At 72.2% G+C, this 115,343-nt stretch carries 81 protein-coding genes and 3 pseudogenes (1 of these 84 running past the window's edge); 36 read left to right on the top strand and 48 right to left on the bottom strand.

Going from position 1 to position 115,343, the window contains the following annotated elements; all coding sequences use genetic code 11:
- The 4 genes and pseudogenes from BM076_RS02560 to BM076_RS02545 all read right to left on the bottom strand — a co-directional run.
- A protein-coding gene (locus BM076_RS02560) for a hypothetical protein (RefSeq protein WP_093711628.1) crosses the window boundary here: on the bottom strand, window positions 1-23 show its beginning. Its footprint begins 532 nt before the window's first position; the window shows 23 of its 555 coding nt (coding positions 1-23); its start codon is at window positions 21-23; the stop codon falls past the left edge of the window.
- Window positions 24-55: 32 nt separating this feature from the next.
- Window positions 56-1,141: a hypothetical protein gene (locus BM076_RS02555; protein WP_093711627.1), complete on the bottom strand. Its 1,086-nt coding sequence runs from the start codon at window positions 1,139-1,141 to the stop codon at window positions 56-58.
- Between the two features lie 325 nt (window positions 1,142-1,466).
- A pseudogene (locus BM076_RS02550) lies at window positions 1,467-2,033 on the bottom strand (RNA polymerase sigma factor); the annotation flags it as partial.
- Between the two features lie 381 nt (window positions 2,034-2,414).
- Window positions 2,415-2,939, bottom strand: a complete 525-nt coding sequence (locus BM076_RS02545) for a MarR family winged helix-turn-helix transcriptional regulator (protein ID WP_093711626.1) — start codon at window positions 2,937-2,939, stop codon at window positions 2,415-2,417.
- Window positions 2,940-3,168: 229 nt separating this feature from the next.
- Between BM076_RS02545 and BM076_RS02540 the strand changes: the two genes are divergently transcribed.
- Window positions 3,169-3,738 carry a YceI family protein gene (locus tag BM076_RS02540; RefSeq protein WP_093711625.1) on the top strand — a complete coding sequence of 190 codons (570 nt, stop codon included), beginning with the start codon at window positions 3,169-3,171 and terminating at the stop codon, window positions 3,736-3,738.
- A gap of 96 nt (window positions 3,739-3,834) precedes the next feature.
- On the opposite strand, the gene BM076_RS02535 is transcribed toward BM076_RS02540, so the two are convergent.
- From BM076_RS02535 to BM076_RS02485, 11 genes are all read right to left on the bottom strand, one after another.
- Window positions 3,835-5,040: a glycoside hydrolase family 6 protein gene (locus tag BM076_RS02535; protein ID WP_093711624.1), complete on the bottom strand. Its 1,206-nt coding sequence runs from the start codon at window positions 5,038-5,040 to the stop codon at window positions 3,835-3,837.
- A 203-nt stretch (window positions 5,041-5,243) separates the two neighbouring features.
- A complete protein-coding gene (locus BM076_RS02530; protein ID WP_093711623.1) occupies window positions 5,244-6,137 on the bottom strand; it encodes a carbohydrate ABC transporter permease in 894 nt (297 codons plus the stop codon).
- Entirely contained in the window at window positions 6,134-7,030 is an 897-nt protein-coding gene (locus BM076_RS02525) for a carbohydrate ABC transporter permease (protein ID WP_093711622.1), read from the bottom strand. The genes BM076_RS02530 and BM076_RS02525 overlap by 4 nt, the downstream gene beginning before the upstream one ends.
- Entirely contained in the window at window positions 7,030-8,364 is a 1,335-nt protein-coding gene (locus BM076_RS02520) for an ABC transporter substrate-binding protein (protein WP_093711621.1), read from the bottom strand. Before BM076_RS02520 ends, BM076_RS02525 begins: the two co-directional genes overlap by 1 nt.
- A 5-nt stretch (window positions 8,365-8,369) precedes the next feature.
- Entirely contained in the window at window positions 8,370-9,806 is a 1,437-nt protein-coding gene (locus tag BM076_RS02515; RefSeq protein ID WP_093711620.1) for an aldehyde dehydrogenase family protein, read from the bottom strand.
- Between the two features lie 163 nt (window positions 9,807-9,969).
- Window positions 9,970-11,163, bottom strand: coding sequence for an ROK family transcriptional regulator (locus tag BM076_RS02510; protein ID WP_093711619.1), 1,194 nt, complete (start codon window positions 11,161-11,163; stop codon window positions 9,970-9,972).
- 241 nt (window positions 11,164-11,404) lie between these two features.
- Complete coding sequence (locus tag BM076_RS02505) at window positions 11,405-12,685, bottom strand: alpha-L-fucosidase (protein WP_093711618.1); 1,281 nt, start codon at window positions 12,683-12,685, stop codon at window positions 11,405-11,407.
- A gap of 226 nt (window positions 12,686-12,911) precedes the next feature.
- Entirely contained in the window at window positions 12,912-15,620 is a 2,709-nt protein-coding gene (locus BM076_RS02500; protein ID WP_093711617.1) for a glycoside hydrolase family 3 C-terminal domain-containing protein, read from the bottom strand.
- Window positions 15,621-15,622: 2 nt separating this feature from the next.
- Entirely contained in the window at window positions 15,623-16,495 is an 873-nt protein-coding gene (locus tag BM076_RS02495; protein WP_093711616.1) for a carbohydrate ABC transporter permease, read from the bottom strand.
- On the bottom strand, window positions 16,492-17,490 hold the full coding sequence (locus BM076_RS02490; protein ID WP_093711615.1) for a carbohydrate ABC transporter permease: 999 nt from the start codon (window positions 17,488-17,490) through the stop codon (window positions 16,492-16,494). The genes BM076_RS02495 and BM076_RS02490 overlap by 4 nt, the downstream gene beginning before the upstream one ends.
- Before the next feature lie 249 nt (window positions 17,491-17,739).
- Window positions 17,740-19,044 carry an ABC transporter substrate-binding protein gene (locus BM076_RS02485; protein ID WP_093711614.1) on the bottom strand — a complete coding sequence of 435 codons (1,305 nt, stop codon included), beginning with the start codon at window positions 19,042-19,044 and terminating at the stop codon, window positions 17,740-17,742.
- 295 nt (window positions 19,045-19,339) lie between these two features.
- On the opposite strand from BM076_RS02485, the pseudogene BM076_RS38270 reads away from it, so the two are divergent.
- The 3 genes and pseudogenes from BM076_RS38270 to BM076_RS02475 all read left to right on the top strand — a co-directional run.
- Window positions 19,340-19,903: pseudogene (locus tag BM076_RS38270) on the top strand (discoidin domain-containing protein); the annotation flags it as partial.
- A gap of 876 nt (window positions 19,904-20,779) precedes the next feature.
- Window positions 20,780-22,477: a discoidin domain-containing protein gene (locus tag BM076_RS38265; RefSeq protein ID WP_407640608.1), complete on the top strand. Its 1,698-nt coding sequence runs from the start codon at window positions 20,780-20,782 to the stop codon at window positions 22,475-22,477.
- Between the two features lie 129 nt (window positions 22,478-22,606).
- The gene (locus tag BM076_RS02475) at window positions 22,607-23,659 is read left to right on the top strand and encodes a LacI family DNA-binding transcriptional regulator (protein WP_093711613.1); all 1,053 of its coding nucleotides are present in this window, start codon (window positions 22,607-22,609) and stop codon (window positions 23,657-23,659) included.
- A gap of 117 nt (window positions 23,660-23,776) precedes the next feature.
- Here the strand turns inward: BM076_RS02475 and BM076_RS02470 are convergent, their stop codons facing one another.
- From BM076_RS02470 to BM076_RS02455, 4 genes are all read right to left on the bottom strand, one after another.
- Window positions 23,777-24,481 carry a 4'-phosphopantetheinyl transferase family protein gene (locus BM076_RS02470; protein WP_093711612.1) on the bottom strand — a complete coding sequence of 235 codons (705 nt, stop codon included), beginning with the start codon at window positions 24,479-24,481 and terminating at the stop codon, window positions 23,777-23,779.
- Window positions 24,478-25,347, bottom strand: coding sequence for a metallophosphoesterase family protein (locus tag BM076_RS02465; protein WP_093711611.1), 870 nt, complete (start codon window positions 25,345-25,347; stop codon window positions 24,478-24,480). Before BM076_RS02465 ends, BM076_RS02470 begins: the two co-directional genes overlap by 4 nt.
- Window positions 25,348-25,506: 159 nt before the next feature.
- Complete coding sequence (locus BM076_RS02460; RefSeq protein WP_093711610.1) at window positions 25,507-26,700, bottom strand: thiolase family protein; 1,194 nt, start codon at window positions 26,698-26,700, stop codon at window positions 25,507-25,509.
- A 144-nt stretch (window positions 26,701-26,844) separates the two neighbouring features.
- Window positions 26,845-27,291, bottom strand: a complete 447-nt coding sequence (locus tag BM076_RS02455) for a MarR family winged helix-turn-helix transcriptional regulator (protein ID WP_093711609.1) — start codon at window positions 27,289-27,291, stop codon at window positions 26,845-26,847.
- Window positions 27,292-27,391: 100 nt separating this feature from the next.
- Between BM076_RS02455 and BM076_RS02450 the strand changes: the two genes are divergently transcribed.
- Complete coding sequence (locus tag BM076_RS02450; RefSeq protein WP_093711608.1) at window positions 27,392-27,799, top strand: VOC family protein; 408 nt, start codon at window positions 27,392-27,394, stop codon at window positions 27,797-27,799.
- Window positions 27,800-27,812: 13 nt separating this feature from the next.
- Here BM076_RS02450 and sigJ read toward each other — a convergent pair whose 3' ends face one another.
- Together sigJ and BM076_RS02440 are read right to left on the bottom strand one after the other, a co-directional pair.
- A complete protein-coding gene (gene sigJ / locus BM076_RS02445) occupies window positions 27,813-28,715 on the bottom strand; it encodes an RNA polymerase sigma factor SigJ (protein WP_093711607.1) in 903 nt (300 codons plus the stop codon).
- Between the two features lie 15 nt (window positions 28,716-28,730).
- Complete coding sequence (locus BM076_RS02440; protein ID WP_093711606.1) at window positions 28,731-29,201, bottom strand: RNA-binding S4 domain-containing protein; 471 nt, start codon at window positions 29,199-29,201, stop codon at window positions 28,731-28,733.
- 127 nt (window positions 29,202-29,328) lie between these two features.
- On the opposite strand from BM076_RS02440, the gene BM076_RS02435 reads away from it, so the two are divergent.
- Window positions 29,329-31,398, top strand: a complete 2,070-nt coding sequence (locus tag BM076_RS02435) for an MDR family MFS transporter (protein WP_093711605.1) — start codon at window positions 29,329-29,331, stop codon at window positions 31,396-31,398.
- A 15-nt stretch (window positions 31,399-31,413) separates the two neighbouring features.
- Here BM076_RS02435 and BM076_RS02430 read toward each other — a convergent pair whose 3' ends face one another.
- Entirely contained in the window at window positions 31,414-32,169 is a 756-nt protein-coding gene (locus tag BM076_RS02430) for an SDR family NAD(P)-dependent oxidoreductase (protein WP_245795652.1), read from the bottom strand.
- 240 nt (window positions 32,170-32,409) lie between these two features.
- Here BM076_RS02430 and BM076_RS02425 point away from each other — a divergent pair, with 240 nt between their 5' ends.
- Complete coding sequence (locus tag BM076_RS02425; protein ID WP_093711603.1) at window positions 32,410-33,297, top strand: LysR family transcriptional regulator; 888 nt, start codon at window positions 32,410-32,412, stop codon at window positions 33,295-33,297.
- A 28-nt stretch (window positions 33,298-33,325) separates the two neighbouring features.
- Here BM076_RS02425 and BM076_RS02420 read toward each other — a convergent pair whose 3' ends face one another.
- On the bottom strand, window positions 33,326-34,612 hold the full coding sequence (locus BM076_RS02420) for a phosphodiester glycosidase family protein (RefSeq protein ID WP_093711602.1): 1,287 nt from the start codon (window positions 34,610-34,612) through the stop codon (window positions 33,326-33,328).
- Window positions 34,613-34,924: 312 nt separating this feature from the next.
- On the opposite strand from BM076_RS02420, the gene BM076_RS02415 reads away from it, so the two are divergent.
- Window positions 34,925-35,707, top strand: coding sequence for a hypothetical protein (locus tag BM076_RS02415; protein ID WP_093711601.1), 783 nt, complete (start codon window positions 34,925-34,927; stop codon window positions 35,705-35,707).
- 403 nt (window positions 35,708-36,110) lie between these two features.
- Window positions 36,111-36,764: a hemerythrin domain-containing protein gene (locus tag BM076_RS02410; protein ID WP_093711600.1), complete on the top strand. Its 654-nt coding sequence runs from the start codon at window positions 36,111-36,113 to the stop codon at window positions 36,762-36,764.
- 85 nt (window positions 36,765-36,849) lie between these two features.
- On the opposite strand, the gene BM076_RS02405 is transcribed toward BM076_RS02410, so the two are convergent.
- From BM076_RS02405 to BM076_RS02395, 3 genes are all read right to left on the bottom strand, one after another.
- The gene (locus tag BM076_RS02405) at window positions 36,850-37,770 is read right to left on the bottom strand and encodes a zinc-binding dehydrogenase (protein WP_093711599.1); all 921 of its coding nucleotides are present in this window, start codon (window positions 37,768-37,770) and stop codon (window positions 36,850-36,852) included.
- 196 nt (window positions 37,771-37,966) lie between these two features.
- Window positions 37,967-38,968, bottom strand: a complete 1,002-nt coding sequence (locus tag BM076_RS02400) for a beta-ketoacyl-ACP synthase III (protein WP_093711598.1) — start codon at window positions 38,966-38,968, stop codon at window positions 37,967-37,969.
- A 451-nt stretch (window positions 38,969-39,419) separates the two neighbouring features.
- A complete protein-coding gene (locus tag BM076_RS02395) occupies window positions 39,420-41,468 on the bottom strand; it encodes an ATP-binding protein (protein ID WP_093711597.1) in 2,049 nt (682 codons plus the stop codon).
- A 621-nt stretch (window positions 41,469-42,089) separates the two neighbouring features.
- Here BM076_RS02395 and BM076_RS02390 point away from each other — a divergent pair.
- The 12 genes from BM076_RS02390 (at window position 42,090) to BM076_RS38415 (ending at window position 60,464) form a co-directional block, all read left to right on the top strand.
- The gene (locus BM076_RS02390; protein WP_093711747.1) at window positions 42,090-43,346 is read left to right on the top strand and encodes an ABC transporter substrate-binding protein; all 1,257 of its coding nucleotides are present in this window, start codon (window positions 42,090-42,092) and stop codon (window positions 43,344-43,346) included.
- Window positions 43,346-44,353 (top strand): carbohydrate ABC transporter permease, encoded by a 1,008-nt coding sequence (locus BM076_RS02385; protein ID WP_093711596.1) that lies wholly within the window; start codon window positions 43,346-43,348, stop codon window positions 44,351-44,353. Before BM076_RS02390 ends, BM076_RS02385 begins: the two co-directional genes overlap by 1 nt.
- On the top strand, window positions 44,350-45,270 hold the full coding sequence (locus BM076_RS02380; RefSeq protein ID WP_093711595.1) for a carbohydrate ABC transporter permease: 921 nt from the start codon (window positions 44,350-44,352) through the stop codon (window positions 45,268-45,270). Before BM076_RS02385 ends, BM076_RS02380 begins: the two co-directional genes overlap by 4 nt.
- A gap of 180 nt (window positions 45,271-45,450) precedes the next feature.
- Window positions 45,451-46,668, top strand: coding sequence for an ATP-grasp domain-containing protein (locus tag BM076_RS02375; RefSeq protein WP_093711594.1), 1,218 nt, complete (start codon window positions 45,451-45,453; stop codon window positions 46,666-46,668).
- Between the two features lie 72 nt (window positions 46,669-46,740).
- Window positions 46,741-48,129, top strand: a complete 1,389-nt coding sequence (locus BM076_RS02370; protein ID WP_093711593.1) for an ATP-grasp domain-containing protein — start codon at window positions 46,741-46,743, stop codon at window positions 48,127-48,129.
- Window positions 48,126-49,364, top strand: coding sequence for an aminotransferase class V-fold PLP-dependent enzyme (locus BM076_RS02365; protein ID WP_177246288.1), 1,239 nt, complete (start codon window positions 48,126-48,128; stop codon window positions 49,362-49,364). The genes BM076_RS02370 and BM076_RS02365 overlap by 4 nt, the downstream gene beginning before the upstream one ends.
- An 84-nt stretch (window positions 49,365-49,448) precedes the next feature.
- The gene (locus BM076_RS02360) at window positions 49,449-50,861 is read left to right on the top strand and encodes a 3-phosphoshikimate 1-carboxyvinyltransferase (RefSeq protein WP_143120504.1); all 1,413 of its coding nucleotides are present in this window, start codon (window positions 49,449-49,451) and stop codon (window positions 50,859-50,861) included.
- A gap of 113 nt (window positions 50,862-50,974) precedes the next feature.
- Complete coding sequence (gene aroA / locus BM076_RS02355; protein WP_093711590.1) at window positions 50,975-52,927, top strand: 3-phosphoshikimate 1-carboxyvinyltransferase; 1,953 nt, start codon at window positions 50,975-50,977, stop codon at window positions 52,925-52,927.
- The gene (locus BM076_RS02350; RefSeq protein ID WP_177246287.1) at window positions 52,924-54,273 is read left to right on the top strand and encodes an MFS transporter; all 1,350 of its coding nucleotides are present in this window, start codon (window positions 52,924-52,926) and stop codon (window positions 54,271-54,273) included. Before aroA ends, BM076_RS02350 begins: the two co-directional genes overlap by 4 nt.
- Window positions 54,273-54,995 carry a PIG-L deacetylase family protein gene (locus BM076_RS02345; protein WP_245795650.1) on the top strand — a complete coding sequence of 241 codons (723 nt, stop codon included), beginning with the start codon at window positions 54,273-54,275 and terminating at the stop codon, window positions 54,993-54,995. Before BM076_RS02350 ends, BM076_RS02345 begins: the two co-directional genes overlap by 1 nt.
- Before the next feature lie 94 nt (window positions 54,996-55,089).
- Window positions 55,090-56,598, top strand: a complete 1,509-nt coding sequence (locus BM076_RS02340; protein WP_177246286.1) for an SDR family oxidoreductase — start codon at window positions 55,090-55,092, stop codon at window positions 56,596-56,598.
- Between the two features lie 335 nt (window positions 56,599-56,933).
- Window positions 56,934-60,464 carry a discoidin domain-containing protein gene (locus tag BM076_RS38415; protein WP_093711586.1) on the top strand — a complete coding sequence of 1,177 codons (3,531 nt, stop codon included), beginning with the start codon at window positions 56,934-56,936 and terminating at the stop codon, window positions 60,462-60,464.
- Between the two features lie 114 nt (window positions 60,465-60,578).
- Here the strand turns inward: BM076_RS38415 and BM076_RS02330 are convergent, their stop codons facing one another.
- Window positions 60,579-62,045 (bottom strand): ATP-binding SpoIIE family protein phosphatase, encoded by a 1,467-nt coding sequence (locus tag BM076_RS02330; protein WP_093711585.1) that lies wholly within the window; start codon window positions 62,043-62,045, stop codon window positions 60,579-60,581.
- A gap of 210 nt (window positions 62,046-62,255) precedes the next feature.
- On the opposite strand from BM076_RS02330, the gene BM076_RS02325 reads away from it, so the two are divergent.
- Window positions 62,256-63,455 (top strand): cytochrome P450 family protein, encoded by a 1,200-nt coding sequence (locus BM076_RS02325; protein WP_093711584.1) that lies wholly within the window; start codon window positions 62,256-62,258, stop codon window positions 63,453-63,455.
- Here the strand turns inward: BM076_RS02325 and BM076_RS02320 are convergent.
- From BM076_RS02320 to BM076_RS02305, 4 genes are all read right to left on the bottom strand, one after another.
- On the bottom strand, window positions 63,421-65,328 hold the full coding sequence (locus BM076_RS02320) for an ABC transporter ATP-binding protein (RefSeq protein WP_093711583.1): 1,908 nt from the start codon (window positions 65,326-65,328) through the stop codon (window positions 63,421-63,423). The two genes, BM076_RS02325 and BM076_RS02320, sit on opposite strands and share 35 nt — an antisense overlap.
- Window positions 65,325-67,043: an ABC transporter ATP-binding protein gene (locus BM076_RS02315; protein ID WP_093711582.1), complete on the bottom strand. Its 1,719-nt coding sequence runs from the start codon at window positions 67,041-67,043 to the stop codon at window positions 65,325-65,327. The genes BM076_RS02320 and BM076_RS02315 overlap by 4 nt, the downstream gene beginning before the upstream one ends.
- A gap of 69 nt (window positions 67,044-67,112) precedes the next feature.
- Window positions 67,113-68,036 (bottom strand): response regulator, encoded by a 924-nt coding sequence (locus BM076_RS02310; protein ID WP_093711581.1) that lies wholly within the window; start codon window positions 68,034-68,036, stop codon window positions 67,113-67,115.
- 205 nt (window positions 68,037-68,241) lie between these two features.
- Window positions 68,242-68,901: an ATP-dependent endonuclease gene (locus BM076_RS02305; RefSeq protein WP_093711580.1), complete on the bottom strand. Its 660-nt coding sequence runs from the start codon at window positions 68,899-68,901 to the stop codon at window positions 68,242-68,244.
- A 226-nt stretch (window positions 68,902-69,127) separates the two neighbouring features.
- Between BM076_RS02305 and BM076_RS02300 the strand changes: the two genes are divergently transcribed.
- Window positions 69,128-70,075 carry a N(4)-(beta-N-acetylglucosaminyl)-L-asparaginase gene (locus BM076_RS02300; protein ID WP_177246285.1) on the top strand — a complete coding sequence of 316 codons (948 nt, stop codon included), beginning with the start codon at window positions 69,128-69,130 and terminating at the stop codon, window positions 70,073-70,075.
- Complete coding sequence (locus BM076_RS02295) at window positions 70,072-70,902, top strand: M55 family metallopeptidase (protein ID WP_093711578.1); 831 nt, start codon at window positions 70,072-70,074, stop codon at window positions 70,900-70,902. Before BM076_RS02300 ends, BM076_RS02295 begins: the two co-directional genes overlap by 4 nt.
- A 64-nt stretch (window positions 70,903-70,966) precedes the next feature.
- Here the strand turns inward: BM076_RS02295 and BM076_RS02290 are convergent, their stop codons facing one another.
- Entirely contained in the window at window positions 70,967-72,580 is a 1,614-nt protein-coding gene (locus BM076_RS02290) for a hypothetical protein (protein ID WP_245795649.1), read from the bottom strand.
- A gap of 1,098 nt (window positions 72,581-73,678) precedes the next feature.
- Here BM076_RS02290 and BM076_RS02285 point away from each other — a divergent pair.
- From BM076_RS02285 to BM076_RS02275, 3 genes are read left to right on the top strand one after another with little or no spacing between them, the layout of a single operon-like run.
- Entirely contained in the window at window positions 73,679-74,368 is a 690-nt protein-coding gene (locus BM076_RS02285) for a hypothetical protein (RefSeq protein WP_143120503.1), read from the top strand.
- Between the two features lie 28 nt (window positions 74,369-74,396).
- Complete coding sequence (locus BM076_RS02280) at window positions 74,397-74,945, top strand: SigE family RNA polymerase sigma factor (protein WP_245795648.1); 549 nt, start codon at window positions 74,397-74,399, stop codon at window positions 74,943-74,945.
- A complete protein-coding gene (locus BM076_RS02275) occupies window positions 74,945-75,724 on the top strand; it encodes a hypothetical protein (protein ID WP_093711576.1) in 780 nt (259 codons plus the stop codon). The genes BM076_RS02280 and BM076_RS02275 overlap by 1 nt, the downstream gene beginning before the upstream one ends.
- Window positions 75,725-75,766: 42 nt before the next feature.
- On the opposite strand, the gene BM076_RS02270 is transcribed toward BM076_RS02275, so the two are convergent.
- From BM076_RS02270 to BM076_RS02260, 3 genes and pseudogenes are all read right to left on the bottom strand, one after another.
- On the bottom strand, window positions 75,767-77,305 hold the full coding sequence (locus BM076_RS02270) for a carotenoid oxygenase family protein (RefSeq protein ID WP_093711575.1): 1,539 nt from the start codon (window positions 77,303-77,305) through the stop codon (window positions 75,767-75,769).
- 311 nt (window positions 77,306-77,616) lie between these two features.
- Window positions 77,617-81,603, bottom strand: coding sequence for a GH92 family glycosyl hydrolase (locus BM076_RS02265; RefSeq protein ID WP_093711574.1), 3,987 nt, complete (start codon window positions 81,601-81,603; stop codon window positions 77,617-77,619).
- Window positions 81,604-82,565: 962 nt separating this feature from the next.
- A pseudogene (locus tag BM076_RS02260) lies at window positions 82,566-84,902 on the bottom strand (GH92 family glycosyl hydrolase); the annotation flags it as partial.
- Between the two features lie 291 nt (window positions 84,903-85,193).
- Between BM076_RS02260 and BM076_RS02255 the strand changes: the two are divergent.
- The 3 genes from BM076_RS02255 to BM076_RS02245 are packed head-to-tail and all read left to right on the top strand — an operon-like array spanning window position 85,194 to window position 86,597.
- Window positions 85,194-85,382 carry a ribbon-helix-helix protein, CopG family gene (locus BM076_RS02255; RefSeq protein ID WP_093711572.1) on the top strand — a complete coding sequence of 63 codons (189 nt, stop codon included), beginning with the start codon at window positions 85,194-85,196 and terminating at the stop codon, window positions 85,380-85,382.
- A 1-nt stretch (window position 85,383) separates the two neighbouring features.
- The gene (locus BM076_RS02250; RefSeq protein WP_093711571.1) at window positions 85,384-85,734 is read left to right on the top strand and encodes a VOC family protein; all 351 of its coding nucleotides are present in this window, start codon (window positions 85,384-85,386) and stop codon (window positions 85,732-85,734) included.
- A complete protein-coding gene (locus tag BM076_RS02245) occupies window positions 85,734-86,597 on the top strand; it encodes a class I SAM-dependent methyltransferase (protein WP_093711570.1) in 864 nt (287 codons plus the stop codon). The genes BM076_RS02250 and BM076_RS02245 overlap by 1 nt, the downstream gene beginning before the upstream one ends.
- 200 nt (window positions 86,598-86,797) lie before the next feature.
- Here the strand turns inward: BM076_RS02245 and BM076_RS02240 are convergent, their stop codons facing one another.
- The 3 genes from BM076_RS02240 to BM076_RS02230 all read right to left on the bottom strand — a co-directional run bounded on the left by BM076_RS02240 (window position 86,798) and on the right by BM076_RS02230 (window position 89,501).
- Window positions 86,798-87,235: an ATP-binding protein gene (locus BM076_RS02240; protein ID WP_093711569.1), complete on the bottom strand. Its 438-nt coding sequence runs from the start codon at window positions 87,233-87,235 to the stop codon at window positions 86,798-86,800.
- 183 nt (window positions 87,236-87,418) lie between these two features.
- The gene (locus BM076_RS02235) at window positions 87,419-88,630 is read right to left on the bottom strand and encodes a helix-turn-helix domain-containing protein (protein WP_093711568.1); all 1,212 of its coding nucleotides are present in this window, start codon (window positions 88,628-88,630) and stop codon (window positions 87,419-87,421) included.
- 130 nt (window positions 88,631-88,760) lie between these two features.
- On the bottom strand, window positions 88,761-89,501 hold the full coding sequence (locus tag BM076_RS02230; RefSeq protein ID WP_093711567.1) for a class I SAM-dependent DNA methyltransferase: 741 nt from the start codon (window positions 89,499-89,501) through the stop codon (window positions 88,761-88,763).
- A gap of 197 nt (window positions 89,502-89,698) precedes the next feature.
- Here BM076_RS02230 and BM076_RS02225 point away from each other — a divergent pair, with 197 nt between their 5' ends.
- Both BM076_RS02225 and BM076_RS02220 read left to right on the top strand, forming a co-directional pair.
- Window positions 89,699-91,909 (top strand): alpha-L-rhamnosidase-related protein, encoded by a 2,211-nt coding sequence (locus BM076_RS02225; protein ID WP_093711566.1) that lies wholly within the window; start codon window positions 89,699-89,701, stop codon window positions 91,907-91,909.
- Between the two features lie 120 nt (window positions 91,910-92,029).
- Window positions 92,030-94,279, top strand: a complete 2,250-nt coding sequence (locus tag BM076_RS02220; RefSeq protein ID WP_093711565.1) for an alpha-L-rhamnosidase-related protein — start codon at window positions 92,030-92,032, stop codon at window positions 94,277-94,279.
- 106 nt (window positions 94,280-94,385) lie between these two features.
- Here the strand turns inward: BM076_RS02220 and acs are convergent, their stop codons facing one another.
- From acs to BM076_RS02190, 6 genes are all read right to left on the bottom strand, one after another.
- Entirely contained in the window at window positions 94,386-96,374 is a 1,989-nt protein-coding gene (acs, locus tag BM076_RS02215) for an acetate--CoA ligase (RefSeq protein ID WP_093711564.1), read from the bottom strand.
- Window positions 96,371-97,009 (bottom strand): acetate uptake transporter, encoded by a 639-nt coding sequence (locus tag BM076_RS02210; RefSeq protein WP_093711563.1) that lies wholly within the window; start codon window positions 97,007-97,009, stop codon window positions 96,371-96,373. Before BM076_RS02210 ends, acs begins: the two co-directional genes overlap by 4 nt.
- A 178-nt stretch (window positions 97,010-97,187) precedes the next feature.
- Window positions 97,188-98,972 carry a sodium/solute symporter gene (locus BM076_RS02205; RefSeq protein ID WP_093711562.1) on the bottom strand — a complete coding sequence of 595 codons (1,785 nt, stop codon included), beginning with the start codon at window positions 98,970-98,972 and terminating at the stop codon, window positions 97,188-97,190.
- Window positions 98,969-99,415, bottom strand: coding sequence for a hypothetical protein (locus tag BM076_RS02200; protein ID WP_143120502.1), 447 nt, complete (start codon window positions 99,413-99,415; stop codon window positions 98,969-98,971). The genes BM076_RS02205 and BM076_RS02200 overlap by 4 nt, the downstream gene beginning before the upstream one ends.
- A complete protein-coding gene (locus BM076_RS02195) occupies window positions 99,412-100,221 on the bottom strand; it encodes a LytR/AlgR family response regulator transcription factor (RefSeq protein WP_093711561.1) in 810 nt (269 codons plus the stop codon). Before BM076_RS02195 ends, BM076_RS02200 begins: the two co-directional genes overlap by 4 nt.
- Entirely contained in the window at window positions 100,218-101,408 is a 1,191-nt protein-coding gene (locus BM076_RS02190; RefSeq protein WP_218160025.1) for a sensor histidine kinase, read from the bottom strand. Before BM076_RS02190 ends, BM076_RS02195 begins: the two co-directional genes overlap by 4 nt.
- A 246-nt stretch (window positions 101,409-101,654) precedes the next feature.
- On the opposite strand from BM076_RS02190, the gene BM076_RS02185 reads away from it, so the two are divergent.
- Entirely contained in the window at window positions 101,655-102,653 is a 999-nt protein-coding gene (locus tag BM076_RS02185; protein WP_093711559.1) for a L,D-transpeptidase, read from the top strand.
- Window positions 102,654-102,720: 67 nt separating this feature from the next.
- On the opposite strand, the gene BM076_RS02180 is transcribed toward BM076_RS02185, so the two are convergent.
- The gene (locus BM076_RS02180) at window positions 102,721-103,503 is read right to left on the bottom strand and encodes an SDR family oxidoreductase (protein WP_093711558.1); all 783 of its coding nucleotides are present in this window, start codon (window positions 103,501-103,503) and stop codon (window positions 102,721-102,723) included.
- A gap of 86 nt (window positions 103,504-103,589) precedes the next feature.
- Here BM076_RS02180 and BM076_RS02175 point away from each other — a divergent pair, with 86 nt between their 5' ends.
- The 3 genes from BM076_RS02175 (at window position 103,590) to BM076_RS02165 (ending at window position 109,479) form a co-directional block, all read left to right on the top strand.
- Entirely contained in the window at window positions 103,590-104,255 is a 666-nt protein-coding gene (locus BM076_RS02175) for a TetR/AcrR family transcriptional regulator (protein WP_093711557.1), read from the top strand.
- 162 nt (window positions 104,256-104,417) lie between these two features.
- On the top strand, window positions 104,418-108,428 hold the full coding sequence (locus tag BM076_RS02170) for a family 78 glycoside hydrolase catalytic domain (RefSeq protein ID WP_143120501.1): 4,011 nt from the start codon (window positions 104,418-104,420) through the stop codon (window positions 108,426-108,428).
- Window positions 108,429-108,594: 166 nt separating this feature from the next.
- Entirely contained in the window at window positions 108,595-109,479 is an 885-nt protein-coding gene (locus tag BM076_RS02165; protein ID WP_093711555.1) for an LLM class F420-dependent oxidoreductase, read from the top strand.
- Between the two features lie 86 nt (window positions 109,480-109,565).
- On the opposite strand, the gene BM076_RS02160 is transcribed toward BM076_RS02165, so the two are convergent.
- The 3 genes from BM076_RS02160 to BM076_RS02150 all read right to left on the bottom strand — a co-directional run bounded on the left by BM076_RS02160 (window position 109,566) and on the right by BM076_RS02150 (window position 115,169).
- Window positions 109,566-110,633, bottom strand: a complete 1,068-nt coding sequence (locus tag BM076_RS02160; protein ID WP_093711554.1) for a chitinase — start codon at window positions 110,631-110,633, stop codon at window positions 109,566-109,568.
- 134 nt (window positions 110,634-110,767) lie between these two features.
- A complete protein-coding gene (locus BM076_RS02155; protein ID WP_177246284.1) occupies window positions 110,768-111,619 on the bottom strand; it encodes a hypothetical protein in 852 nt (283 codons plus the stop codon).
- A gap of 232 nt (window positions 111,620-111,851) precedes the next feature.
- Window positions 111,852-115,169 carry a GH92 family glycosyl hydrolase gene (locus BM076_RS02150; RefSeq protein WP_245795647.1) on the bottom strand — a complete coding sequence of 1,106 codons (3,318 nt, stop codon included), beginning with the start codon at window positions 115,167-115,169 and terminating at the stop codon, window positions 111,852-111,854.
- Window positions 115,170-115,343 lie beyond the last annotated feature (174 nt).

Below are 115,343 nucleotides of genomic sequence, written 5' to 3'. Positions count from 1 at the left end.
GGCAAGGGGACATCGGTGAGCATGGCGCAACTGTGCCGGATCGGCACCCGTGGGGTCACCTCACATACGGCGCGCCGCCGTATGTCGTGGCCCCGGCCGCCTTGCCGGACGTGCGCGCCGCGATGACCGGTCTGCCGGTGCCGACGATGCTCCGATCGCCGAGGCCGCCGCCTTGGTCGTCCAGGTCGTCCAGGTCGCCCGCGTGCTGCTGGGCGGGCGCGCCGGTGGACCCGGTCGGCGACGCGGTCGGGGACGGCGACGAGGACGGCGACGACGTGGGTGTCGCGGCCGGCTCGGACGTCGCCGGGTCGGTCGGTTTCCCTGTGCCGGACGCGGGCGGCATAGAAGGCCCCGGCCCGCCGGTCTCCCCCGGCCCGTTGTCGCCGCTCCGCCCGTGCGCGAGCAGCCGCCGGCAGTACGCCGCGATCCGGTCCTTGCGGCCCGCCTCCCGCTGGAGCCGGGCGGTCAGCCACGGGTCGGCGTGTCCGCCGTGCCGGGTGGCCTCCGTATAGCCGCGGCACAGGGCGCGGACGGCGGCCCGCCGGCTGTGGTCCGGTGCCTGGGGCGGGCCGAAGCGGTGCGGTCCGCGCGTGTCGCCGTGCCGGTGCCCGTGGCCGTCGTCCGCGGGATCGGGCACGTCGTCGCGCGGCGCGTCGCCCTCGGGAGCGGGCGGCGCGGTGGTCGCCGGCACGGAGGTGGGGGCGCCGGTCCCCTCGTCCGCCCCCGCGGTACCGCCCGCGGTGAGCGGCCCGGCGTGGAACGCGCCGCCGCGGAAGGGTCCCGGCAGCACACCGGTGCCGGCCGCCACGGCGACGCCGCCGACGGCGAAGACCGCCGCCAGTCCCCCGGCCAGCACCTTCGCCGACCGTCCTGACAGGACGAGCCGCCGCCCCTGCCTGGCGCCTCCGGTACGGCGCGCCGCCCGGAATGCCACGACGGCGGCCTGCTCGCGGTCGGCGTCCAGCTCGGCGCCCTTGGCCGCCGTGGAGAGCAGCCGGAGCAGCGCGAAGAACCGGGCGTCGGCGATCTCGCCCAGCACCCCGGGGTCATCGGCGGGGCGATCGGCCGCGGCGGTGGCACGCAGCAGCCGTTCCGCGGTCGCCGGGTCCGGCCAGCCGCCGTCTTCCCGTGCGTCGTCCATCTCAGCTCTCCCCGGCATCGTCACTCGCCACCGTCCCGGCGCCGCCGCGCCCCAGTCCCCCGTCGCCCCGCGCATCCGTATCCGTGTCGCCGTCCGCGTCCTTGCTCGCGTCCACCTCCGTGTCCGCGCCCGTCTCCCTGTCCGCGTCCGCGCTCGGGTCCGCCGCCCCGTCGTCGTCGCCCCGCGGCTCCGCGCCCGACGCCACGTCGTCCCGCCGTAAACCGCCGCCTTGTCGTACGGCGCCCGGCCGTGCCGCGTCGCCCCGTACGTCCTCGGCCGGAACCGCCGACGGGTCCGCGTCGCGGGTCATGTCCCTTGCCGTGCCGCCGAGTTGCTGCGCGAGGCGGCGCAGGCCGCGGTAGGCGGCGGTGCGGACGGCGCCCGGGCGTTTGCCGAGGACGTCGGCCGCCGCGGGACCGCTCAGCCCGATCACCACGCGGAGCAGGACGGCCTCCGCCTGGTCGCGCGGGAGTTCGGCGATCATCGCGAGGGCGCGGGCCGTGGAGAGATTCTCCAGCGCCGTGCCCGCGGAGTCGGGGACGGCGACGGGTTCGACCGCCGCCGGGTCGAGCACGGTGGTGCGCGGCCGGGACTTCACCCGCCTGATGTGGTCCAGGGCCCGGTGCCGGGCGATGGTGGCGGCCCAGCCGCGGAAGGCGGCGCCGTCGCCGCGGAAGGCGTGCAGGTCGCGAACGATGTCGTGCCAGGTGTCCGAGGCGATGTCGTCGGCGTCGTCGCCGACCAGACCGCGCAGGAAGCCGAGCAGCATCGGCTGCACCTCGCGGTAGACCACGGTGAAGGCGGCCTCGTCCCCGGCCCTGGCGCGGGTCACCGCGCGGCCGAGATCCCCGCCGTCCGTCCGCCCGCGCCGCCGCGCACCGGCCCTGACCACCGCGTCCTCTTCGTACGTCGCGGCACCGCGCATCGTGCCCATGCCCCCGGGGCGGCCGGTTCCGTTCGACGGCCGTCCCGTCTCGTACAGCGTCGCGGCTGCGGCAGGTGTCACCGCGCGTGCCGTCCGGGTACGGCGCGACGGCCGTGACCGTGTCCGAGCGCGTGCCCGGGCACGGACGCGAGTGCGTACCCGAGCGCGTACCCGGGCCCGAACGCGCGCCCGTGGGCGTACGTCGCCGGTACGACTGCCGCGCCTCGCATGCCGCCTCCGCTCGGTGAGCCGACCGCGTCGGGACGAGCGGTGCGCGGCTCTACTCCCCACAGCGCTCACGGCGGCGAAAGCGTCACTCCCGTCCCACGTGCAACGACCCGCGAGCGGTCAGCCGCAGGCATCGGGTTCGGGGTCGAGGGAGCCGACGGCGGCGGCGAGGGAGGCGAAGACGTCCTCACCGAGTGGCTCGACGACCCGGCTCCGTACGGCCCCGGCCAGCGAGCGGGAGGCGGCCAGGACGCTCCGGGCGCCGCCGGGCGTGAGGGCGGTGAAGATCACCCGGCGGTCGGCCGCGGAGGGCCGGCGCTCGACCAGGCCCGCCTCCGCCAGCCGGTCGACGACCTTGGTGGTGCCCGCGGTGGAGAAGCCGAGGGCCTGCGAGAGCTGGTTCATCGGCGCGGCCTGGCCGGGCGCGGTCATCAGGAAGAGCAGGGCCTGGAAGGACGAGGGGGCGAGGCCCGCCTGCTGCTCGACATCGGCGAGCAGGCCGTCGTTGAGCCGCCGCACACCAGTGTGCAGGGCGTGCCATTGGTGGAGCAGGGCCAGCTCACGCGCGTTCGGACACGCCTCGTCCGCCGCCGTCGCGCCGTCGTGCGCGGCGCGTCCGTCCCCGTCCCCCGCTGCCTCCGCCATGCCCCGCGCTCCCGTGGTCCGTGGTGCCGCCGGCGCTGTCGTCCTCGGCGCCCGATCGGCGTTGTCCCTGGTGAGGCCGTCGGACCATGGGGCCCGGCGGCCGGATTCCAGGGTACCTTCACCGTTATTATCTCGCTGGCGAGCTAATATCTGGTAGCCTTTTGAAGGCTCAATCACATCGGCGGCGCAGTCACCCGTTCCCCCCGCCGGTCCCAGGAAAGGAACCACCGTGCCGAACACCACCGACACCTCGGGCGCCTCGGGCGCACCGGACTCCGCCCGCCCCACCGCCGTCGTCGGCGCCGGGCGCTGGACACTGGACCCGGCCGCGTCGGCGGTGCGCTTCCGCAGCAAGACCTTCTGGGGGCTGGCGACCGTCTCGGGGGTGTTCACCGGGATATCCGGCGCGGGCGAGGTGCTGCCCGACGGGACCGGGCGCGGGACGCTGACGATCGAGGCGGCCACCCTCGACACCAAGAACGCCAAGCGCGACACCCACCTGCGCTCGGCCGATTTCTTCGCCGCCGACGCGCACCCGTCCTTCGCCTTCACCGCCACGAGCGTGACGCCCGGCGAGGGTGACGCCGTGACCGTGACCGGCGAACTCACCGTCCGCGAGAAGACCTTGGCCCTCGCCTTCCCCGCCCGCGTCCTGTCGGCCGCCGCCGACGCCGTCACGCTGGAGGCCGAAGTCTCCGTGGACCGCGCCGAATTCGGCATGACGTGGAATCAGCTCGGCATGCTCAGGGGTCCGGCCACGATCAATGTGACGGCCCGCTTCACCCGCGACGACGCCTGACGACGTCCGGCCGCACGCGGGGTGCGGCGCACGGCCGCTCTCCCCGCCCTGCCGCGAGCGGGGAGAGCGCGGTGGCGGGGAGAGCGGCCGGCGGTCTCAGTGCGGCAGCAGCGGCGGGTTGGCGTCGTGCACGAGCTCCAGGGCCTGCTGCGTGAACCACGCGCCCGCCGCCGGATCCGGGTAGCCGCGCTCCGGATCGTTCGGGCCCGCGGTGCCGCGGGTGCACTGGCCGTCGGACTCGCCCGGGATCTTCACCCAGAGCTTCGCGTCGAGCAGCGGATCACCGGTGTTCAGGGTCGGCCGGGCACCAAGACCCCGTCCGGGCGGGTTGCACCAGTCCTGCGCGTCGCTGTAGACACCGGCCGGCGGTGTCCACGGGCCCTGGCCGTTGCGGCTGGTGTCGGTGACGAAGTGCTTCATCGCGGACGGCGCGGTGTGCACATGCGCGTCGAGCCAGCCCTGGGCGTCGTTGACCGGCCAGAACTGATTGGGGCAGTCGGCCGCCGCGCCGCCCGTCGCCGTGTAGGCCAGGCAGGACGAGATGAGCTTGCCGTACCAGGCCAGTTCGCTGTCCGAGCGGTAGTTGGAGATATTGAGGAAGAAGCCGCTGGCGTCCGCGATACCCGCCTCGGCGAGCCTGGGCACGATGTCGTTGACGCTGTGCCAGCCGCTGTGGCCGGCGTCCAGATAGACCTTGGTGCCCGCGAGCGGCTCCAACGCCTCGACGGCGTAGTGGATTTCGGTGTAGCGCGCGGCGGTCAGGCTGCCCTGGGCGTCGTCGGCGCCGCAGTCCGCGGGGAGCAGCGCCAGCGAGTCCGGTTCCAGGATCACGGTGGCGGGCCGGTCGCCGATGCCGCGCCGTACGGCGTCGATCCACGCCTCGTACTCCGCGGTGTTCGCGGCGCCGCCCGCCGAGTACTGGGCGCAGTCGCGGCCGGGGATGTTGTAGAGCGCGAGCACCGGCAGGGCGTGCTTGCGGGCCGCGTCGGTGACAGTGGCGCGGACCGAGGACTCCACCTGCGCGGGCGTCCCGTCGCCGTACCAGACGGCCTGCGGGGTCAGCGTCATCGCCAGCACCCCGGCGGCGTCCCTGAGCTTCCCGTGCCGCAGCAGATCCACGATCTGCCGGTTGGCGTCCGCGTTGGCGGGCGGCGTGTAGAGCGCGGCGGGCGGCCGTCGCTCACCGCCCGGCCGGTGGGCGGTCGTCGCCTGCGCCGGGGCGACGGCGAGTGCGGCCAGCGCGGCGGTGGCCACGGCGGCGGTGAGCGTACGGGCGGTACGTGCGCTGACGCGTGCGGGCATGCGGGGGGACTCCTCGTTCGGACGCTGCGACGGTACGGACACGGCTCGGGAGCGCGCGTGCGAGCACGGGTATGGGAGCGCTCCCACGACCAATCAGAAGAATTAACTCCTCATGGCGCGGCGGCGTCAATCCCTTGTGCGGGCTTCAAGTAATGAAGCCCGCACAAGGGTTGGACCCCCGGCACAGGCGCGAGCCGCGGGCCCTACTTGAGCGCTCCCGTCACCAGGTCGATCCGCCAGAATCGCTGGAGCGACAGGAAGAGCGCGATCACGGGGACGACCGACAGCAGGGTGCCGGTCACCACCAGCGAGTACAGCGACGCCTCGTCGGCGCCGTGCCGCAGCAGGCTGTACAGGCCCACGGTGAGCGGGAATTTGTCGTCGCTGGTGAGCATCACGTACGGCAGCAGGAAGTTGTTCCAGATCGCGATGAACTGGAGCAGGAAGACGGTGACGAGCCCCGGGCCCATCAGCCGGAGCCCCACCGAGAAGAACAGCCGCGCCTCGCCCGCGCCGTCGATCCGTCCCGCTTCCAACAGCGAGTCCGGCACGGCGGAGGCCGCGTAGATCCGGCAGAGGTAGATGCCGTACGGATTGAACAACTGCGGGAGCAGCACGCCGATCAGACTGTCCGTCATGCCGACCTTGGACAGCAGCAGATACTGCGGCACCGCCAGCACGATCTGCGGCAGCAGCACGCCCGCGAGGATGGTGTTGAACAGGGCGGTACGGCCGCGGAAGGCGTATTTGGCGAGCGCGTACCCGGTGGCGGCGGAGACGAAGGAGGCCAGCAGGCCGCCGACCGCCGCGTAGAAGAAGCTGTTGAGCATCCAGCGCCAGAAGATGCCGTCCTGATAGTCCGTCAGGTCCTTGATGTTGTGCCAGATCCCGAGGTCGAGCGAGGGGACGTAGGTGGCGGTGGAGAACAGTTTCGTACGCGATTTGGTGGCCGCGATCAGGATCCACAGCGTCGGCACGACGCAGTAGAGCGCGCCGAGCACCAGCGCGGTGGTAGGGAGGAGCGCGACCTTTCGGCGCGGCTTCGGGGCGCCGCCCGCGGGGTCCAGCTGCGGCGCCCGCGCGGGCGCGGCGGTCACTTGGCCTCCTGCTGGACCCGGGACTGGATGACGCGGGCGGTCACGAAGGAGACGGCGAGCGCCGCGACGGTCAGCACCACGGACGTGGCCGCCGCCGTGTGGATGTCGGAGTTGCCGAAGGCGTCGTCGTAGATCTTCATCAGCGGCACCCAGGTCGACGTGACGGCGTTGGACAGCGGCTTGAGGGTGTTGGGCTCGTTGAACACCTGGAGCGCGGCGAGCACCGTGAACAGGCAGCACATCACCACGGCCGGCATCACCAGCGGCACCTTGATCCGCAGCACGATCTGCCACTCGGTGGCGCCGTCCAGCCGCGCCGACTCGTAGAGTTCGGCGGGCAGGGCGCGCAGTGCCGTGTAGATCACGATCATGTTGAAGCCGACGGCGCCCCACACGGCCACATTGGCGACCGAGAAGAACACCGCGGTGCTCCCGAAGAAGTCCACCCGGTCGCCGCCGATCGGGCTGGTCGCGGGCAGGTAGAGGAAGCCCCACATCAGCGAGGCGATCACGCCGGGCACCGCGTACGGCAGGAAGATCGTCAGCCGGGTGACCCGCTTGAGCCGGGTCCTTTCCATGTCAAGCAGCACCGCGAACAGCAGCGCGAAGAACACGGTGCCCGGCACGGTGATCGCACCCAGCACCAGCATCCGCCCGACCCCCGACCACAGGTCGGAATCGCCCAGCACATCACGGTAGTTGGCCAGTCCGGCCCATACGGTGTGGGTGCCGCCGCCGAGCAGGCCGCCGTTGACCTTGCGGCGCTGGAAGCTCAGCAGCAGCGCGTACACCCCGGGCGCCACCACGAAGGCGGCGAAGAGCAGGACGGCGGGCAGGACCAGCAGGTACGGGAACCCGCCGGTCCCGCGCGCGGCAGTTCTCCGGCGTGCCATCAGCCGACCGTGAATCCGAGCTTCTTCATGTCCGCGACGGTGGCGTTCTGCATCGCGGACAGCGCCCCGGTGAACGAACTGCCGTTCTGCAGCGCCTTGCCGAAGTTGTCGGTGTAGCCGGTGAAGGTCACCGTGACGTTCGGGCCCCACATCTGGAAGCTGCGGGCGCTCGGCGCGACCTTCTTCACCTGCGCGTAGAAGTCCGGCTGGTTGGGGAAGAAGGCGGGCGCGGCCTGGAGCACGGGCAGCGAACGGCCCGCGGTGGCCGCCGGGTAGACATTGATCTGCTTGACCTGTTCGGTGACCGCCGCGTCGTCCGTGTTGAGCCAGGACGCGAATTCCGCGGCCTCCGCCGGGTGCTCGGAGTCGCTGGTGACGGTCGTCGCGGAGCCGCCCCAGATGCCCGTGGTGGCGTCGCCCGCGGTCCACGCCGGCAGCGGGGCGACCGCCCACTTGCCCTTGGTGGCGGGCGCGATGCCGCCGATCTGCGCGGGCGCCCAGGCGCCGGAGATCCAGGTGAGCAGCGTGCCGTCGTTCATCTGCTTGTTCCACTGCGGGCTGAAGGACGGATTCTTGGCGATGGTGCCGTCGTCCACCAGGCCCTGCCAGTAGTTCGCCACCTTCGCGGTCGCGGCGCCGGCGATGTCGACCTTCCACGTCGTGCCGCTGGTGGTCCACCAGTCGGCGCCGGCCTGCTGGGCGAGCCCGGTGAACCAGCCGGGGTCGGCCGCGTCGAAGTTGGTCAGATAGGACTTGGGCGCCTTGCTCCGCAGCGTCTTCGCCTCCGCCGCGTACTGCTCCCAGGTCGTCGGCACGGCCAGCCCGTACTTCTTGAACAGGTCCGCCCGGTAGAACAGCATCAGCGGCGCGACGTCCTGCGGGATGCCGTACACCTTGCCCTCGAACACCGTGCTCTTCAGGGTGGGTTGGTCGAATTTGCCGACGGTGTCCTTGGTGTACTCGGTGATGTCCCGCACCACGCCCTTGGAGACCAGCGCGGGCAGCGACTGGTACTCGACCTTGGCGATGTCCGGGCCGTTCTTCGCCTCGTGCGCCGTGATCATCTTGGCCACCAACTGGTCGCCGCCCGCCGGGTTCGACAGCTTCACATGGATCCCGGGGTGCGCCGCGTTCCACTTGGCGACCACCTTGTCCATGTTGGGGTCCCAGTCCCAGAAGCTCAGTTCGACGGTCTTGCCCTTGTCCTTGGCCGCGGGTGTCCCCGTCCCGTCGTCGGACTTCTTGTCCGAGCCGCCGCCGCACGCCGCCGTCGTCACCAGCAGTCCGGCCGCCAGCAGGACGGCGGCAGCACGTCTTTCCTCGATGATGCCCATGGTTGTCAGCTCTCTCGTGTCGCGGGCGCGGTGGCCCAGTCGGGAAGGTGCAACGGGGTCCGCTGGAGGCCGATCCACTGCCGCCGCGTGAAGCCGGGCATCTGGTTCTCCGCGCCGTGCCGGGCGTGCGCGTCGTTGACGTGCACCTCGCCCGCCTGCAGCCGCTCGGCGACCGACAGGCCGCGGATCAGATCCCGGGTGAAGACCGAATTCATCAGCATGGGAAGGCCGTTGGTGAGCGCGACGGCCTCCTCCTGGGTGTCCACCACCGTCACCGGCAGCACCGGCCCGAAGACTTCCTCGCGGAAGGCGGGCATCGCCGGTGTGACGTCGGCCAGCACGGTCGGCCGGTAGAACAGCCCCTCGTACGTCCCGCCGGTCACCAGCCGCGCGCCCATGGCCAGTGACGGCTCCACGATCGTGCGGTGCAGCCGGTCCCTTTGCGCCGGGCTGATCAGCGGGCCCAGCGCGTTGCCGGGGTCGAACGGGTCGCCGACCTTCAGTGCAGCAGCCCGCCGGGTGATCGCCTCGGTGTACGCGTCGGCTACCGACCGCTGCACGATGTGCCGCGAGGCGCTGATGCATGTCTGCCCCTGGAATTCCAGGGACGCGACCATCGCGCAGTCGGCGGCCAGCTCCACGTCGGCGTCGTCGAGCACCACGAAGGCATTGCTGCCGCCCAATTCCAGGCGGATGTCGCGCAGTTCACCGGCCGCGGCCCGGCTGATCGCCAGGCCGACCTCGCGCGAACCGGTGAAGTCCAGCATGTCCACGCCCTGGTGGCGCGCCAGCGCCCAGCCGGCGTCCGGGCCGTCGCCGGTCACCACATTGAGCACGCCCGGCGGCAGTCCCGCGTGCGCCGCCGCCTCCGCGAGCACCTGTCCGCCGATCACCGGGGTCAGCTCCGCGGGCTTGAGCACCACGGTGTTGCCGAAGGCCAGGCCCGGCGCGAGGGCCCGCATCGCCAGATTCATCGGGTAGTTCCACGGGGTGATCAGCCCCAGTACACCCAGCGGCACGGTCCGTGACAGCGACAGCTTGCCCGCCTTGTACGGCGGCAGGATGTCGCCCGCGTTCTCGCTCACCTGCACCGCCGACAGCGCCAACTGCCGGATACTGGTGCCGACTTCGTCCTCCGCCTTGGCGCGGACGCCGCCGGTCTCGCGCATGCTCTGCTCGACCAGTTCCGCGTACCGCTGCTCCAGGTATCCGCACAGCGCGCGCAGATGTCCGGCGCGCGCGGGCGCCGACAGCTCGGCCCATCCGGGCTGCGCCGCCCGCGCGGCCGCCACGGCCCGTTCCACGTCCTCGGCCGCGCCCAGCGCGTAGCTGCCGATCGGGCGGCCGGTCGCCTTCTCCTCCACCACCCCGGTCCGGCCCGAGGCCGCGGGGGTGAACTCTCCGTCGATGTACAGCCGGCCGTCGCCGGGACCCAACGCCATGCGTGCTCCCACGTGTTCCGAAGAGGGCGGTGCCGAACACCCGGCCCGTCTTTTTCTCGGACTTAAACTAAGTAGCGATCGATGGGCGGTCAATCCGTCGCGCAAGGTTTTTTCGGAACGCTTCCGGAGGACGCCGGGACCGCGGGAGGAGGGGGCGCGCCCCTCAGCCGGTCCGCTCCCCCGCCGCCAGCAGCCCGTGCACCGGCAGCGTCGCGGCGCCCAGGGCGACCGCGTCCGGGCCCAGCCGGCCCAGCTCCAGGACGGTGCCGGCCGCCAGGTAGTCCAGCGCGTGCCGGCGGACCGCGTCGCGGACCGCCGGGAGCATCGCCGGGCCCATGGCGCCGCTGACCCAGCCGGAGAGGACCACCCGGTCCGGGCTGAGCAGATTGATGAGGTTCGCGATGCCGATGCCGAGGTATTCGGCCGTCCACCGGACGGTGTCGGCGGCGGCGCCGGGGCGGGCGGCGTCGGCGACCAGGGCCGCGACCTTGGCCTCGGTGCCGCCGCCGCGCAGTTCGGGGGCGCCGGGCAGGCTGCCGTAGTGGTCGAGGATCGCCTCGGCTCCGACGTACGCCTCCAGGCAGCCGCGGGAGCCGCAGCGGCAGGGGGCGCCGCCCGCCTCGACGACGGTGTGGCCCCATTCGCTGGTGGTGCTGGCGACGCCGCCGGGCGTGCCGGTGGCGACCGCGGCGCCCACACCGACCGCCAGGAGCGCGACGATGGCGCGGTCGGCGCCGCGCCCCGCGCCCCGCCACATCTCGGCCTGGCCGAGGGTGCGGGCGCAGTTGTCCAGGTGCAGGGGGGCCGCGATGTGCGGTCGCAGCAGGGCGTCGAAGGGCACGCCGGACCAGCCGAGGGTCGGCGCGTGGACCGCGCCGTCGGGGCGGACGGCGCCGGGGACGCCGACGCCGACGCCGAGCAGGGCGGCCGGGTCGGCGCCGGCCTTGGCGGTGACCTCCTCGATGCCCGTGGTGACGAGGCCGGCGAGCACGCCGGGGTCGGGGCGGCCGGTGTCCATCGGATAGGTGGCGGTGGCGAGGGTGTCCAGGGTCCAGTCGAACAGCCCGACCTGGACATGGGTCTCGCCGATGTCGACGCCCGCCACCTGGGCGTATCCGGGCCGCACTTCGAGCAGCGTGCGCGGGCGCCCGCCGTCGGAGTCGAGCAGTCCCGCCTCGGCGACCAGGCCGTCGGCGACGAGGTCGGTGACCACGTTGCTGACGGTGGCGGAGCTGAGACCGGTGGCCCGCATGAGGTCGAAGCGGCTGGCGGGGCCGTGCAGATAGAGCCGCGTCAGTACGGACGTGCGGTTGTGCCGACGGAGATCCCTCGTCGTCCGGCCCACGTCGCGCTTCACCGGGCTCCCTTCACGCTGTCGGTCCGCACCACACCCGGGAGGTCGCAGTACAGGGCACATAGTGCCAGATCGCCCGCGCGGATTCCCTGGCCGGGGAGCGCTCTCACGTGGATTTCCCAAGGCCGCTCCCCCAGACATCCGATGCTTTCGAAGCCACCACCCGCACCTTCTGCTCCCTCCTGCGCACCCGGCACGCCTGGCCCACGCGCCGTGCCCCGAGTGCTCCGCCGCCCGCGCCCCCTCACACCCGTCCGGTCCCCCGGTAGAGGTCCAGCTCGCCGTCCAGCTCCACGGCCAGGACGGTCGCGTACGGGTCCACGTCGGCGGCGGGCGGCGCGTCGATCCAGAGCACGCCGGGGACGTCGTGCAGGCCGCCGGTGACCTCGTGGCCGAGGGCGGTGCCCGTGCCGAGGACGGTCACACGGCGCACGGCATTGCGCAGCCCGCGTACCGACACCGTCTCGCGGGGCGCGTCGAAGCAGGTCAGATAGAGCGTGCGGCGGTCGGCCGACAGGGTGCTCGGGCCGTAGTGGTGGCCGGCGGGCAGCCCGGCGACGGTGCCGTACACGGCGGCGTCGTGCCGGGCGATCCAGTCGCCGAGGCCCGTCAGGCGGGCGCTCTGCTCGGCGGTGATCGTGCCGTCCTCGCGGGGGCCGACGTCGAGCAGCAGATTGCCGCCCGCGCCGATGGTCTCGGTGAAGTAGCGGACGATCTGGCCGACCGACTTGTGGTGGTCGTCGTGCCCCTGGAAGCCCCAGGAGTCGTTGACCGTCAGGCACAGCTCCCAGGGGCCCTCGGGGGCCTGGAGCGGGACGCCCTGTTCGGGTGTGGCGTAGTCGCCGCGGCTGAACATCCGGGCGTTGAAGACGGTTTCGGGGTGGACGGCGAGGACGGCGTCGGCCAGGGCGTCGATCCCCCACTGCTCTTCGGAGCGCTCCCACTCGCCGTCGAACCACAGCAGGTCGGGCCGGTAGCGGTGGGCCAGTTCCAGCACCTGGGCGTCCCGGTAGCCGAGGTAGCGGTGCCAGGCGGCCGGGTCCTGCGCGCCGGGCGCGGGAGCGCTGAGCGGATTGTCGTTGACGGCGACCTGCTGCGGGTCGGGGTGCGGGTGCCGGACGGACGGGTAGTCGGGGTGCGACCAGTCCGAATGGGAGTAGTACAGGCCGACCTTGAGGCCCTCGGCGCGCAGCGCGTCGGCGTAGCCGCCGATCAGGTCGCGGCGGGCGGGGGTGTCGCGGGCGACGGACAGGCCGTCCTCGCGGGCGGTGTCCCACAGTGCCACGCCGTCGTGGTGACGGGCCGTCAGCACCGCGTAGCGGGCGCCCGCGCGGGCGAACAGCCGTGCCCAGTCGGCCGGTTCGTACGCGGCGGCGGTGAAGCCGGCCAGCTGCTTCATGTACTGCTCCCGGGAAACCTGCCCGGTGTAGAAGGACCACGACTCGGGGACGCCGTCGACGGCGTAGATCCCGTAGTGGACGAAGATGCCGAGTTTGGCGTCGGCGAACCAGGGCTGCATGGGCATGGGCGTGTCCTCGCGAGACAAGACATCGGATGTGTTGCCGGATCGCGTTGACCTTACGTTTCGCCGGTCCGGGTGATCAATCCCCGATGTGCCGGGGCCGGGACACCGGTTTCCGGGCCGTCACCGTTTCCCGTCCGCCGGGTCTCGGGCCCCGATCTCCGGGCTCCGCCCGGGGGACGCCCCCGACTGTCAGGTGAGGGGGGCGCCCCGGTCTCGGTCCGTCCGGTCAGGACGCGGACGGTGCGGAGAGCGGCAGCCGGTCGGCCGAGGGGCCGGCGTACAGCGTGTACGGGGCCGGGCGGCGCAGCCAGCGTCCCTCCGCGGTGGACCACCGCTGGAAGGACCGCGCCGTTACGCGCACTTCCGCCACGACATCCTGGCCGGGCTCGGCCCGGACCGCGGCAAATCCGGCCAATCGCGGTCCACCGTTGTCATGGTCCCCGTCCGGCCCGGTACCGAGGTAGACCTGCACCACCTCGCGTCCGGCGCGGCTGCCGGTATTGCGTACCGCGACCCGTACCGTCACCTCGGCGAGCCCGTCCTCACCTGCGGATTCGACGGTACGGGCGAGGTCGTCCGGCAGCTCGATCCACCGGTAGTCCCAGGTGGTGTAGCCGAGCCCGTGGCCGAACCAGTACGCCGGTTCCGCGCCCGCCCCGCGCCACGCACGATGGCCGATATACGGCCCCTCCCCGTAGGGCAGCACCCCGTCCTCGGGTGTGGTGGACGGCAGCGGGGCGCCCTCGGCGCGGCCGGCCCAGGTGGTGGGGAGCCGCCCGCCGGGTTCCGCGTGGCCGAGGAGGACGTCGGCGAGCCCGTGGCCGGTCTCCTGGCCGGGGAACCAGCTCAGCAGGACCGCGGGAACGCTCTCCCGCCACGGCAGTTCGACCGGCCCGCCGGAGTTGACGATCACCACGGTGCGGGGGTTCGCGGCGGCGACCGCGGCGACGAGTTCGTCCTGGCGGCCCGGCAGCGCGAGCGACGTACGGTCGAAGCCCTCGCTCTCGATCTCGTCGGTGGTGCCGACCACGACGACGGCCACGTCCGCGTCGCGGGCCAGGGCGACGGCCTCGGCGATCGACTCGTCCTCGTCGCGGCGCGGCGGGTCGGCGGCCAGCGCCACCGCGAAGCCGTCGTCGGCCTCCCAGTGCCGGGTGGCGACCAGCAGCAGCTCCCGGCCGGCGGTCACCTGCCGGGAGGCCACCCGGAAGGACGGCGTGACGTGCACATAGGTGGGGTCCCGGGATTCGGGCGCCACATAGGTGTCGATGAGGGTCTCCTCGTCGGCCCGCAGGGTGACCGCGCCCAGGCCCACGACGGCGAACCGCCACTCCCCCGTGACGTCCGGCGTGATCCGGGCGCTGACCTCCACGGCCGCGGCGGTCGCGGCCAGTTCCGGTGCGTCGCCCGACTCCAGGATCCGGCCGCTGAGCCGGTGCTCGGCGTGGATCTCGGTGCCGTCGGCGGCGAGGTAGCGGACCAGCACACCGGGTTCGCCGCTGCGCGGGTCGCGGGAGTTGCCGGGGTGCAGCGGGGTGGGCCGGGTGGTCAGCACGACGCCCTCGGCGTGCACGACCTCGGCCGTACCGGCGAGCGCGTCCCTGATGCCGTCGAGCGGCGAGACGACCTCGACCGGGAAGACGGCCGCGCTGCCGCCGCCCTGGACGCGGGCCGCGGCGGCGTTCGGCCCGAGGACGGCGATCCGCGGCGTACGTACGGTCCCTGCGTCGCCGGCTTCGGCATCAGCACCGGTACCGGCGGCCGGCGCGGTGGCGGTCCCGGCGGCGGGCCCCTCGATACCCGCCGCCGGGCCGAGCGGCAGCAGCCCGCCCTCGTTGCGCAGCAGGACGGTCGCGGCGCCGACCGCCCGCCGCAGCAGGGCGCGGGCCGCGCCGGGTTCGGGCGGGGCCGCGGGCCCGGGCACCGCGCCCGGGAAGCCCTCCAGCGCGCCGACCCGCGCGGCGAGCCGCAGGATGCGCCGGACCTTGTCGTCGAGCGCCGCCTCCGGCACCCGGCCCTCGCGCACCGCGGCCTCCAGCGGCTCGCCCCACAGGGGGTTCGGCCCCGGCATGGACAGGTCCTGCGCGGCGAGCGCCGCGGCCTCGGTCGAGCGAACCGCGCCCCAGTCGGAGACCACGACACCGTCGAAGCCCCAACTGCCCTTCAGCGGCTCGGCCAGCAGCGGACTCTCCGACATGGTCACGCCGTTGACCCCGTTGTAGGCGGACATCACCACCCACACACCCGCGCGCACCGCCGTCTCGAAGGGCGCCATGTACAGCTCGCGCAGGGTGCGTTCGTCGACCCGGGCGTCGAGCGTGAGGCGCTCCGTCTCGGAGTCGTTGGCGACGTAGTGCTTGGCGGTGGCGGCCACCCCGCCCGCCTGGACACCGCCGATGTACGCGGCCGCGATCCTGCCGGTCAGCAGCGGGTCCTCGGAGTAGCACTCGAAGTGCCGCCCAGCGGCCGGGGTCCGGTGCAGATTGAGGGTGGGCGCGAGCAGGATGTCGATGTGCTTGCGGCGCGCCTCGGCGGCGAGCAGGCCGCCGAGTTCGCCGACGAGATCCTCGTCCCAGCTCGCCGCGAGCGCCGTGGGCGAGGGCAGTACGAGGGCGGTGTCGCGTTCGTCCCAGCGCTCGCCGCGCACCCCCGCGGGCCCGTCGGAGACGCCCATCGCCCGCAGTCCCACGGCCGGTTCGCCCTGCGTCCTGAACGAACTCGCGCCGGACAGCAGCCGGACCTTGGCCGACAGGTCGAGCTTGGCGACGAGCGCGTCCAACTCGGCGTCCGAGGGGCCGGATCCGGCGTCCGAGGGACCGGACCCGGCGTCCGACGGGCCGGGTTCCGGTCCGGCCGGCGGCCGGGGTGCGGCCCCGGTGCCCCGGCCGGGAGCCGGTGCGGGAGCGGGAGCGGAAACGGGCTCGGGAGTGATCATGGTCATCCCTTCATGGCCCCCTGCATGATGCCGTCCAGGATGTGACGGCCCATCAGCAGGAAGACCGCGATGATCGGCAGGCTGGAGACGAGCGCCCCGGTGAGCACCAGGGAGTAGTCCTGGATGTAGCCACTGGCCAGCTCGGACAGGGAGAGCTGCACCGTGGGGTTCTGCTGGGTCATGACGACCTTGGGCCAGTAGAAGTCGTTCCAGCTGGCCATGAAGGTGAGCATGCCGAGCACGGCCATCGCCGGGCGGGCGGCGGGCAGCGCGATGTGCCAGTACAGGCCCCGGGTGGTGCAGCCGTCCATCCGTCCGGCGTCGAGCAGTTCGTCGGGGATGGCGGTGACCAGGTACTGCCGCATGAAGAACACGCCGAAGGCGTTGGCGGCGGCGGGCACGATGAGCGCCTGGAGGTGATTGGCCCAGTGCAGCCAGTTCGCCATCATGATGTAGAGCGGGATGATGCCGAGCTGGGTGGGCACCATCATCGTCGCCACCACCGAGCCCAGCAGCGGACCGCGGCCGGGGAACCGCAGTTTGGCGAAGGCGAATCCGGCGAGCGTGGAGGTCAGCACGACGCAGACGGTCACGGTGCCCGCCACGATCAGCGAGTTGACCAGGGCCAGTTGCATGTCGGCCTGGTCGAAGGCCCGGCGCAGATTGGTGAACAGGTGGCTGCCGGGCAGCAGCGCGGGCGGCACCTGGCTGAGCGAGGCGTTGTCCCGCGAGGCGGCCACCAGCGTCCAGTACAGCGGGAAGACCGACAGGGCCACGACGACGGCGAGCGCCACGTAGACGCCCTTGCCCGCCGAGAGCTGCCGGTCCCGGCCGGACCTGCGGCGCGGGCGTTTGACGAGCGGCAGGGTGGTCATGCGGCCTCGACTCCCTTCATGCGGCGGGCCAGAAGGAAGTTGACGGCGACGATCACCACGATGACCAGGAACATCGCCCAGGAGATCGCGGCGCCGTAACCGTATTTGAACTTCCCCCAGAACTGGTCGTACGAGTACAGCGCCATCGTCTGGAACTGGTGCTGCGAGCCGCCCGCCATCGGGGTCTGGCTGGCGCTGAACAGCAGTGGCTCGCCGAACATCTGGAGCGCGCCGATGGTGGAGGTGATGACGGTGAACAGGATGGTCGGGCGCAGCACCGGGATGGTGATGGATCTGAACTGCCGCCAGCGGCTGGCCCCGTCGATCGCGGCGGCCTCGTACAGCTCGAAGGGGACGGCCTGCATGGCGGCCAGGTAGATCAGCGCGTTGTAGCCGGTCCAGCGCCAGGTGACGATGGTCGAGATGCCGATCCAGGAGGACCAGGTGCCGGCCTGCCAGTCGGTGTGCGGGACGCCGAAGAGGCCGAGGAACCAGTTGATCAGACCGAAGTCCCGGCCGAAGAGCTGGACGAAGATGATCGTGACGGCCGCCACCGAGGTGACATTGGGCAGCAGCACGCCCATCCGGATGAACGTGCGCCCGCGCAGCCGGTAGTTGAGCAGATGGGCCAGGCCCAGCGCGAGCAGCAGTTGCGGGACGGTGGACAGCAGACCGATGCCCAGGGTGTTGCGCAGCGCGTTCCAGAAGAACTGGTCGTGCAGCAGGGTGCGGTAGTTGTCGAGACCGACGAAGTCGTGCTGGCTGCCGTCGGTGTCCGCGCGCCACGCGGTGAGCGACACATACGCCGTGTAGAGCAGCGGGAAGAGCCCGAAGACGCCGAAGACGATGAAGAACGGCGAGATGTAGGCGTACGGCGACAGGCGGCGCTCGGCCCGGTGCCAGCGGTTGCCCCGTACGGGGGCGGCGCCGGGTTCCGGTCCGCGGGGGACGTTGCTCCGCGAGGCTGCGGGCGGGGTGCCGGTCGAGACGGCCATGCATCTGCTCCTGGGTGGTGGCCGGCGGGGGTACGCGGTGGGCGGGGAGTGGGAAGGGTGCGCAGCCCCCGCCGGCCCGTCATGGGACGCGAGCGGGTCCGGCTCACGTGGTGTGTGCCCCGCCGCCCGCGCGGGCCGCCCGGGACGGCGGTCCTCGCACGGGCGGCGGGCGCCGGTGGCCGCCGGCCGCGATCCGGCGGCCACGTCGGTCCCGGCGCCCGGGCTCGGGGCCCGGGCGCCGGGCAGGCGCTACTCGCCGATGTTCTTGATCTCGGCGTTGGCGTTGCTCCACGCCTTGTCCGTGCCCGCCTTGCCCTGCTCGACGGAGACGAGCGCGTTGCCGTAGATGTTGCCGATGTCGGCGCCGTGCGGGCCGAGCGGCTGCGGCTTCAGGTTCTTCGCGGACTCGGAGAAGATCTTGCCGGTGGGCGCGCCGCTGAACATCGGGTCGGTCAGGTTCGCGATGTCGGGCGAGGACCACAGCGCCTGGTCGGACGGGAAGAAGCCCTTGTTCTTGAAGAGCCAGGCTTCCTGGGCGGGCGCGGTCAGCCACTTCGCCAGCTCGACGGCGGCCTTGGTGTGCTTGCCCTGCTTGGGCACGGTCAGATACGAGCCGCCCCAGTTCCCGCCGCCGCCGGGGATGGTGGCGATGTCCCACTTGCCGCCGTCGGCGGGCGGATTGGCCTTGAACTCGTAGCTCATCCAGGCCGGGCAGGTGACGGTGGCGAACTGGCTCTTGCGGAAGCCGGTGTCCCAGGCCGGGGTGAAGGCCGCGATGCCCGCCGACTCACCGTCCTTGATCGCGCCCGCGACGGCGTCGAAGGCTTGCTTGACCGCGGGGTTGGAGTCGGCGATCACCTTGCCGTCGGCGTCGTAGAACGCCTGCGGCGCCTGGGCGGTCATCGCGGAGAAGACATTGCTGCCCGCGTCGAACCACTTGACCTTCTTGTCCGGGCTCTTGGCCAGGAACTGCTTCCCGGTGGCGAAGTAGGAGTCCCAGTTCGCCACCAGCGAGGAGACCGCGGCCCGGTCGGTGGGCAGCCCGGCCTTCTTGAACAGGTCGGCGCGGTAGCACAGCGCCATGCCGCCCATGTCGGTGCCGAGGCCGAAGAGCGAGGAGCCGTCGCGGCTGGAGGCGGGGGCGGTCTTGGACGGCACCCACTGGTTCTTGTCGACGCCCTCGTCGAGGAAGTTGACGAATTTGCTCGCCTGCGACTGGAAGCCGGCCACCTGGCCGATCTCGATCGCCTCGATGTCGGCGGTGCCGCTGCCGGCCACCAAGTGGGCGTGCAGATTCTGGTGGTGGGCGCCGAGGTCGGCGCGGTTCTCCTTGATCGTGATGTTCGGGTGCAGCTTGTGGTACTGCGCGTAGAGGTCCTTGTAGCCGAAGTCCGAGAACAGGTTCACGGTGAGCGTGATCTTGGCGTTGGCGTCGCCGCCGGAGCCGGACTTGGACGTGGAGTCGCTGCCGCAGCCGGTGGCGAGGAGCGCGGCGGCCAGTACGGCGCCGCCTCCCGCGAGCCACGTCCTGCGTCTGCTTCCTGTGTCGCTCATGGGACTTCCTCGGATTCGATGGCAGGCAAGGAACAGGCAAGGAACAAGAGTTGACATGGGAGAGCGCTCTCCCAGTGCCGGTACATTCACGCCCCGCAGGGTCGTGTGTCAAGACCCGGGGGCCCGATCCGCCCGCGATCCCGGCCCGTACGGCCCACGGGTGGGCGGAACAGACATCCACAATACGGGAGTTGTCCGGCATCACGCCCGGGAGAGGTCGCCGTCCCGCGTCCGATGCCTTGACACGCCGGAAACCGGACCGTCACCATCGGCGCACTGAGAGAGCGCTCTCCCGATGCTCCATGCCTGGAAGCCGCCGTCCCGGAGAGCCGCGCCCTCCTCCTTCACCCTCCCCCCGCAGGAGACCGGCATGAGAGCCTCACCCCCACCGACCGCCCGGCTCAGATCCCTTCCCCCGTCGCTGCGCGCGGCCCTGCTGCTGATGCTGGCGGTGGGCCTCGCGCTGTACGCGCTGGCCGTCCCCACCACGCCCGCGCACGCCGCCGACACCCTGCTCTCGCAGGGCAAGCCCGCCACCGCCTCCAGCACCGAGGGCGCCGGCTACGCGGCCTCGGCCGCCGTGGACGGTGACGCCGGCACCCGCTGGGCCAGTGCATGGAGCGACCCGCAGTGGCTCCAGGTCGACCTCGGCGCCACCGCCACGATCGGCAAGGTCGTGCTGAACTGGGAGAATTACGCGACCTCGTACCAGATCCAGGTCTCCGACACCGGGACCGGCGGCTGGACGACGGTCTACTCCACCACCAGCGGCAACGGTGGCAGTCAGACCCTCAATGTGAGCGGCACCGGCCGTTACGTCCGGATGAACGGCACCGCGCGCGTCAACGGCTACGGCTACTCGCTGTGGGAGTTCCAGGTCTACGGCACCGCGGGCTCCGGCGGCACCACGGGCGGCACCACCGGCGGTGGCGGCGACAACGGCGGTACGGGCACCCCGCCGCCCGGCGACTGGACCACCGTGTGGAACGACGACTTCAACGGCGCGTCCGGCAGCTCGCCCAGCAGTGCGAACTGGATCATCGACACCGGCACCGCCTACCCCGGCGGCCCCGCCAACTGGGGCACCGGCGAGGTCGACACCGCCACCGACTCCCCCGCCAACGTCGGCCTGGACGGCGGCGGCCACCTCAATCTCACCGCCCTGAAGTCCGGCACCAATTGGACGTCCGGCCGGGTCGAGAGCAAGCGCACCGACTTCCAGGCCCCGGCCGGCGGCCGGCTCCAGATCTCCGCCACCCTCAAGCAGCCCGACCCGGCCAAGGCGCTGGGCTACTGGCCGTCCTTCCGCGCCATGGGCGCCGCCTTCCGCGGCAACACCGGCGCCTGGCCGGCGGTCGGCGAGAGCGACATCATGGAGAACGTCAACGGCCGTTCGCAGCTGTCGGCGACCTTCCACTGCGGCACCGCGCCCGGCGGCAACTGCGACGAGTACAACGGCAAGACCAGCGGTCTCGCGACCTGCGCAGGCTGCCAGACCGGCTACCACACGTACTCCGAGATCATCGACCGCACGACGTCCGACGAGCAGATCCGCTACTACCTCGACGGCAATCAGGTGTGGCAGGTCAGCGAGTCGCAGGTCGGCGTCGCCACCTGGGACGCGGCCGTGCACCACGGCGTCTTCGTCGACTTCAGCCTGCGGATCGGCGGTTCGTACCCCAACGCGGTCTGCGGCTGCACGTCGCCGGCCGCCGACACCTCCTCCGGCGGTGTGCTGAGCATCGACAAGGTGACGGTCTCGCAGACCGCACCGGGCAGCGTCCCGGCGCCGCTCACCGACCCGCCGGTCCCGACCGGCGCGAGCAACGTCCACGTGACGGGCAGTCAGGGCAACTGGCAGCTGACCGTCAACGGGGCGCCGTACACCGTCAAGGGCATGACCTGGGGTCCGTCCAACGACACGGCGAACGCGCACATGCGCGACCTGAAGGCGATGGGCGTCAACACCCTGCGCACCTGGGGCACCGACGCGAGCAGCAAGCCGCTGCTGGACTCGGCCGCGCAGTTCGGCCTGAAGGTCGTCAACGGCTTCTGGCTCAACCAGGGCGCGGACTACGTCAACGACACGACGTACAAGACCAATACGCTCAACGACATCAAGAACTGGGTGACCACCTACAAGAACCACCCGGGCGTGCTGATGTGGGACGTCGGCAACGAGGTCATCCTCACCACACAGGACCACTACTCCGGCGACCAGATCGAGCAGCAGCGGATCGCCTACGCCAAGTACGTCGAGCAGGTCGTGCAGGCGATCCACGCGATCGACCCCAACCACCCGGTGACGTCGACCGACGCGTGGACCGGCGCGTGGCCGTACTACAAGCAGTACACGCCGTCGCTCGACCTCTACGCGGTCAACTCCTACGGCGCGGTCTGCAATGTGAAGCAGGACTGGATCAACGGCGGTTACAGCAAGCCGTACATCGTGACCGAGACCGGCGAGGCCGGCGAGTGGGAGGTGCCCAACGACGCCAACGGGGTGCCCACCGAGCCGACCGACGTCCAGAAGCGGGACGCGTATCTGTCGGCGTGGAACTGCATCAAGGGCCACACCGGGGTCGCGCTCGGCGCGACGATCTTCCACTACGGCAACGAGAACGACTTCGGCGGTGTGTGGTTCAACGTCCGCCCGGCGGGCTGGAACCGGCTGATGTACTACTCGGTCGCCAAGGACTACGGCGGCACCCCGCAGGCGAACACCCCGCCGGTGATCAGCTCGATGACGGTCGGCAACAGCACGTCCGTCCCGGCCGGCGGCACCTTCGACGTGTCGGCGACGGCGAGCGATCCGGACGGCGACGCGATCCGCTACCAGCTCATGTACTCCACCAAGTACGTGGACAGCGGCACCGGCCTGCAACAGGTGACCTTCACCCAGACCGGCAACGGCACGTTCAAGGTGACCGCGCCCAAGACGCTCGGGGTGTGGAAGGTCTACGTCTACGCCTACGACGGGCACGGCAATGTCGGCATCGAGACCAAGTCCTTCCGTGTGGTGGCGCCGACGGTGCCCGGCACGAATGTGGCGCTCGGCAAGTCGGCCACCGCCTCGTCGTACCAGCAGACCGGCAACGGGGCGCCGTACCCGCCGTCCAACACCGTCGACGGCCGCTGGGACACCCGGTGGGCGACCGACTGGACCGACGCGCAGTGGCTGCGGGTCGATCTCGGGCAGACCACCACGATCAAGCACATCCAGCTCGGCTGGGAGTCCGCCTACGGGAAGGCGTACCAGGTGCAGGTGTCGAACGACGGCACCAACTGGACGAACGTCTACAGCACCACCACCGGGACGGGCGGCGTGGAGACGCTCGACGTGAACGGGTCCGGCCGCTATGTGCGGCTGAACCTGACCCAGCGCGGCACCGCGTACGGGTACTCGCTGTACGAATTCGGCGTGTACGCGTGAGCGGCGCGCGCGGCTGAGACCGGGGCGGGGCGCGGCGGGCCTGTGGGGGGCCGCCGTACCCCGCCCCATCTGCGTGTTGTCGTGGCAGGACCCGGGGAGAGCGCTCTCCGTGCGTGGTATAACTGCACCATGACGAGCAGCCGTCCGGCCGGGCCCCGCCTGCCCACCCTGGAAGATGTCGCCCGGTCCGCGGGGGTGTCGCGGGCGACGGTGTCCCGGGTGGTCAACGGGACGCGCAATGTCGACCCGGAGATCCAGAAGGTCGTGCAGCAGGCCGTCGCGGCCACCGGTTACGTACCGAACCGGGCCGCCAGGTCGCTGGTCACCCGGCGCACGGACTCGGTCGCGCTGGTCTTCTCCGTCCCCGACCACCACGCGGCCGACGACCCGTTCCTCGGCCAGGTCTTCAGCGACCCGTTCTTCGGCCGGATAGTGGGCGGTCTGCTCACCGTGCTGCGGCCGCGCGGTGTGCATCCGGTGCTGATGCTCGCCGACTCCGCGGGCGTACGCCGCTCCCTGGTGCCCAATCTGCGGCAGGAGCACATCGACGGCGTGGTGCTGGTGTCGATCGCGCCGGACGACCCGCTGCCGGCGATGCTCACCGAGGCGGGCGTGCCGACCGTGCTGTTCGCCCGGCCCGCCACACCCCTCCCGATCAGTTACGTCGACATCGCGCAGCAGACGGGCGCGAAGCTCGCCGCCGAACATCTGCTGGGCCGCGGCTGCCGGCGGATCACCACGATCGCGGGCCCCGCCGACTCGCCCGCGGGCCAGGACCGTCTGACGGGCTTCCGCGAGGCGATGGCCGAGCACGGCTTCGCGTATGTGCCGAGTGTCGAGGGCAGCTTCACCCAGGAGGGCGGCGAGCGCGCGATGAAGCAGCTGCTCGCCGAACAGCCGGACACCGACGGGGTGTTCGTCGCCAACGACCTGATGGCGCAGGGCGCCCTGCTCGTGCTGCGCGACCACGGCAGGCGCGTCCCCGACGACGTGGCCGTGATCGGCTTCGACGACAGCAGTGCGGCCCTGTCCTCCCGGCCGCTGCTCACCACGATCCGCCAGCCGGTCGAGGACATGGCGGCGGAGATGGCGAAGCTGCTGATGGCGCTGATGGACGACCCGGCGCAGCAGACCCGTTCGGTGATCTTCAAGACCACGCTGGTGCGCCGCGAGTCCGCCTGACGGCACCGGAGGTCGCGCGGCGCCGGGCCTCCGTATCGGCCGAGTACGCGCTGTCGCCGCAGCACACGCCGGTCGGCGTCCGCCCGCGGTGCGTCGTGCGGTGCCGCCGCAGTTCGGTCAACTCCGGGGCGCGGCCGCCTCGTTGGGGACGACGATGGCGGTCACCACGAAACCGTCGCGGACGGTCCAGCGGCCGGTGAAGACGTCGGGGCCGACGCCCTCGGCGAGCAGCGGGCCGGGGATCAGCAGGCGCGCGGTGTAGCCGCCGCGGTCCTCGGCGCCGGGGTCGCGGGTGAAGAGCAGTTCGGCCTCCTCGAAGCCGAGCATCTTCCGGTGGAAGGGATACCACGCCTTGTAGACGGTCTCCTTGGCGCTGAACAGCAGCCGGTCCCAGTGGACTTCGGGTGCTTCCTTGCCGAGCCGCTCCAGATTGGCGGTCTCCTCGCCGGTGGCGGTGACGACCTTGAGCACGCCGTCCGGGAGCGGGCCGTGCGGTTCCGCGTCGATGCCGAGGGTGTGCACATCCGTCGTGCGGGCGACGGCCGCGGCCCGGTAGCCGTCGCAGTGCGTGATGCTGCCGACGACACCGGCCGGCCAGACGGGCGCGCCGCGGTCCGGGTCGCGCGGGATCGGCCCCGGCTCGTGGCCGAGCGCGGCCAGCGCGGCGCGGGCGCAGGCGCGGCCCGCCGCGTATTCGGCGCGGCGCCGCGCGACGGCCTTGGCGACGGCCGCGGCCTCCTCGGGGAACAGCGGGGCGCCGTCCAGCTCGGCGCCGTAGGCGGCCCGGGTGCGGACGGCGGCCGGCACCACGTCCTCGATCACCGGCGTACGCCCTGCCGTCCGGTCAGGATCCGCCGCGGCCCGGCGGGCCCGGCCTCGCGGCGGCCCCATTCGCGCGGGTAGCCGAGCGAGACCTCGGTGAAGCGGACGCCGTCGCGCCACATCACGCGCGGGATGTGCAGATGGCCGTAGACGACCTCGGTGGCGCGGAAGCGGGTGTGCCACTGCTCGGTGCGCTCGGTGCCGCACCACAGGGCGAAGGACGGGTAGCGCAGGATCCGGGTCGGGTCGGGGTGCAGCGGGAAGTGGTTGGCCAGCACGGTCGGCAGCGCGGGGTCGAGGGCTTCGAGGCGGGCCTCGGTCTCCGCGACGCGGGCCCGGCACCAGTCGTCGAGGCCGGGCAGCGGGTCGGGGTGCAGGAAACGCTCGTCGTTGCAGATCACGCCGAGGTCCCGGGAGTGCGCCAGCGCCTCTTCCTTGGTGGTGGCGCCGGGTGTGCCGTCCCGCCAGGTGTAGTCGTACAGCAGGAACATCGGGACGACGGCGACCGGCCCTTCCTCGCCCTCCCAGATCGGGTACGGGTCCTCGGGGGTGATGACGCCGAGGCCGCGGATCCGCTCCACGAGGTGCCGGTAGCGCGCGTCGCCGCGCAGTTGCACCGGGTCGTCAGGCGGGGTCCACAGCTCGTGGTTGCCCGGCAGCCAGACGACGGTGGAGAAGTGCTGCTTGAGGGTGCGCAGCGCCCACAGGATGTCGGTGGAGCGTTCCGCCACGTCGCCGGCGACGATCAGCCAGTCCTCGTCGGTCTCCGGCCGCATCCGCTCCACGATGAGGCGGTTGGCCTCGTATCCGACGTGCAGATCGCTGATCGCGAGCAGCCGCGGCCCGCCGTCCCCGGCGCCGCTCACGTCACGTCAACTCGTCGGCCGGTACGTCCGTTCAGTGATGTGGGCACGGGGTCGATTCTCCCAGACGGCGCGGGACGGCGGCGGGCTTTCCGGCCCGCTCCGGGGTGTCACGGAGGTGGTTCGCGTCACTTCCGGGACGCCGCGGAGCGCCCGCGGCCGTCAGTCGCGGTCGACCAGGACGGCGCTGCCCTGGCCGACGCCGACGCACATCGTGGCCAGACCACGGCGGGTGCCGGTGCGGTTCATGCGGTGCAGCAAGGTGGTGAGGATGCGGGCGCCGGAGCAGCCCAGCGGGTGGCCGAGGGCGATCGCGCCGCCGTCGGGGTTGACCAGGTCCGGGTCGATGCCCAGCGCCCGTACGGAGGCGAGCGCCTGGGCGGCGAACGCCTCGTTGAACTCGGCCTCCTCGATGCCGCCGATGTCCCTGCCGAGCCGGTCGAGCACCTTCCGGGTCGCGGGCACCGGTCCGAGACCCATCACGTCGGGGTGCACGCCGGCGCTGGCGCCGGCCGCGTACCGGCCGAGCGACTCCAGGCCGAGGTCGCGCAGCGCCTCCTCGCTGACCAGCAGCAGCCCGGCGGCGCCGTCGTTCATCGGCGAGGCGTTGCCGGCGGTGACGGTGCCGGTGCCGTCCTTGCGGAAGACCGGTTTGAGGGCGGCCAGCCGCTCGGCGGTGGTGTCCTCGCGGATGCACTCGTCCTGGGTGACGACCACGCCGTCCGGCCGGGTGACGGGCAGGATCTCGGCGTCGAAGAGGCCGTTCTTGCGGGCGGCGGCGGCATTGCGGTGGCTGCGCAACGCGAAGGCGTCCTGGTCGGTGCGGCTCACACCGTGCCGGGCGGCGACCTCCTCGGCGGTCTCGCCCATGGAGAGCACGCCGTGCAGCTCGCGCATCCGGTCGTTGGTGAGCCGCCAGCCGAGCCGGGTGTCGTAAGTCTGCATCGTGTGCGGCAGCGCGTCGTCGGGGCGCGGCAGGACGAAGGGGGCACGGCTCATCGACTCGGAGCCGCCGGCGAGCACGATGTCCGCCTCACCCGCGGCGATCGTGCGGGCGGCGGCGGTGACGGCCTCCATGCCGGACGCGCAGAGCCGGTTGACGGTGGCGCCGGGCACGCTGTCGGGGAGTCCGGCGAGCAGGACGGCCATCCGTGCCACATTGCGGTTGTCCTCGCCCGCCTGGTTGGCGGCGCCCCAGTAGACGTCGTCGATCCTGGCCGGGTCGAGTGCGGGCACGCCGTCCAGCAGGCCGCGCAGGACGGTGGCCGCGAGGTCGTCGGGGCGGACCGTGGACAGTGCTCCGCGCAGCTTGCCGATGGGTGTGCGGCGGGCGGCGGCGAAGTGGACTGGGCGCATCGTGTGCTCCTCCTGGCGGCGTCCCGGGGTGGGCGACGCTCGTAAACTAGCACCGCAAGTTTACGAGGGCGAGGCCCTCCTCCCCGGCAAGGGGACCGCCGCCGTTCCCGGTGCGCGCCGCGCCCGGCTCCGGCGCCCGGGGCGTCATTCGGGTCCGGCGGGCAGCGCTTCGTGGACCCGGAGCAGCAGGGCGTGCAGCGTGGCACGGTCCGCCGCATCGAGCGGGGCGAGCACCTCGTCCTGGACCGCTTCCGCGCGGGCGGTGAGCGCGGCGAGGCGGTCGCGTCCCGCGGGGGTGAGGGCGACCCGGACGCGCCGCCGGTCGGCGGTGTCGCGGGCGCGTTCGACGCAGTCGGCGGCGGCCAGTTCGTCGATCACCTTCACCATGTCGCTGGGGTCGATGACCAGCCGCGCGGCGAGGTCGCGCTGGGCCTGCGGGCCGAAGTCGGCGAGGGCGGCGAGCACCGCCATGTGCCACAGCCGCAGCCCCTCACCGGAGAGGTGCGCGGCGAGCCGGCCGCGGGCCGCCTTGCCGGTCTTCGACAGCAGATAGGTCGTGAGGGCGGCGAGGGTGGGCGGTGTACCGGTCATGAGCCCATTGTAGGCTGACACCAATGATGGGTGTTTACCCATCAATTGACGGCGGGCGCGGTACGCCGTGCCCGCCCCGCACTTCCAGTGAGGTCTTCCGATGGACGCGCTCCACCCGCGCCTGCTCGTCGGCCGGTTCGCCGACACCTTCCGCTTCTACGACGCCGTGCTGCCCGCGCTGGTCGGCGCGGCCCTGACCAGGGGCGGCCCCGACGGCCCGTACGCGAGCTGGGACATCGGCGCCGAGGGCGTCCTGATGCTCTTCGACCGCGCGGCGATGGCCGAGGTCACCGGCACCGCGGGGCTGCCGGCCGACGGCTCGCCCGCGCAGGACCGGACGATGCTCGTCAGCCGGGTGCCCGACGTGGCCGCCGGTTACGAGCTGTGCCTGCGGCACGGCGCCGCTCCGGTCGCCGGGCCGGCAGACCGGCCGCAGTGGGGCCCGACCATGCGGACCGCGCATGTGCGCGACCCGGACGGCAATCTGGTGGAGCTCCAGTCCTACTGAGGTCCCGGTCGGCTCAGGGCGCCAGCCGGGTCAGCTTGTCGGGGTTGAGCACCGCGAAGATCGCCCGGATGCGGCCGTCGCGGACGTCGAGCAGCGTGACCTGCTCGCGGCCTTCGAGGGAGACGCGCAGCGCGGGCTGGCCGTTGGCCTCGCCGATGCGGAGGTGCTCGAAGGGGTAGCGGGCGGCCAGGCCGAGGACGAAGGCGGTGACGGCGTCGCGGCCGACGATCGGGCGCAGGGCCGCGCGGACCTTGCCGCCGCCGTCGTTCCAGGCGGTGACGTCCTCGCTGAGCAGCTCGGTGAGGGCGGCCAGGTCGCCGTCCCGCGCGGCGTTCATGAAGCGGGTCAGCAGCCGGGAGTGCTCCTCTCCCGACGGCTGGAAGCGGCCGGCCGCCGGGACGGCGCCGGCGTCGGCGCCGCGTCCGTCCGCGAGCCGTTTGGCCGCCCGGTGGTGCAGCTGGCGGCAGTTGGCGGCCGTGGCGCCGACGATCGCCGCGATGGCGTCGTAGGGCAGCTCGAACGCCTCGCGCAGCACGAACACCGCGCGCTCCGGCGGCGTCGGCCGCTCCATCAGATGGAGCGTGGCGAAGGAGAGGGTGTCGCGCAGCTCCGCGGTGTCGAGCGGGCCGACCGCGGCGGTGTCGACCGGCTCGGGCAGCCAGGGCCCGACGTACGCCTCACGGGTCACCCGGGCCGAGCGGAGCTGGTCCAGGGCGAGCCGGGAGACGACGGTGACCAGGAAGGCCCGCGGTTCGCGGACCTGCGCGCGGTCGGTGCGCGTCCAGCGCAGATACGCTTCCTGGACGGCGTCCTCGGCGTCCCACATGCTGCCCAGCAGCCGGTAGGCGAGGCCGAGCAGCAGCCCGCGGTGCTCCTCGAAGACGGCTTCCGGAGTGTCGGTGGCGGTGGCTCCCACGGGCGGCCCGGCCGCTCAGTCGGACGTACGGCGCCGGGCGCCGCCGTCGCGCTGCGGACGCGGAGGGCGCGCGCCGCCGTCGCCGGGGCGGGCGCTGCCGTGCAGCAGCCGCTCCAGCTCACGCCGGTCGCGCTTGGTCGGGCGGCCGGTGCCGCGGTCGCGCAGGCCCAGGGCGAGGACATCCTCGCGCGGGGGCGGCGGCGGGCTGTTGTCCACGTAGCATTCGGCGGCGATCGGCGCGCCGACGCGCTTGCCGATCACCTTGGAGACGACCACGATCCGCTCCCGCCCGGCGTGGAAGAGCCGTACCTCGTCGCCCGGGCGCACCGCCTGGGCGGGCTTGACCCGCTCCCCGTTGACCCGGACGTGTCCGGCCCGGCAGGCAGCGGCGGCGGTCGAGCGCGTCTTGGTCAGCCGTACGCACCAGATCCAGCTGTCCACCCGTGCGCTCCCGCCGTTCGCGGGCTTCCCCTCGTCTCCAGCCATGCCCCCGAGCCTACGGCTCCGCGGCCCGCGATCACCTCCCCTTTCCGCGCCGTCCGCGGCCGTACCGGCCTCACCTGGGCGGACGGCTGCGCGTGCGCGGCACGCCGCGGGGTGTGAGGGTGCTGATGTGACGACCGCCAGTGAGACCGGCCCCCTCGTCGAGGAGGTGCCGCCACCCGCGCTGACCGTGCGGCAGCGCAACATCGTGTTCGGCACGATCGTGCTCGGGATGCTGCTCGCGGCGCTCGACCAGACCATCGTGGGCACGGCGCTGCCGACGATCGTCTCCGACCTCGGCGGCGCGGCCCACATGTCGTGGGTGGTCACGTCGTACCTGCTGGCGGAGACGGTGGCCACGGCCCTCGTCGGCAAATTCGGCGACCTGTTCGGCCGCAAGGTGGTCTTCCAGATCTCCGCGGTCGTCTTCATCACGGGCTCGTTCCTGTGCGGCCTGGCCACCAATATGACGCTGCTGATCTCGTGGCGGGCGATGCAGGGCGTCGGCGCGGGCGGTCTGATGGTGACCGCGATGGCGCTGATCGCGGACGTCATCCCGCTGCGCGAGCGCGGCAAGTACCAGGGCGCGATCGGCGCGGTGTTCGGGGTGGCGACGGTGATCGGCCCGCTGCTCGGCGGCCTGTTCACCGACCACCTGACCTGGCGCTGGGCCTTCTACGTCAATGTGCCGATCGCCGTCGTCGTGGTGTTCGCGGCGGCCCGGACGATCCCCGCGGTGCGCTCGGCGGCGCGGCCGGTGATCGACTACCTGGGCATCGCACTGGTGGCGGTCGGCGCGAGCGCCCTGATCCTGGCGACGAGTTGGGGCGGCAACGAGTACGGCTGGGGCTCGCCGGTGATCCTCGGGCTGTTCGCGGCCGGCGTGGTGGCGCTGGCGCTGTTCTGCCTGGCCGAGACGCGGGCGGCAGAACCCATGCTGCCGATGCGGCTGTTCCGCAATCCGGTGTTCGCGGTCTGCTCGGTGCTGAGCTTCGTGGTGGGCTTCGCGATGCTCGGCGCGATGACCTTCCTGCCGACCTTCCTGCAGTACGTCAACGGCGACTCGGCGACGATCTCCGGGGTGCGGACGCTGCCGATGGTGATCGGTCTGCTGATCGCGTCGGTGTTCAGCGGCAATGTGGTGAGCAAAACCGGCAAGTACCGCTACTTCCCGGTGGTCGGCTCGCTGGTGATGGCCGCGGGGCTGTATCTGCTGTCCCGGATGGGCCCCGGCACCGGCACCTGGCTGGAGTCGCTGTACATGTTCGTGCTCGGCGTCGGTATCGGCCTGTCGATGCAGGTGCTGACGATCGCGGTGCAGAACACGGTGGCGTACGCCGATCTGGGCACGGCGACCTCCGGGGTGACCTTCTTCCGCACCCTCGGCAGCTCCTTCGGCACCGCGGTGTTCGGCACGATCTACGCCAACGCGCTGCGGCCCAACCTCTCCCAGGGCGTGGCCGAGGCGGCTCGGGTGGCGGGGACGGCGCCGGACACACTGGCGAAGGCGGCGCAGAGCCCCGAGGGGCTGCACAAGCTGCCCGCCGCGCAGGCCGCGCCGATCGTCCAGGCGTACGCGGATTCGCTGCACACCGTGTTCCTGTGGACGGTGCCGGTGGCGGCGGTGGGCTTCGTGGTGGCGCTCTTCCTCAAGGAGGTGCCGTTGCGCGATTCGGCGCGGGCCGGGTCCATGGACATGGGCGAGGGCTTCGCGCAGCCGGGCAGCGGCGACTCGGCGAAGCTGCTGGAGCTGGCGGTCGCGAAGATCATGCGCAAGTCCGACGCGGACACCGCGCGCCGGATCCTCGGCGGTGCGGACACCCGGCTCGACATGGCGGGCGCCTGGACGGTGATGCAGGTGGTGCTGCTGGTCCGGATGGTCGGGCACGCCAATCTCAATCTGATCGCGGCCCGGCACCGGCTGCCGCCCGAGGTGCTGCTGCCCGCCTTCGACCGGTCGGTGGCGGACGGTTGGCTGACCCGGGACGGCACCTTCCTGGCCACCACGCCGGAGGGCGAGCGGGAGGCGAAGACCCTCACCACGGCCTGGGCGCAGTGGCTCAACGAGCGGCTGGAGAAGGACACCGGCCGCCCCAGCGGCGCCGATCTGCGGGCGGCGGCCGACGCCATCGCCAAGCGCCTGCTGGCCGAGGACCTGTCCCACGAACTGCCGTCGGCCACCGTACGGTCGGCCGCGTAGCGCCGCCTTCGCCGGTCAACGGCCCAGCATCGCACCGCCGTTGACGTGGACGATCTGTCCGGTGGTGTACGCGGCCTCGGGCGCGGCCAGGTGCTTGATCGCGGCGGCGATCTCGCCCGGCCTGCCGGGCTGTCCGGTGAGCGTCTGGGCGACGCGCGAGGCGATGAACTCCGGGGTGCCGCGGTCGCCGAAGAACTCGGTCCCGCCGACGAAGCCGGGGGCCACCGCGTTCACGGTGATGCCGTCCTTGCCGAGCCGCTGGGCGAGTTCGAAGGTGTACGCGTGCACGGCCGCTTTGGCGCCGCCGTACGAGCCGGGGCCGCGCAGCGCCGCGATCGAGGACAGGTGCACGATCCGGCCGCCGGGCCGCCGCAGGTGCGGCAGCAGCGCCTCGGTGAGCAGCACCGCGGTCAGTACATTGGCGGCGAAATTCGCGCGGTAGCCGGCCGCGATGCCCTCCAGGCTGCCGTCGTCGCCGGAGGCGACATTGCCGCCCGCGTTGGTGACGACGACGTCCACCGGGCCGTCCGCGGTGATGAACGCGGCGGCCGCGCGGACCTGCTCCGGCTCGCTCAGGTCTGCGGCGAAGAAGTCGACGAGACCCTTGCCGTACGCGGAGTTCACCTCGTCGGCCGCGGCGCTCAGCACGTGCTCGCGCCGGCCGAGCACGGTCACCCGGTCGCCGCCGGCGGCGAAGGCCGCCGCGGTGGCCCGGCCGATTCCGGTGCCGCCGCCCGACACCACGATCCGGCGCCGCTGCTGTTCCGTCACGTCCCGCTCCCCGCCCGCCCCGCACATCGAGGCGTTCCGCCACCTGAACCACGGTCACATACGGGCGCGACGCTAGGCAGCGCCGCCGATTCATGTCAACCGGCTTTCGGCGCCGGTCGCCCCGCCGGAGGGGCGCTGGGACATGGTTGCCACGATCAGGTCCGGATGCGGGAGGATCAACTCCGGTTCATGGAATGATCGTTAAGTAGCATTTAACGGCGAGCGCGGAAGGGGGCCTGCATGGAGCGGTACGAGATGGAGACGTTCCTGACCCTCGCCGAGGAACTGCACTTCGGCAGGACCGCGATGCGGCTGCGGGTGACCACCGCGCGAGTGAGCCAGGTGATCAGCGGGCTCGAACGCCGCGTCGGCGCCCCCCTGTTCGAGCGCACCAGCCGCAGTGTGGCGCTCACCCCGATCGGCCGCCGGCTCCACGACGACCTGCGGCCCGCCTTCGAGCGGCTGGAGGCGGCGCTCGCGACGGCCGTGGCCGAGGGCCGCGGGGTCACCGGACTGCTGCGGGTGGGCTTCGTCGGCGCCGCCGCCGGCCGGCTGCTGGTCCGGGCCACCGACCGCTTCCGCACCCGGCACCCCGGCTGCGAGGTGGAGATCAGCGAGGTCCGGATGGCCGAGGCACTGGAGCGGCTGCGCGCCGACGCGCTGGAGCTGCTGATCGCCTGTCTGCCGCTGTCGGGGCCCGACCTGGCCAACGGTCCTGTGCTGCTGTCCGAGCCGCGGATGCTCGCGGTGCCCACCGGGCACCCCTTCGCCCGCCGCGGCTCGGTCTCGGTGGAGGACCTGGCGCACGCCGATGTGCTCCAGGCGCCCTGCTCGCTGCCCGACCACTGGCGCGAACCGGGCTCGCCCCGGCTGACCCCGGCGGGCCTGGCGATCCCACTCGGCCGGACGGCCGCGACCTTCCAGGAGATCCTCGCGCTGGTCGGCGCGGGCGAGGGCGTCTTCCCCGTCGGCGCGCACGTCACCCGCTCGCCCACCCCGCCCGATGTGACGTACGTGCCCTTCCACGACACACCGCCGCTGGACTGGGGGCCGGTCTGGCGCACCTCGCGGGCCACCGCGCGGATCCGCGCCTTCACCGAGGCGGCGGCCGTCGACCAGATGGCGTGAGCGGGCGCCCGCCCGGCCCCCGGGGCCGTCAGCGGGCGTACACCGCCACGAAGTCGCGGGTGGCCTGCACGTAGTAGCGGTCCGGCGGGTCCTCGAAGTCGAGGATGTTGGTGGGCTTGGGATTCGACGGGTCCTTGCTGCCGTCGTAGGACATGAAGGACGGCCACGCCCGGTTCATGTCCAGCGGCATGGCGCGGACCGCGCCCGCACGCTGCATCAGTTCGGCCAGCGTCCGTGCCGACAGCGCCTGCCCGACGACCATGATGATGTCGCCCTGCGCGGTGACGCCGACGCCGGAGCGCTCGACGAACATCTTGCTCTGGTCGGTGACGCCCCACTTGGAGTCGTCGCCGATGTCGGGCACGACCCGGCCGCCGTCGACCATCAGCTCCAGGCACTGCCGGACCCCGACGACGTCCTTGGTCATGTGCACATCGCGGCCCCAGACCCCGATACGGATCGAGCCGTCCTTGTAGAAGACCTCGGAGGCGGCGCCGTCCCGCAGGTCGCCGGCCGTCTGGCCGTTGAGGTAGAAGCCGCCGCGCGAGCCGCCGTCGGTCACACGGAAGCCGCCGTTCCAGGTGGCGACCAGGCCGGTGCGCTGCCCCTTGGGGATGGTCGGCGGCACGGAGAAGGTGCCGCCGGGCTCGCGGAATCCGGGGTGCAGCTGGAAGCGGGCGTGCTTGCCGCTGATCCAGGCGACGGCCGCCTCGTACGAGGTGTGGTCGCCGTCCGGGCGGACGTAGGTGCCCTGCACGATCGGCTGGCCGTGCGCGCTGGAGAGCGTACGGAAGACGCCCTCGCCGGGCAGGCCGGGGGTGACCAGCGGGCGCATCGGGGCGCGCAGCGGGATCACCGGGGCCGCCGGGGCCGCGGCGGGCGCGCCCTTCGGGGCGGCGCCGGCCGTCGTGGCGGGCGCGGTGGCCTTCATCCGGGCCAGCGCGTCGGCCGACAGGGTGCCGCCGACCTTCGGCGGATGCATGTTGTACTGCACGTCCTCCAGCTTGTTGACCACGAAGCCCAGTTCGTGGTCGCGCGCCCACTCGGCGAGCCTGGCCATATTGCTGTCCTTGCCCGGGTAGGTCAGCGCCTGGCCGACCGACCAGCCCACCGTGCCGGCGCACAGCACGCAGACGCCGAGGGCGCTGCGGGTGACCAGCTTGCGGCGGCGCAGCTGAACCGCCGTCAGGTCGCGTTTGTGCTTCCAGGGCAGCAGGCGTCTGCGGCGCGGCCGGCCGCCGCCCCCGCCCGCCGCTTCCGCGGAGTCGGCGTCGTCCCGCCGCTGCGCGATCTGCCCGCCCGTCTGCTGGGTCATGGCGCTCCTCGCCGTCGTTACCGCCCGCGCCGCCCATGCGGCGCTGCGATGACCTTTTAAGACTATTTTCAGATGCTATGACCGTTTGACGACTCCCCCAATCGCGGCACGCGCGGAAACACCCGGCCGCCGCACGCGCCTGACGGCCGATCAGCGGCATGCGGGGGACGCCGGGGGGCCGGGCCTACTCCCCCGGGAGCAGCCGGCCCGCCTTCCCCACGACGACGCGCCGCCCACCGGCCGCCGCCTACCGTGGGCGGGCCCGGGCGCCCCCGCGTCCGGCGCTCCCTCCCCGGTCAGGAGTCCGGCACCATGTCCGCCACGGCAGCAGCAGCCACCGCCGTATCCCGCCGCGTCCCGGTCCGGGGCGCCGAGCGCCTGTCGTACGCGGTGGGCGCGGTCCTCGTCGGCTCCGGGCTCTTCCACCTGGCGGTCTTCGCGGTCGACGGCGGGCCGTGGGACGGCCCGGTGTCCTGGCGCAAGCCCTTCACCTTCGGCGTCTCCTTCGGGCTGACCCTGATCGCCCTCGCGTGGGTGACGTCCTACCTCACGGTCGGCGAGCGGACCCGTACGGTCCTGCTCGCGCTCTTCACGGCCGACTGCGTCCTGGAGGTCACCGGGATCACCGTGCAGGCGTGGCGGCACGTGCCGTCGCACTTCGACATGGAGACCCCGGTGAACACCGCGGTCGCGATGTCGCTGGCCGTCGGCGGCGGGCTGCTGGTGGTGGTCCTCACCGTCTTCGCCGCGGCGGCCTTCCGCGAGCCGCCCGCGGGGCCCGCCGGGATGGCCCTCGCGCTGCGGGCCGGTTTCGCGCTGCTGATGGTCGGGCTGCTCTCGGGCGCCGCGATGATCGCCCGTGGTGTCGTGGACACCAGGACCGGGCACCAGCAGGAGGCGTATCACTCGACCGGCGACCTCAAGCCGCTGCACGGCGTGAGCCTGCACGCGGTGCTGGTGCTGCCCGCGCTGGCCTGGCTGCTGTCGCGCACCTCCTGGTCGCCGGCCGTACGGCAACGGATCGTGCTCGCCGCCGCCCTGGCCTACGTGGCCGCCGCCGTGGGCGCGCTCTGCTGGGGCCTGGCCACCACGTAGGGTGCGGCCACGACACACCCCGAGGCGGATACGAGCACGGTCCGCCACGGGGTCCGGCCAACGGGGAGGGCGGATGGCGGATCCGGACGAGGCTACGGCCGGCGCGGGGGCTGTCGACGCGGGGGCTGTCGATACGGGGGCGGTCGGCGCGGTGCTGGCCCGCGCGGGGTGCCGCGCGGCACCGTGGGCGAACAGCTGCACCGGGTGCGGGACTTCGTCGGACCGCGGCTGGAGGCGGCGCTGCGGGCCGCCGCGGACGGCGGCTGAGCCCGGCCCCCTCCGGGACCGCGGACGGCGGTCGCACGGCCGCTTCGTACAGGTTTTCCAGGACGTCAGTACCGTGACAGGCGTCGGTGCCACCATCTGATCACGTACCCGCGCACGCACTCATCTGGAGGCACGCATGAGTACCGACACCCGTTCAAGTGCGCATACCCGGCTCGACTTCACCATGATGTACGCGGTGCACGACGCCTTCCGGCGCGACCTCGGGCGGCTGGTCGCGGCGGCCGACCCGCGGACCGGGAGCCTGCGGGCTTTCAAGGCGGGCTGGGCGAATCTCACGTATTACCTGGACATCCACCACACCGCCGAGGACACCGTCCTGTGGCCGCCGATGCGCGGCAAGGTCGGCTCCGATCCCGAACGCAAGGCGCTGCTGGACGCCATGGAGGCCGAGCACGCGGTGCTCGACCCGCTGGTCGCGGCGGTCGACGCGCGGCTCGCGGCCGGCGACACCACCGGCCTGCCGGCGGACGTCACGGCGCTCCGCGAGGCGCTGACGGCGCACTTCGACCATGAGGAGGAAGCGGGTCTGCCGCTGGTGGACGCCGTCGTCAGCGCCAAGGACTGGGACGCCTTCGGCGAGGAACAGCGCAGGCGGGTCGGCACCAAGGGGGCCGCCTCGTTCTTTCCCTGGCTACTGGACAGCGCGCCTGCCGCCACCGAGCAGAAGGTCCTCGCTCTGGTCCCGGGGCCGATCAGGCTGCTCTTCCGCAAGACCTGGCGTCCGAAGTACGAGAAGAACTCGCCCTGGGGGCAGTTCTCCCGCTCCTGACGACTCCCGCCTCCGGCCGCGGAGCGGACGCGCGGCCGGAGGCGGGGCGGCCGCGGGGCACCGACCCGCGGCGGCCCCCGCCCCGTCAGAGCGCGAGCACGGCCTTGCCGTTGACGCTCCGCCGGCCGAGGCCGCGCAGCACGGGCTCGGGGTCGGTCCAGGAGGCCACCAGGGCGACCTGCGGGTCCAGCCGTTCCTCGACGACCAGTTGGAGCAGGAAGACCAGGTCGTGGGCGACGTCGTGCCGGGCGATCTCGTCGATGAGGAAGACGTAGTGCAGGCTGACGCCCGGCCGGGCGCGCCCCCAGTCGCGGGGCAGCCGCAGCTCCGCGCCCGCGGTGTTGCCGAAGGCGACGACGCTGCCGCCGGCCACGACCGGGCGGAACGCCTGGGTGAGGACGTCGCCGCCGCAGCTGTCGAGCAGGATGTCGACCGGTTCCTCCGGGTCGGTGCCGTAGACGGCGACGACATCGGCGCCCAGTTCCGCGAGACCGTGCTCGCGGTCGGCCGAGCCGACCCAGGCGATCACATGGGCGCCCGCCGCCGAGGCGAGCTGGACCGCCGCGCGGCCGACGCCGCCGCCCGCGCCGGTGATCAGTACGGTGCGGCCGAGCAGCCGGCCGGCCCGCTGGAGGCTGTAGAGCGCGGTGAGCCCCGCGACGGGCAGCGCCGCGGCGGCGGCCCAGTCCACGGTGTCCGGCAGCCGGGCCAGCCTGCGGGTGTCGATCGCGACCCGCTCCGCCCAGCCGTCGCCGTCGGCGAGGCCGACCACCCGGGTGCCCGCGGCAGGACCCGAGCCGTCGGCCGCCGCCCGCAGTACGGTGCCCGCCACGTCCCGGCCCAGCCGGGCGCCCGGCGGGAGTTCGCCGATCGCGGTCAGTTCACCGCGGTTGACGGCCACCGCGCTGACGGTGACGAGCGCCTGCGTCGGCAGCGGTTCGGGCTCCGCGACCGCGTCGAGCCGTAAGGCACAGTCGGGGCTGTCCGTGGTGACCAGGGCTTTCATCGGCTACTCGCCTTCTACGTCACATGTCATGAGTGGGATTCCGCTTGTCCTCCTGGTATCTAGAGCCGATCGCCCGGCACGCTGTGACGCGGACGGCGGCCGTGACGGCGCCGGCCGCCGCCCCCTCGGTGAGGGAGCGGCGGCCGGTGCAGGGTGCCGCGCGCGGCCGGCCGGGAGCCGGCGGCCGCGCCGTGCGTCACGGCAGGGTCGCGACGACCGCGGCGTAGGACAGTCCTGAGCCGTAGCCGAGCAGCAGGGCGGTGTCCCCGGAGTGCGCCGCGCCCGAGGCGAGTACGGCCTCCATGGCCTGTGGGATGGACGCGCCGGAGGTGTTGCCGTTGGTCACGATGTCCTTGGCGACCGTGACGTCCGGCGGCAGCCCGATGGACTTGGCCATGCTGTCGATGATGCGCTCGTTCGCCTGGTGCGGGATGAACGTGTCGAGGTCGGCCGGGCCGATGCCCGCCACGTCCAGCGCCTCCTTGGCCACCTTGGCCATCTCGTAGACCGCCCAGCGGAAGACCCGCTGCCCGTCCTGCCGCAGTGCGGGGAACTTGTGGGTGGGGTCGTCCTTGAGCACGTCCCAGGGTGCCGTCTGCTCGATCGCGTCGGCCTGCGAGCCGTCCGCGCCCCAGACCGCCGGGCCGATGCCCGGGGTGTCCGACGGGCCGATTACGACGGCCCCCGCGCCGTCGCCGAAGATGAATGCCGTCGAACGGTCACTGAGGTCGAGCAGGTCGGTCATCCGCTCCACGCCGACGACCAGGACGTGGCCGCCCCGGGCGCGTACGGCGTCGGAGGCGAGCACCACGCCGTGCACGAAGCCCGCGCAGCCCGCGGTGATGTCGAAGGCCGCGGCTTCGGTGGCGCCGATCCGGTGGGCGATCTCGGTCGCGATCGCCGGTGTCTGCATCAGGTGGGTGAAGGTGGCGGCGATCACACAGGTGATCCGGTCGGGGGTGAGACCTGCCGCCGCGATCGCTTTGCTCGCGGCGTGCTCGGCCATCACACCCAGGGTCTCGTCGGGACCGGCCCAGCGGCGGGTGACGATGCCGGTCCTGGAGCGGATCCATTCGTCCGACGAGTCGATGTATCGACAGACTTCGTGGTTGTCGACGACCGACCGGGGCCGGTACGCGCCGACACCGAGAATTCGGGTGTGCCGTGCGCCGTCTGGCACGGCGATCTCAGCTTTCATGGGAGCCTTTCAGGCCATCGGCCATGGATGGGGGTCAGACCTTGGATCAGGCAGTGACCCATCGTCCTCGACGCGGTACACGCCACCGAACGCGGGGTCACCATACGAATGATCCCGCCGATTCATCAGGAAAGAAGAGCAATCCTTCGTCCACATCCAGAGGTGGCCTGGAATCGACGGTGGGGCACCATGTCAACTCGGCTCCCACCGCTCTGACATGGGACTTCGTGGTCCGTCCCGGTACCGGCACGGTCCTTCCCACGGCTGAATCACCCCCCTTGCGGCGCGTCCTGCGGAACTAATCCCGTGCGGTAAACGGCATATGGCGCACGGGGGTTCCGCCGAAAGGGCAATTGACATCAATGGCATATCGTGAAGCGACCGAGCCAGCCCCTTGAAGGCATCGTATTCTGTTACCGAGCAGTATCGGCCACTCGGCCGGTCGCGGCGGTCAGCGCTGCGCGGGCGGCTCGTCGGAGATCGCCCGGGCCAGCGCGGTGCGGCCGTACTCCACGGCGCCGCGCCGGTACGCCCGGTCGTAGGCCGCGTCGCCGACCGACGCGCGGGCGGCGCTCTCGCACTGCTCGCGCACCCCGCGCAACTCCGGTGTGCCGCGCTGCGGATGGCCCACGCTGCGCCAGTACGTCTCGCCGACGCCGTAGACGGTCGCGGCCTGTTCGCCCCGGCCCTGGGCGGCGAGCGCGGCGGCCAGCAGGTCGAGGCCGAGCGCGATCCCGAAGGCGTCGCCCAGCAGCCGCTTGCTCTCCAGCATGGTGCGGGCGTGGCCCGCCGCCTCCTGCGGCTCGGCCTGGAACAGGGCGATCAGGGCGAGTTGGTACTCCAGATAGGACAGCGTCCACACCTCGCCGAGCTGGGCACAGTGCTGCCGCAGCTCCAGCGCGCGGGCCCGGGCCTCGGGCAGCCGGCCGAGGCCGGTGAGCGCGAAGACGCCGACGAGGTGGCAGCGCAGCCGGGAGGACGAGTCGAACGCCCAGCCGGGTACGGCGGCCAGCGAGGCGTCCACGAGGTCGAGGGCGTCCTCGGCGCGGCCGGTGAGCAGCGCCAGCAGCCCGGCGACGTACGCGGCGGCGAACTGCGCCTCCTTGTCGCCGTCGTGCGCGGCGGCCCTGGTGGCCAGGTCGCTGATCCGCAGCGCCGCCGGGTACTCGCCCTGGAGGGTGACGGTCACGCCGAGCGCGCACAGCGCCCTGGTGTGTTCGGGGCCGGGCGTGTCGTGGGCGGCCAGGGCGCGGTCCAGATAGCGGCGGGCCTCCTTGAGGTGGCCGCAGCAGGTCCAGAAGAAACAGAGGAGGCCGGCCAGTTCCGCCGCGCGGGCCGGCTCGGCGACCAGCAGGTGGTCGAGCGCGGTGCGCAGATCGGTGTGCACCTCGTCTATCTGCCGGTAGCAGCGGGCCTGTTCACCGGTCGACCAGAGATTGTCGGCGCGCCGGGCCATCGCCAGGAAGTGCCCGGCGTGCCGGTCGGCAAGCTCCCGCTCCTCCCCCAGTTCGCGCAGCCACTCCTGGCCGTACTCACGGATGGTCTCCAGCATCCGGTAGCGGTGGCCGTCCCTGCGGACCACCGACTGGGCGACCAGCCGCTCGACGCCGGCCGCGACGGCGTGCTCGGCAAGTGGACCGCCGGAGGTCACCGCGCGGGCGGCGGCGAGGTCGAAGGGGCCGCGGAAGACGGTGAGCCGGGACCACAGCAGCCGGTCGAGCGGCTCGCACAGTTCGTGGCTCCAGCCGATGGTGGTGCGCAGGGTGCGGTGCCGGGGCGGCCAGACGAAGCCGGAGCGCGCCAGGACCTCGAAGCGGCGGCCGAGCCGGGCGGCGACGTCCTTGACGCCCGCGGGGCCGACCTGGGCCGCCGCGAGCTCCAGCGCCAGCGGAATGCCCTCCAGGCGGCGGCAGAGCGCGACGGCGGCCTCGGCGGCGCCGGGCGCGGTCAGCGCGTCGGGGGCGGTGTCGGCCACCCGGCGGGTGAACAGGGTCAGCGCGTCCTCGCCGTCCACGTCCAGCGGCCCGACCTCGACCAGGTCCTCGCCCGCCAGACGCAGCGGCCTGCGGGTGGTGGTCAGTACGGTCAGGCCGGGCGCGGCGGTGAGCAGCTCGCCGACCAGCTCGGAGCACTCGTCGATCAGGTGCTCGCAGGAGTCGAGCACCAGCAGCAGCCGTTTGTCGGCCAGCCACTCGCACAGCGCCTCCACCGGCATGCGCGGTGAGTGGTCGGACAGGTCGACCGCGTCGGAGACGGTGGCCAGCAGCAGATCCGCGTTGTCCAGCGTCGACAGGTCGGCCCACCACACCCCGTCGGGGAAGCGCGGCGCGGCCCGTGCGGCGGTGCGGGCCGCCGCGCGCTGCGCGATCCGGGTCTTGCCGACACCGCCGGTGCCGGTGAGCGTGACCAGCCGGTGGGTGGCGAGCGCGGTGTCGAGCCGCGCCAACTCCTCGTGCCGGCCCACAAAACTGGTGGTTTCCTCCGGGATGTGGCCCATCATGGGGACAGCCTGGCATCGACCGGCCACGCAGGGCAGTCGCGCGACCGGATCGAGATCCACCACGGGCGCCGGACGGGCCGCGAGCCGCCCACGTATACCCGTTGAACCGGCCGCGACACCGAAGCCGCACCGGAAGCACGCAATATCAAACATTCGGCGAGCCGAACCTCCAGGCCCGACCGACGCTTTGGTGCATGTTGTGCCTTCCGGTTCGATCGTGCTCGCACCCCCTCCGAACAGCCATGATCCGGCCGCTACGCTGAACCGGCCGACGCGCGCGCCGCGACGGTGAAAACGAACGGCCAATGTCCGCGCCACCTGCACATCACGGTCCGGCAACGCATCCGTAATGGGGCGTTGACGCCCCTGGGTATCTGGCGTAGAACTACCCCTGCGGTTGAGATGGCGTTTCATCTTGGTGACTTCTGTTGGAAATCGATAGGTCGCAGGCCCTCCAGAAACGTCCACTCCGCCATCGTTCGCCTGCCGCATCCGGAACGGCCACACACACATGGAGGCACCATGTCGGACGTCGAATCAGCGGGAAGCGGCAACAACGCCGGTGTGTCACCGACGCGCAGGAACGTACTGAGGGGCGTGGCCGGTGCGGCCGGCGTCGCCATGGCCGGCGGGCTGCTCGCGGCCTGCGGCAGCGACGACGACAAGAAGAGCAGCCCGAGCAAGTCCTCCGGCGGCACCGTGGGCGGCACCGTCACCTTCGGCTCCAACTACTCCGACGCCGCCCCCAAGGCCGCGTTCGCCGCGCTCACCCAGGCCGCCGCCGCGAGCACCAAGGCGCAGGTCAAGATCAACACGGTGGACCACAACACGTTCCAGCAGAACATCACCAGCTACCTCCAGGGCACGCCGGACGACCTGTTCACCTGGTTCGCGGGCTACCGCATGCAGTACTTCGCCGCGCAGGGCCTGGCCCAGCCGCTCGACGACGTGTGGGAGAAGATCGGCGGCAACTTCGGCGACGCCGCCAAGAAGCTCTCCACCGGTCTTGACGGCCACCAGTACCTGGTGCCGCTGTACAACTACCCGTGGGTGGTCTTCTACAACAAGAGCCAGTTCAAGGCCAAGGGCTACTCGATCCCCACCACGTGGGACGACTACATCGCGCTGGCGAAGAAGATGAAGGGCGACGGCATCGTCCCGATCGCCTTCGGCGACAAGGACGGCTGGCCGGCGCTCGGCACCTTCGACATCCTCAACATGCGCATCAACGGCTACGACTACCACGTCAAGCTGATGAAGCACGAGATCCCGTGGACCGACCAGGGCGTGCACACGGTCTTCCAGCACTGGGCCGAGATCATGCCCTACATGCAGACCGGCGCGAACGGGCGGATCTGGCAGGACGCGGCCAAGACGCTGGAGACCAAGAAGGCCGGGATGATGTTCCAGGGCACCAACCAGGTGGCCGCGCAGTACGTCTCGGACAAGGCGAACCTGGACGACCTGGACTTCTTCACCTTCCCGGCGATCAACCCGGCGTACGGCCAGGACTACATGGACGCGCCGACCGACGGCTTCATGCTCAGCAAGAAGGCCAAGAACCCCGACGCCGCCAAGGCGATCCTGGAGTACATCGGCACCGGACAGGCCGAGTCGGACTTCCTCAAGACCGACCAGTGGGACGTCGGTCTGGCCACCGGCCTGCAGGTCCCGACGTACAACGCGATCCAGAAGAAGTCGGTCACCGAGATCGCCAAGTGCAAGGCGGTCGCGCAGTTCATGGACCGCGACGCCGACCCGGCGATGGCCACCGCGATGATCTCGATCATCCAGAAGTTCATCGACGACCCGAGCACGGGCAACATCGCCTCGCTGCAGAAGAGTGCCGAGTCGCAGGCGAAGGCGATCTACTCCTGATGAGTTCCACCTCCCAGACGCCCGCCCCGGCGGCGGCGGTCACTCCGGCCCAGCCGAAGGTCCGCCGCCGCCGGGGCATACGCAGGCTGAACACGCGCGACCGGGTGGTCGTGGCGCTCCTGCTGGGCATACCGCTCCTGCTCGACCTGGTCTTCGTCTGGTTCCCGGCGATCGGCACGGTGCTGCTGTCGTTCACCAAGTGGAACGGCGTCGGCAGTCTGCACACCAAGACCTGCCAGCCGAACATGCCGTCGATCCTCAACAATGGCTGCTGGTACGGCGTCCAGAACTACCACCAGGCCGCGACCATCTATCCGGAGTTCTGGCCGGCCGTCCGGCACAATCTCATCTGGCTGGCCGTCTTCGTCCTGATCGCCACCCCGCTGGGCATGCTCTTCGCCGTCCTGATCGACCGCGGCATCCGGGGCAGCCGGATGTACCAGAGCATTCTCTTCCTGCCGGTGATGCTGTCGCTGGCGCTGGTCGGGATCATCTGGGAGTTCATGTACTCCCAGAACTTCGGGCTGATCAACACCGTCATCGGGCGCAACGGCAATGACAACGCCATCGACTGGCTCGGCAATCCGCACCTGAATCTGTGGGCGGTGCTGGTCGAGGCGACCTGGCGGCAGGCCGGCTATGTGATGGTGCTGTACCTGGCCGGGCTCAAGGCCGTCGACCCCACGCTGCGCGAGGCGGCGCTGATGGACGGCGCGAACGCGTGGCAGACCTTCTGGCGGGTGATCTTCCCCGTGATGCGGCCGATCAACATCGTCATCATGGTGGTCACCGTCATCGAGTCGCTGCGCGCCTTCGACCTCGTGTACATCACCAACAAGGGCATCAACGGCCTGGAACTGCTCTCGGTGCTGGTCACCTCCAACATCGTCGGAGAGACCCAGCGGGTCGGCTTCGGCTCCGCGCTCGGCGTGGTGCTGCTGGTGATCTCGCTGGTGCCGATCAGCATCTTCCTGTACCAGACGTTCCGCCGTGAGGAATCGCGATGACCACCGATACCCTGTCGCGGCCGATCGCCGAACCGGCCGCCGGGCCCTCGGGCCCCCGCAAGCCCAAGCCCTGGGGGCAGATCGCCTCCCAGGTCTTCCTGATCTGCGCCTCGATCCTGTGGCTGCTGCCGATCGCCTTCGCGCTGTACGTGGCGGTCCGCCCGTACAGCGACACCCGCAAGTACGGCTATGTCTCGATGCCGCACCACATCACGTTCAAGAACTTCAGTGACGCGTGGACGCAGTCGGACATGGGGCACTTCTTCTGGAACTCGGTGCTGATCACCGTACCGGCGGTGATCATCGTGCTGGCGCTGGCGTCGGGGGTGGCCTTCGTGCTGACCCGGGTCAACGTGAAGCTCAATGTCGCCCTGCTGATCCTGTTCACGGCGGGCAATCTGCTGCCCCAGCAGGTCATCATCACCCCGCTGTACCGGATCTACCTCAAGATCCACCTGCCCGGCTTCCTCAGCGGCAGCGGGCTGATGTACAACTCGCTGTTCGGCCTCGTCGTGATCAATGTGGCCTTCCAACTCGGCTTCTGCGTCTTCGTGCTGAGCAATTACATGAAGTCGATCCCCGAGGAGATGTACGAGGCCGCCCTGGTGGACGGCGCGGGGCTGTGGACCCGGTTCTGGAAGCTGACCCTGCCGCTGTGCCGTCCGGCGCTCGCGGCGCTGGCGACGCTGCTGACGACCTGGATCTACAACGACTTCTTCTGGGCCATCACCTTGATGTCGTCCGGCGACAAGCGGCCGGTCACCTCCGCGCTGGCCAACCTCCAGGGGCAGTTCGTGTCCAACCAGAATCTGATCGCCGCCGCCGCGATGATCGCGGCGGTGCCGACCCTGGTGGTCTACGTCCTGCTCCAGAAGCAGTTCATCGCCGGTCTCTCGCTGGGCTCCAGCAAGGGCTGAGCGCCGTACCGCCGTACCGCCCGCACCACCAGGCCGCCCCCGGGAAAACCATTTCCCGGGGGCGGCCGGTTTGTTACGGCAACATTGACAGCGCCGCGCCGGGGTCGTTAAGTTCCAGACGTCCCGCGCCGCAGGCCCTGCATCGGAGTCGCGTTGGCTCACATAGGTTTTGTGCACGCCATGTACGAGCAGAAGATCAGCGCGTATGCCACGGCGCGGCGCCTGGGCCACCGCATCACCGTCATCGGACCTGAATTGCCCGAATGGGCAATGCCCTTCGTGTCCGGGCACGTCAAGGTGGCCACCGATACTGTCACGGAAATGGCCGCGGCTCTGGACGAGTTACGCCGCTGCCACGCCATCGACCCGTTCGACGGTGTGGTGACCTTCTGGGACCACGGTGTCGTACCGACCGCGGAGATCGCCGCGGCGCTCGGCCTGCCCGGCGGGCAGGCCGTCGACTGCGCCAGGGCGGGCCGCAACAAGGCCGCCATGCGTGAACGCCTGGCCGCCCACGATGTGCCGTGCCCGGCCTCGGCCCGGGTCAGCGACTGGCCGCAATTGGCCGCGGCGGCCGGCCGCATCGGATATCCGGCCATTTACAAACCGACCGGCGGCGCGGGCAGCGCCGGTATCTTCCGCGTCGATTCCGCGGACCGGCTGCTTCCGGTCTACGAGGAGGCCGCGGTGTACGCGGCGCCCGACGCCGACACCTTCTTCGCGTACTTCCCACGTGAATTCGTCTACGAGGAGTACGTGACCGGCTGCGAAGTCAGCGTCGAGGGCGTGGTGAGTGCCGGAGACATTCGGATATCCGGTGTCACGGACAAGGTGGTGGCCGCCGACGCCTATTTCACCGAGTACCAGAATTCCTTTCCCGCCCGGCTGTCCGAGGACGAGCGCCGGGAGGCGGTGGACATCGCGACCCGCGCGGTGGCGGCGCTCGGCCTGGACGCCTGCGGATTCCACGTCGAGGTGATGCTGACCCCGGCGGGCGGCAAGGTCATCGAGGTGAACGCCCGGCTCGGCGGCGGCTTCATCGCCTCCCACCTGGTGCCGCTGGCCGGCGGCGACGATCTGCTGGCCGCCGCCCTGGACGCGGCGACCGGCCGCCCGGTGCTGCTGGGCGCGCGGCCCGACGCGGGCTCCTGCAACCGCTATCTGCTGGCCGACCGGCCCGGCACCGTACGGGCCTGGGAGGGGCTGGACCAGGCACGCGGCATGCCGGGCGTCGTCGAACTGGGCGTCCTCAAGAAGGCCGGCGACCCGGTCGCGCTGCCGCCGGAGAACTTCTTCGCCCACCAGCTCGCCCATGTCGTCACACGGGGCGCCGACGCCGACGAAGCGGTCCGCAGGGCCGAGGACGCGCTGGGCGTCCTGAGGTGCCGTATCGACTGAGCGGCGCACGGCCGGGGGCCCGGGACACACGGCGGACCACCGGTGCCACTTCATCACCACGGGGGATCAACAATGGAACATCCGCTGCTGCTCCTGGGCGGCGCCAGCGCCGCGCCCGGACGCGACAGTCTCGATCAGGCCGCGGCCCGCGGCCTGTCCGTATGGCTGGCCGACACACCCGCGAACCTCGCGGCGTGTCCCGAACTCACCGCGCGCGCCGAGCGGGTCGTCGCGCTCGACCACACCGATGTCGACGCCTGCCTGGCCTGGGCGGACACCGAGGGCGCCACGCGGCGCTTCGCCGGTGTGTACGGCTTCCGCGAGCAGGCCGTGGAGGCCGTCGCCGCCGTCGCCGAACGGCTCGGCCTGCCCGGCAACGGCCGGGAGACCGTACGGCTGCTGCGGGACAAGCACGCCTGCCGCGGCGCGCTGCGCCGGCACGGCTTCCCGCAGCCCGCCTCGCTCGTCACCGCCGACCGGACCCGGGTTGCGGCCTTCCTCGCCTCGACGCGCGGCCCCTGGGTGGTCAAACCCCCGGTCGGCCAAGGCAGTTCGGGGGTCAGCATGCTCGCGGACGCGGCCGGCCTCGACCGGGCGCTCGCCCATCTGACGGGCGCCTCCTCCGGACCCGGGATCCTGATCGAGACCTTCCAGCCGGGCCGCGAGTACAGCGTCGAGGGCGTCTGCGTGGACGGCGCGGGTCATGTCCTGGCGATCACCGAGAAGCAGACCACGGGCGCGCCGCACTTCGTGGAGACCGCGCACAGCCTGCCCGCGCAACTGCCGCCCGCCACCGCCGAATTCATCGTCGACACGGTACGGGACGCACTCGCGGCGCTCGGGGTGCGCTGGGGCGTCTTCCACGTCGAATGCTGGGTGGACGGCGACCGGGTGGTGCTCGGCGAGGTGCACAACCGGCCGGGCGGCGACCACATCCACACCATGACGCAGCACATCACGGGCGTACCGCTGCACGGCACCGTCTTCGACCAGATGATCGGCCGCCGGGTCGACCCGGCGGTGCTGCTGCGGGCCCGCGGCGGCGTGCTGCGCGGCGCGGCGGCGGGCGGCGGCGCCGCGATCCGCTTCCTGCTGCCACCACCCGGCCGGGTCGCGTCGGTGACCGGATGGGACGCCGTGCGCGCCGATCCGCGCGTGCTCGTCGGGCAACTCGGCCTGCGCGAAGGCACCGTGGTGCCGCCGCTGACCTCGTCGGACGACCGCCCCGGCTTCGTGGTCGCGACGGGCGCGGACCGCGCCGAGGCGGTCGCCGCCGCGGCCGAACTGTGCGCCGCCGTCACGATCGGCACCGAACCACCGGACGCCGTCGGCGCACCGGCCACCGGCCCCGCGCGTACGGCGCGCGGGGGCAGCGGAGCGGCCGGGACCGATCCGGGGGCCACGGGCCCCACGCGTACGCACCGGACCACCGACCGCACCGCCGAGGAGGCCAGGGCATGAGCGCCGATCCCCAACTCACCACCCTGCGCGCCGCGTTGCCGGTCATCGCGGCGGGCGGCTACTTCAACAGCGGCTACACCGGGCCGTTGTGCGCGCCCGCGCACGAAGCGGTGGTCGCCACCAGCGCGCGGGAGTTCGGCACCGGCCGGATGGGCGCGGCGGCCCGCGCGATCCGCGACGCGGTGCAGGGCTCGGCCCGCCGCCGGGTCGCCCGGCTGCTCGGCGCCGCCGAGGACGAGGTGGCGCTGACCCATCACACCACCGACGGCATGAACGTCATCGCGCACGGCTTGGACTGGCGGCCGGGCGACAACGCGGTGACCACCAAGGTGGAGCACAAGGGCGGTCTGCTGCCGCTCGGCGTGCTCCGCGACCGGCGCGGCGTCGAACTGCGCACCGTGGACTGGACGCCGGGCGAGCCGCAGCGCGAACTGCCGCGCAGACTGGCCGCCGCGATCGACGGCCGCACCCGGCTGGTCGTGCTCTCCCATGTGAGTTACGTGGACGGCGGGGTCCTCGACCTCGCGCCGGTGATCGAGGCCGCGCACCGGCACGGCGCCTTCGTGGCGGTCGACGGCGCCCAGTCCGCGGGTGTCCTGCCGGTCGACGTACGGGCGCTGGACGCGGACGCGTACGCCGTGTCCGGGCAGAAGTGGCTGTGCGGTCCCGAGGGCACCGGCGCGCTGTATCTGCATCCGCGCGGCCTCGACCGGGTGGCGCAGACCTGGGTCGGCTGGGCGTCGGTGGACACCTGGGAGCTGGACGGGCACTTCGTACCCAATCCCGATGTGAGCCGGTACGAGGTCGGCACCCGCGGTCTGCCGCAGATCGCCGGATTCGCCGCCGCCCTGTCCTGGCACCTGGAGGAGGTCGGCACCGCGTGGGCGGCCAAGCGGACCGCGGACCTGGCCGAGGAGGCCCGGCAGACGCTCACCGGGCGCCCCGGTCTGACCGTCCTCACTCCCGACGACCACACCGGGCTGCTCACCGTACGGACCGAGGTGCCCGCCGAGACGGTGGTGCGGCGCATGGCGGAGCGCGGCTTCACGGTGCGGACGATCCAGGGCTACGACTGCGTCCGCGCCTGCGTCGGCTGGTTCCACACCGCGGACGAGGTCGCGGCGCTCACCTCGGCACTGCTCGATGCGACAGCGCCCGATACGGCAGCGTCCGATACGGCAGCGCTCGACGCGGCAGCGTCCGATACGGCGCGGCCCGATACGGCCGGCGCGTGAGCGCGCCGCGCCGGTGGGCGCCGGGCGGAGGCACCGGTGCCCACCGCCTCGGCGCGGGCGTCCGTCCGGGCATCCCTCTCGACCATGACATCCCCCTCGACCGACCCGGAGGCCGCTGTGCGCCGTGACCGTCGTGTGCTGCGCGGCTCCGTCCGTATCCCGACATCGAAGCCCGATACTCAACGCGCTTTGCTGATGGGCGCGTTGGCGACCGGCAGTACGGCCGTGACGCGGCCGAACGTGTGCTCGGAGTCGCTGGTGCTCCAGGAGGCGTGCGCGGAACTGGGCGCGCGTTTCGTCGCGGAGCCCGAGCACGACCGGATCGTGGTGACGGGCACCGGCGGCGCTCCGCTGCGGCCGTCCACGATCCTGCGCGCCGCGGGCTCCGGTTTCGCGCTGCGCCATCTGGTCGCGGTGACCAGCCTGGTCGAGGGGCCGTGCGTGCTCACCGGCGACCAGCGCCTCGCGCAGCGCCCGCTCACCCCGCTGCTCGACGCGCTGACCGAGCTGGGCGGCAAGCTGGAGACCGCCGACGCGGGGCTCGGCCTGCCACTGGTCAACTGGGAGCACGGCCTGACCGGCGGCACCGTACGCGTCCCCGCCGACGAGACGTCGCAGTTCGCCAGTGCCCTGCTGCTGGTCGCGCCGTACGCGTCGGGTCCGGTGACGGTGGAGGTCCCGGCGCCGGTCGTCGGCGCGCCGTACATCCGGATGACGGTCGCCATGATGCGTGAATTCGGCGCCCGGGTGCGGCTGCCGTACGGGCCGGGGGAACCGCCCGCGCCGGGCGGCATCGGCCCGGATGCGGACCTGCGGCGGATCGAGGTGCGCCCCGGCGGCTACCGCGGCCGGGATCTCCTGGTCGGCCCGGACGCGACCTCGCTCTTCTACTTCATCGCGGCGGCCGTGGTGACCGACGCGGACATCGTGGTGCGCGAGGTGCCGCTGGGCCGGCACCCGTTCCTGGACGACGTGGTCACGGTGGGCCGCAGGCTGGGCGTACGGATCGACCGGGAGGGCCCGGACATCCGGATCGTCTCGGGCCCGCCGCCGGCGGCGCCGCTGGAGATCGACGCCACCGGCATCCCCACGCTGGTGCCCGCGCTGGCCGCCGTCGCCTCCGACCTGCCCGCCGGGCTGCGGGTGACCGGCGCCCGGCACATCAGGCACCACAAGACCAGCAGGCTCGCGGTGGTGATGGACCAGCTCGCCCGGCTCGGCCGGCCACTCGCGCCCGTGCTGCGCGACGGCGCGCTGGACGGCTTCGAGACGCTGCCGGCCGGGCCGCCCGCGGCGCTCGACGTGGACGGCCACGGCGACCACCGCAATGTGATGGCGCTGCACATCGCGGGCCTCGCGCTGCCGGAGACGGTCACCGTGGCGGGCGCCGAGACCCTCTCGACGTCCTTCGCCGACTTCCTGCACTGCTTCCGGGGCCTGGCAGCGGGGCGGCGGGGCACGGACGGCGCCCTGGTCACCGACGCCGGGCGGCCCTGATCGGCGCACGGCGCACAACACACGGCACGCGACACACGGCGCACGGCCGCGGGCCCGCGAAGCCCGCGCGGCTCGCAGACATCCGCACCAGCCCACCGGAAACGGAGTCCACGGTGAATTCCAGCCAGACCCTGTACCTGCGCCCCGGCACGCCGCTGACCGGCGCGATCCGCCCGCCGGGTGCCAAGAGCGGCACCGTACGCGCGCTGCTGTGCGGCACCCTGGCGGCCGGCACCACCCGGATCGAGAACGCCGGGTCCGGTGACAACATCCGGGCCATGGCCACCGCCTGCCGGCTGCTGGGCGCGCGGATCGACGAGGGCGATGACCGTACCTGGACGGTCGAGGGCGTCGACCACCGGCTGCCGGAGACGGCCGAGCTGGACGCCGGGAATTCCGGCATCGTGCTGCGGCTGCTCACCGCTGTCGGCGCCGCGCTCCCGCACTGCACGGTCGGCACCCGCAACGCCGCCTCGCTCGGCCGCCGCGGCAATCACGAAATCATCGACACCCTGCGGCAGTTCGGCGCGCGGGCGGTGGGCCGGGGCGACGAGGCGTGCCCGCCGCTGGTCGTCGGCCGCGGCGCGGGGCTGCGCGGCGGCCGGGTCACGGTGTCGGGCAGGCGCAGCTCCCAGTTCCTGTCCGGGCTGCTGTTCCTCGCGCCGCTGGTCGGCTCGGACGTGGAGATCGAGGTGGTGGACGGCCTCAGTTCCGTCCCGATGGCGATGACCAGCGTGACGGCGCTGGCCAGGGCGGGCATCACCGTGGACGTCTCGGACGACCACCTGCTGTACCGGATCGCGGGCGGCCAGCGGTACCGTCCGGCCGAGTTCGCCGTCGCCAGCGACGCGTCCAGCGTGGCAGGGCTGCTCGCCGCCGCCGCTGCCGTACCCGGCTCGGTCACGGACGTGAGCGGCTTCGCGGGCGACGACCTCGGCACCGCGGCGATGATCGACGCGCTCGGCACGATGGGCGTACGGATCGACCGGCGCGGCTCCGTCCTCACCTGCCACGGCGCGCGGACCGTCCGGCCGATCCAACTGGACGGTTCCGCCTGCCCGGACAGCATCCTGCCGATGGCCGCGCTCGCCGCCTTCGCGGACGGCACGAGCGTGTTCTCCAACGTGGAGACGCTGCGCTTCAAGGAGTGCGACCGGATCACCGACTTCTGCCGCGAACTGGCCGCCGCGGGCGTCGCGGTGGAGGAACGGCGGGACGCGATCATCGTGCACGGCCGGGGCGCCGTGGCGGGCGGCACCGAGGTGTTCGGGCACCACGACCACAGCGTGATCATGGCGATGGCGACGATCGCGCTGCGCAGCGAGCGCGGGCTGACGATCCGCGGCTGCGACGCGGTCGGCCAGACCTATCGCGGCTTCTTCGACGATCTGCGCACGCTCGGCGCGGACGTCACCGAGGTGCCCGATGCGGCCGGGGCCGCAGATGTGCCCAACACCGTTGCGGGGACGGCCGGTTCACCCGAATCCGACGCCCGGGAGGCGACGATGAGCGACGAGCGGTACGACGAGCGGTACGCGGACAGCCTGCGGCGGATCACCGAGGGCATCCGGGCCTGGAACGCGCGGTGCGCCGCGCAGGACCCGGCGGTGCTGGAGGTCCAGCCGGCGCCCGGCGTCTGGTCGATCAAGCAGAACACCTGGCATCTGGCGGACGCCTTCGAGGCCACCACGATCCGGCTGCGCGCGATGCTCACCGAGGACGGCCCGCAGTTGCTGCGCTTCGACGCCGACGAGTGGGCCGCCGACCGCGACTACCAGGGCCGGCCCTGGTACGAGGCGATCGCCAAGCTGAACGAGCAGCTCGGCCGGCTGATGGTGACCGCGTCCGGTCTCGACGCGGCCCAACTGACCAGGCCGGGACGGCAGTACAACATCGCGGTCAACATCCTGGGACGGCCGACCGAGGAGCTGAGCGTGCTCGACCTGCTCGAATTCGAGGCGGCCCATGTGGACGAGCACACCGAGAGCACCGTGAAGATCATCGACGAGTTCGGCGCCCCCGCCGTGGGCGCGCCCACGGCCGGCGGGCCCGACGGGCAGCGGTGACGGGCACCGCCGTCGGCAGCAGCACCCCGGAGCAGCGGAAGCCGGAGCAGCAGGAGTCGGCCCAGCGGAAGCCGGAGCAGCGGGAGTCGGACCGGCACCGGGAACTGCGGCGCGCCCGCCGCTGGTTCGGCTTCCTGCTCAGCGAGTGGAGCGTCTCCAATGTCGGCTACTACGCGGTCCAGTCGATCCTCTCGCTGTACTTCCTCACCTCGCTGCACCTCAGCCCGGGGGCGGCGGGCAGCCTCGTCCTGGTCACCTCGATCGCCTTCCGGCTGAACCGGATCTTCCTCGCGCCGCTGATCGACCGGATGCGGCCGCGTACCGCGGTCTTCTGCGGCCTGCTGGTCGGCGCGGCCGGCTATCTCGGCCTCGCCGCCACCCGCTCCCCGCTGCTGGTGACGGCGCTGCTGCTGGTGATCGGGGTCGGCGGCGCGACCAACGCGCTGTCGGTCAAGACACTGGCCGCGGAGCTGACGCCGGGCACCGACTCGCCGCTGCTGCGCTACGCGTCGCTGAGCACCGGCCTCAATCTGGCGGCCGCTACGGGGCCGTTGATCGCGGCCGCGCTCTACCCGGCGCACAGCGTCGGCTGGGTCTTCGCCCTGGCGGCGCTCGGTTACGCGGCCGCCGCCGTCCTGGCGCTGTTCGTCCCGGCGTCGGCGCACGAGTCGGGGCAGCGGCCGACCTGGCGGCGCACCAGCCGCGGTGTGCTCGCCGATCCGGGCTTCCGCCGGGTGCTGATGCTCACCGTGGTCGGCTTCTTCCTCTACTCCCAACTCTTCAGCACCCTCCCGTACTTCGTGACCGAGGGCCTGGACCGGCCGGGGCTGCGCGGCTCGTACTTCACGCTCAACGCGGTGCTGGTGATCGCCGGTCAGATCCCGCTGGGCCACTGGCTGCAGCGCACCGCGCGCCCGGAACACCGGGTGGTGCTGGCCGGTTACGCGCTCTTCCTCACCGGTTTCGTCCTGCTGTGGGCCGCGCCGCGCTGGTGGATGGCGTACGCGTCGGTCACGCTGTGGACGTTCGGCGAGATGCTGATCATGCCGACGCTGGACACGATGACCGCGCGCACCCTCCAGCCGCAGCAGCGGATGGTCGGCTTCTCCTTCGCGGGCGTCGCGATGTCGGTGGGCGACGGGCTCGGCGGCGCGCTGGGCGTGGCGCTCGCGGGCTGGCTGCACGAACACCACCGGCTGACCGAGCTGTACGGGGTGATGGCGCTGCTCGCGGTCGTCGTCCTCGCGCTGCCGGTCTACCGGCTGACCGGCGGGCGGGCGGCGGAGCCCAACCGGCAGGCGACCCCCGGCCCCGCGAAACCCCCGTCCGACCAAGGGAGTTCATGATGGACGACGGCGACCAGAAGCCGCGCAGGATCCTGGTGATCATGGCGCATCCCGACGATGTCGACTACGGCGCCGCGGGCACGGTGGCGCGCTGGACGGCGGAGGGGCACCTGGTCACCTACTGCGTCGTGACCGACGGCGACGCGGGCTCGGACGACCCCGACGTCGACCGGTCGTGGCTGGCGACCACCCGGCGGGCCGAGCAGCGCACGGCGGCGGAGATCGTCGGGGTGCGCGAGGTGGGCTTCCTCGGTTACCGCGACGGCTGTGTCGAGCCCGGCCTGGGGCTGCGCCGCGACCTGGCCCGCGCGATCCGCAGGGCCCGCCCGCACCTGGTCCTCACCCACAGCCCCGACCGGGACCTGGTGCACGTCAAGGCGAGCCACCCCGACCACCGCGCGGTCGGCTCCGCCGTCCTGGACGCGGTCTACCCCGACGCCCGCAATCCGTGCGCCTTCCCCGAGCTGATCCGCGACGACGGACTCGCCGCCTGGACGGTGCCGGAGGTGTGGGTACGCGGCGGTCCGGCCATCGACCACCACGTCGACGTCACGGACACCTTCCCCCTCAAAATGGCCGCGATCCGCGCCCACCGCAGCCAGGGCGGCCAGTCCGACGACTTCGAGACCACGATGCGCACCCGGCTCGCGGCCCTCGCCCGTACAGCGGGCCTGCCCGAGGGCCGGCTGGCGGAGGCGTACCTGCGGATCGACACGGCCTGACCGGCCCGGCCGGACCGCCTCGTGAAGCCGAAACGTCCGGATCGGGTGAGAATGGCCGGACGGACGTATCGACGGCATGTGAGGTGGCTCGCTGGTGGGCACGGACGACGGCGGTTCCGGGGGCGGGGCGGCGACGCGGTATCTGGTGACCGGGGCGACCGGCTACATCGGCGGGCGGCTGGTGCCGGTGCTGCTGGCGCGCGGCGGCGCGGTGCGCTGTCTGGTCCGGGACCCGGCGCGGATCAGGGACCAGCCGTGGGCGGGCAGTGTCGAGCCGGTGACCGGGGACGTGACGCGCCCGGAGACGCTGGACGCGGCCCTCCAGGGGGTGGACGTCGCCTACTACCTGGTGCACGCGCTGGGCACAGGGTCAAGCTTCGAGCGGACCGACGCCGAGGCGGCACGGAATTTCGGCCGGGCCGCGGCGCGGGCCGGGGTGCGCCGGATCGTCTACCTCGGCGGGCTGACCCCGTACGGTGTCCCGGCCGCCGAGCTGTCGCCGCACCTGCGCTCGCGCGCCGAGGTCGGCCGCATCCTGCGCGGGTCCGGGGTGCCGACCGCCGAGCTGCGGGCCGCGGTGATCCTCGGTTCCGGCTCCGCGTCCTTCGAAATGCTGCGCTATCTGACCGAGCGGCTGCCGGTGATGGTGACGCCGAACTGGGTCGGCACCCGCATCCAGCCGATCGCGGTCCGCGACGTCCTGCGGCTGCTGTCGGGCGCGGCGCACCTGCCGGCCGACGTCAACCGCACCTTCGACATCGGCGGCCCCGATGTGCTGACCTACCGCGAGATGATGACCCGTTACGCGGCCGTCGCCGGGCTCGGCCACCGTTTCGTGCTGCCGGTGCCGGTGCTCACACCGGCCCTGTCCAGCCACTGGGTGGGCCTGGTGACGCCGGTGCCGCGCTCCATCGCCCGGCCGCTGGTGGAGTCGCTGCGCCATGAGGTGGTGTGCGGCGAGCACGACATCACGGCGTACGTGCCGGATCCGGCGGGCGGTCCGCTGGGCTTCGACGACGCGGTCCGGCTCGCGCTGCGCCGGATCAAGGACGCCCGGGTGGAGACGCGCTGGTCGTCGGCGTCGCTGCCCGGCGCGCCCAGCGACCCGCTGCCGACCGACCCGGACTGGGCGGGCGGCAGCCTGTACGAGGACGTGCGGGAGCTGATGGTGCCCGCCCGTCCGGAGGCGGTGTGGCGGGTGGTGGAGGGGGTCGGCGGCGAGAACGGCTGGTACTCCTTCCCGCTCGCCTGGGCGGTACGCGGCTGGCTGGACCGGCTGGTGGGCGGGGTGGGGCTGCGCCGCGGCCGGCGCGACCGGGACCGGCTGCGGGTCGGCGACTCGCTGGACTTCTGGCGGGTGGAGGAGATCGTGCCGGGCCGGCTGCTGCGGCTGCGCGCCGAGATGCGGCTGCCGGGTCCCGCCTGGCTGGAGCTGTCGGTGGCGGACGCGGGCGGCGGGCGGACCCGCTACCGGCAGCGTGCGCTGTTCCACCCGCGCGGCCTGGCCGGCCATCTGTACTGGTGGTCCGTCAAACCCTTCCACGGTGTGGTCTTCAGCGGCATGGCCCGCAACATCACCGAGCGCGCCCGCCACGCGGGCTGACCGTTCGAGAGGTCAACAGGCCGCGTCCACAAGGGAGTTCGGCACCCGGCCGGCCCCGGGAGCGACGGCGGCACCGGCCGCGGTCCGGCCCGTACCAGCACCGGAAAAACGTTATCCGGCCCGGCCGCGACGGTGTCTGTCCTAAGGATTGACAGTGTTCAAGCTGTGTATGAGACTCCCCCGGAGAGCGCTCTCCGTCGTCATCTCCGGCCACTGCGCGACGAGTCCGGAGCCCCCGTAGCCGCCACCGTGGATGCCGCCGCCTGTCGCTCGTCGCCGCTCCGGCGACGGCCTCCACGGTGATCGAGTCATCACACCCCCACGTGGAGATGCCCATGAGCCTCCTGTCCAGACTCCTCAGATCCGTCCGGCGGCGCAGACCGCTGGTCGCGGTCGCCCTCGCGGCGGCCCTGGCCACCGGTGGTGCCCTCGGCACCACGACCGGCACCGCGCACGCCGCCGACACCCTGCTGTCGCAGGGGAAGACGGCCACCGCGTCCTCGACGGAGAACGCGGGCACACCCGCCTCGGCCGCCGTGGACGGCGACGTCGGCACCCGCTGGTCGAGCGCCGCGTCCGACCCGCAGTGGCTCCAGGTCGACCTCGGCGCGTCGGCGACCGTCACCTCGGTCTCCCTCAACTGGGAGACGGCGTACGCCACCGCCTTCAAGATCCAGGTGTCGGACAACGGCACGGCCTGGACCGACGTCTACTCCACCACCACGGGGCCCGGCGGCAAGCAGGCGCTCTCCGTAAACGCTTCCGGCCGCTATGTCCGCATGTACGGGACGGCCCGGGCCACCGGATACGGCTACTCGCTGTGGGAGTTCCAGGTCTTCGGCAGCATCGGGACCACCGGCGGCGCCTGCGGCACCACCAACGCCGCGCAGGGGAAGACGGCGACCGCCTCCTCCACGGAGAACGCGGGCACTCCCGCTTCGGCCGCCGTGGACGGCGACCCGGGCACCCGCTGGTCGAGCGCGGCCTCGGACCCGCAGTGGCTCCAGGTCGACCTCGGCGCGTCGGCGTCGGTCTGCAAGGTCGTGCTGACCTGGGAGGCCGCGTACGCCACCGGCTTCCAGATCCAGGTCTCGGACACCGGGACCGGCGGCTGGACGACGGTCTACTCCACCACGACCGGCACGGGCGGCTCCCAGAGCCTGAATGTGACGGGCACCGGGCGCTACGTCCGGATGAACGGCACCGCGCGCGCCACCGGATACGGCTACTCCCTGTGGGAGTTCCAGGTGTTCACCACCGGGGGCGGCGGCACCACCACTCCCCCGCCGACCGGCGGCGACGGTGACTTCTCCGGCACCGTGATCTCCGCCTACAAGCAGGTGTCGGCCTCCTCCTACGAGGGCGGCAACGCGCCGGCCGCCGCACTCGACGGCCGCACCACCACCCGCTGGTCGAGCCTGGCCACCGACGACCAGTGGCTCCAGGTCGACCTCGGCAACATCGGCACCATCAGCGGCATCGTGCTCAACTGGGAGTCCGCGTACGGCAAGGGCTACCACATCGACGTCTCAGACAACGGGACGGCGTGGACCCCGATCTACTCCACCACCAACGGACCCGGCGGTGTCGAACGGCTGCCCGTCACCGGCAAGGGCCGCTACGTCCGGCTGACCGGCACCGCCCGCGCCACCGGATACGGCTACTCGCTCTGGGAGTTCCAGGTGTACGGCACGGTGGACGCCTCCACCGCGACGCCGCCGCTGCTGTCGGGACCGACCAAGGCCCCGGCCACGCTCAACCAGTTCCAGCTGGCCGCCCCCGCCGACAAGGCGATGGTCACCAACACCCGCCGCCCGGCCCTGAGTTGGAACGCGGTCGGCGGCACCGCCCACTACGAGGTGTGGCTGAACATCAGCCGGACCGACTACGACTTCACCGCGTCGGGCAATCTGCTCGACCTCTACACCAAGGTCGCCGAGCCCACCGGCACCAGCTACACGCCGAGTTGGGACATCACCGACCGCTGGACGTACAAGTGGTACGTCGTCGCGGTCAGTGGCTCGGGGGCGCGGACCACCTCCAACATCCGCACCTTCAGCGTCTATCTGCCGGACGTCGAGCAGGTCGCGGACGGCGTCAACATCATCAACGGCGCCCGGGACCTCAACAAGGACGGCACGATCGAGCCGTACGAGGACTGGCGGCTGCCGGTCAGCACCCGGGTCGGTGATCTCCTGGGGCGGATGACGCTGGAGGAGAAGGCCTTCCAGATGTTCTACAACGTCCAGTCGTACCCGATGTCCGGCTGGCACTTCGGTCCCGCGCAACCCGCCGACCTGGACAATGTCCTGAAGTCCACGGCGGCCACCCGGCTGGGCATCCCGCCGGTGTCCGCGGGCGACACCACCGCCGGCTACCAGACCACGTATCCGTTGCAGAGCACGCTGTCGGCGGGCAAGGACTATCCGCTCGACTACAAGCTCGGTGACATGCAGCGCCGCGAGGAGCTGGAGGTCGGCGCGCGCGGCACCCTGTCGCCGCTGGCCGAGGTCGGCACGAAGGTGCTGTACCCGCGCATCCAGGAGGGCGGCGGCGAGAACGCCGACGTGGCGGCGGCCCAGCTGCGGGCGCTGGTCGCGGGCCTGCAGGGCGGCCCGGAGCTGAACCCCGGTTCCGTGCTGGCCACCGTCAAGCACTGGCCGGGCGAGGGCGCCGGCGGCGAGGCGGGCATCGTCTACGACGGGGTCACGATCAAGTACCACATGATCCCGTTCAAGGCCGCGATGGAGGCGGGCGCGGTCAACATCATGCCGGGCTACGCGGGCAGTTCGTACCTCGACCCGGGCGGTCCGGGCGCGGGCGACAGCGCCAAGATCCTCACCTACCTGCGGCAGAACCTCGGCTACACCGGTCTGATCACCACCGACTGGCTGCCGTCGGGCGCGTGGATCAACGCGGCCAACGCGGGCTCCGACGTGATGGGCGGCGCCGACCCGGGCGCCGAGGGCTTCACGATGGCGAGCTTCGAGAACGGGGTGCCGCTGGCCCGGATCAATGACGCGGTGACGCGGATCCTCACGCTCAAGTTCGAGCTGGGCATCTTCGACCACCCGTACGGCGACCCCGTGAACGGCCCGTACCGCTTCCACCAGCCGAGCTACACCGCGCTGGCCAACCAGGCGTCGCGGGAGTCCAACACGCTGCTGAAGAACGACGGTGTGCTGCCGGTCAAACTCAACTCCGGCGACAACATCGTGGTGGCCGGCGACCGGGCCACCGACGGGGCGGCGTGCTGCATCTGGTCCAGCTACTTCCACCCGGACTACGGCTCGCTGGACCAGCTCGACGCGCTCAAGGCGAGAGCCGCCAAGGCCGGGGTGAACGTCTACCAGGGCACCGGACCGACGCCGAAACTGGCGGTGGTCTACGTCGGCGAGCCCTCGTACACCCACGCCACCGCGTGGCCGGACACCCAGCCGTATCTGCCGGCCGACCAAGTGGCCCTGATCCAGAACTACAAGAACCAGGGCATTCCGGTGGTGGTCGTGCTGACGCTGCCAAGACCCATCGTCATCAGCGACTGGAACAACATCGCCGACGCCATCGTGGTGACCTACCGCGGCGGCGAGGAGGTCGGACCGGCCACGGCCAGTCTGCTCTTCGGCGACTACACCCCGCACGGCAAGCTGGCCTGGCAGCTGCCGCGCAGCCTCGACCAGGTGCTCAAGCCCGGTGGCGGCGACAATCAGGCCGACGCCAACGAGGCGTGGGACCTGCCGTACGACCTGGGTGCCACCGCCGCCGAACGCGCCGACATCCGGGCGAAGATCGACGCCGGGCAGACGGTGCCGACGACGTACGGCAATCCGCTCTATGCGTACGGGGCCGGTCTGACGAGCTGGTAGTCACCGAACGGTCCTTCTGTTCCACCAGTGAGGAACGAGCGCCCCTCGCCGGCTCCGGCCGGCGGGGGGCGCTCGTCCGTGCCGTCCGGTTCGGGTCAGCGGGCACGGCCCGTGTCAGGGGCGGGAGTCGAAGCGCTGCTCGACCCAGATGGTCTTGCCGTCCCGGGAGTAGCGCGTGCCCCACCGGTCGGCGAGCTCGGCGACCAGGAACAGGCCGCGGCCGCCCTCGTCCAGCGGGCCCGCGCGGCGGATGTGCGGTGCGGTGTCGCTGCCGTCGGAGACCTCGCAGATCAGCGCCCCGTCCCTGATCAGCCGGAGCCCGACCGGGCCGCGGGCGTGGGTGACGGCGTTGGTGAGCAGTTCGCTGACCACCAGTTCGGTGGCGAAGGTGTGCGCGGTCAGGTCCCACGCGGCCAGCCGCGCCGAGACCGCGGCGCGCGCGGCGGGGACGCTCTCGGGGCGCGCGGGGTATTCCCAGGCCGCCACGTCGTCCGGGGGCAGGGTCCTGGTGCGGGCCAGCAGCAGCGCCACGTCGTCGTCGTGCTCGGTGGGCAGCCCCGCCCAGACCCGGTCGCAGAGGGCGTCGAGGCCGCTTCCGGCGGGGCGCAGCGCCCGGGCGAGGGCGGCGATCGCCGTGTCGGTGCCCTGGTGGCGCAGGTCCAGCAGGCCGTCGGTGTACAGCGCGATGACCGTGCCCTCGGCGAGGGTGGCCTCGGTGCTCTCGAAGAGCGTGCCGCCGACGCCCAGCGGCGGATTCTCGGTGAGCCGCTGGAATTCCACGGTGCCGTCGGGGTGGACGAGGGCGGGCGGGGTGTGGCCGGCGCTGGCGACGGTGCACTGCCGGGAGATCGGGTCGTAGACCATGTAGAGGCAGGTGGCGCCCAGTTCGCGGTCGGCGTCGTCGTCGGCGAGCCGGACGGCCAGGTCGTCCATCCGGGACAGCAGTTCGTCGGGCGCGAGGTCGAGGTCGGCGAGGGTGTGCACGGCGGTGCGCAGCCGTCCCATCATGGCGGCGGCGTGGATGCCGTGGCCGACGACGTCGCCCATCACCAGCGCGACGCGGGTGCCGGACAGCGGGATCACGTCGAACCAGTCGCCGCCGACGCCCGCCGCGGTGTCGGCGGGCACATAGCGGTAGGCCGTCTCCACGGCGCTGTTGCGCGGCACCCGCTGCGGCAGCAGGCCCTCCTGGAGCGCGAGCGCGACATCACGGCTGCGTTCGAGCTGCTGCTGCTTGGCCCTGGCGTGGCTGATCAGCACCGCGACGCCTGCCGACGCGACGAGGAAGCCCAGTTTGATCAGCCAGACATCCGTGCTGTCGGCGGTCAGCCAGTGCCGCAGCACCGCGTAGAGCGTCACGGTGAGGGCGCCGATCAGCGCGGTGACGGCCATCGAGTGCACGGCGGCGGCCAGGAACGGCACCACCGCGAGCACCAGGCCGAAGTGCCCGCCGGGGCTGGTTCCCGCTATCGCGGCGCCCGCCCCGACCAGCGCGACGGTGGGCACCACCCGCGCGAGGGAGGTGAGTGCGACCCTCCGCCGTACTGGTCGGAGCGGTCGTCCGGCCGGTACGACGTCCATGACAAAAGCGTACGTCACCGACCTATGGTGCCAATTAAGGACGGTCCTGGGCCGGACGGGGCCACAGGTGCGCAAGAGGCCCTATCGCGCCGATCTCCGGCGGGAAGATTCGTACCCGCGGCGGGGCGGCCCGCGACGACGTAGTGTCCGGCCAGGTACGCCGACCAGGGTCCGGCCGCCCGCGCCGGCCGGCGTCCGCGGGGAGGCTCCATGACCACCGAAGCCGTCGTCGATCTCGCCGCGCTGGGCGAGGAGTTCAGGCGCGACCCGTATCCGGTCTACGCGGGGTTGCGGGCCCGGGGGCCGGTGCACCGGGTGATCATCCCCGAGGGGCACGAGGCATGGCTGATCGTCGGGTACGAGGCGGGCCGCGGGGCGCTCAACGACCCGCGGCTGTCGAAGATCTGGTCCGCGGCGGCGCCGGAGCTGGGTGTCCAGCAGCTCGCGTCCGGACTGTCGATGCTGAGCACCGATCCGCCGGTGCACACCCGGCTGCGCAAGCTGGTGTCGCGCGAATTCACCGCGCGCCGGGTGGAGGCGATGGCGGCGCGGGTGCGGGCGCTCACCGACGACCTGCTGGACACCATGGCGAAGGAGCCGGACCGCCGGACCGACCTGGTGGAGGCGCTGTCCTTCCCGCTGCCGATCTCGGTGATCTGCGAGCTGCTCGGGGTGCCCTTCCTGGACCGCGACCGCTTCAGGTACTGGTCGAACACCGCCTTCACCACCTCCTCCCCGCAGGTGCGCACGGAGATGACCGGGGCGATGACCGCGTATCTGACCGGACTGCTGGCCGACAAGCGCGAGCGCAGTGCCGACGACCTGATGAGCGCCCTGATCCACACCGCGGACGAGGACGGCGACCGGCTCAATGCCGAGGAGCTGCTCGGCATGGCCTGGGTGCTGCTGGTCGCGGGCCACGAGACCACGGTCAATCTGATCTCCAACGGGGTGCTGGCCCTGCTCACCCACCCCGAGCAGCTCGCGGCGCTGCGCGCCGACCCCGACGGCCTGCTGGACGGCGCGGTCGAGGAGATCCTGCGCTACGACGGCCCGGTCGAGACGCCCACCTACCGTTTCTCGACCGAGCCGGTCGAGGTCGGCGGCACCGTGATCCCCGGGGACGGGCGGCTGGTGCTGGTCGCGCTGTCCGACGCCGACCGCGATCCGGCCCGCTTCCCCGACCCGGACCGGTTCGACATCCGCAGGGACGCCCGCGGGCACATCGCCTTCGGGCACGGCATCCACTACTGCCTGGGCGCGCCGCTGGCCCGGCTGGAGGCGAAGGTCGCGCTGCGCGGCCTGCTGGAGCGCTTCCCCGGGCTCGCCCTCGACATCGACCCGGCCGACGTCCCGTGGCGCGGCGGCCTGCTGATCAGGGGGCCGGAGACGCTGCCGGTGCGCTGGTGACCGCGGGACTGCCGTCCGGGCCGTCCGTATCCGTGGCGTCCATGTCCGGCGCACCGTCCGGCTCGTCCGGTACGTCCGCCCCGCCGGGCCCGTCGCCGTGCCAGGAGTGCCACAGCGCCGCGTAGCCGCCGCCCGCCGTGACCAGCTCGTCATGGGTGCCCAGCTCCGTGACGCGGCCGGCCGCCATGACGGCCACCCGGTCCGCGTCGTGGGCGGTCTGCAGCCGGTGCGCGATGGCGATGACCGTACGGCCGTCCAGGACGGTGGCCAGCGCGCGCTCGGTATTGCGGGCGGTCGCCGGGTCGAGCAGGGCGGTGGCCTCGTCGAGGATCACGGTGTGCGGATCGGCGAGGATCACCCGGGCCAGCGAGAGCTGCTGCGCCCTGGCGCCGTCCAGATGGCGGCCGTCACCGCCGAGCGGGGTGTCGAGGCCGTCCGGCAGCTCCTCGTCCCAACCGCCGCCGACCGCTTCCAGGGCGGCGCGCAGCTCCTCGTCGGTGGCGGTCGGCCGGGCGATCAGCAGATTGTCCCGGAGCGTGTCACGGAAGACGTGGTGGTCCTGGGTGACCAGCACGATCTGCCGGCGCAGCCGGTCCGGCGGCAGATCGGCGACGGGGACGCCGCCGACGGTCACCGCGCCGGCCCGGGGCCGGTCGATCCCGGCCAGCAGCCTGCCGAGCGTCGACTTGCCCGCGCCCGACGGCCCGACCACGGCCAGCCGCTCCCCCGGCCGCACGTCCAGGTCGACGCCGTGCAGGATGTCACCGGCCCGGCCGTAGGCGTAGCGGACCCCGCTGACCTCGATCCGGTCGTCGGCGGGCTCCGCCCCGGCGCCGGCGTCCGGTTCTGTGCGCGGCAGCGCGGCCAGGCCCTCGACGCGGGCGTAGGAGGCGCTGCTGCTCTGCAGCAGCTCGATCCGCATCAAGATCGTGTCCAGCGGGCCGACGAGCTGGCGCAGGTAGAGCGCGGAGGCGACGACGGTGCCCAGCGAGACCGCGCCGTGGTCGTAGAGCGCGCCGCCGACCAGCAGCACGCCGACCACCGGCAGCGTGTACGAGATGTCGACGCTCGGGAAGAACACCGACCGCAGCCACAGGGTGCCGAAGCGGGTACGGCGGGCCTCGGCGATCGCGGTCTCCGCGGTGTCGGTCCTGCGCCGCTGCAACCCGAGCGCCTCCACCGTCCTGGCGCCGCTCGCGGTGGCCGCGAGGACCTCGGCCAAGGCGGAGTTGGCGGCGCCCTCGGCGAGATAGGCGGCGCGCGCCCGGTTCAGGTACCAGCGGGTGGAGAGCACCACCCCGGCCAGGCAGACCATGCCGCACAGGCCGAGCAGCGGGTCGAGCAGCAGCACCGCGCCGATGATGAACAGCGCCTGCGCCGAGGCGACCAGCACATCGGGCACGGCGCTGCGCAGCGTGGTGGCGACGACGTCGATGTCGGTGGTGCCGCGCGCGGCGAGGTCGCCGGTCGGCGCGTGCTCCACGACGGCGGCGGGCAGCGCGAGCGTACGGTGCACGAAGCGCTCACGGATGCGGGCGGCGGCCCGCTCGCCGAAGCGCGCCGCGACATTGAGCGCGTAGCGGGACAGCACCATCTGTACGACGGTGGCGGCCACGATGACGACGGCGAGCCGGTCGACGGTGCCGTGTCCGGAGGACTTCCGTACGGTGTCGATGATCCGGCCGAGCAGCCAGGGGCCGACCAGCCCGGCACCCGCCGCCAGTCCGTTCAGTACCAGGACCGCGGTGAACGCCCGCTTGTCCGCGGCCAGTTCGGCGATGGCGGCGCGCCGTACCACCGCCCGGTCGGCGATCGGCAGCGGCGCGGAGCCGCCGTCCCCGTGCCCCGCCCCGGCGGGCTGTGCGGTGGTCATACGGTGGTCGCCTCCTCCTGGGCGCCCCGGGAGACCAGGTCCCGGTAGCCGGATTCGGTGCGCAGCAGCGCGTGGTGCGGACCGACGGCGGCGACCCGGCCGTCGACGAGGTGGATCACCTCGTCGGCCCGGTCGAGCACCAGCGGTGAGGTGGTGGTGACCACGGTCGTCCGGCCGGTCCTGGCGGCCCGCAGGCCGTCCGCCATCGCCGCCTCGGTGTGGGTGTCCACCGCGGAGGTCGGCTCCACGGCGAGCAGCACCTCGGGGTCGGCGCAGACCGCGCGGGCCAGCCGCAACCGCTGCCGCTGGCCGCCGGAGAGATTGCGGCCGTCCGCGGCGAGCACGGAGTCGAGACCGGCGGGCAGGCCGTCGACGATGTCGGTGGCCGCGGCGCTGTGGATCGCGGCGCGCACGGCCTCGTCGCCGGCGTCGCCGCGGCCCGCGACGACCTCCCGGACGGTGCCGCCGAACAGCGCGGCATCGTTGTCGGCGACCAGCAGGGCGTCCCGCACCCGGCGCAGCCCGATCGTGTCGAGCCGGATGCCGCCCCACTCGGCGTCGGAGGCCGCGAAGCGGCCGAGGCGTTCCACGACGGCTGCGCTGTCGGCGGGCCGGGCCGCGACGACCGCGGTGAGCAGGCCGGGCCGTACGACGGTGCCGGACGCCGGGTCGCGCAGCGCGGCGGGCTCCGCGGGTCCCGCCACCGGGTGCGGGCCGTCGGCGTGGTCGGGGGTCAGCGCGAGGAAGCCGGTCACCCGGCGGGCGGCGACCAGGGCGCGGGTGATGTCGTTGGCGCCCTCGATGAAGAAGAAGACCGGGACGACGAGCATCGCGGTGTAGCCGTAGACGGCGACGAGGTCGCCGATGGCCAGCGTGCCGTCCGCGGCCATCCGCGCGGCGAGCCAGGTCACCACGGCGAGGAAGAGCGCGGGCAGTCCGCCGGCGAGGGCGCCGACCCAGCTGGTGACCGAGCCGACGCGGTAGCCCTGGGTGCGCAGCGCCCGGGAGCGGTCGCGGTAGCGGGCGGCGTAGACGTCCTTGCCGCCGAGTCCGTTGAGCACCGGGAGACCGGTCGCCACGTCGACCAGCAGCGCGGTCAGCTCGCCCTGCTCCTCGCGGTAGCCGGTGCCGACCTTCTGCAGCCGGCGTTGCAGGGGGCCGACGGTGACCGCGATCGTCGGGACGCCGGCCAGCACCACGACGGCGAGCAGCGGCGAGATCGACAGCAGCAGGGCGGCCACGCCGAGATAGGCGAGGACCGCGCCGACACCCGGTCCCGTGACGGTCAGCGACTGGGCGATCACGGTGACGTCGCCCATGCCGATCGCGACCACCTCACCCGCGCTCATCCGGTGCGGCAGCGCGGCGCCCAGTTCCGTGGCCCGGCGGACGGTGGCGCGGACGACGCGGAAGGAGGCGTCCATCCGCACCTGGGTCATGGTGCGGTGCCGCGCGAGGCCGATGAAGGCGTTGACCACGCCGACGCCGAGGAAGGCCGCCGTCCAGCCGAGCAGCGCGCCCGTACGGTGCGGCCCGAGACCGTCGTCGATGGCGCGGGAGAGCAGATACGGCGACACCGCGAGGCCGACCATCCACACCGTGCCGTACGTCGCCCCGGCCACCACCCGCCAGGGCTGGCTCCTGACCAGCCACCACAGGAAGCGGACAGGGCTCCGTATGTCCCCGGCGGCGGGCGGGGAGAAGGTGTCGGCCATCCCTGCACCCTATGAGGGCGGGCCGTCGGTCTCCGAACGATTATCGGCGGCCGCCCGGGGCCGTACCGCTCACTCGCCGGGCGCGGGCAGCGGGGCCGAGGTCTCCAGGAAGAAGGCGTCGATCCGCTGCACGGCCTCAAGGAACTCGTCCAGATTGACCGGCTTGGTGACGTAGGCGTTGGCGTGCTTGCGGTAGGCGTCGGCGATGTCGTCGGGCGCCGCGGAGGTGGTGAGCACGACCAGCGGGATGGAGGCCAGGTCGGAGTCCTCCTGGAGCACGCCGAGGAATTCGCGGCCGTTCATCCGCGGCATGTTGAGGTCGAGCACGATCAGGTCGGGGCGCTCGCGCTCCGGGTCGCGCAGGAATTCCAGTGCCTCGATCCCGTCGCCGACGTGCGAGAGGCGCCGCGTCATGCCGCCGGCCGACAGCGCCTCCTCGATCAGCATCGCGTCCGCGGGGTCGTCCTCGACCAGCAGGACGCTGTAAGTGCGGCGCGGGGAGAGGGCGTTCATGGGGTCGCTCCTGATCATGAGGGGCCTGGAGGGGGGATGCGAGGTGAAGACGAGGCCCGGCCATCGGCGCCGGGCGCCCTGCCGGGTGATGCCCCACGCCTGGCCGAGGCGCGGGTAGTTGGCGCCGAGCCGGGCGGCGGTGACGGCCTCCTCGGCGGCGTGCCGGTCGACGGCCCGGGCGAGCTGGGCCAGCACGCGCAGCCGGGCCAGCGCCGGGGCCGCGGGACCCTGTTCCGCGCCGGCACCGGGACCGGGTCCGGTGCCGTGTCCGGGTTCGGGTCCGGCCGGGTGGTCGTCAGGGGCCGCCCGCGCGAAACGCACGGTCAGCTCGCCGACCAGCTCCCGTACGGCGGTGTCCGCCAGTGCGGCGAGCACGTCCTCGGACGGCGCGGCGGCGCCGGCGGGCTCCACCAGGTCGGAGGGCGCCACCGGGTCGGCGGGTTCGGCCAGATCGGACGGCTCGGCCAGGTCGTGCGGCATGCCCGCATCCTAGGGACACAGGCGTCCGGCCGACAACATGCGTTGTCGCCATGCCGGGATTCGGTGCCGGGATTCGGTGCCGCGGCTTCCGTCCCGCGCCCTTGGACGGGCCCTCGCCCGTAGCCGCCTCCGCGGCGAAACCCTGTCGACGCTGGAGGAGTGGTCGACGGTCCTGCCCCCTTGGCCGCCTCCGCGGCGAAAACCCTCAGACGTGCGCCAGCAGCCGGTCCAGCGGCTCCGGCACCCGGTCCGCGGCCAGCGCGCCGACCAGCGAACCCGCGTAGTGCTCCTTGCGGCCGCTGTGCGTGCCCATGAAGCGCCGCAGCTGCCCCTCGACCGCCCGCTCGCGCTGCGCGGGCTGCTTCTGGAAGATCCGGAAGGACCGGCCCTCGCCCAGTTCGTCCACCACCTCGCGTACCGCGTCGGTGCCGAGCGAGCGGATCAGCTCGTCCTCCAGGTCCGCGACGCAGACGTGGAAGCCGAGTGCCGCCAGCTCGGCGCGGGTGCGCGGCGAGCCGATGCCCGCCCGGTCCAGGGCCCGCATGAAGTAACCCTCCTCCGCCGCGTCGCACAAGCCGGCCACCGGGATGCCGAGCCCCTGCGGGCCGACCAGGGCCAGGAAGCGGCCGATGCTGGTGGCGCCGCCGAGCGGCACGACGGCCGTCCTCTCGGCGGCCAGGTCCCGGCCGCGCCGGGCGGCCAGCGCCTCCACCGCCGCCCGGTCGCTGACCCCCTCGACCAGGACGACGGTCCGCACCTCGGTGACGGCGGCCAGTTCGCGGGCGGCCACCGCCGCCCCGGCCGACGCCGGGCCGCCCGCCGCCCAGTCCACCACCGCCCGGCCGAATCGCGTCATCGTGTCCACGTGCCCCAGTCTCCCCCCTGCGCCCGTCCGGCCCGGCATGATTTTTTCCGGCCGGGACCGGGTTCCGGAGTCCGGACATCGAGTGCCAGACTGCGGAGACGTCCGGCGGCACGCCGTACGGATACGCCCCGGTACGCCGTACCGGCGGGCGGACGCGCAGGGCGGCGGGGCCGGGCGTACGGCGACGTACGCGCGGGCCCGGCGGCCGGGCACCGACAGGAGGACCATGCCCGAAGCGGTGATCATCGGCAGCGAGCGCAGCGAGGCCGGGCTGCCGGCCGGAATGGACGTGCTGCGGCGCGGCGGCTCCGCGCTGGACGCGGTCGAGGCCGCGATGCGCCGCTGCGAGGACAATCCGGCCGACCACTACGTGGGCACCGCGGGACTGCCCAACGCGCGCGGCGAGGTCGAGCTGGACGCCTCGCTGATGCTGGGTTCCGGGCGGCAGTTCGGCGCGGTCGCCGCACTGAAGGGCTACCCGAACCCGATCTCGGTGGCCCGCGCGGTGCTGGAGAAGCTGCCGCAGCACAGCCTGCTGGTCGGCGAGGGCGCCGCCCTGTTCGCCGAGGAGTGCGGTTTCAGCACCGCCGACCTGCTCACCGACGCGTCGCGCGAGCAGTGGCGCAAGCAGGTCGCCGATTCGCAGCAGTCGGTGGAGGGCGAGAACACCGCGGCCACCGACGGCGACGCCCGCTACCGGGAGAGCGCCCTCGCCCTGATCCGCCGCCTCGCCCCGCACGACGGCCCGTGGGGCACGATCAACATCATCGCGCTGGACGCTTCCGGCGAGATGTGCGTCGGCGTGTCCACCTCCGGCTACCCGTACAAGTACCCGGGCCGGGTCGGTGACTCGGCGCTGCCGGGCGCGGGCAACTGGTGCGATCTGCGGTCCGGCGGCGCGGCCTGTACCGGCCGCGGCGAGCTGAGCATGCGCGGCGGCACCGCGCGGACGATCGTCGACCTGCTGGCGGCGGGCCGCGACCCGTCCGACGCCTGCCGCGACGCGCTGGCCGACGCGGCGCTGCTGCCCGACGACTTCCGCTCGGAGCTGCGCGCGCTCGCCCTGACGCCGGACGGCCGGCACGGCGGCGCGGCCGGGCAGGAGGGCAGCGTCTACGCGCTGATGACCGACTCCTCCACCGAGCCCGAATTCCGGCCGCGGAGCGTGCTGTGAGGATCTATCTCTCCTCCGACATGGAGGGCACCGCGGGCGTGGTGGACTGGTCGCAGTGCCGGCACGGCCAGCCGGAGTACGCGTACTACCGCACGCTGCTCCAGGCGGAGGTCAATGCCGCGATCGAGGGCGCCATGGCGGGCGGCGCGGACGACTTCCTGGTCAACGACTCGCACTCCACGATGTCCAATCTGCGCCCGGACAAACTGGCCGGGCGGGCACGCTACTTGTCCGGTCGCCACAAGCCGCTGTACATGATGCAGGGCCTGGACGCGTCCTTCGACGGCGTCTTCTTCGTCTCCTACCACGGCTCGATGGCCGGCGAGCGGGCCACCCTGTCGCACACCTACAATCCGCTGGCGATCGCCGAAGTGCGGCTCAATGGTGTGGTCGCGGGCGAGAGCGGTATCAACGCGCTGGTGGCGCTCGGGCACGGGGTGCCGGTGCTGCTGGTCACCGGGGACGAGACCACGGCCGCCGAGCTGGAGCCGTTCTGTCCGGGCGCGGTGGCCGCGGTGGTGAAGTCCTCGGTGTCGCGCTTCGCCGCCGACAGTCTGCATCCGGAGGCGGCGCGCGAGGTGATCGAGCAGGCCGCGCGGACGGCCGTCGAGGCGCTGCCGTCGGCCGAACCGCCGCGGATCGAGCTGCCCGCCACGCTGACGGTGCGGATGCGCAATCCGGATCTGGCGGAGATGGCGACCTGGATCACGGGGGTCGAACGGGATCCGGCCGACGCTTCGACGGTCCGGATGACCGACACCGATCCGATCCGTCTCTACCGCACCTTCATCACCGTCGTGCTGCTCACCCGGGGTATCGCGGAGTGAGCGGCACGACGGTGGGCGCGGGCAGGGGCGCGGGCAGCGACCCGCGCCGCCCGCGCCTCCCGCGTCAGTAGGTGCCGAAGGTCGAACTGCGCACCACGTAGGCGCATTCGGTGTAGATGTAGCCGCTGCGCAGGGTGGCGGTGTCGCTGCCCGGCGTCGCGGAGCTGCCCGAACTGGTCGACTTGTGCATGAAGTACGTGGTGCCGGTCGGCAGGTAGAGGGTCTTCTTCGGGTAGTTCTTGCCGCTGTTGTTGCACGCCTGGGTGTGCGCGGACGCCTCGCTCGCGTATGTGGTGCACGAGCCGCAGCCCTTGAGCGTGAAGCTGCCGGTGACCGGGCCGGTGAACAGCACCTCCACCTGGTCGGGGCTGTCGTTGCTGACCGTCACCGAGATGCTGCCGCCGGACGCCTTGGTCGGCAGCTTCTTGCCGGCGTCGGGCACCTCCTGCGCGATCTCGGCGGCGATGGCGATCTTCTTGGCGTACGGCGTGTTCTTGTCGCGCGGGTACTTCTTCACGAAGTCGTTGATGTCCTTGAGCGCGCTGTCGAAGTCACGGCCCTTGTACTCGTGGACGGCGCAGGTGTAACTGCCCGACTGCACATAGCTGTCGGCCTTGCTCACGTCCTTGTCGAAGGCGCCGGACAGATTGCTCGCCTTGTCCTTGAGATTGCCCGCCCGCACCCCGAGGGCGCGCACCTTGTCGGTGGCCCCGCACGGGTCGCCGCCCTCGATGCCCTGGGCGGTCTTGTCGATGGCCGCCCCGAAGGCCGGCTCGACCTTGGCGGCCTGCGGCGACGTCGGATACGTCGTCAGCAGGTCCTGGAGGTAGCCGTCGCCGGCGTCCGCGCTGGTGGTGTTGGCCAGATCGGTCGTCCCGCACTCGTACAGCGAGGTCGCCAGCCGGTCGTCGGGCCAGCCGACGAGGGGGCCGAGGTCCTTCTTGCTGTAGTGCTGGGGCACGGTCTTGAGGTACTTGAGCGGCTCGATCGCGTCGCAGTAGTTCTTCTGCGCGTAGGGCGCGCCGACCGTCGAGTAGTACGTCGTCATCCGGTCGGGCACGCGCTTGGCGGCGCGGGAGCCGCGGTGGTGCTCGTTGAGGTCGCGGTACGCGGCCAGCGCCGTCGTGTAGTCGGTCCGCGCGTCCTCGAACGGCTTGTTCTTCGCGCCCTGGACGAGCTGGTCGGCGGTGTCGAGCCGGTCCAGCAGCATCTTCTGCGTCGCCTCGTCCTGCGCGCTGTTGTAGTACGCGACGGCGCCGACGGGCGCGGCCAGCAGGACGACGCCGAGCACGATCGCCAGCGGGGTGCGCGGCGGCCAGGACAGCGGGGTGCGCAAGGCCCGGTAGGCGCCGTGCAGCGCGGCGAGCACGAGGAATGCGAGATAGCCGATCAGGACGCCGCCGGAGACGCCGTCGGCGTCGGCGGGCAGCGCGACGAACAGCAGGATGGCGGTCGCCACCAGGCTGACCGCCAGCGCGAGCCAGCGGCGTGTGAGGGCGTAACCGATACCGAGGCCGCTGAGATTGAGCAGGCCGACCACGAGCGCGCGCGGGCCGTTCGCCGGGGCCGGCGGCACCGGCGGTACGGGCGGCATCGGCGGCGGGGCCGGCGGCCACACCGGCGGCCCGAACCCGCCCGGCGTACCGCCGCCTCCCGCTCCCTGCTGGTCCCACGACATGGTGCATCCCCCCTGCTCAGCGGGCGGGATCACCGCCCCTCGCACGTCCCCACCGCACCCGGCGGACCCCGTGTCCGGCCCCAAGAGGGCAAGACGCGACCGCCGACACGGCGGTTCCCGCTCGGCGTGGCCCGTGGGCGTTCCCGCCCGTCCGGTGTATGTGCGGCCAGTATCGTGGGCCGGAGGCATACGCCACAAGCGAGTTCGATCACACCCCGTGAAATGCTGGCTCCATGCTGGAGTGGGAAGACCTCGTCGCCGGACCCGCGCCGCTGCTGCGCGCGGCGGGGTCGGCGGCCGGTGCCGTCGGCCGGTCCGGCGTGCGACGCGTGCTGCTGGCCCGCGAGTCGGCGGCAGCCGGGTGGGCGGGGGCGGCCGGGGCGCTGCTGGTCGCGGACGCCGGTGAGACCTGGCTCGGGCAAGCCGGGGGTCCGGTGGGCGCGGCCGGGATCGTCGTGGTCGGCGACGACGCGGTCGCCGAACGGGCGGCGCGGTCACCGACCGTACCGGTGTTCGTGCCCGCCGAGGGCGTACATGCGCGGGACGCGACCGCGCTGTGGGGGCTGTTGCTCGCGCGGTGCGCCGACGCGGCGCTGCGCCGGCGGAAGTGGGTGCCTGAGAGGGGCGCGGGGAACTGCGCGACCAGCTGCCACCGGGCCGGTGGTCGCGATACAAACAGCGTCTGCCCCGCTGGGGGCGGTTCTTTGTCTGAAGGCCCGCGTGGGCTGAGCGCGCAGTTCCCTGCGCCCCTAAAAAGACCTCGCTCACCGTCAGGCGAGAAGACGCCGCACTCCGCAGGAGATCAGGCACCCCCGACAGGGGATCACGCACCGCACTCCGCAGGAGGGAAGGGTGCGGGTCGACAGGAGTCCACCCGGACTGCGACAGCAGTCCCCTTCCGTGCCGCCCGCAGGGCACGTAGCGTCGACGGCGCACGCCCCGGGCGGACGGGTCGTACGGGGGTCGCCCCGTCCGCCGAAGGGCGCCGCACGGCGCGACTTCTCCGAATCGTGCAACCCCGCCCCGGCGGGCGGGAGTACCTACGGGCAGCCGAGCGCATCGGCACCGTCCGGTACCCCGACACAAGGAGAAGAGTCCGTGGGCCTCAGCCGTATGAAGAAGATCGCCGCCGCGGGCGCGGCCGCGGCGGCGATCGGGGGAATCTCGTTCGGCGCCTCGGCGTTCGCGTCCGAGCCCGGCGCGCACCCGGCCGCGGCCCCGGCGGCCGCCCCCGTGCACAAGGCCGTACACAAAGCCGCGCCCAAGACCACGCACAAAGCGGGACCCGTGCGCCAACTCGTCGCGCGCGGGCGGGTCGACGGCCAGGCGTGGTCGGTGACGCTGGAGTTCCACCCGACGCTGCCCGCCGGGTACACCGTCGAGCCGCCGCCGCCCGGCACGCCGCAGAAGCCGGACCCGACGTCGCTGCTGTGCCAGCGGATGGTGATCGGCGGGGTGCGGATCGACCACCAGGGCGGCCCGTGGGCCGACTGCCAGCCGCTGACCGGCGCGCACGACCCGAGCTGGAGCGGCAGCGAGGGCCTGTGGGGGCTGCACGACAAGGGCACCACCGGTTCGCGGCTGTTCGTCGGCGACAGCGCGCCCGAGGTGGCCTACGGTGTGGTCCGGCTGACCGACGGCGGAAAGCTGACGGGCCGGGCGGCGACCGTCCCCGGCACCGACTACCACGCGTGGGCGGTGGCGGTCCCGGACGGGAAGTACATCGCGTCCGTGGACACCTACGACGCGGGCCACCACCGGCTGACCCACGAGACCGAGTGGCACTGAGACCGGAACAGGAGCGGGGCACCTCTTCGTGCAGCACCCTCGCGACAGCGTGGCCGACGGCGGACCCGACGAGCGCTTCAGCAGGTTCGTCGCCGCCCGTTGGCGTGCGCTGACCCACACCGCGTATCTGCTCACCGGGGACTTCCACGAGGCGGAGGATCTGGTGCAGACGACGCTGGCGCGGGTCTACACGCACTGGCACCGGGTGCGCCCCGACACCGCCGAGCAGTACGTGCGGCGTGCGCTCGTCAACGCCAACCGCAGCCGTTACCGCAAGCGCAGGGTGGTCCACCTGTTGCAGGCGGCGCTGCCCGAGTCCCTGGCCGCCGACGGCGGGGGGCTCGGGGCCGGTGAGGAGCGGGACGCGCTGATCGACGCGCTGGCCGATCTGCCCGAGCGGCAGCGCGCGGTGGTGGTGCTGCGCTACTGGGAGGACCTGCCCGCCGAGGAGGTGGCCCGCACCCTGGGCTGCTCGGTCGGCACCGTGAAGAGTCAGGCGTCCCGCGCCCTCGCCAAGCTGCGCGGGCACCGCGCGCTCGTCGGGCATCCGTTGGCCACGCGACTGGGAGATCGGTGATGACCGCAGAGCAGGACGGCGACGAGCCGGGCGCCGTACGGCTGCGCGCCGCGCTGGCCCGTTCGGTGGCGGCGCGGCCCGCCTCCCCCGCCCCGGTGGAGCGGATCGTGGCGGCCGGGCGGGCCCGGCGCAGGCGGCGCAGGCTGGCGATGGCCGCGACGGCGGCCTGTGTGGTGGCCGCCGCCGTGACCGTACCGCTGCTGCGGTCGGCGCAGCCGGCGCCTTCGGTGCGGCAGATGCCGGCGGACGGCACGCCGTCGGCGACCGCGAAGCCGACGCGTACGCCCGCCACCGAGCCCGTCACCGTGACGGCGGGGCACGGCACGGTGGACGGCACGGCCTGGTCGCTGACCATGGCCTATTACCCGGACGAGAGCGCGCTCCCGGCGGATCTGCCGCCGCCGGACGGGGTGCCGCTGGTGTGCCAGCGGCCGGTGATCGGCGGGGTGCTGGTGGACCATCAGGCGGGGCCGTGGGCGGGATGCGATCCGGTCGGCGGCCCGGACGACAGCAGTTTCGGCGGCGAGATGGCGCTGCGCGGCCTGCACGACAAGGGCGCCTCCGGCACCCGGCTGTTCGTCAGCAACACCGGTCCCGACGTGTCGTACGGGGTGGTGCGGCTGGACGACGGCGGCGATCTGACGGGCCACGCGGTCACGATCCCGGGCACGTCCTACCGGGCCTGGGTGGTCGCGGTCCCGGCCGCCCGCTCCATCGTCTCCGTCGACGAGTACGACTCAGGCCGCCACCGCCTCAGCCACAGCACCGAGTGGCGGTGACGGCGGCGGCCCAACTCCCCCGGCCGGGCCCGCCCGAGGGGCTCAGGAGGCGGTGGGCACCCAGCTGCCGTGCAGGCCGAGCGGCACGGTGGCCGGCAGGTGGATCCGGGCCAGCGGCGCGCCCGTGAAGTCCTGGGCGGAAAGGATCACCAGGTCGGTGGCGCCGCGCTCGGGGTTGTGGACGTAGGACAGCACGTAACCGTCGTCCTCCGTCCTGGCGTTGTCGTGCGCGGGCACGAACACCGGCTCGCTGACGGCGGCGTCCTTGGCGAAGCGGTGCGTCTGGGTGGTGCCGCGCTCCAGGTCGTGCTTGATCAGCGCGTTGGTGAAGCGGGTGTCCGGGGGCACGCCGTCCAGCGTCTCGTACGCCGTCCACATCGCGGCGGCCGTGGCGGCGTACCCGTAGCGGTGCTTGCGGGAGACCAGGCTCTCCCTGATCCGCGGGAATTCCTGCGGGCGGTCGTCGATCCGGGTCCTGCGGGCCCTGCCGTGCTCCAGGTCGATCGTGGTGCGGTCCAGGCGCGGTGTGCCGAGCGCGAAGGGGCCGTCGCTCCAATGGCCGCGGCCGGCGGCGGAGAAGGGCGTGGGGAAGGTGATGTAGTCCAGCACCACCGAGCGGCCGTCGTCGTAGGCGTTGAGGGTGTGCGAGTAGTACGAGCCGGCGTCGGCCTCGAACCAGCGGACCCGGCCGCCCCTGCGCGGCATCACCCCGATCCGCGACGGGTGCTTGTCGTTCCAGACGTACGGCACCAGCGCGCCCGCCTCGGCGGCCGCCGCGTCGAAGGTCACCGGGGTGTCGAAGATGATCACATAGCGTTCGGTGAGCGCGAAGTCGTGCATCATCGGGCTGTCGGCGACCGGGATCCTGGTGGTCCGCACCACCCGTCCGGTGTGGTCGATCACCAGGTGCCGCACATGGTCCCAGGTCGGGTAGTACGTGATCGCGTGCAGTTCGTCGGCCCGCTCGTCGTACTTGGAGTGCGCGGTGAACGCCTCGCTGAGGGTGCCGCCGAAGTCGTAGGGGCGGACGGTGTTCAGCTCCTCGTCGAGTTCGTACGGCATCGGGCCGCTCTCCTGGACGGCGAGCACCTTGCCCTTGTACGGGATGACGTGGGTGTTGTTGGGGAAGTCGTTGTCGGGGACGGGGCCGTGGTAGGGCTCGCCCAGCTTGGCGGCGACGCTCGAGGACCGGATCCAGCGGTTGCGGTACCACTCGGCGCGGCCGTCCCTGATCCGTACGCCGTGCACCATGCCGTCGCCGAGCATCCAGTGGTGGGTGCGCGGGTCCTCGAGGCCCAGCACATTGGCGCCGTTGCGCAGATAGCGGCCGTCCAGGGCGGCCGGGATGCGGCCGGTCACCGGCAGGTGGTGGGCGGTGATCTCCTGCGTGGCCGGGGCGAAGGCGCCCTTGAGGAAGGGGTAGGGCGTGAAGTCGCCGCGGCCCGCGGCACTCCGGCCGGCCGCCGCGCCGGAGCGGGCCTGCGCGCCGGTCGCGCCGTGCAGCAGGGCGAGGCCGCCGGCCGCCGCCGCGGCGCCGCCGCGCACCATGTTCCTGCGTGTGCAACCCGTGAGATCCGTCATCGCTGCGACTCCCCGTCATCGACCGGTCCGGTCCGCCACCGCGGTCACGGTGACGTGATCGACTCTCCCGCGCGGCGGGGTCCCGGGTCATTGCGGCCCGCATCCGAATCGAGGTGGTGCCCGGCACCGCACGCGCAGGGTGGAAAAGGTGCCCGGGCCACTACAGAAAACTCCACCCCGGAACTCCCCCGGTGGATTCCCCGGAGAAATCACGAGCACCCGCCAACGCGGCCGGGGGCCGCGACGGTTGTCGCGGCCCCCGGCTTTTCGCGGGTCCTGCCGGCCGTACCGGCAGCGGAACTGACGGTGGGTCAGTGGTGCCCGTGGCCTCCCGGCTGCTGGGCGAGCAGTTCGACCTCGGCGAGCGTGGTGGACGCGTCGCCGCCGTTCGCGGTGACCACCAGGCGGTACGAGGTGTACGTGCCGGGGTGGTCGATCTCGAACGGCCGGGTCTGCAGCCGGCTGTCGAAGGTCTGGCCGCTCCTGGAGTCCAGCGTGCGCCAGTGCTTGCCGTCCGTGGTGCCCTGGAGCTGCCAGCTCTTCGGGTCCTGGGCGGCGGTGCTGCCGGAGGTCAGGGTGTAGAAGGTGGCCTTCTGCCCGGACTTCTTGGCGGTGTCACCGGCGAAGGTGTACTGCACGGTCGGGTCGGCGGCCGGGAAAGTGACCGCGGTCTTCGAGGTGTTGTCGAAGAGCTTGGTCACATCGGTGCCGTCGGCCGCGGTCGCGGTGCCCTGGTCGGCGCCGGTCAGGTCGGCCAGCGGCTGCGGGGTGTCGCCGGACTTGGTCAGGGACGGCGGCAGCGCGTTCTTGCCGGTGCCCCAGTTCGACGGCCTGGAGCCCATGGTGAAGTCCAGGCGGGCGCCCGACTCCAGCTGACTCTGCGTCAGGTACACCTTGTTCCACGGCTTGCCGTTGACCCGCAGCGACTGCACGTAGATGTTCTTGCCGCTGTTGTTCGGCGCGTTGACGACGATGCTGCGGCCGTTGTCCAGGTGGACGGTGGCCTTGGTGAACAGCGGGGAGCCGATCACGTAGTTGTCGTTGCCGACCTGCAGCGGGTAGAAGCCGAGCGCGCTGAAGATCTGCCAGGTGGCGGTGGCGCCGTTGTCCTCGTCGCCGGGGAAGCCCTGGCCGATCGAACTGCCGGTGAACAGCCGCTGCTGGATCTCGCGGATCGCGGCCTGGGTCTTGGCCGGGGCGCCCGCGTAGTCGTACATGTACGGGATGCCGAACGACGGCTGGTTGCTCAGGCCGAGTTCGCCCATCCGGACGTCGCGGGCCTCCAGCATCTCGTGGATGGTGCCGCCGTAGCCGCCGGCGTCACCGTCGGCCGTCTCCTGGGTGCCGAAGAAGGCGTCGAGCTTCTTCTCCAGGCCCCTCTGGCCGCCGTAGAGCGCGGCGAGGCCGTTCGGGTCCTGCGGCACGGTGAAGGCGTAGTTCCAGGCGTTGGTCTCGGTGTACTCGTTGCCCCACTGCTGCGGGTCGTAGGAGGCGTCCGGGACGCGCCAGGAGCCGTCGGCCTTGCGGCCCTCGAAGAAGCCGACATTGGAGTTGAACAGCGTGGTGTAGTTCTGGGCGCGGCCCAGGAAGTACGCCGACTCCTCCTGGTAGCGCTCGCGGTCGGCCTTGGAGGTGTGCGGGGCCTTGGCGAGCTTGGCGGCCATCTGGCCGATGCCGTAGTCGTTGATGTAGCCGTCCAGCGACCAGGAGACGCTGCCGTCGACCGAGGTGTTGGTGTAGCCGTTGAACACCGAGGTGTCCAGGCCCTTGCGGCCGACACCGCCGGCCGTCGGGAAGACGGTGGCGTTCTTCACGGCAGCCTCGTAGGCCGCCTTGGCGTCGAAGTTGTCGACGCCCTTGGCGAAGGCGTCGGCGAAGGCCACGTCGGAGCTGGTGCCGGTCATCAGGTCGGCGTAGCCAGGCGAGGACCAACGGGCGGTCCAGCCGCCGTCCTTGTACTGCTGCACGAAGCCGTCGGCGAGTTCACCGGCGGTCTTGGACTCCAGCAGCGAGTAGGCGGGCCACTCGGTGCGGTAGGTGTCCCAGAAGCCGTTGTTGACGTAGACCTTGCCGTCCACGATCTTCGCGCCGGTCTGGGTGGGCGTGCTGGTGCCGGTGGCCTTCGAGAACGGGCTGGCGTACTTGTACACCGGCTTCGCGGCCGTCCCCGTGTTCTCCGCACCGGAGTTGGGGTAGAGGTTCATCCGGTACAGGTTCGAGTACAGCGTGGTGAGCTGGTCCTCGCTCGCGCCCTGCACCTCGACCTTGCCGAGCTTGGCGTTCCACTGCCGCTCGGCGTTCTTCTCGACGGTGTCGAAGGACGTGCCCTGCGGGATCTCCAGGTCCAGGTTCTTCTTCGCCTGGTCGGCGCCGATGAACGAGGTGGCGATCCGCAGCGTCACGGTCTTGGAGCCCGAGGTGTCGAACTGGGCGTAGCCGGTGACATTGTCGCGGCCCTGGCCGGTGACCTTGGTGGCCGTGCCGGGCGTCTTGTCGAACTCGCCGTGCACGTACATCCGCGTCGCGGCCTCGCCGCCGCCGATGTTGACGTCGGAGTAGCCGTCCAGGGTGCCCTTGGCGGCGTCGAAGGTCAGACCGCCGTTGTTGTTGACGTTGTCGAACAGCACGTCACCGGTGTCGCCGGGGAAGGTGAAGCGGAATTCCGCGGCGTGGTCGGTGGGCGCGATCTCGGCCTTGATGCCGTTCTTGAAGGTGACGCCGTAGTAGTGCGGCTTGGCGACCTCGTCCTTGTGGTCGAAGGCCAGCGCGCGCTTGCTCCGGTTCAGGTCCGGGGTGCCGGACGCGGCGGACGGCATCACCTGGAAGGTGTCGCGGTCCCCCATCCAGGGGCTCGGCTCGTGGCTGATGCCGAGCGCCTGGAGCGTCGGCAGATTGTCGTCGTTGTTCTGCGCGGCGTAGCTGTACTCCCAGCTGGTCGAGCCCGCGTCGGTGACCGGCGTGAAGAAGTTGAAGCCGTTCGGGACGGCGGTCAGCGGGAGGTTGTTGCCGCGCGAGAAGGAGCCCGAGGCGTTGGTGCCGCGCCGGGTGTCGACGTGGTCGGCGTAGGTCGCCGAGCGGTCCGGCGCCGGGGCGGTGCCGATGGTCAGGTCGTCGATCCACCCCTTGAACTGGGTGTTCGAGCCCTCCTGCGCGGTGCCCGCCGGGTTGTCGTAGCCGAGCAGGATGCGGTCGATCGTCTTGCCCGCGGCCACCTTGCCGATGTCCGAGGCGACGGCGTTCCACTGCGAGGCGTAGAGGATCTTCGCGGCGCCCTGGCCGTTGGGGCTGAGCGTGACGCCGTTCTGGTCCTGCGCCGGGGTCCGCAGCTTGCTGAGGTAGCTGCCGTCGGTGAAGTGCAGGTCGATCGAGGCGTACGTGCTCGGGTACTTCAGGTCCCCGCCGGTCAGCTCGGGGAAGATGTCGTACGACAGCCGGGTGTCCCGCTTCACCGGTATGTGCACGTCGTACAGCTTGTTGTACGCGTGCACGGCGCCGGACTGGGTGTGGCTGCCCGCGTACTCCAGTGCCTTGAGGCCGGTGAAGCCCACGCTCGGCTTGACGTTGGGGCCCGAGGACGGGCCCTTGCCGACCTCGGTGGTCATGCCGGAGACCGGCGGCGGGAGCGCCGAGCCGTCGGACAGGATCAGGTCGGCGAGCTGCACGATGTCGCCGCTGGTGTTGGCCGTGACGTTCAGCCGGTAGTAGCGGTACGCGCCCGGGTCGGCGACCTCGTAGATGTTGCTCTTGAACCGGCCGGCGAACTTCACACCGCTACGGGTGTCGACGGTGGTCCAGTCGGTGCCGTTGGCCGAGCCCTGGAGGGTGAAGTCCTTCGGGTCGCGCTCCGGCGAGTCGTTCGCCGCGGTGAGCGCGTACTTCTTGACCGTCACGTCCGCGGACAGCTTGTACTGCACCCAGCCGGTACTGGCGAAGGTCAGCCACTTGGTGTTGGGGTCCTCGTCGGCGGCGTTCTTCGCGACCTCGTTCGGCGGGTTGTCCGAACTGGCCGTGACCTCGGCGATCTTGTCCTTGATGCTGCCGGCCAGCACGGGCAGGGTGCCCGCGGTGACCCCGGAGACGTCCGGGTTGCCCTTGGCGTCGGTCTCGGCGGTGTCGGTCCAGGTCGGCTGCGCGTCACCGGACTCGAAGGACGTCGTGAAGGCGGGGGCGGGCGTGCCGCCGCCGGACTTCGCCGTGTCCGCGTGCGCGAGCGCGGTGACGGGCACGGTCAGGGCCATCGAGACCGCGCCTGCCAGCGCGGTTCTGGTGAGGGTGCGGCGCAGTGGGCCACGTCTCATGGGTGTTGCCTTTCTCCTTGCGGCTCCGGGGTCCTGCTCGGAATGCCTCATGCGTCACGCCCGCTGACCGCGTACAGCGCCAGCCGGGTGTCGTCGGGAAGGGTGAGGGAGACCGCGGTCTTCGTGCGGTCCAGCGGCACGGCGAGGTGCCAGATGTTGACGCCGACGCCGTCGCGCGCACCGGTCTTGTCGTACCGGGTGTCGGCGTGGATCGCGGTGTCCTCGCCGAGCCGGGGGCCGCCGGCGGCCCAGTCGGTGGCGGTCAGGGTCACCGGCGCGGAGCTGCCGTCGGCGTAGTGCACGGTGGCGGTGCCGGTCACGTCGCCGTGGTGTGCGGTGAGCAGCACGTCGAGCGCGGAGTAGGCGCGCTGCACCAGCGGCACGGTCTGGCCGTGCGCGGTGGCGAAGTTGGCGGCGCTGCCGGTGGTGTCGGGGAAGGTGTAGGCCCGCCCGCCGAGCACACCGGGCCCGGGGGCCGGCAGCTCCTCGGCGGGGAAGCTGGTCCCGGTGCCGTCGAAGTCGGCGCCGGTCGCACCCGCGGTGCTCACCCCGTCCACGTCGTACTGCGCGGACAGGTCCTGCGCGCAGAAGCCGCTGCTCCCCTCACAGCTGGAGGTCGCCACCGACACCGGTACGGTCCTGGTCGCCGTGGGGCCGCCCTTCTGGGTGACCTTGACGGTGACCTGGTAGGTGCCGTCGGGTGTGCCCTTGGGGACGGTGAGCCGCACCGGCACGGTGTGGGTGGTGGGCAGGGTGCCCGAGTCGACCTTGAAGCCGGTGCTGCGCGGCTGCGCGGTGAAGCCCTTGGGCGCGCTGACGGTGACCGTGCCGTACGCCTTGCCGGGCGCGGTGAGGATCGCCGAGACGTCCAGCGTCGTGCCCTCGCTGCCGGTCAGGACGCCGGGCGCGGCCGGGGAGACCGAGGCGGCGGTGTGCCGCACGGTCGGGTAGACGTGGTCGGGCGCGGGCGGTCCGTCGTGCTTGCCGGTGCCCCAGTCCGACGGCGTGGAGCCGACGGTGAGGGCGAGGTCCTTGCCCGCCCGGATGTCGGCGGTGCTGATGTACGTCGTGCGCAGCTTCTTGCCGCCGAGCCGCGCGGACTGGATGTAGCGGTCGGTGTCGCTGCTGCCGGGCGCGGTGATGCTGAGCTTTCCGCGCGGGTAGTAGTGCCGGTCGAGGGTGAGGTCGACCTTGTCGAAGATCGGCGTGGACAGGCCCCACAGGTCGGTGCCGGGCGTCGTCGGGTAGATGCCGATCGCGGAGAGCACCTGCCAGGACGACATGGTGCCGAGGTCGTCGTTGCCGGTGACGCCGTTGGGCGCGTTGGTGAACAGGGTCAGCGCGGCGTGCACCACGTCGGTGGTCTTCCACGGCTGTCCGGTGGACAGGTACGTGTAGGGCGCGCTGAGGTCCGGCTCGTTCTGCGGGTTGTACTTGTCCTGGTTGTAGTACGAGTAGGGGCCGTTGACCCAGACGTCGCGGGCGGTCCCGGCCGGGTCCTTGAGCAGCTGGTCGTACGCGAAGAAGGAGTCCAGGCGGGTGTTGGCGGTGTCGGTGCCGCCGATCAGGCCGACCAGGCCCGGCACGTCCTGCGGCACCAGCCACATGTACTGCCAGGACGTGCCCTCGTGGAAGCCGACGCTCGCGGCCGGGTCGTCCGGGCCGACGAAGGCGCCGTCGTTGTCCCGGGCGCGGAAGAAGCCGGTGCTCGGGTCGAGGATGCTGCGGTAGTTCTGGCCGCGGGCCAGATAGCGGCGGGCGTCGGCGCCGTGGCCGAGCGACTGCGCCATCCCGCCGACGGCGGCGTCGGCCAGCGCGTACTCCAGCGTGGCGGACGGGCCGTGCTGGTAGTCGTTGTCGCCGGGCTTGCCGGGCCTGGCCGGGTCGTACGGCACATAGCCGTTCGCCAGGTACTCGACGTCGGCCTGCCGGCCGGCGGCGGGCGAGGAGGCGGGCGGCACGGTGTCCACGTGCTTCTTCAGCGCCCGGTACGCCTCTTCCTCATGGCCCTTGAGCAGCCCCTGCCGGTAGGCGTCCACCAGGAACGGGGTGACCGGGTCGCCGGTCATGATGTTGGTCTCGGCGGTCGCGTAGCCCCAGCGCGGCAGCTGCCCGCTCTCGTCGGCGACGCGCAGCAGCGACAGCGCCATGTCCCGGGACTCCGCGGGCGCCAGCAACGACAGCAGTTGCTGCTGGGTGCGGTAGGTGTCCCACAGCGACCAGTTCTGGTAGTACGTGATGCCGTTCGCCGGGTGCACCTTGTCGTCCCAGCCGGTGTAGCGGCCGTCCACGTCGCTGCCGACGTTCGGGGCGAGGAAGGAGCGGTAGAGCGAGGAGTAGAAGGTGCGCTGCTGCTCGTCGGTGCCGCCCTGCACCCGGATCTGGCCGAGCCGTTGCTGCCATGCCTGCCGCGCGGCGGCGGCCGCGTGGTCGAAGGTGCCGCCGCCCTCGGCGGCCAGATTCTTCGCGGCGCCGTCCGGGCCCACCCACGACAGCGAGGTCACTGCGGTGACCTGCTGGTCCTTGGTGGTGTCGAAGCGCGCGTAGGCGCCGCCGAGCCCGGTGGAGGTGGAGGTACGGCTGCCCGCGGTCACGGTGCTGCCGTTCCAGGTGCCGAAGGAGGTGAAGGGCCGGTCGAAGCGGGTCTGCGTGTACACCGTGTACGGCTGGGTGTCCTGGCAGAAGCCGCGGCCGGTGATGGTGGTCAGCACCGTACGGTCGTCGATCACGGTCACCTTGCTGCTGGTGATCTGGTGCAGCGCCTGCCCGGAGTTGAGCAGCACGTTCGCCTGGTCGGTCGCCGGGAAGGTGTAGCGCTGCCAGCCGGTGCGGGTGGTCGCGGTCAGCTCGGCGGTGATGCCGGTGCCGAGCTTCACCTTGTAGTAGCCGGGCGACGCGGTCTCGTCGGCGTGGCTGAACTGCGCGGCGTAGGCGGCGTCGTCGGTGCTGGTGATCGCGCCGGTGGTGGGCAGGACGGGCAGGTCGCCGCCGAGCCCGCAGCCGACACCCGACAGGTGCACGGAGCTGAAGCCGCGGATGTGGTCCTGGTTGTAGTCGTAGCCCGTGTTGTGGCCGGTGTCCGGGGAGAGCTGGACCATGCCGAACGGCACGGCGGCGCCGGGATACGTGTTCCCGTCGTTCTGCGTGCCGATGAACGGGTTGACCAGGTGGGTCAGGTCGCCGTCCGCCGACGCGGCGGAGCCGCCGGCGGCGTGCGCGCTCTGCGCGGGCAGCGTCGCCGCCCCTGCCGCGAGGAGTGCGGTGAGCGCCGCGACCGCCGCGGAGCGCAGCCGCGGCATCCGTGGAGTCATTGTGTCCTCTACTCCTTTGACAACGTTGTCAGAGCACACCTGGGATGCAGGTGAGGGGCGGCACGGGGGCATGCCGGTGAGACGTTCAGGAATCTTGTCCCGAACCCACCCCGGCGTCAATGGTGCAGCGCTGACGGATCGTTGACAGGGTGCGTTTCGCACCAATGGCGGGCATTCATTGGTCAATCACTTGAAAACGCCCCGCGGCGGCGTGGCGCTCCGCGCGCGTCGCCGCGGCTTCCGCGTGACCTAGCCCGCTAGATTGCTAGCATTGGCGGCGTGGCAGACGATGACGTCAAGCAGTTCAACGTGTACCTGCCGATCGGGCTGATCAAGCAGGTCAAGCACCGTGCGATCGAGACGGAGCGGTCACTGTCGGCCCTCGTGGCCGACGCGCTGCGCGCGTATCTCGACGAGCCGGAGGAGCCGCGCGGGGCGCGGCGACGGACGAGCGACAAGGAGACGTGAGATGGCGACGGAAGGCATCGAGGCCGTATTCCTGGAAACCCACAATTGGGGCAAGGCGGCCACATTCTTTCAAGGGCTCGGCTATGAACTGGACTTCGCCACGGATCATCATTCGGGCCAATTGCGCAACGCCGTGGGCCCGTCCCTCTTCATCGCCGAGGTGCCGGAGGGACAGGAGTTGCGGGAGCCACGCCTGGTGCTGAAGGTGCCCGACGGCGACGCCTTCCGCGCGGCCGCGGGTGTGGAGGTCGTCGAGCCCTTCACGGAGACGCACTTCGGGACGCGTGAGATGACGGTGCGTGATCCGGACGGGCGGCTGTGGAGCCTGCAAGCCCCGCTCGGGGGCGCGTGATGGATGGCCCGGACCTTGGGACGGGTGCGCCCGACAGCACGGCCGTACGGGTCGCCCTGTGGCGGGCCGTCCACCTGCTCAGCGATCCGCCGCCGCACGTCCTGGAGGACGGGATCGGCCTGCGGCTGGCCGACCCGGAGGACGGCTGGCGGCAGCGCGGCGACATGGACCCGGACGGCACCAGCCGCTACCGCGCGGGCGTCCTGGCCCGGGCCCGCTTCATCGAGGACCTGGTCCTGGAACGGCTGGCCGCGGGGGTCGGGCAGTACGTGCTGCTCGGCGCCGGCCTGGACACCTTCGCGCAGCGCAGGCCCGATCTCGCCGACCGGCTGCGGGTGTTCGAGGTCGACCGGCCGGAGCCCCAGGAGTGGAAGCGGCGGCGGCTGGCCGACCTCGGCCTCGACGCCCCCGGCCGCCCGACGTTCGTCCCGGTCGACTTCGAGGGCGCGGACTCCTGGTGGGACCGGCTCGTGGCGGCCGGTTTCGACCCGGCCCGGCCCGCGGTCGTGGCCTCGGCAGGCGTCAGCATGTACCTCACCCACGAGGCCAACGCGGCCACCCTCCGCACCCTGTCCGCCCTCGCCCCCGGCTCCACCGTCGTCATGACCTTCCAGCCCCCACTGGGCCTCCTCCCCCCGGCCGAACGCGCCGTCCGCGCCGCCGCCGAACGCGGCGCCCGCGCCTCCGGCACGCCCTTCATCACCTTCTACTCCCCCGCCGAGGCCCTCACCCTCGCCCGCACCGCCGGCTTCCCCGACGCCCACCACGTCTCGGCGACGGCCCTCAACGAGCGCTATTTCGCGGGGCGGACGGACGGGTTGCGGACGTCGAGCGGAGAGGAGTTGCTGGTGGCGGGGGTGTGACTGCCCGGTCCGGCTCTTACGCCGCAGCCGGGGCCCACCCCAGCGAGGTGAGCGCCGGCATCGGCCGGAGCGAGCCCCCGTCGAGTGGGCTCAGGCGACGCTGACACCCGCGCACACCAGGCGCCCCGCCCAACAGCCCCGCCTCGCGATGTGCTCGCAGTAGCCGCGCCTCCCCCGTGGCCGTAGGACCGTCCACACGCTCACCCCGACACCTCTTCGACGCCGCCCCCGGCGCACACGGCCCAGACGAGTTTCCCGACGCCAGGGCGGTCGCTCACACCCCAGCGTCCATCGGTGAGGGCATCGACCAGGGCCAAGCCGCGTCCGGACTCTTCGTCGGACAGCGCCTCCCGGCGTTCCGGCTTGTGGTCGTTGGCGTCGTGCACCTCGATGCGTACGCCGCTGTCCACGCGCTCGAAGCGCGTGGCGATCAGGCGTCCACGAGGCTCACGCGCGTGGTTGACACTGTTGGTCACCAGTTCCGAGACGATCAGTTCGGCGGTGTCCGTGAGGTGGGCCAGGTCCCAGGCGGCAAGGTGGTGGACCAGTAATCGCCGTGCCCTGCCCACCGAACGGGGACCGTGCGGCCACATCCTCACGACAACAGAAGAAGGCTCTTCGGCCACGGCTGCCGACATACGGGCGGTCACCCTGCGGTCTCCGAGGACGTAGGTGCGTGGTGTTCGGGTTCTGTCATGTCGGCGCTCCTGCGCGGGTGTCGGCCGTACCCCGGTGCCGCGACGGCGGAACGGGGTCCTCCCGGCCAGGATTACGGAGCGCTATGTGCTGCGACAGTGACGCAGCGTCCTACTTTCGGGACGCTAATCCGCGACGCCAAGGAACTCCGCCAACGACCGCAGGCCCGGCGGGTGATTGGGGAGCGCCCACAGATCCCGCACGATGGCCACCGCCAGGGTGTGGTGCTGCATCCACGTCGGCGCGACACGGCGCAGCGACTCAAGCGTCTTGACGGCCCCGGGGGCGTCCCCGACGTCCGAGTGCGCCCGAGCCACATCGAGAAGCAGCCACGTACGCCATGACGGTGGCGTGTCCTTCGACAGTCGCATGCCCTTGGCCAGGGCCAGGGCTTCCGCGGAATGCCCGTACTGGACGGCCAGGCGGACGCGTTCGATACGGACCGAGGACGGGCTGAAGACGCTGATCATGCGGTTGTCACTGCCGACCGGCAGCTTGGAGACGCGGCTCGCCTCCGCCTCGGCCGTCTCCATCATCACTGCCGCCTGCTCGTAATCCCCGCTCCGGGCAGCGGACGTGGCGGCGCTCATGATCAGCCCGCCCCACACCTTGAGCCCGTCGGCCGTGCCCGTACGACCCGCCTCCTTCATGTCGGCGGCGGCACGCAGTGCGATGGCCAGCGCGTCCTCCAGGCGGCCCTGGCGCTGATAGGTCCACGCCGTCGAGTTGACGATCATGGGCACGAGCAGTCGATCGGAGGACTTCTCCGCGGCCCCTATCGCGCGTTCCAGGCTTGTCAGGGCGAGGTCGGTCTTGCCCATGCGGACCGCGACGTGCCCGCCGAGTTGCAGCGCCTTGGCCAAGGCGGCGAACCCGGCTTCCCGGTCGTCCGAGCTGCCGGACACCGAGGCGGAACGCGCTTCCGAGATCAGGTCGGGAAGCGACTTCATCACTGTGTCGAACTCAGCCTCGTGATACTGCGTCCACGCGTCCGCGATCCGATCACGCAGCCCGCTCAGCGAAAAGTCCGGGCCGACGGGCTGCTGCGGCGACCCCCAGAGCACGGGCACGATCGCACGGCGGACGGCGACGAAACGGGGCCCGTCGCTCTCCCCCGAGGCGACCGCCGGCGGATCACCGAGAAGCGTCGTCAGCTCCACGCCCAGACCGTTCGCCAACGCGTGCAGCGTGGGGAGCCGCGCCGAATGCTTCCGCCGCTGTTCAAGCTGTCGGATGACGTCGACGGACACGTCCGAACGCTCCGCCAGTTCCTCCTGCGTGAGATCGGCCAGACGGCGCAGGCGCCGGAGCGTACGTCCCAGATCTTCGCTTGCCACGCCCTCACGGTACGCCCTGGCCCCGCTGCCCCCTGGTGGTGTCAGGGGGCCAGGCGTGCGCTGAGCGCGCAGTTTCCCGCGCCCCTGACGAAGACCTCACCCACCGCATGACGGCAAGGCTCGGGCCGCGTCACACCGGTTTGCGCCAGACGGAGATGTGTTTGGGTGAGTCCTGGCCGAAGGGCGCCCCCGTCCAATCGGCGACGCGTCGCTCCAGGGTGAGGCCGGCGATGCGGGCCATCAGGTCCAGTTCGGCCGGCCAGGCGTAGCGGTGGCGGGAGTTGTCGCGGCGGTAGTGGCCGTCGTCGCCCTCGCGGGTGAAGTGGTGCGAGACGAGGATCTGTTCGGCGAGGTCGAAGGTGTCGAAGCCGAGATGCCGTTCGGAGACGTCGAAGGGCACGGCGCTCTGTCCGGGCGGCAGGGAGCGGAGCGGCGGCACGCCCAGCTCGATGACGAACCGGCCGCCGGGTGCCAGATGGCGGGCGGCGTTACGGAAGCACTTGACCTGTTCGTCCTGCGTCAGCAGGTTGGAGATGGTGTTGTAGACGAGATAGACCAGGCTGAATTCGCCGGGCACGACGGTGGTGGCCATGTCGCCGATGGTCACGGGCAGCGTCGCCTCGTCCACTTTGCGCCGCAGGACCGCCGCCATGGGTTCGGACAACTCGATCCCGGCGACCGGCACGCCGCGTTCCCGCAAGGGGACGCCCACGCGTCCGGTGCCGATCGCGAACTCCAGCGCGCGGCCGTCACCGGCGAGGTCCGCGAGGAAGTCGAGGGTCGGGCCCAGCGCCTCGGCGGAGGAATTCTCGGCCTCCTCGGCGTCGTAGCGCTCGGCGTTGGCACGGGTCCACAGCTCGCTGCTGGTCATGGGCGGCCACTCTGCCCCGCGCCTGTCGCCGCGTCGACGCAATTTCCGCCGCCCCGGCGACGGGCGCGGGCCGCCGCACAAGTGCGCGCACGGGTATGGACGGGCGGCGAAAGGGCGCCGTAGTGTGCTCGGCGGCCCAGGAGGATCAGTGGGGGTCTTCTTGTCCGCGTTTTTGAAACGATTCACTCAGGAGAGCCATGCCGCACAACGAAGTGCAGGGACCGACACGGCGCGTACTCGTCACGACGGGTCTGGCGGCGGCGTTCGTCGCCGCGACGGAGGTGGGCGGCGGCCGGGCGGTCGCCGCGGAGCCGGGGGCTGGCGCCGGGCCGGACGGGGCGCCGGCGGTGCCTGCGGGCGCGTCGGTGCCGGCGGCGCGGCCGGGCGGAAAGGCGCCGTCGGGCGCTTGGGACGCGTTCAATCTGTCGCCCGCGTCCCGTACGGTGCGGCCCGTGGCGGTCTACACGCTGACCGGCACGGTGCGCGATCCCGAGGCGCTGGTGGGCAAGGGGCACGGGGCGGCGAAGGCCACCCGGATCACCGGCAAGGGGTCCTCGGTGACCTTCGACTTCGGCAAGGAGGTCGGCGGTTTCGTCACTCTCAGCTTCGGCCGGGACGGTGAAACGAATCAGACGATCGGCCTGACGTACGCCGAACTGTCCAACTTCGTCAGCGCCTCGTCGAGCGACGGCTCCAACGGTGGCAGCAACAACGAGCCCGCCGTGCAGTACGCGGTGACGCCCGGCGGCCGGATCAGCACGGACAAGGACACGCCCACGGCCGGCGCCGGGCCGACGGCGACGGCCCACCCGGCGTCCCAACTGCGCGGCGGCTTCCGCTACTTGACGGTGGTCAACGAGTCCGGCGGCGCGGTGGACCTCACCGATGTCTCGGTGCGGATCACCTTCGCGCCCAACGCCGCGGACCTGTCGGCGTACCCGAACTACTTCCACTGCGACGACGACCTGCTCACCCGGGTCTGGTACGCGGGCGCCTACACCGTGCAGACCAACATCATCGCCGCCGACCAGGGCCGGGTGTGGGGCCCGCCGGACCTCGGCTGGGACAACAGCGCCAAGGTCGGCGAGGTCGGTGACACCGTGCTGGTGGACGGCGCCAAGCGGGACCGTACGGTGTGGCCCGGCGACCTCGGCATCTCGGTGCTCACCGACTACGTGTCGCTCGGCGACCTGGTGACCGTGCGCAATTCGCTCCAGACCCTCTACAACCACCAGGCGGGCAACGGCGCGCTGCCGTACGCCGGTCCGGCCGTGAACTTCATCGGCAACTCGGACGCCTACCACCTGTGGACGCTCATCGGCACGGCGAGCTATGTGCAGCTCAGCGGTGACACGGCGTGGGCGCGGACGGCGTACGACGGTTTCAAGAAGGCGGTCGCGTACATCGTCGGGAAGATCGACGCCGCCGACGGGCTGCTCAGTGTGACGGGTTCGGCGGACTGGGCGCGCGGGGACTCCGACGGCAAGAATCTGGAGGCCAACGCGATCATGTACCGGGCGCTGGTGACCGCGGCCGGCCTGGCCGGGACGCTCGACGACGACGCGTCCGCGGACGACTGGACGGCGCGCGCCGCGAAGCTCAAGTCCGCGATAGAAAGCGGCGGTTACTGGGACGAGGCGATGGGCCTGTACCGGGACAAGCCGTCCGGCGGCGGCGCCTCGCTGTATCCGCAGGACGGCAACGCGCTGGCGGTGTGGTTCGGTCTGACGGACTCCGCGGACCGGGCGGCGGCCATCAGCCGGGCGCTGGCCTGGCGGTGGACGGCGGTCGGCGCGCTCACCCCGGAGAAGACCGCCTCCTCGGTGCACCCCTTCCCCGGCGGCATGGAGGTGCACGCGCACTTCGCGGCCGGGCAGGACGCGACGGCGCTGGAACTGATCCGCCGCGAGTGGGGCTACATGCTCAACGCGCCCACGGGGACGGCGAGTACGTTCTGGGAGGGCTACCGCACCGACGGCACCTCGGACTACTCCGGCTCGTACATGAGCGCCGCGCACGGCTGGTCGACCGGGCCGACCTCGGCGCTGACCTACCGCTTCCTGGGCATCGCCCCGAGCGGCGACACGGGTAGCGGCCACCGAGTGGAGCCGCACCCTGGTGAACAGCGGTTCGCGCAGGGGCAGTTGACCACCGCCAAGGGTGTGATCGGCGCCTCGTGGCAGCAGCGGGGCGGCGGCGACTTCGACCTCACGGTGAAGGCGCCCTCCGGCGCCGTGGACGAGATCGCCGTCCCGGTGGCGGATCCGCACGGCCAAGTCGTCCGCCTCGACGGCCGTGTGGTCTGGCAGCGGTCGGCCCGGCGCTCCGGGGTGACCTTCTCCGGCGGCTACGTACGGATCACCGGTGTGCAGGCCGGCACCCGCAAGGTGTCCGTGCGCCGCCACTGACGCACCGAGCGGCATCCGCGGCGCACGGTGCACCCCCCGGGACACCGTGCGCCGCGCCCACACCGCCATCGCGGATCGCAGCGTCCGCTCCCCCGCGAGGGAAACAGAAAGGTTCGACGCATGCCCATTCACGTCCGCAAACGCCGCGCCACGGCGGCGGCCGTCGCGGCCGGGACCGTCATGCTGGGTCTGCTGCCCGGCTCGGCCTTCGGCGCCGACGCGCAGCCGACCTCGCACCGCACGGCCGGCAATCCCTGGACGCAGGACGGCTACACGCCCCGGCCCGGCGACTGGCGGCCGTACGTCCTGGCCCCCACCGGTCATACGGTGACGCCGGCGCGCGTGCTGTCGGCGACCGCGCGCGGCGGGTCGATCCAGGGCGACCCCAAGGCCGTGCTCGGCAAGGGGCACCGGTCGGTCCGGCTGGTCAGTACCGGCGACCGCACCCAATCACCGCTGCTGGCCCTGGACTTCGGCAAGGACGTCGGCGGCCGGATCAGCATCAAAGTGGCGGGCGCGTCCAAGACGCCGCCCCGACTGCACGTGTGCTTCAGCGAGTCGCAGCAGTACGCGGCCACCGACCCCGGCGACAACAACGGCGAGGCCGCCCAGGCACCGGGCTGCGACACCGCCAACATCTGGAACGGCTACCCGGGCCAGCCGTACACCTATGACGCCGACAGCCACACCATCAGCCTCGACACGGCGAAGCTGCCCGCGACCCTGACGGACGGTCAGCTGCGCGGCGGATTCCGCTACGCGACGATCTTCCTCGACGGCCCCGGCTGGGTGGACCTCGGCGCGGTGTCGGTGGCGTTCGACGCGGCGCCGAAGCAGGCGTCACCGGCCGCGTACCAGGGCTGGTTCCTGTCCAGCGACGACGAGTTGAACAAGATCTGGTACGCGGGCGCCTACACCGTGCAGCTCGACACCTGGATGTCGGACACCGCCAAGAGCTGGCCGTACGCGGCGGGCGAGGGCGATCACGCGGACAGCCAGGTGCCGTACGCCGATCCGACGAAGGAGGTCATCTTCGACGGCGCCAAGCGCGACCGCATCGTGTGGCAGGGCGACCTCGCCGTACAGGCCCCGGTGACCTACCTCAGCACCAACGACACGGACGCGGTGGACAATTCGCTGTCCTCGCTGGCGGCGCAGCAGCTGCCGGACGGCTACATGCCGGGCGAGAGCCTGGTCGGCCCGCACAATCAGGACGAGATCCGCACCTACGGCGAGTACGTGACGTGGTTCGTCTACAACCAGTACCAGCACTGGCTCTACACCGGTGACCGCGGTTATCTCGACCGGTGGTGGCCCGCGCTGACGAAGGCCACCGCGTGGCTGGAGTCGGTGCGCGCCCAGGACCCGCAGGGTCTGATCTCCTTCGGCGCCGTCAACTCCTGCGGGCACTACGGCTACAGCGACTGCGGGCACGAGACGTATGTCAACGCGCTGTACGCGCGCAATCTCCAGGAGATGGCGGCGATGGCGACCGCCCGGCACGACGGCTCCGCCGCCGGCACTTACGCCACGCGCGCGACCGCGGTCAAGGACGCGATCAACGAGCAGCTGTGGGACCCGGCGGTCGGCGCGTACCGGCTGTCGCGGGAGATCCCGAACGCCTATCCGCAGGACGCCAACGCGGCGGCGGCCCTCACCGGCGTCGCCGACCAGCGGCGGGCGAGCAGCGCGATGGACTATCTGCGCAGGACCAGTTGGAGCACCTACGGCGCGCTGACCGTGGCGCCGAGCACGCCCAACGCCTCGATCTCGCCCTTCTACGAGCCGCTGCCCAGCGGCTTCGAGGCGAGCGCGCGGCTGGGCCTGGCCGACGCGAGCGGTGCGCAGCAGACCGGCGGCCTGGATCTGATCCGGACCTTCTGGGGCTACCAGTTGGCGCAGGACCCGGGCGGCACCTTCTGGGAGAAGGCCAACCTCCAGGGGCAGCCGGGCATTTCGCAGTTCACCAGCCTCGCGCACGGCTGGGCGTCGGGCCCGACGGTCAGCCTGACCAATCAGGTCCTGGGTGTCACGCCGACCGGCGCCGGCTTCTCCTCGTACGACATCGTGCCGACGCCCGGCGACCTCACGTGGGCGCAGGGCAAGGTGCCGACCCCGCACGGGGCGATCGGCGCGTCGTGGCGGGTCGACGGCCGCGGCTTCACGCTGAGCACCGACGCGCCGCGCGGCACCACGGGACGGCTCGCGGTGCCGACCGGCGGCGCGAAGGTGCGGGTCACCCTCGACGGGCGGACGGTCTGGGACGGCACGAAGGCGGTCGGCCACGCCCGCGTCAGCGGTGACGGACGGTACGTGTACGTGAGCGGGGTGGGCGCGGGGCACCACACGCTGGCCACCCACAGGCGGTAGCACCGGCGAGGAGGACGCCACGGACACGCCGAACGGCCCGCGAGCGGTGGGGAGACCGCTCGCGGGCCGTTCGCCTTCGTCAGGCCGTGTACGTACGGGTCCGCCGTTACTCCTCCTCCGTCCCGCCGCCCGCGGATCCGCCGGGCAGCCGTTCGCGGATGGTGTCCATCACCGTGGAGTCGGTCAGCGTCGTCACATCGCCGAGGTCGCGGTGCTCCGCGATGTCCCGCAGCAGCCGGCGCATGATCTTGCCGGAGCGGGTCTTGGGCAGCTCCGCGACGACCAGGATCTGCCGGGGCCGGGCGATCGGCCCGATCTCCTTGCTGACGTGCGCCCGCAGTTGCCGGGCCACGTCGTCGCCGCCCGCCTCCTCGGCGGCCTTCTCGCCCTCGGCACGCAGGATCACGAAGGCGACGATGCCCTGGCCCGTCGTCGCGTCGGTGGCGCCGACCACGGCGGCCTCGGCGACCAGCGGGTGGGAGACCAGCGCGGACTCCACCTCGGTGGTGGAGATCCGGTGCCCGGACACGTTCATCACGTCGTCGACCCGGCCGAGCAGCCAGATGTCGCCGTCCTCGTCCTTCTTGGCGCCGTCGCCCGCGAAGTACCAGCCGGGGAAGCGCGACCAGTAGGTGTCGATGTAGCGCTGCTCGTCGCCCCAGATGGTGCGCAGCATGCCGGGCCACGGCTGGGTCAGCACCAGATAGCCGCCGGAGCCGTTGGGCACCGGGCGGCCGGTGTCGTCCACGACCTCCGCCGCGATACCGGGCAGCGGCCGCAGCGCGGAGCCCGGCTTGCAGGTGCTGACGCCGGGCAGCGGGCTGATCATCTGGGCGCCGGTCTCGGTCTGCCACCAGGTGTCGACCACCGGGCAGCGGTCGCCGCCGATGGCGTGCCGGTACCACATCCACGCCTCGGGGTTGATCGGCTCGCCGACCGAGCCGAGCAGCCGCAGCGACGTCAGGTCGTACTGGCCGGGGATCGTGTCGCCCCACTTCATGAAGGTGCGGATCGCGGTGGGCGCGCAGTACAGGGTCGTCACGTTGTACTTCTCGACGATCTCCCACCAGCGGCCCTGGTGCGGGGTGTCGGGGGTGCCCTCGTAGAGCACCGAGGTGACGCCGTTGGCGAGCGGGCCGTAGACGATGTACGAGTGGCCGGTGACCCAGCCGATGTCGGCGGCCGTCCAGTACACGTCCTGGTCGGGTTTGACGTCGAAGACCGCCCAGTGCGTCCAGGCGGCCTGGGTGAGGTAGCCGCCGGTGGTGTGCAGGATGCCCTTGGGCCGGGCCGTGGTGCCCGAGGTGTACATGATGTAGAGCGGGTGCTCGCTGTCGAACGCCTCGGCCTCGTGCGCGGGGTCCTGCGCGTCCACCAGGTCGTGCCACCACACGTCCCGGCCCTCGGTCCAGCCGACGTCCTGTCCCGTACGGCGGACCACCAGCACGCTGCGGACGTCGGGGCAACCCTCGAGCGCCTCGTCCACGGCGGGCTTGAGCGCGGAAGGGGCGCCCTTGCGGTAGCCGCCGTCCGCGGTGACCACCACGCGCGCGTCGCAGTCCAGGATCCGGCCGCGCAGCGCGTCGGCGGAGAAGCCGCCGAAGACCACGGTGTGCGGGGCGCCGATCCGGGCGCAGGCGAGCATCGCCACGACCGTCTCGGGGATCATCGGCATGTACAGCGCGACCCGGTCGCCCGCCTGAACGCCCAGGGACAGCAGGGCGTTGGCGGCGCGGCAGACCTGGTCCTTCAGATCGGCGTAGGTGAGGGTGCGGGTGTCGCCGGGCTCGCCCTCCCAGTGGAAGGCGACGCGGTCGCCGAGCCCGGCCCTTACGTGCCGGTCCACGCAGTTGTCGGCCACATTGAGCCGGCCGCCGGTGAACCAGCGGGCGAAGGGCGCCCCGCTCCAGTCGCGCACCTGGGTCCACGGCCGCGCCCAGTCCAGCCGGTGCGCCGCCGCGGCCCAGAACGCCTCGGGGTCGGCCGCGGCCTCCTCGTACGCGGCGGCGGTGACATTGGCGTGCGCGGCCAGTTCGGGCGGGGGCGGGAAGCGCCGCTCCTCTCTGAGCAGATTGGAGAGGGTCTCCTCGCTCATGAGTGGGCCTCTTCCACCGGCCCGGCCCGGCGGGCGCCGATCAGCGGGAAGACCGGGACGACGGCGCGCTTCCAGGTGCTGTTGGCGACGACGGCGAAGGAGGCGTACCAGGCGAGGACCGCGGTCACCAGGCCGAGCCAGCCGCCGACCTTGGTGATGCCGACGCTGGTGTCGAACTCGGCGACGGTCAGCACGATGAAGGTCGCCGACAGGGCCACGAAGACCGCGAAGAGCGCCGCGTTGGTGCGCAGGGCGGCGACCGTCATGTAGACGGTGAAGATCGCCCAGATCAGCAGGTAGAGGCCGGTGGCCTGGTTGGCGGTGTCCGGCGGGAGGTCGCCGACGACGAATTTCACATAGGCGGCGTAGGACAGCCAGAAGGCGCCGTAGGAGCCGAAGGCGGTGGCGCCGAAGGTGTTGCCCTTCTTGAACTCCCACATTCCGGCGAGGAGTTGGACGAGCCCTCCGTAGAACAGCGCGAGCGGCAGTACCACCGTGAGCAGATTCTGGTCGATCAGGTGTGCGTTGAAGGAACTGAGGACGAAGGTGGTGGCGGCGAATCCGGCGAGGCCGAGCGGCCCGGGGTCCGCGGTGGTGTCCGGTGCCGGCCGGTCGGTCGTGGCGGGGGTGCTCATCAGAGGGATCCCTCCTCGTCGAGGAACAGCGGCGGGCGGACGGCCTGCCCTGTGGGCCGTCCGGGGCCCGCATCCACGCTAGGAAGGGCGCCGACAAGCGGCCAGCGCCGTGCACCGGGCGTCGCCCAGCGGTCGGGTCGGGGCGGCGGACGGTCCCGGCGGTACGCCGAACGGTCCGTCAGACGCGGTGAACGGGGACGCCCGGGCGGCCGGGTTCCGGCTGGGCGCCGACCTCTTCCGGCAGGTGCATCCGCAGCATGACGCGGTCCACGGCCGCGGCCGAGATGCGCCCGCGGGTCAGCAGCGAGCCGGTGACCATGACCGCGAAGGCGATCGGCACCGTCCAGGCGGCGGGCTGTTCGAGCAGCGCGGCGCTCCAGCCGCCGCCGGTGCCGCGCACACTGGTGAGCACCACCGCGACGGCCGCGAGGCCGCCCCCGGCGACCAGGCCGAGCAGCGCGCCCAGATCGGTCAGACCGCGCCACCAGATGCCGAGCACCAGCAGTGGGCAGAAGGAGGACGCGGCGACGGCGAAAGCCAGGCCGATGGCGTCGGCCACCGGCAGTCCGGGGGTGGCGACCGTCATCACCAGCGGCGGTACGGCCGCGGCCAGCGACGCCCAGCGAAAACCCCGGGTCGAGCCGCGCAGCAGGTCCTGTGAGACGACCCCGGCCACCGACACGGTCAGCCCGGAGGCGGTGGACACGAAGGCCGCGAAGGCGCCCGCGGTGGCCAGTGCGCCCAGCAGCCGCCCGGCCTCGCCGCCTTGCGTGATCTGCGGCAGCACCAGCACCGCGGTGTCGGTCTGCCCGGTGAGCAGCAGTTGGGGCGCGAAGATCCGGCCGAGCGCCCCGTAGACCGGCGGCAGCAGGTAGAAGCCGCTGAGCAGGATGAGGACGAGCAGGGTGGTGCGGCGGGCGGCCCGCCCGTCGGGGTTGGTGTAGAAGCGGACGAGGACGTGCGGCAGTCCCATCGTGCCGAGGAAAGTGGCAAGCAGGACGGAGTAGACCGCGTACAGCGGGTGCCCCCGCCCGCCCGCGCCGGACAGCGGGCTGGCCCACCTCGCCCCGGTGGCCGGCTCCGTGCCTGCCTTGTGCGGTACGGGCACCCCTTCGGGGAAGGTCAGCGTGCTGCCCGCCGCCGCAGTGTGCGCACCGGCCACCAGCCGTACGCGCACGAGCCGTTGGCCGCCGCCGGGCGCGTGCTCCATGCCGTACGAGGTGCCGTCGAGGCCGCCGCTGACGGTGATCGTGACGGGCGCCGTGACGTCGAAGGTGACACGCTGGTCGATGTCGACGGCGGTGGTACGGGGGAAGCGCGGCACGTCGGGTGCGGTGAGCGAGGGTGTGCCCGCCGAGCGCCACGCCAGGACGAGGAAGACGGCGGGCACGGCGATGGCCGTGAGCTTCAGCCAGAAGTGGAAGCCCTGGACGAGGGTGACGCTGCGCATGCCGCCCGCCGCCGAGACCCCGGTGACGGCCGCGGCCACGACCACGGCGCCGGCCCAGCGCGGCGCGCCGGTCACCGTCTCCAGGGTGAGGCCCGCGCCCTGCAACTGCGGGACGAGGTACAGCCAGGCGATGACGGCGACGAAGACGCTCGCCACTTTCCGTACGGCGGTGGAGCCGAGCCGCTCCTCCGCGAAGTCCGGGAGCGTGTAGGCGCCGGAGCGGCGCAGGGGGGCGGCGACGAGCAGCAGCAGGACCAGATATCCGGCGGTGTAGCCGACCGGGTAGGCGAGCATGTCGACGCCGTACGCCATGAGCAGGCCCGCGACGCCGAGGAAGGAGGCCGCCGACAGGTATTCGCCGCCGATCGCCGAGGCGTTCCACAGCGGGGAGACCTCCCGGGAGGCGACGTAGAAGTCCGAGGTGGCCCGGGACAGCCGCAGGCCGTACACCCCGACCGCGACGGTCGCCACGAGGACGACGGCGAGGGCGGTGAAGCCGAGCGCCGGATTCATCCGGCCCCCGGGCCCGGGGCGTCGCCCGTCGCGGTCCCGTCGTGGGCCGGACCCGCCCCGGACCCTGGGGCGTTGAGCAGTTCGGTGAAGTCCCGCTCGACGCGCTCGGCGTACCGTACGTGGAACCAGGCCGCGCCCACCAGCAGCGGATAGGCGACGACGCCCAGCAGCAACCAGGCCAGGCGGACCCCGAGGACGTCCACGGTGCGCAGCCCGGGCGCGAGCGCGAAGGCGGCGGGCAGCCCGCCGAGCACCACCGTCAGTACGGTCAACACACCGAGCGACAGCCGCAGTTGGTCCCTGACCAGGGAGCGGACGTAGACCTGGCCGAGCCGAGGCTGCGCGTGCAGGTCCTCGGCGCGGGCCCGCGCGGACCAGCCGCCGGTGCGGTTGCGGCGCGGCGCGGTGACGGCGATCCGGCGCGGCGGCTGCGTACTACTCATGACGGCTCCCCGCCCGGTGCGGGCGACCACTGTGTCAGCAGGTCCCGCAGCTCCCTGGAGTGGCGCCGGCTGACCGGGAGTTCGCGGCCCGCGACCCGGACCGTCCAGTGCCCGGCGCCCGAGCGCAGCTCCTCGACATGGCGCAGCGAGACCAGATAGCCGCGGTGGATGCGCAGGAAGCCGTGCGCGGCCCAGCGGTCCTCCAGTACCGCGAGCGCGATCCGGACCAGCGGGGTGTGCCCGCCGGCGTGCAGCCGTACGTAGTCGCCCTGCGCCTCGGCGTACGCCACGTCCTCGCGGCGGATGAAGCGGGTGACACCGCCGAGGTCGACCGGGATGCGTTCGGCGGACAGGCCCGCCGGCGCCGGTCCGGCCGGCAGGGGCGTGCCCGCGCCGAAGCCGACCGCCGGGCCCGCGGCGGTCGCGGGCGCACCGCCCTCGATGACCGCGGCCACCCGCCGCACCGCCTCGGCCAGCCGCTCGCGGCCGACCGGTTTGAGGAGGTAGTCGCAGGCTTTGAGGGCGAAGGCGTCCACGGCGAAGTCCTCGTAGGCGGTGACGAAGACGACGGCGGGCGGGCGGGCGAAGCGGCCGAGTACCCGCACCAGGTCCAGGCCGTCCAGGCCCGGCATGCGGATGTCGAGGAAGACGGCCTCGACCGAACCGTCCTCCAGCAGCCGCAGCGCCTCGTCGCTGCTGCCCGCCGCGAGCACCCGGCCCACCCGCCGGTCGCCGCGCAGCAGATACGTCAGGTCCTCCAGGGCGGGCGGTTCGTCGTCGACGGCCAGGACTTGCAGCGGCTTCACGATGCGCGCACTCCGTTCCGGTACTTGGGCACCCGGACGTTGACCTTCGTCCCGGCGCCCGGTGCGGTCTCCACGACCAGGCCGTACTCGTCGCCGAACACCGCGCGCAGCCGTTCGTCGACATTGCCCAGGCCCAGCGAGTCGCCGTCGTCCTCTCCGGCGAGCCGCATCCTGACGTCCTCCGGGTCCATGCCCACCCCGTCGTCCTCCACACTGATCCGGCACTCGGCGCCGGTGTCCTCGGCCCTGATGGTGATGCGGCCGGGCGTCTGCTTGGGGCCGAGCCCGTGGCGCACGGCGTTCTCGACGATCGGCTGGAGGCAGAGGAACGGCACGGCGACCGGCAGCACTTCGGGCGCGATCAGCAGGTCGACGCGCAGCCGGGCGCCGAACCGGGCCCGTTCCAGGCGCAGATAGCGGTCGACCGAGCGCAACTCCTCGGCGAGCGTGCTGAACTGGCCGTGCCTGCGCAGGCTGTAGCGGGTCAGTTCGGCGAATTCCAGCAGCAGTTCGCGGGCCTGGTCGGGGTCGGTGCGGACGAAGGAGGCGATGGCGGTGAGCGAGTTGTAGACGAAGTGCGGGGAGATCTGGGCGCGCAGCGCCCGCAGTTCGGCCTCGATCATCCGGGTGCGGGAGCGGTCCAGCTCGGCGAGTTCGAGCTGCGAGATCATCCAGTGCGCGACTTCGCCGGCGGCCCTGACCAGACCGGCGGAGACCTGGCGCGCGTACACCGACAGCGCGCCGACGACGAGCCCGTCCACCATCAGCGGGACGACGACGGCGCTGCGGACCGGGCAGCGGTCGTCACCGCAGTGGATCTCCTCGGCGGGCACCACCCAGGGCCGCCCGGCGTCCGTCGCGTCCTTGGCGTGCGCCACCGCCTGCGCCGCGTGCCTGCGGCCCGGTCCCTCCCAGGCCAGCAGTTCGCCGTCGCCGATCACGGCCAGCGCGGGGGTGCCGAGCAGCTCCCGCAGGTGGCGGGCCGCGCGGCGGGCGGATTCCGGGTCGAGGCCGTCGCGCAGCGGGGGCGCGGCGAGCGACGCGGAGTGCAGGGTGGCGTAGGCGGCCCGGTCGGCGGGGGTGCCGAAGCCCCGGCGCCCGCGGACCAGCCAGAACAGTGCCGCCGCGGCGCCCGCGACCACCAGCGCGACCGACACCACGGTGATCACCGACCCCATGCCTGGCATTATCGCGACGCGCGGCGGCCCGAGACAGGTGCTGTCGGAAGATTTCGGAAGCTTCCGCGACCCTTTCGCACACCCTCCACTCCCTGCCCCGCTTCCCCGCCCCGGGCCCAGGCTTGGCCCGCGCTTTACGCGGGGCCTGCAACCGCCGTGGTCGGGCAGGGGTCTGTAGTGGACGTAGGTTGGGAACAGGACACGGTTGTCCGTCAGGACGCAGTCGGTGTTCAGGGATATGAGCGGAGCAGGGTGATGACGCGGTTCAGGGGCAGCTTGGGCATCTCGCTGGCGGCCGGCGCGATACTCGTGGGCACGAGCGCGTGCGGTGGCCACGACGGCCATGACGCCGCGTCGTCGGCCGGCGACGGAAAGCCGTCGGCCTCGGCGTCGGTGCAGCCGAGCGCGAAGCCCTCACCGACGAAGCCGACCCCCAAGGGTCCGCCGATGCTGCTCAACACGATCACCCCGATGGACAAGAGCACGGTCGGGGTGGCCATGCCGGTCTCGGTGATCTTCACCGACCCGGTGGCGACCTCGGCCCGGGCCAACATCGAGAAGCACATCAAGATCGCCACGTCGGTGCCGACCACCGGCGCCTGGCACTGGTTCAGCAGCACCCGGGTCGACTTCCGGCCCGAGACGTACTGGAAGCCCGGTACGCAGGTCACGGTCGACGCCGAGATGACCGATGTGCCCAACGGCAACGGCCGGTACGGCACGCACGGCTACCACCACGCCTTCACCATCGGCGACGACAACGAGACGACGGTCTCGGTGCCGGGCCACAGCATGAAGGTCACGCACAACGGCAAGGTGGTCAAGACGCTGCCGATCGACGCGGGCAGCTCCGACTGGCCGTCCTGGGACGGCACGATGGCCGTCATCGACAAGGCCGCCAAGGTCCACATGACCTCGTGCAGTGTCGGGATCAGCTGCGACAAGAAGGACAAGGACTACTACGACCTGACGCTGCCGTGGGACGTGCACCTGACGAATTCGGGCACGTACATCCACTACTCGGACGGCGACCCGTACCCGGGCCACAGCGTCGGCTCGCACGGCTGCGTGCACCTGTCGCTGGCGGACGCCAAGTGGTACTACAACTTCGTCAAGCAGGGCGACCCCGTGACCATCACCGGCTCCCCGCGCGGCAAGGCCGCCGGTGACAACGGCTACGCCGACTTCAATCTGTCCTGGTCGCAGTGGCTGCAGAACAGCGGCAGCGGTCAGATCACGACGGCGACCGCCTGATCCCTTCCGGTACCGCGCAGGGACGGCCGGGCCGGCCGGCGGAATCGATCCGCCCCGGTCCGCCCGGTCAGCTCTGCGCGGTCGGGCGGACGACGATCTCACCGACGTCGACCCCGGCCGGCTGCTCGATCGCGAAGGCGATCGCGCGGGCGACGGCCGCCGGCGGCATCGCCCCGTCCACGCCCGCGGCGGCGACGTAGGCGCGCACCTCGGCATTGGTGAGCGTCATCCCGGGTGAGATCACCGTCACCCGCAGCTTGTCCCCCGCTTCCTGGCGCAGCCCTTCGGAAATGGCGCGGACGGCCATTTTGGTGCCCGAATAGACGGACTGCCGGGGCACGATACGGTGCGCGGCCGTGGACGCGGTGTGCACGAAATGGCCGGAGCCCTGCGCACGGAAGACCGGCAGCGCGGCGGCGATGCCGTAGAGCACGCCTTTCACATTCACGTCGATCATGTCCTCCCAGTCCTCGACGCGCAGCTCGTCCAGGAGCGAGATCGGCATCACCCCGGCATTGCTCACCATGACGTCGAGCCGTCCGAAGCGTGTCGTCGCCAGGCCGACGAGCGCCGCGACATCGGCGCGTTCGCGCACGTCGGTGACGCGGTGGGCGACCTCGCCGCCCGCTTTTTCGATACGCGCCGCGAGATCCGCGAGTTTCTCCGCGCCGCGGGCGCCGAGGACGACTTTCGCGCCGCGTCCGGCGAGCAGCAGCGCGGTGGCCTCGCCGATTCCGCTGCTGGCCCCGGTGATGACGACGACTTTTCCCTCGATGGCGTCGGGTCCGGCGACGGCGGTGTCGGCGATGGCGTCGGGGCCGGTTCGCTCGGTGTCCTTGATTTCCGGCATGGCTTTTCCGTTCCTGTCAATGTAAGAGGGCTATCACCACGGTACGGTAAGAGGGCTATCACGTCCAGCGCGTCAGGAGGCGGCCCATGCCGGAGCACCCACGGCCGGAGCCCTCGGGCGGCGGCCGGGGCCGCCGCTACCACCACGGCGAATTGCGGGCGGCGCTGATCGAGACAAGCTTCGATCTGCTGGCCGAGTCGGGCCCCGCCGCCTTCTCGGTCGCCCAGGTCGCCCGCAGGCTCGGGGTGAGCACCGCGGCGCCCTACCGGCACTTCCCCGACCGCGACCATCTGATGGCGGCGGTCGCGGCGCGGGCGGCGGGCGAGCTGGCCGGACGGCTGCGGCAGGCCGCACAGGACGCCGGACCCGATCCGGTCGAACGCTTCGCCGCGACCGCCGGGGCGTATGTGCGCTTCGTCGGCGCCCGCGGCGCCGGCTTCGACGTGATCTTCGCGCGCGACCTGGAGCCGCTCCAGGACCGCGACCTCGCCGAGGCGGGCCGCGCGCTGATGGACCTGCTGCTCGACCTGGCCCGGCAGGCGCTCGGCACCGGCCTCGGCACCGACAGCCCGCAGGCGGCGCTGACCCTGCTGGAACAGCACGTGACGGCCGCCCACGGCTACGCCACTCTGCACTCCGGCGGCCTCTTCAGCCGCGTCGGCAGCCGCGAGGGGATCGACGGCACCGCGGATCTCGCGACGGCGGCGAGCCGCGCCCTGGTCCGCGGCGCCCCGGCGGACTCCGGCGGCTGATCGCGCCCGCCGCCGCGCGGCGCACAAGCGCCGGCGCGCCGGCACCCCGCCACCGGGCCCGCGCAGAAATCGCTGTCGCACACCTTGTCGTGAGCCCGTAACACGCCGTATGAATCTACCCATGCATCTTGAAACGTTTCGATCTCATCATGGGAGAGCCTTGTGAGGCGGCCGACTCGGGCCCCGCGCAAGGGTGTTGGCCCCGGGCGCCGTACGGCGCTGTTCGCCGTGACGGTGGCCGTCGGCGCGCTGATGCCCGCGGTCGGCGCGGCGGTTCCGGCCCAGGCGTCGGCGCCGCGCAGTCACGCACTGGCACCCACGTCGTTGCAGGTGGACGGGCATCCTTCGGACGTGCTGGTGGACAGTCAGCGGCCCACGCTGTCATGGGTGGTGAACGACTCGGGCCGGTCGGAGGCGCAGACGGCCTATCAGGTGGTCGTCGAGGCGGCGGCCGCGGGCAGGGGCGGTCACGCGCATCGGGTGTGGGATTCGGGGCGGGTTCGCTCGGCGGAGTCGGTGAATCGTTCTTATGGCGGTCCCGCGCTGGCGAGCGACACGACGTACACATGGCGGGTGCGCACCTGGGACCGGGCGGGCGACCGCTCGAACTGGTCGGCGCCCGCGCACTTCGACACCGCGCTGTTCGACCCGGCGGACTGGGACGCGTCCTGGCTGCGGGTCGCCGACGGCGCCCTCGTCCGCGGTGACATCGACCTGCCCAAGCAGGTGACCCGCGCCCGGCTGTACTTCGGCGCGCAGGGCATCGTGGAGCCGCATGTCAACGGCCGGGTCGTCGAACCGGACCAGGTGCTCAACTCCACCGTCACCGACTACACCAAGCGCGTGCTCTACCGCGGTTTCGACGTCACCAAGGACCTGGTGCGCGGCCGCAACGCGGTCGCCTTCATGGCGGGCAAGGGTCAGTTCTCCGGGCAGCCGACCTTCGTGGCGCAGCTCGACGTCACCTACGCCGACGGCACATCGGCCGCCTTCGGCACCGGGCAGGACTGGCGTACGACCGCGGGTCCGGTGACCGGCGACGACTTCTACCTCGGTGAGACCTACGACGCCCGCGAGGCGGTGACCGGCTGGGACACCGCGCGTTTCGACGACAGCGGGTGGAAGCCGGTGATCGCGGTCGCCGCCGCGTCGCACCCGCAGAGCCTGGCCCAGGGCAAGCCGGTGACCACGCTGGACACCACGTCCTGCTGCGGCTGGTCGCCGGCCGCGCTGACCGACGGCGTGGACGGCTCGACGGACGCCTCGCAGGGCTACCACTCGGCGATCGCGCAGAGCGCGGACAGCACCAAGTGGGCGCAGGTGGACCTGGGTTCCGACCAGCCGATCTCGTCGGTGCGGCTGTTCCCGGCCCGGCCGACCAATGACACGGCGGGCGATCTGCCCGGCGCCGGTTTCCCGGTGCGCTACCGCGTCCAGGCCAGCGACGACCCGGACTTCGCCACCGCCACCACGATCGTGGACCGCACCGACGCCGACCAGCCCAACCCTGGCACCCAAGTGGTCAGCATCCCGGCCTCGGTGACGGCCCGTTATCTGCGGGTCACGGCCACCAAGCTGTACTGCAACGGCTCGGGGTGCAGCTTCCGGCTCGCCGAACTCGGCGTGTACGGCGCACACCCGGCGACCGTCTACGGCGGGATCACCCGGCTCCAGGCCGACACCACACCGCCGACCCGGATCACCAGGACCCTGAAGCCGGTCAAGGTCACCCGTCCGGTGGCGGGTTCGCAGGTCTACGACTTCGGCACGAACATCGTCGGCTGGGCGACGATCCGCGCGAGCGCCCCCGCGGGCACCGAGGTGGACATCAAGAAGGGCGAGATCCTCGCCCCCGACGGCCAGGTCACCACGGCCAACATCAGCTTCGGCTCCGGCGATCCGGTCCGGCAGACCGAGCACTACACCTTCGCGGGACACGGCACCGAGACGTACGCCCCGCACTTCAACTATTCCGGCTTCCGTTACGCGCAGCTCACCGGTGTCCCCGACGGCACCACGCTCACGATCACCGCGCAGGAGGTGCACTCCGACGTCGCCACCACCGGCCGGTTCGACACGTCCGACGACCTGCTGAACAGCATTCAGGACGCCGTCGTGCAGACCCAGTTGAACGACCTCCAGTCGATTCCGCTGGACTGCCCGACCCGGGAGAAGCACGGCTGGCTCGGCGACGCGGGCGACACCGACGTCGAGGCGATGAGCAACTTCGACATGCAGGCGCTCTACTCGCAGTGGACGCAGACCATCAGGACCAGTGCGCACGCCGACGGCAGCCTGCCCTCGGTCGCGCCCACCCAGGGCAGCAACGACTGGTTCACCGACCCCGCGTGGGGTTCGGCGTACCCGCAGATCGTCTGGGACTCCTACACGCAGTACGGCGACCCGGGCCTGGTGCGGGCCAACTACGCCCAGGTCAAGTCCTGGGTGGACTACCTGGGCACGATCAGCGACAGCGATCACGTCGTGACCAGGGCGCCCGGTTCCTGGGGCGACGACTGGGTGGCGTCGGTCAGCACCCCGCACGTCTTCTTCCAGACCGGCTACTACTACCTGGACGCGACGCTGCTGGCGAAGATGGCCGCCGTGGTGGGCGACACCGCGGACGCCGCGCACTACACCGACCTGGCGCGGCAGATCGGGGCCGGCTTCACCAAGCGGTTCTTCAACGCCGACACCGGTGTGTACAGCACCGGCACCCAACTGGCGTACGCGATGCCGCTGGTGCTCGGGCTGGTCCCGGACGGCCACCGGCAGCAGACCGTCGACCGGCTGGTCCAGGACATCGCCAAGCACGACAATCACGTCACGACCGGCTTCGTCGGCACGTCCTTCGTCTACCAGGCGCTGGGCATGGCGGGCCGCAACGACGTGGCGCTGGCGGTCGCCGAGCGCACGGACTTCCCGAGCTTCGGCTACATGGTCACCAACGGCCCCGGCACGATCTGGGAGAAGTGGCCCAACTCCTCGGCGGCGGACGGCACGTCGTCCAAGGACCACATCGGTCTCGCCGGTTCGATCGGCCAGTGGTACTACCAGCAGCTCGGCGGCATCCAGCCGGACACCTCGCCAGCGGGCGCGGCGTACCGCACCTTCACGCTGGCGCCGAGCGTGGTGGGCGATCTGACGCACGCCTCGGCGCGGCAGGAGACGGTGCGGGGCACCGTCGTCAGCTCGTGGCAGCGCAAGGGGTCGACGCTGACCTACCACGCGGTGGTGCCGGTCGGTTCGACGGCGACGGTGAAGGTGCCGCTGCCGGGCGGCAAGGGCTCGACGGTCACCGAGGGCGGCCGGACGATCTTCGCGGGCGGCAGGCGCGGGCAGAGCGACCCCGGGCTGAGCGTGGGCACCGCCGACGACTCGGCGCTCACCCTGACCGCGGGCTCCGGTGACTACACCTTCACCGTGCGCGCGCCGCGCACACCCTTCACCCAGCTGTCGGTCTCCGCGGGCGCGCCCGCCCCGGCGCTGGCGGGCGGCAGCGACGGTACGACGATCGGCGCGGTCATCGAGGGCCGCTCGACCGCGTCCGGCGCCACGGCGACGGTCGGCGCCGACGTCCCGGCCGGCTGGACCGTCGCGGCGGCGCCGACGGGCGTCCCGCTGACCCCGGCCGCGACCGCGACCCTGGCGAACGTCAAGGTCACCCCGCCGAGCGGCACCAAGAGCGGTACGTATCCGGTCACGGTGACCGTCAAGGCTCCGGGCGGCACGACGGCGAAGGCCACGGTGGACGTGCTGGTGCTCGGCAGTTGGCCGCAGGGCACCAAGGCGACCGCGTCCAGCGAGCACGCGCCGAATGTAGTGGACGGCGCGACCCGTACGTACACCGCGTCCAATGCCGTCGACGGTGATCTGACCACCTTCTGGAACGACGACACCGACTCGGCGTACCCGGACACCCTCACCGTCACCGCGCCGGACCCGGTCGCGCTGAACGGGGTGGGCTTCGCCTCGCACAGCGACGGTGTGCCGACCGATTTCACCGTCCAGACCTGGGACGGCGGTCAGTGGGTGACGCGGGCCGACATCAAGGGCAACACCGATCAGTACCGCTGGATCCCCTTCGCGGGACCGGTGACCACCACACAGGTCCGGGTGGTGGTGACGGCGGCGCAGAACAGCTTCAGCCGGATCGTGGAGCTGACGCCGTAGCAGTGGATCCGACGCCGTAGCACCACGGGCGCGCCGCATCAGGAGCGCGTCCGCCGAGGGCGGTCCGCCGCTTCGCACCCGATCGGACCACAGGGTGCGGAACAGACGGGCCGCCCTCCGGCTTGACACTGCTGTCAGCACGCGCACGGATCGAGGAAGGCCGGACATGGGACAGTACGACCGCCTGGGCAGGATCGGGATCTGGAACAGCGCCTGGAGCAGGGCGGCCTGCGGTGAGGGCCTGACCTGGACCCCGGCGTACGAGGAGGCCGCCGCCGAGGTCGAGGCGCTGGGCTACGGTGCGGTCTGGCTGGGCAGCAGTCCGGGGGTGGAGGCCGCGGAACCGGTACTGAAGGCCACCGAGCGGCTGACGGTGGCGACCGGCATCCTCAACATCTGGAACCACGACGCGGCCGATGTCGCCGCCCGGCGGGCCGCGGTGGAGCGCGCCCACCCGGGACGGTTTCTGCTCGGGCTCGGCGTCAGTCACAGCCGGGCCGTCGAGCGGTACGCCAAGCCGTACTCGGCGATGCGCGACTATCTCACCGGCCTGGACGAGGCGCCGGAACCGGTGCCCGCCGACCGCCGGGTGCTGGCGGCGCTCGGCCCGAAGATGCTGGAGCTGTCCCGGGACCGGGCGGGCGGCGCGCACCCCTATCTCGTGACGCCGGAGCACACCGCGAAGGCGCGGGCGATCCTCGGCGACGGGCCGCTGCTGGCGCCGGAGGTCAAAGTGGTGCTCGACACCGATCTCGACGCGGCCCGCGGCAAGGCCCGCGAGCACCTGGCGATGTATCTGGCGCTGTCCAACTACACGAGCAATCTGCTGCGTTCGGGCTTCACCGAGGAGGATCTGGCGGGCGGCGGCAGCGACCGGCTGGTGGACGCGGTCTTCGTCCTCGGCGACGAGGCGGCCGTCGCGGCGCGTGCGGCGGAATTCCTCGCCGCGGGCGCCGACCATCTGGCCGTCCAGGTGATCAACGGCGACCCGGCGCGTCCGCTGCCGCTGGAGGAGTGGCGGCGGCTGGCGCCGGCCCTGATCACCGGCTGAGCCCGCCGCCGGTGGTGGTGCCGGGGCGCCCGCCCGCCGCGGACGGGCGCCCCGGGTCCTGGTGTCGCCCCGGCGCCGGCCAGGCGTCAACGCCCTTGCAGGGCCTTGACGTTGTTGCCGAAGGTCCAGCTCTTCGAGCCGTCCCAGTTCAGCGACCAGGTCATCAGGCCCTTGAGCGCGCCGGAGTAGGAATTCCACGCCTGCGAGACGAGGTTCGGCGCCATGTAGCCGCCGCCCGCGCCCGGTTGGGCGGGCAGCCCCGGGACCTGCTTGTCGTACGGCACCCGGACGGTGGTGCCCTGGACGACGAGACCGGTGTTGAGGCAGCTGGTCTGCGCGGTGAAGCCGGCCACCGTGCCGGCCTCGTACGAGTCGCCGTGGCAGCCGTACATGCTGCCGTTGTAGTACTGCATATTGAGCCACCAGAGCCTGCCGTTGTCGGCGTACTTCTTCACGATCGGCAGGTAGGCGCCCCAGATGGAGCCGTAGGTGATGCTGCCGCCGGTGACGTACGCCGTCTCGGGGGCCATCGTCAGGCCGAATCCGGCGGGCATCCGGGACAGCACGCCGTCGATGATCCGTTCCAGGTTGGCCTGCGAGGCGGACAGGGTGCCGATGCTGCCGCTGCCGACCAGGCCGGTCTCGATGTCGATGTCGATGCCGTCGAAGTTGTACTGCTTGAGGATCGGCACGATGGTGTTCACGAAGCGGTCGGCGACCGCGCTGGAGCTGAGGTCGATGCCGGCGGTGGCGCCGCCGATGGACATCAGGATCGTCGCGCCCGCGGCCTTGGCCTGGCACATCTCGGCCGGGGTGGCGACCTTGACGCCCGAGTCCATGCCGTCCTGCCAGAGCACGGTGCCGTCGGAGAGGATGACGGGGAAGGCCGCGTTGATCACGTTGTAGCCGTGGGCGGCGATGCGGCTGTCGGTGATGGGGATCCAGCCGAGGCCGGGGTGCACGCCGTTGGCGGCGCCGTCCCAGTTCTCCCAGTAGCCCTGGAGGACCTTGCCCGAGGGCTTCGCCTTGGTGGCGCAGGTGTCGGCCGCCGCCGACGCCGGCCGTGCCGCGTGGGCCGCCGCGGCGGCCGGGATCTGTGTCAGGAATGCCATGGCCAGGCCGATGCCCAGCAGACGTAACCGCCGACCGATCATGTCGTGCTCCTCGTGGTGTCGTCGCGCACTCACAGGGCCGTGGTGGACCGGATCGTAAAGTGGTCTCAACCACTCGTCAATAGGTCTGGACCAAGCCCGGTGAGTGCGGCGACGCGACAGGAGCGACGGGCCCGTCAGCCCGTGGTGGGGCGATAGCTGTACGAGGTGGTGGTCACCGCGCACACGCTCGGCGAGATGATCTCGACGCGGAGCACCTTGGCGCCCGGGTCGTAGTCGACGCCCTCGGTCTCGAAGGAGCCCGAGCAGATGCTCTTCTTCGGCACCTGGAAGAGGGTGCTGACCTGGCCGGTGACCGGCGTGCCGTCCAGCGCGTGCGGGAGGTCCACCTGGAAGACGTCCTTGGCATCGTCGTCCGAGACGCACACCAGCCGGGTGGTGGAGACGAAGTCGCAGCCCTGCACGTCGGTGACCGGCGTGCTCAAGGTGATCTGGCCGGCCTGCGGGAGGGTGCCGCCGGTGGCCGGGGTGGCGGGGTTGGTCAGCGGAGCGGGGAAGACCTGGAGCCGGTTCACGGTGTTCCACTCCCCCTCGACCAGCCACTGCCCGTCGGGCGAGACGGTCGCGAAGGAGTTGTTGAGCAGTTCGCCGGGGTCCAGCGGGTGCGTGTAGTCGTAGGCGTGCCCGTCGGGCGTGGTGACCTCGAACATCTTCGAGGTGGCGTCGTCGCCGCCCTGGTAGGCGTCGTAGGTGTAGCCGCCCACGATGTCCGGGTCGCCGATGTGGTTCCAGCCGGCGACGCGCAGGCGCAGCGGGATCGAACCGAGCCCGCGGGTGAGCACCGAGCCGTCGGCGCGGGTGGCGATGCCCTCGCCGGCGGTGAGCGTGCTGAGCGTCGAACTGCCGGCGGCGGTCCAGCCGCCGGGCGAGTCGGCGTGCGCCGTCGAGGTGCCGACGGCGGCCAGGGCGGCGGTGGCGAGCAGCAGGGCGGCGGCGCGGCGGCTGAGGGCGCCGGCGGTTGCGGTCAACGGAACTCCCGGTCTCGGCAGTTGGACCGCCCGCGGCTCGGGACGGCCCTGTGACAGCAGTGACCCTAGCGGCGGACGGGCCGCGCGCACCACGGCACCCCGGCCAATTCGCCCTGAACAGGGGGTGGGCGGTGGGGCGTTGAGGTGTCGGGTGCGCACATGGGTGCGGGGCGGGTACCACCGGTCGTGCCGGTCGTACCCGCCCCGCGCTCTCCGCGGTGGACCGCCGGGGTCAGGCCGTCGCCACGGAGAAGATGTGCATGTCACCGCCGTCCGTGCTGGACGGCAGCGTCACGCTGGCCAGTTGCTTGCCCGCCTGGAGCGCGATCGGCGCGGTGGCGAAGACCTCGGTGCCCACCGGGTCCTTGCCGCCGCCCTGTACGTCGCGGTAGGTGGTGTGCACCGCGACGACGTTGCCGTACGAGGGCTGCTGCGCGCCGCCGCCGAGGGTCCAGTCGCTGAAGCCGATGTCGGCCTGCTGGGTGGTGCCGTCGGTGTACGTCAACGTGACCGTGCCGGTGGTCTGGCCCTCGCTCGCGCTGCCGAGCAGGCTCAGCTTCGTCGCGCCGGCCGACGTCTTGGAGACGTCCAGGACCTGGTCCTCGCCGCCGACCACGATGTTGTCGGGGGCGCCGGGCGCCACCTGGGGCCAGGTGAAGTCGAAGCCCGCGGCTGAGACGGTGCCGCCGGGGGTGGCACCGGCCGCGGCCAGCGCCGCCGCCGAGTAACTCCACCCCTCACCGTCGAAGTTGGCGGCCGGATTGGTGTCGTCCGCCGAGATGCCGGCGTTGTTGACGTACCAGGTGATGGTGCCGCGCACTCCGACCGTCACCGACAGGGACACCGGCGGCGCGGTGCCGCCGTGCGAGGAGGTCAGGGTGATCGGGACGGTGTAGACACCGGGCTTGGTGTCCTTGGCGACCGACACCGACAGCTTCGCGTCCGCCGCGCCCTCCTTGGGCACCCGGACCCGGCCCGACGCGGGCGTGAGGCTGATGCCCGCCGGCGCCTTCGCGTTCCACCGGACGTCGATCGTCTTGTCCTGGATGGTGGTGAGCTTCAGCGTGCTGGTCTCGGTGCCGCCCGGCTCGACCTTGACCTGGCCGGGCGCGGTCGAGGCGAAGAACTGTGCCTCGCCGTCGCGGAAGGACGGCGGCGCGTCCTTGGCGGAGCTGCCCCACTTGGTGTTCGCGGTGCCGCCCAGGGTGTAGTCGAGGGTGCCGCCGCGGGTGGCGAAGGAGGCGGGCAGCCACGGATTGTCGGACTTCTTGCCGTTGACGCGCAGGCCCTGGATGTAGATGTTCTTCGTGGACGCCTGCGGCGCGTTGACGGTGATCTTCTTGCCGAGGCCGGTACGGATCACCGCGTGCGGGAAGACCGGCGCGGACAGCACCAGGTCGGCGCGGCTGGGCACCTGCGGGTACATGCCGAGCGCGGAGAAGACGTACCACGACGACATGGTGCCCGCGTCGTCGTTGCCGGGGATGCCGCCGGGGGTGTTGGTCCACAGCCCGTCGGTCTCGGCGCGCACGGTCTCCTGGGTCTTGTACGGGGCGCCCAGGTAGTCGTACAGGTACGGCGCGTTGATGTCGGGCTCGTTGGTGGCGTCGTAGCGGGTCTGGTCGCGGGCGGAGAAGTCGAAGGTGCCGTCCGGGTTGCGGAAGAAGGCGTCCAGGCGGGAGATCGCGGTGGCGTTGCCGCCCATCGCCTTCGCCAGGCCCTCGACGTCGGAGTAGACCATCCACGTGTAGCGGGCGCTGCTGCCCTCGACGAAGCCGCTGCCGGTCGAGGGGCTGAAGTTGGCCCCCGACCACGACCCGTCGGACCTGCGGTCGCGCATGTAGCCGCCCTGCGCGGTCGCGTTCGGGTCGAAGACGTTGGTCCAGTTGCCGCTGCGCTCGGCGAACTTCTTCTGGTTCTTGCGGTCGTGCACCTGGCCGGCCAGCTCCGAGATGCCGAAGTCGGCCGCGGCGTCCTCCAGCGTCTCGGCGGCGCCGCCCCAGCAGTGGCAGTTGTCGGCGGGCACGTAACCGAGTTGGAGGTACTTGTCCAACGCCGGTCGCTGGCCCACGCATTCGACGTTGCAGCCGGAGCTGTCGGAGTCGTTGGCGGTCGGCACCGTGGCGGCCTTCACCAGCGAGGCGAGGGCGCCCTTGACGTCGAAGCCGTGGCCGCCGAAGGCGTAGATGCCGGCCAGCGCCGCGTCCGAGGGGTCGCCGGACATGATGCTGGTCTTGCCGTTCTCCAGCAGCCAGCGGTCCCATTCGCCGTCGCGCTGCTGGGCATAGTTGTACAGCGACTGCGCGTAGTCGCTGCCGACCCGGGTGTCGAGCAGGGTCAGCAGCTGCACCTGGGCCCGGTACTGGTCCCAGCCGGAGAAGGTGCCGTACTGCGCGTGCTGTCCGCGTGCCAGCGAGTGGGTCTTGCGGTCGCCGCCCAGGTACTGGCCGTTGACGTCGCTGGTGAGGGTCGGCTCCAGCATCGAGTGGTAGAGCGCGGTGTAGAAGGTGCTCGTCTGGTCGGCGGAGCCGCCGGAGACCTGGATCTTGCCCAGCGCGCTGTTCCACGCGGCGGTCGCCTTGGACCTGATGGAGTCGAAGCTCGCGTGCGGCGGGTTCTCGGCGGCGAGGTTGGTCTCCGCGTTGTGCGCGCTGACGTACGAGATCGCGACCTTGGCCTGCACCTGCTTGGTGCCGGGCGCGAAGGTGACGTAGGCGCCGGAGCCCTTGCCCGCGGTGGCGTTGCCGCTGGAGTTGTAGCCGGTGCCGCCGGAGGCCGTGGTGGAACCCGGGTTGAGGGTGCCGTCGGTCCAGGTGCCGACCTTCGCGAAGTCCTGGTCGAAGTGCGCGGTGAAGTAAAGGGTGTAGACGTCGTGCCGGTTGTTGGCGCTCTGCGGGCCGCAGAAGTTGCCCGCGCTCACCGAGCCGGTGACGGTACGGGCCGCGGCGTCGACCGTGACGTCGGCGGCGGCGCTGCCGCTCTCGGAGTTGGAGGTGCGGAAGAGCATGCTGGCGGGCTTGTCGGCGGGGAAGCCGAACTCGCCGGTGCCGGTGCGCGCGGTGGTGGTCAGTTCGGCGCTGGCGCCGCTGTCCAGGCCGACCTTGTAATAGCCCGCCTGCGCCGTCTCGTTGGCGTGCGAGAAGGTCGACGCGTACTTCGCGTCCTTGGTGTCGGAACTGGGCGAGGAGTCGACGTCGCCGACGTACGGCATGATCGGTATGTCACCGTTGGCGCCGGAACAGCCCACACCGTTGAGGTGGGTCAGGCTGAAGCCGCGGATGCGCGTCGCGTCGTACTGGTAGCCGCCGGGGGCGGGCGTGGAGAACTGGTTGCCCGTCGAATTCTGCGGGCTCCAGGCCAGCATGCCGAACGGGGTGACGGCGCCCGGGTAGGTGTTGCCGGCGTTCGATGAGCCGATGAGGGGGTTGACGGCGGCGGCCGGTGCCGCGCCGTGGCCGCCGGCGGAGCCGGGGGTCGCGCTCGCCGGGCCCGCGCCGAGTCCGAGGCTGACACCGAGGACGGCCGTCGCCACCGCGGCCACCGCGCTCACGCCGCGGCCTCTCCATCGTTTTCTGTCTCTGCCCGTCGGCCGCGCTGCTTTGTCCGACACGATTCCCACCCTTCGTATGCATCGCTTACGACAACGTTGTCAAACGATCAACAGTAGATGTTCCTCCGGGGGTTGGAGGGTGTCAAGACTTGTCAGGTCCTGGAGAAGCGTGTG

Source organism: Actinacidiphila alni (assembly GCF_900112845.1).
GTDB lineage: Bacteria > Actinomycetota > Actinomycetes > Streptomycetales > Streptomycetaceae > Actinacidiphila > Actinacidiphila alni.
The sequence above is the reverse complement of the archived record's forward strand: the minus strand, read 5'-3'. Positions and strand labels throughout refer to the sequence as shown.

What these genes read in the sequence shown, in the direction of transcription:
- BM076_RS02555 (WP_093711627.1), bottom strand. Translation starts at nt 1,141, where the DNA reads ATGGACGACGCACGGGAAGACGGCGGCTGGCCGGACCCGGCGACCGCG.
- BM076_RS02545 (WP_093711626.1), bottom strand. Translation starts at nt 2,939, where the DNA reads ATGGCGGAGGCAGCGGGGGACGGGGACGGACGCGCCGCGCACGACGGC.
- BM076_RS02535 (WP_093711624.1), bottom strand. Translation starts at nt 5,040, where the DNA reads ATGCCCGCACGCGTCAGCGCACGTACCGCCCGTACGCTCACCGCCGCC.
- BM076_RS02525 (WP_093711622.1), bottom strand. Translation starts at nt 7,030, where the DNA reads ATGGCACGCCGGAGAACTGCCGCGCGCGGGACCGGCGGGTTCCCGTAC.
- BM076_RS02520 (WP_093711621.1), bottom strand. Translation starts at nt 8,364, where the DNA reads ATGGGCATCATCGAGGAAAGACGTGCTGCCGCCGTCCTGCTGGCGGCC.
- BM076_RS02515 (WP_093711620.1), bottom strand. Translation starts at nt 9,806, where the DNA reads ATGGCGTTGGGTCCCGGCGACGGCCGGCTGTACATCGACGGAGAGTTC.
- BM076_RS02505 (WP_093711618.1), bottom strand. Translation starts at nt 12,685, where the DNA reads ATGCCCATGCAGCCCTGGTTCGCCGACGCCAAACTCGGCATCTTCGTC.
- BM076_RS02500 (WP_093711617.1), bottom strand. Translation starts at nt 15,620, where the DNA reads ATGATCACTCCCGAGCCCGTTTCCGCTCCCGCTCCCGCACCGGCTCCC.
- BM076_RS02495 (WP_093711616.1), bottom strand. Translation starts at nt 16,495, where the DNA reads ATGACCACCCTGCCGCTCGTCAAACGCCCGCGCCGCAGGTCCGGCCGG.
- BM076_RS02490 (WP_093711615.1), bottom strand. Translation starts at nt 17,490, where the DNA reads ATGGCCGTCTCGACCGGCACCCCGCCCGCAGCCTCGCGGAGCAACGTC.
- BM076_RS02485 (WP_093711614.1), bottom strand. Translation starts at nt 19,044, where the DNA reads ATGAGCGACACAGGAAGCAGACGCAGGACGTGGCTCGCGGGAGGCGGC.
- BM076_RS02475 (WP_093711613.1), top strand. Translation starts at nt 22,607, where the DNA reads ATGACGAGCAGCCGTCCGGCCGGGCCCCGCCTGCCCACCCTGGAAGAT.
- BM076_RS02460 (WP_093711610.1), bottom strand. Translation starts at nt 26,700, where the DNA reads ATGCGCCCAGTCCACTTCGCCGCCGCCCGCCGCACACCCATCGGCAAG.
- BM076_RS02455 (WP_093711609.1), bottom strand. Translation starts at nt 27,291, where the DNA reads ATGACCGGTACACCGCCCACCCTCGCCGCCCTCACGACCTATCTGCTG.
- BM076_RS02450 (WP_093711608.1), top strand. Translation starts at nt 27,392, where the DNA reads ATGGACGCGCTCCACCCGCGCCTGCTCGTCGGCCGGTTCGCCGACACC.
- BM076_RS02440 (WP_093711606.1), bottom strand. Translation starts at nt 29,201, where the DNA reads ATGGCTGGAGACGAGGGGAAGCCCGCGAACGGCGGGAGCGCACGGGTG.
- BM076_RS02425 (WP_093711603.1), top strand. Translation starts at nt 32,410, where the DNA reads ATGGAGCGGTACGAGATGGAGACGTTCCTGACCCTCGCCGAGGAACTG.
- BM076_RS02420 (WP_093711602.1), bottom strand. Translation starts at nt 34,612, where the DNA reads ATGACCCAGCAGACGGGCGGGCAGATCGCGCAGCGGCGGGACGACGCC.
- BM076_RS02415 (WP_093711601.1), top strand. Translation starts at nt 34,925, where the DNA reads ATGTCCGCCACGGCAGCAGCAGCCACCGCCGTATCCCGCCGCGTCCCG.
- BM076_RS02410 (WP_093711600.1), top strand. Translation starts at nt 36,111, where the DNA reads ATGAGTACCGACACCCGTTCAAGTGCGCATACCCGGCTCGACTTCACC.
- BM076_RS02405 (WP_093711599.1), bottom strand. Translation starts at nt 37,770, where the DNA reads ATGAAAGCCCTGGTCACCACGGACAGCCCCGACTGTGCCTTACGGCTC.
- BM076_RS02400 (WP_093711598.1), bottom strand. Translation starts at nt 38,968, where the DNA reads ATGAAAGCTGAGATCGCCGTGCCAGACGGCGCACGGCACACCCGAATT.
- BM076_RS02395 (WP_093711597.1), bottom strand. Translation starts at nt 41,468, where the DNA reads ATGATGGGCCACATCCCGGAGGAAACCACCAGTTTTGTGGGCCGGCAC.
- BM076_RS02390 (WP_093711747.1), top strand. Translation starts at nt 42,090, where the DNA reads ATGGCCGGCGGGCTGCTCGCGGCCTGCGGCAGCGACGACGACAAGAAG.
- BM076_RS02385 (WP_093711596.1), top strand. Translation starts at nt 43,346, where the DNA reads ATGAGTTCCACCTCCCAGACGCCCGCCCCGGCGGCGGCGGTCACTCCG.
- BM076_RS02380 (WP_093711595.1), top strand. Translation starts at nt 44,350, where the DNA reads ATGACCACCGATACCCTGTCGCGGCCGATCGCCGAACCGGCCGCCGGG.
- BM076_RS02375 (WP_093711594.1), top strand. Translation starts at nt 45,451, where the DNA reads ATGTACGAGCAGAAGATCAGCGCGTATGCCACGGCGCGGCGCCTGGGC.
- BM076_RS02370 (WP_093711593.1), top strand. Translation starts at nt 46,741, where the DNA reads ATGGAACATCCGCTGCTGCTCCTGGGCGGCGCCAGCGCCGCGCCCGGA.
- BM076_RS02365 (WP_177246288.1), top strand. Translation starts at nt 48,126, where the DNA reads ATGAGCGCCGATCCCCAACTCACCACCCTGCGCGCCGCGTTGCCGGTC.
- BM076_RS02360 (WP_143120504.1), top strand. Translation starts at nt 49,449, where the DNA reads ATGACATCCCCCTCGACCGACCCGGAGGCCGCTGTGCGCCGTGACCGT.
- BM076_RS02345 (WP_245795650.1), top strand. Translation starts at nt 54,273, where the DNA reads ATGGACGACGGCGACCAGAAGCCGCGCAGGATCCTGGTGATCATGGCG.
- BM076_RS38415 (WP_093711586.1), top strand. Translation starts at nt 56,934, where the DNA reads ATGAGCCTCCTGTCCAGACTCCTCAGATCCGTCCGGCGGCGCAGACCG.
- BM076_RS02330 (WP_093711585.1), bottom strand. Translation starts at nt 62,045, where the DNA reads ATGGACGTCGTACCGGCCGGACGACCGCTCCGACCAGTACGGCGGAGG.
- BM076_RS02325 (WP_093711584.1), top strand. Translation starts at nt 62,256, where the DNA reads ATGACCACCGAAGCCGTCGTCGATCTCGCCGCGCTGGGCGAGGAGTTC.
- BM076_RS02320 (WP_093711583.1), bottom strand. Translation starts at nt 65,328, where the DNA reads ATGACCACCGCACAGCCCGCCGGGGCGGGGCACGGGGACGGCGGCTCC.
- BM076_RS02315 (WP_093711582.1), bottom strand. Translation starts at nt 67,043, where the DNA reads ATGGCCGACACCTTCTCCCCGCCCGCCGCCGGGGACATACGGAGCCCT.
- BM076_RS02310 (WP_093711581.1), bottom strand. Translation starts at nt 68,036, where the DNA reads ATGCCGCACGACCTGGCCGAGCCGTCCGATCTGGCCGAACCCGCCGAC.
- BM076_RS02300 (WP_177246285.1), top strand. Translation starts at nt 69,128, where the DNA reads ATGCCCGAAGCGGTGATCATCGGCAGCGAGCGCAGCGAGGCCGGGCTG.
- BM076_RS02290 (WP_245795649.1), bottom strand. Translation starts at nt 72,580, where the DNA reads ATGTCGTGGGACCAGCAGGGAGCGGGAGGCGGCGGTACGCCGGGCGGG.
- BM076_RS02275 (WP_093711576.1), top strand. Translation starts at nt 74,945, where the DNA reads ATGACCGCAGAGCAGGACGGCGACGAGCCGGGCGCCGTACGGCTGCGC.
- BM076_RS02270 (WP_093711575.1), bottom strand. Translation starts at nt 77,305, where the DNA reads ATGACGGATCTCACGGGTTGCACACGCAGGAACATGGTGCGCGGCGGC.
- BM076_RS02265 (WP_093711574.1), bottom strand. Translation starts at nt 81,603, where the DNA reads ATGAGACGTGGCCCACTGCGCCGCACCCTCACCAGAACCGCGCTGGCA.
- BM076_RS02250 (WP_093711571.1), top strand. Translation starts at nt 85,384, where the DNA reads ATGGCGACGGAAGGCATCGAGGCCGTATTCCTGGAAACCCACAATTGG.
- BM076_RS02245 (WP_093711570.1), top strand. Translation starts at nt 85,734, where the DNA reads ATGGATGGCCCGGACCTTGGGACGGGTGCGCCCGACAGCACGGCCGTA.
- BM076_RS02240 (WP_093711569.1), bottom strand. Translation starts at nt 87,235, where the DNA reads ATGTCGGCAGCCGTGGCCGAAGAGCCTTCTTCTGTTGTCGTGAGGATG.
- BM076_RS02230 (WP_093711567.1), bottom strand. Translation starts at nt 89,501, where the DNA reads ATGACCAGCAGCGAGCTGTGGACCCGTGCCAACGCCGAGCGCTACGAC.
- BM076_RS02225 (WP_093711566.1), top strand. Translation starts at nt 89,699, where the DNA reads ATGCCGCACAACGAAGTGCAGGGACCGACACGGCGCGTACTCGTCACG.
- BM076_RS02220 (WP_093711565.1), top strand. Translation starts at nt 92,030, where the DNA reads ATGCCCATTCACGTCCGCAAACGCCGCGCCACGGCGGCGGCCGTCGCG.
- acs (WP_093711564.1), bottom strand. Translation starts at nt 96,374, where the DNA reads ATGAGCGAGGAGACCCTCTCCAATCTGCTCAGAGAGGAGCGGCGCTTC.
- BM076_RS02210 (WP_093711563.1), bottom strand. Translation starts at nt 97,009, where the DNA reads ATGAGCACCCCCGCCACGACCGACCGGCCGGCACCGGACACCACCGCG.
- BM076_RS02205 (WP_093711562.1), bottom strand. Translation starts at nt 98,972, where the DNA reads ATGAATCCGGCGCTCGGCTTCACCGCCCTCGCCGTCGTCCTCGTGGCG.
- BM076_RS02200 (WP_143120502.1), bottom strand. Translation starts at nt 99,415, where the DNA reads ATGAGTAGTACGCAGCCGCCGCGCCGGATCGCCGTCACCGCGCCGCGC.
- BM076_RS02190 (WP_218160025.1), bottom strand. Translation starts at nt 101,408, where the DNA reads ATGCCAGGCATGGGGTCGGTGATCACCGTGGTGTCGGTCGCGCTGGTG.
- BM076_RS02185 (WP_093711559.1), top strand. Translation starts at nt 101,655, where the DNA reads ATGACGCGGTTCAGGGGCAGCTTGGGCATCTCGCTGGCGGCCGGCGCG.
- BM076_RS02180 (WP_093711558.1), bottom strand. Translation starts at nt 103,503, where the DNA reads ATGCCGGAAATCAAGGACACCGAGCGAACCGGCCCCGACGCCATCGCC.
- BM076_RS02175 (WP_093711557.1), top strand. Translation starts at nt 103,590, where the DNA reads ATGCCGGAGCACCCACGGCCGGAGCCCTCGGGCGGCGGCCGGGGCCGC.
- BM076_RS02165 (WP_093711555.1), top strand. Translation starts at nt 108,595, where the DNA reads ATGGGACAGTACGACCGCCTGGGCAGGATCGGGATCTGGAACAGCGCC.
- BM076_RS02160 (WP_093711554.1), bottom strand. Translation starts at nt 110,633, where the DNA reads ATGATCGGTCGGCGGTTACGTCTGCTGGGCATCGGCCTGGCCATGGCA.